Source organism: Nocardia jiangsuensis (assembly GCF_042650385.1).
GTDB classification, from domain to species: Bacteria; Actinomycetota; Actinomycetes; order Mycobacteriales; family Mycobacteriaceae; genus Nocardia; species Nocardia jiangsuensis.
On sequence record NZ_JBHSAX010000017.1, the window covers coordinates 394,409 to 509,751 of the forward strand.

Consider the following 115,343-nt stretch of genomic DNA (forward strand, 5'->3'; position numbering starts at 1 on the left):
CGGCGGCATCGCGGGGCTGCTGGAGTACGCCACCGACCTGTTCGACCCGGAGACCGCCGCCGACTTCGCCGAGCGCTTCGTCCGGCTGCTCGCCGCGCTCGCCGCCGACCCGGCGGCGCCGGTCGGCGCGGTCGACATACTCGCGCCGAGGGAGCGGGCGGAGCTGATCGCCAGGTGGGGCGAGGCCGCCGTGCTGCCGCGGCCGCTGCCCGAGCTGCTCGCCGCGGCCGCCGCGGTCGACCCCGCCGCGCCCGCGGTGGTGTACCGGGGCGAGACCATCGGCTACGCCGAGCTCGACGCGCGCTCGAACCGCCTGGCCCGGCTGCTCATCGCCGCCGGAGCGGGCCCGGAGGACCGGGTGGCGCTGGCCGTCCCGCGCTCGGCGGACTCGGTGCTCGCGGTCTGGGCGGTGGCCAAGACCGGCGCCGCCTTCGTCCCGGTGGACCCGACCTACCCGGCCGAGCGGATCGCGCACATGGTCACCGACTCGGGCGCGGTGCTCGGGCTCACCGTGCGCGCTGTCGCCGACGGCCTGCCTGACTCGACGCGCTGGCTGGTGCTGGACGACATCGACGCCGCCGAATTCGACGCCGCGCCGATCACCGACGCGGACCGGATCCGGCCGCTGCACCCGGACCACCCGGTGTACGTCATCTACACCTCGGGCTCGACCGGCGTGCCGAAGGGCGTGGTGGTGGCGCACTGGGGCGTCGCCAACTTCGCCCAGGTGGAGACCGAGCGCTTCGGCCTCGACGCGAACACCCGCGCCCTGCACTTCGCCTCGCCCAGCTTCGACGCCTCGATCCTGGAGCTGATGCTCGCGGTGGCGTGCGGCGGCGCGCTGGTGGTGGCGCCCGCCGACCTTTACGGCGGTACGGAGCTGGCCGAGCTGATCGAGCGCGAGCGGGTCACGCACGCCTTCGTCACCCCGGCGGCACTGGCCACCTTCGAACCGGCCGGGCTGGAGTCGCTGCGGGTGCTCGTCGCCGGTGGCGAGGCCTGCCCGCCGGAGCTGGTCGGCAGGTGGGCGGCGCCGGGCCGGGCCTTCCACAACGGCTACGGCCCGACCGAGACCACCGTCATGTCCAATATCAGCGACCCGATGCTGCCCGGCGCGCCGGTGACCATCGGCGGCCCGGTCCGCGGCATGCGCTCGCTGATCCTGGACGCGGGGCTGCGGCCGGTGCCGGTGGGCGTCGCGGGCGAGCTGTACCTCTCCGGCGCCGGCCTGGCGCGCGGCTACCACGCCAGGCCGGGGCTCACCGCCGAGCGGTTCGTCGCCGACCCGCACGTGCCGGGCGGGCGGATGTACCGCACCGGCGACGTGGTGCGCTGGACCCGGACCGGCGAGGTCGAGTACGTGGGCCGCTCTGACTTCCAGGTCAAGGTGCGCGGTTTCCGGATCGAGCTGGGCGAGATCGACGCCGCGCTGGCCGCGCACGAGTCGGTGGACTTCGCGGTGACCGTCGGGCGCGACGGCAGGCTGGCGGCGTACGTGGTCGGCCGCGATATCGACACCGCGGAGCTGACCAGGCACGTCGCCGCCCGGCTGCCCGGCTACATGGTGCCGTCCGCGATCACCGTGCTGGACAGCGTCCCGCTCACCCCGGTCGGCAAGCTGGACCGCGCCGCACTGCCCGAGCCGGTCTTCGCGGCCAGGGCGTTCCGCGCCCCGGCCACGCTCAGCGAGGAGCTGGTGGCAGGCGCCTTCGCCGAGGTGCTCGGGCTGGACCGGGTCGGCGCCGACGACGACTTCTTCGAGCTGGGCGGCAACTCGCTGCTCGCCACCCGGGTGGTGAACCGGATCCGCGAACTCGGCGGCGCCGAGCTGCGGGTCGCGGTGTTCTTCACCGACGCGACGGTGGCCGGGGTGGCGGCGCGGGCCGCGGACGCGCTCGCCGAGAGCGGCGACGCCGACGCCGCCATGGGCGTGCTGCTGCCGATCCGGGCCACCGGCACCCGCCCCCCGCTCTTCTGCGTGCACCCCATGTCCGGGTTGGCCTGGGCCTATGCCGGGCTCGCCCGGTTCCTGCCCGCGGAGCAGCCGATCATCGGCATCCAGTCGCCCGCGCTCTCCGAGGACGATTGGCGGCCGCTCTCGGTGGCCGACATCGTCACCAGGTACGTGGCCGAGATCCGCGCGGTGCGGCCGGAGGGGCCGTACCGGCTGCTCGGCTGGTCGCTGGGCGGGGTGCTGGCACACGCGATCGCGGTGCGGTTGCGGGAGCAGGGCGCCGAGGTGGACGCGCTGGTCGTGCTGGACGGCGTGCCCGGAATCGACCTGGACGATTTCCGCCACGAAGTGCGCACCGCCTTCGCCGAGGTCGGGATCGCTCCGGATGCGCTGCCGGACGCGGGCAGCCTCGGCGAGCTGAGCGACGAGGCGCTCGCGGTGTTGCTGGAGTCGGTCCCCGCCGACCTGGCCGTGCTCACCGCCGACCGGATCCGCCGGATCTACCAGGGCGCGGTGCGCTCGGTCGAGCACGTCACCCGGTACCGGCCCGCCGTCTTCGACGGCCGGATCGACTTCGTCGGCGTCACCCGGTTGGACGCGGGCGCCGAGCCGCACGCGGGCGCGGCAGGCTGGCGGCGCTACACCGACGGCCCGGTGGCCGAGCACGCGATCGACTCCACCCACCTGCGCATGATGGAGCCGGAGGCGCTGGTCCAGCTGGGTCCGCTGCTGACCGGGCTGCTCGGCGGGGACGGTGCCGAGCGGACGGCCGGTACTTCCCGATAGAGTGCGGCGCGGCCCTGCCCCCGAGACCGGCGCCCCGGTATCTCGGGTGCAACAAGGCTGATTTTCCGACGATAGACCGAGTGTGCGGTGAGGGCGACCGCTGCCTACACTCGAGAAGCTGCTCTGCCTTAGGGGATGCACACGATGGACTCCCACCGACGCTCGAACCGGGACAGCCGTCGGCGCAAAACCCGTAGCCCGCTGTTCGCTCAGCTGCTGACCGGGGCGGTAGAGGCTGCGGCGGAGTCGGTCGCGATCCGGTACAACCCGACCGGCGAGCCCGGCGATCAGGTCGAGCTGAGCTACCGGGAGCTGGACGAGGCCTCGTCCAGGCTGGCCCGCGAGCTGATCACGCGGGGCGTCGGCCCCGGCGCGGTGGTTGCGATCGCCATCACCCGTTCGGCGGAGTCGGTGCTCGCGGTCTGGGCGATCGCCAAGGCGGGCGCGGCCTATGTGCCGATCGACCCCACCTATCCGCGCGAGCGGATCGAGCACATGGTGGCCGATTCCGGCGCCGAGTTCGGCCTCACCCTGAGCAGGCACCGGCCGATGCTCGGCACCGCCGCCTACTGGATCGAGCTGGACGACCCCACCCTGGCGAAGCGCGTCGACGAGCGGCCCGGCCACCCGGTCTCCTACGAGGACCGGGTGCGGCCGCTGCACGCCGAGCACCCCGCGTACCTGCTCTACACCTCCGGCTCGACCGGAAGGCCGAAGGGCGTCGTCGTCACGCACGCCGGGCTCGGCGCGCTGGTCGCGCACGAGCGCGACCACTACGACGTGCGGCCGGGCTCCCGGGTGCTGCACATCTGCTCGCCCAACTTCGACGTCTCGGTGCTGGAGCTGCTGCTGGCCTTCGCCACCGGCTCCACCCTGGTGATCGCGCCGCCCGGGGTGTTCGGCGGCTTCGAGCTGGCCGATCTCATCCGCCGCGAGCGGGTCACGCACATGCTGATCACGCCGGGCGCGCTGGAGTCGGTGGATCCGGGCGGGATCGACTCGCTGCGCTCGGTCATGGTGATCGGCGACCGCTTCGGCCCGGAGCTGGTCCGGCGCTGGGCGGTTCCACCGCGGAACTTCTTCAACGCCTACGGCCCGACCGAGGCCAGCATCGCCGCCACCGGCACCCCGGCGCTGCGCGCGGGCGAGCCGATCACCATCGGCACCGCCTACCCCGGCGTGCACGCCTTCCTGCTCGACGCCAGGCTGCGGCCGGTGCCCGCCGGCGTGGCCGGCGAGCTGTACCTGGCCGGGCCCGCGCTGGCCCGCGGCTACCTGAACCGCACCGCGCTCACCGCGAGCCGCTTCGTGGCCTGCCCGTTCGGCAGCGAGCTCGACGAGCCGGGCACCCGCATGTACCGCACCGGTGACCTGGCCAGGCGCACCGACTCCGAAAACAGCCCGCTGGAGTTCCTCGGCCGGACCGACTTCCAGGTCAAGGTGCGCGGTTTCCGGGTGGAGCTGGGCGAGATCGACGCCGCGCTCACCGCGCACGAGGACGTCGACTACGCCGCCACGCTCGGCAGGGTGCTGCCGTCGGGGGTCACCGCGCTGGTCTCCTACGTACTGCCCCGGCCGGGTGCGGTGCTCGACACCGAGAAGCTGGTGCTCTTCGCCGGGCGCGCGCTGCCCGCGTACATGATCCCGGCGGCCGTCGTCGTGCTCGACCACATCCCGCTGAACCCGGTGGGCAAGCTGGACCGGGCCGCGCTGCCCGAGCCGGTCTTCGCCGCCCGCGACTTCCGGGCGCCGGAGACCGCCGCCGAGCGGGCCGTGGCCGAGGCATTCGCCGCGGTGCTCGGCACCGAGGGCGAGGTGGGTGCCGACGATGACTTCTTCGAGCTGGGCGGCAACTCCCTGCTCGCCGCCAGGGCCGCGGCCAGGATCGGCACCGCGCTGGCCGCCAAGGTCCCGGTGCAGCTGCTCTTCGAGGCGACCACCGTCGCCGCGCTCGCCGAGCGGGTGGCGGCGTACGCGGGCACCGGCGGCAGGCCGCCGCTCACCGCGCAGCCGCGCCCCGAACGCATCCCGCTCTCCTACGCGCAGCAGCGCATGTGGTTCCTGAACCGCTACGACCCCGAGTCGGCGGTCAACAACATCCCGACGGCGGTGCGGCTCACCGGCGCGCTCGACGTGGCGGCGCTGGAGCTGGCCATCACCGACCTGGTCGGCAGGCACGAGGTGCTGCGCACCGTCTACCCGGAGCTGGACGGCGTCGGCTACCAGGACATCCGGCCGGTCGACGACCCCGTCCTGCCCCGGCTGGAGCGCGGCAGCGCCGCCGAGGACGAGGTGCAGGAGCTGGTCATGGCGGCCGCCGCGCGCGGCTTCGACGTCACCGCCGCGCCGCCGATCCGGGTGCTCCTGCTCGACCTCGGCCCGGACGACGCGGTGCTGGTCTGCGTGGTGCACCACATCGCCGCGGACGGCTTCTCGCTCGCCCCGCTCACCCGCGACCTGATGACGGCATACCTGAGCCGGACCGGCGGCGCCGAGCCGGACTGGGAGCCGCCGACCGTCCAGTACGCCGACTACGCGCTCTGGCAGCGGCACACCCTCGGCTCCGAGGACGACCCCACCTCGACCATGGCGAACCAGCTCGGCTACTGGCGGGCCCGGCTCGCCGAGCTGCCGCCGCAGCCGGAGCTCCCCGCCGACCGGCCGCGCCCCGCCCAGGCCTCGCACCGCGGCGACACCCTCCCCTTCCGGGTGGACGCGGGCACGCACGCCGGGCTGCGCAGGCTCGCCGCCGAGCACGACGCCACGCTCTTCATGGTGGTGCACGCCGCGCTCGCGGTGGTGCTGAGCAGGCTCTCCGGCACCGACGACGTGGTGATCGGCACCCCCGTCGCCGGCCGCGGCGACGCGGCGCTGGACGACGTCGTCGGCATGTTCGTCAACACCCTCGTGCTGCGCGCCGCGGTCCGCCCCGACGTGCCCTTCACCGAGCTGCTGAGCGCGGTGCGCGGCGGCGACATCGCGGCCTTCGGCCACGCCGACGTCCCGTTCGAGCGGCTGGTGGAGCTGCTCGACCCGGTGCGCTCGCCCGCGCGGCACCCGCTCTTCCAGGTCATGCTGACCTTCCAGAACATCGCGCGCACCGAGCTGGAGCTGCCCGGGCTCTCGGTGCGCCCGATCGAGCTGCACAGCACCGGCCACGCCCGCTTCGACCTGCAGCTCACCCTGGTCGAGCACCCGGGCTCCGGGCTGGCGGCGTCGATCGACTTCGCCACCGACCTCTTCGACCCGCCCACCGTGCGCGACTTCGCCGACCGCTTCGTCCGGGTGCTCGCCGCGGTCGCGGCCGACGCGACCGTTCCGGTCGGCGACCTCGACCTGCTCGCGCCCGGCGAGCAGGAGCTGGTGCTGAATGCGTGGAACACCGCGGGCGCGCCGGTACCCGAGCTCACCCTCGTCGACCTGGTCGCGGCCCGCGCCCAGGCCAGGCCGTACTCGGTGGCCGTGCGCGGCCCCGGCGAGCTCGGCACCGAGCTGGACTACGGCACGCTCTGGGCCCGCGCCGAGAGGGCCGCGCGGGCGCTGATCGAGCTCGGCGCCGCCCCGGAGACGGTGGTGGCGGTGGCCGCCGGGCGTACCGAGGAGCTGCCGATCGCGCTGCTCGCGGTGCTCATGTCCGGCGCCGCCTACCTGCCGCTGGACACCGGCTACCCGGCGCAGCGGCTGAACTTCCTGCTCGCCGACGCCGCCCCGGTCGCCGTGCTGGCCACCGGCGCGGAGCGGGAGCTGCTCCCGCCCACCGGCATTCCCGTGGTCACGCTGGCCGAGCTCGGCACCGGCGCCGAGCCGGACGAGTTCGTCACCCAGGTGCTCGCCCCGCAGCGCAGGCTCGCCGCCGCGCGCCGCGGCGAGCTGCGGCCGGACAACCTGGCCTACATCATCTACACGTCGGGCTCGACCGGGACGCCCAAGGGCGTCCGGGTGACGCACCGGAACGTGCTGGAGCTCTTCGCCAACACCCAGCTCATCTTCGACTTCGACGCCGACGACGCCTGGACCCTGTTCCACTCCTTCGCCTTCGACTTCTCGGTCTGGGAGCTGTGGTGCGCCTTCGCCACCGGCGGCACCGTCGTCCTGGTCGACCAGCTGACCGCGCGCTCGCCGGAGGCGTTCCGCGCGCTGCTGGTGCGCGAGCGGGTGACCGTGCTGAACCAGACCCCGTCGGCCTTCCGGCAGCTGGCCGAGGCGGACCGGGTCGCGGTGGCGGGCGGCGCCGACCCGCTCGCGCTGCGCTACGTGGTCTTCGGCGGCGAGGCGCTCGACCTGCGCGGGCTGCGCGGCTGGTACGAGCGGTACCCGCGGGACGCCCCGTGGCTGGTGAACATGTACGGCATCACCGAGACCACGGTGCACGTCACCTTCCAGGTGCTGGACGAGCGGATGGCGGCGGAGGCGGTCGGCGTGATCGGCCGCGCGCTGCCCGGGGTCAGGGCGTACGTGCTCGACGACCGGCTGCACCCGGCGCCGGTCGGGGTGATCGGCGAGATGCACGTCAGCGGCGGGCAGCTGGCCCGCGGCTACGCCGGGCAGCCGGGGCTGACCGCGGCGCGCTTCGTCGCCGACCCGTTCGGCCCGCCCGGCGCGCGCATGTACCGCAGCGGCGACCTCGGCCGCTGGGCCGGGTTCGGCGCGGGCATGGCGCTGGAGTACCTGGGCCGCGCCGACCAGCAGGTGCAGGTGCGCGGTTTCCGGATCGAGCCGGGCGAGGTGGAGGCCGCGCTGCTCGGGCTGGACGGCGTCGCCGAGGCCGCGGTGCTGGTCCGCGCCGCCGAGCACAGCGGCGAGCGGCTGGTCGGGTACGTGGTGCCCGGCCAGGTCTGGGACGCCTTCACCGACTCCGGGCCGGATCCGGCGGTGCTCCGCGCCGAGCTGGCCGCGGTGCTGCCCGCGCACATGGTGCCGGACGTGATCACCGTGCTGCCCGCGCTCCCGCTCACCCGCAACGGCAAGCTGGACCGCACCGCGCTGCCCAGCCCCGAGGTGATCGGCGCGGCGCAGGCGCAGGGCCCGGCGGGGCCGATCGAGCAGGGCGTCGCCGACGTGTTCGCCGGGCTGCTCGGCGCCACCGAGGTGGGCAGGGACGACGATTTCTTCGCGCTCGGCGGCAACTCGCTGCTGGCCACCCGTGCGGTGGCGCGGGTGAACGAGGCGCTGGACGCCGCGGTCGCGGTCCGCGACCTCTTCGACGCGCCGACCGTCGCCGAGCTGGCCGACCGGGTGGTCGCCAGCCGCGCGGCCGCTGACGGTCGCGCCGAGCGGCCGCCGCTGGTGCCGGTGCGCAGGCCGGAGCGGGTGCCGCCGGCCCCGGCCCAGCACCGCATGTGGGTGCTGAACCGGCTGGACCCGGAGTCGCTGGTCTACAACATCCCGCTGGCCATCCGGCTCACCGGCGAGCTCGACGCCCCCGCGCTGCGCGCCGCCGTCGCCGACGTGCTGGAGCGGCACGAGCCGCTGCGCACCCGCTACCCGCTCGGCCCGGACGGCATGCCGTACCAGGAGGTGCGGACGGTCGAGGAGACCATGCCCGACGGGCTGCCGGTCCGCCGCGCGGCCGACCCGGGCCGGCTCGTCGCCGAGCTCATGGGCAACCCGTTCGACGTCGCCGAGCACGTGCCGGTGCGCGCGGTGCTGGTGCAGACCGGCCCGACCGAGCACCTGCTCGTCCTCGTCCTGCACCACATCTGTGTCGACGGCGCCTCGGTGGCGGTGCTCGCCCGCGACCTGGTGACCGCCTACGCCGCCCGCCGCACCGGCGTTCCGCCCGCCTACGCGCCGCTCGCGGTGCGCTACGCCGACTACGCCATCCGGCAGCAGGAGGTGCTCGGCTCGGCCGACGACCCCGGCTCGCTGGCGGCGAGCCAGCTGGCGTACTGGAAGGAGCAGCTCGCCGGGCTGCCCGCCGTGCTCGAGCTGCCGTGGGACCGCCAGCGCCCGGCCACCCCGACCATGCGCGGGCTGCCCGCGCGAGTGGTGATCCCGGCCCAGGTGCACGAGGCGCTGATCCGGCTCACCCGCGGCCGCAACGCCACCGTCTTCATGGCCGTGCACGCCGCGCTCGCGGTGCTGCTCGCCCGCTTCGCGGACAGCAGCGACCTCGCCATCGGCACCCCGTACGCCGGGCGCGGCGACCGCGCGCTGGACGACCTGGTCGGCATGTTCGTCAACTCGCTCACGCTGCGCACCGAGTTCGCGCCGGAGGAGAGCTTCACCGACCTGCTCGACCGGGTCAGGGAGACCGACCTGAACGCCTTCGCGCACGCCGAGGTGCCGTTCGAGCAGGTGGTCGAGCACGTCGTCGCCGGGCACGTCGGCCCGCACCACCCGCTCTTCCAGGTGATGCTGGCCTTCCAGAACGTGGAGCCGCCCGCGCTGGAGCTGCCCGGCTTGCGGGTGAGCGCGCTCGACCCGGGCGCCGTCACCGCGAAGTTCGACCTGCAGGTGGTGGTGGAGCCGCGGCCGCGGGTCGACGGCCACGCGGGCGAGCTGGTCGCGCTCTTCACCGTCGCCGCGGACGTCTTCGACGAGGTCGCCGCGCAGTCCTTCGCGCGCCGCTTCGCCCGGGTGCTCGCCGCGGTGGCCGACGACCCGGAGATCGCGGTCGGCGCCATCGACCTGCTCGACCCCGCCGAGCGGGAGCGCGCGCACGCCCGCACCCAGCTCGCCGCGGCCCCGGTCGCCGCGGCCACGCTGCCCGAGCTGATGACCGCTGCGGTCTGGAGCGCGCCGGTCGGCGCCGCCGTGCGCTACGCCGAGGCCGACGGCGCTGTGGAGATCACCTACGCCGAGCTGGACGAGCGCTCGAACCGGGTGGCGCGCGCGCTGATCGCGCGCGGCGTCGGCCCCGAGGACATCGTCGCGGTGGCCATGCCGCGTTCGCCGGAGTCGCTGCTCGCGATCTGGGCCATCGCCAAGAGCGGCGCCGCCTACCTGCCGATCGACCCGGACCACCCGGCCGACCGGGTGGCGCACATGATCGGCGACTCCGGCGTGCTGCTCGGGCTCACCGTCGCCGGCGTGCGCGACCGGCTGCCCGGCGCCGCGGAGTGGCTGCTGCTGGACAGCGAGAACACCGCCTACGCCGCCTACCCGGCCGGCGCGGTCGAGCAGACCGATCGGCGCAGGCCGCTGGAGCCGAGGCACCCGGCCTACGTCATCTACACCTCCGGCTCCACCGGGCAGCCGAAGGGCGTCGTGGTGACGCACGCCGGTTTCGCCCGGCTCGGCGCGCACCAGCGCGAGAAGTACGGCGTCACACCGGATTCCCGGGTGCTGCACTTCGCCTCGCCCTCGTTCGACGCCTCCTTCCTCGAGCTGCTGATCACGCTCGCCGGCTCGGCCACCGCCGTCGTGGTACCGCCGACCGTGTACGGCGGCGCCGACCTGGCCGCGCTGCTGCGCCGGGAGCGGGTGACGCACGCCGTCTTCACCCCGACCGCACTCGCCTCGATGGAGCCGGACGGCCTCGACGACCTGCGCGTCGTCCTGACCGGCGGTGAGGTGCTCAAGGCCGACCTGGTGCGGCGCTGGGTGCTGCCGATCGGGGAGAGCGGTTTCCGCGAGTTCTACAACGCCTACGGCCCCACCGAGGCCACCGTCGCGACCACCGTCACCGAGCAGCTCAGCGGCAGGCTGGTGCCGACCGTCGGCACCGCCATCCCGGGCAACGGGGTGTACGTGCTGGATCGGCGGCTGCGCCCGGTGCCGGACCGGGTGGTCGGCGAGCTGTACCTGACCGGTGCGCAGCTGGCCCGCGGCTACCTCGCGCGGCCCGGGCTCACCGCCGACCGCTTCGTCGCCGACCCGTTCGCCGCGGACGGCTCCCGGCTCTACCGCACCGGGGATCTCGTGCGCTGGACCAGGTCCGGCGATCTGGAGTTCGTGGGCCGCACCGACACCCAGGTCAAGATCAGGGGCAGGCGGATCGAGCTGGGCGAGATCGACGCCGTGCTGGCCGGGCACGCCGACGTCGACTTCGTGGCGACGCTCGGCATCGACCGGCCCGACGGCGGCACCATCCTGGCCGCCTACGTGCGGCCGAAACCGGGCCGCACGCCCGAGCCGAGGGAGCTCTTCACGCTCGCCGAGCGGAGCCTGCCCGCCTACATGGTGCCGTCCGCCATCACGCTGCTCGACGAGGTGCCGCTGGCCCCGACCGGCAAGCTGGACCGCGCCGCGCTGCCTGCGCCGGTGCTGCGCGGCGCGGCCTACCGCGCGCCTGCCACCCGGCTGGAGGCGCTGGTCGCCGGGGTCTTCGTCGAGCTGCTCGGCGCCGAGCGGGCCGGCGCGGACGACGACTTCTTCGCGCTCGGCGGCAACTCGCTGAGCGCGACCAGGCTGGCCGCCCGGCTCGGCGCCCGGCTGGATACGACGGTGCCCGCCCGGCTCGTCTTCGAGGCCTCGACGGTGGCGGCGCTGGCCGCCCGGCTCGCCGAGATGCAGGGCTCCGGCGCGCGCCCGGCGCTCACCCCGGTGCCGCGCCCGGAGCGGCTGCCGCTCTCCCCGGCGCAGCAGCGCATGTGGTTCCTGAACCAGTTCGACACCAGCTCGCCCACCGACACCATCCCGGTGGCGCTCCGCCTCACCGGCGCGGTCGACGTCGCCGCCATCCGCGCCGCCGTCGCCGACGTGCTGGCCAGGCACGAGGCGCTGCGCACGGTCTACCCGGCGGTGGACGGCGCCGCGCACCAGGTGGTGCTCCCGGTCGCCGGGGTGCTGCCCGACCTGGATCCACGCCCGGCCGACCCGGCCACGCTGCCCGCCAAGCTCGCCGACTTCGCGAATGTCGGCATCGACGTCACCGAGCAGCCGCCGGTCCGCGCCGCGCTCTACGAGCTCGGCCCGGAGGAGTTCGTCTTCGCGCTGGTGCTGCACCACATCGCCGCCGACGGCGCCTCGGTCGCCCCGCTGGTCCGCGACCTGAGCACCGCCTACCTCGCCCGCGCCGCAGGCCGCGAACCCGCCCTGGCGCCGCTGCCGGTCCAGTACGCCGACTACACCCTCTGGCAGCGCGAACTCCTCGGCGCCGAGGACGACCCCGAGTCCATGGCCGCCGCCCAGCTCGGCTACTGGCAGCACACCCTGCGCGGCATCCCCGCCCGCCTCGACCTGCCCGCCGACCGCCCGCGCCCCGCCGTCGCCTCCGGCCGCGGCGCCAGGCACGGCTTCACCATCCCCGCCGAGACCTACCGCGCGGTCGAGGAACTCGCCCGCCGCCACAGCGCCTCTGCCTTCATGGTCACCCACGCCGCCTTCGCCGTCCTGCTGGCCCGGCTCTCCGGCACCCGCGACATCACCATCGGCACCCCCGTCGCAGGCCGCGGCGAGGCCGCGCTGGACGACCTGGTCGGCATGTTCGTCAACACCCTGGTCCTGCGCACCCCGATCGACCCCGCCGAACCCTTCACCGAGCTGCTCGCCCGGGTCCGCGAAACCGATCTCGCCGCCTTCGCCAATGCCGAGCTGCCCTTCGAGCGCCTGGTGGAGGTCATCGACCCCGAGCGCAGCGCCGCCCACCACCCGCTCTTCACCGTCGCCCTGTTCTTCCAGAACCTCGACCCCGTCGCCCTCGAACTCCCCGGCCTCACCGTGAACGGGCTCGACGTCGACGGCGTCCGCGCCCGCTTCGACCTCCAGCTCACCGTCACCCCGCCCCGCGATGGCGCGGCGGCGGCCGAGTTCGCCTACGCCACCGACCTCTTCGAGCCCGAGACCGTCGCAGGCTTCGCCGACCGGCTGCTTCGCCTGCTGGACGCACTGGTCACCGATCCGGCCACCGCGGTCGGCGACGCCGCGCTGCTGACCGCCGCCGAGCGGGCGACCGCGGTGTGGTCCGGCCCGGAGTTCGAGGTGCCGATCGAGGAGCTGCTCGACGGATACCGCCGGGTGGTGCGCACGCTCCCGGCGCAGGTCGCGGTGGAGTACGAGGGCCGCGTCCTCACCTACGCCGAGTTCGACGCCGCGGTGAACCGGCTCGCCCGGCTGCTCATCGCCCGCGGGGCAGGCCCGGAAACGGTGGTCGCGCTGTCCATCCGCCGCTCCCCGGAGCTGGTGATCGCCATCTACGCGGTGCTCACCGCAGGCGCCGCCTTCCTGCCGCTCGACCCGGAGCACCCGGCCGAGCGGATCGGCACCGTGCTCGGGATCGCGGCACCGGTCTGCCTGCTCACCACCGCCGCCGACCGGGTGCCCGCGCCCGCCGGGCTGCCGGTGCTCGAGCTGGACAGCCTGGACGCGGCCGGTTTCGCCGCCGAGCCACTCGCCGCCGACGAGCGGCGCGCCCCGCTGCACCCCGAGCACCCCGCCTACGTGCTCTTCACCTCCGGCTCGACCGGGCAGCCCAAGGGCGTCGCGGTGCCGCACCGCGCCATCCACCAGCAGATCAGCTGGATGCTGGCGCGCTACCCGCTGGAGCCGGGCGATCGCTACCTGCAGAAGACCGCGACCACCTTCGACGTCTCGCTCTGGGGCTGGCTGCTCCCGCTGCGCGCCGGCGCCGGGCTGGTGCTCGCCACCCCGGACGGCCACCGCGACCCGCGGTACCTGCTCGACACCATCGCCGCGCGCGGCATCACCGCCACCGACTTCGTGCCGTCCGTGCTCACCGCCCTGGTCGCGGCGGCGGGCCGGGCCAGCGCCGACCTGGCGAGCCTGCGCGAGCTCTTCGTGATCGGCGAGGCGCTGCCGCCGGAGACCGTCGCCGCCTTCGCCGCCGCCACCCGGGCCCGGCTGCACAACCTGTACGGCCCCACCGAGGCCGCCGTCTCGATCACCGGCTGGACCGCGCGTCCCGGCGTGCCGGTCGCCATCGGCGAGCCGCAGGGCGGCAGCCGGGTGTACCTGCTGGACGAGCGGCTGCACCCGGTCCCGGACGGCGTGGTCGGCGAGCTCTACCTGGCAGGCGGCCAGCTGGCCCGCGGCTACCTCGGCCGCCCCGACCTCACCGCCGACCGCTTCGTCGCCGACCCGTTCGGCCCGGCCGGTTCCCGCATGTACCGCAGCGGTGACCTGGTGCGCCGCACCGCCTCCGGCGAGCTGGAGTACCGCGGCCGAGCCGACTTCCAGGTGAAGTTCCGCGGCCAGCGGGTCGAGCTCGGCGAGATCGAGGCCGCGCTGCTCGCCGCGCCCGGAGTGGCGCAGGCCGTCGTCGTGCCGGTGCCGGTGGCCGAGGGTGAACACCTGGTCGGCTACCTGGTGCCCGCCGGCGGCGCCCGGCTCGACCGGAGCGAGCTGCGCACCCGGCTGCTCGCCCGGCTGCCCGGCTACCTGGTGCCTGCCGCGCTGGTGGAGCTGGATGCGTTGCCGCTGAACAGCTCCGGCAAACTCGACCGGCGGGCGCTGCCCGCGCCGGAGTTCACCGCGCGCGCCTTCACCGCGCCGAGCGGCCCGGTGGAGGAGCTGGTCGCCGCCGCCTACGCGGAGGTATTGGAAACCACCGGCGTCGGCAGGGACGACGATTTCTTCGCGCTCGGCGGCAACTCGCTCGGCGCCATGCGGGTCGCGGCCAGGATCGGCGCCGCGCTGGAGCGCCGGGTCCCGGTGGCGCTGGTCTTCGAGCTCCCGGTCGTCTCGGCGCTGGCCGCCCGGCTCACCGGCGCGCCCGTCGACGACGCCCCGGCGCTGGTGGCCGCGGTCCGTCCGGCCACGGTGCCGCTCTCCCCCGCACAGCGCCGGATGTGGTTCCTCAACCAGTTCGACACCGCGGCGACCGCCTACAACATCCCGGTCGCGGTCCGGCTGCGCGGCGCGCTCGACACCGCCGCGCTGCACGCCGCGCTCGGCGATGTCATCGACCGGCACGAGACGCTGCGCACCAGCTACCCGGACTCCGGTGTCGGCCCCGAGCAGCGGATCCTGCCGCCCGGCAACGGCATCGAGCTCACGATCGAGCCGGTGGCCGCGGCCGACGTCACCCAGCGCGTGGCCGAGCTGGCCGCGACCCCGTTCGACGTGGCCGCCGAGGTACCGGTGCGGGTCGCGCTGCTCGCCGTCACCGACCCGGAGCACGGCGGCCCCGAGCACGTGCTCGTCGTCGTGCTGCACCACATCGCCGCCGACGGCTGGTCCATCCGCCCGCTCACCGGCGACCTGGTCGCCGCCTACCGGGCCAGGATCGACGGCGCCGCGCCCGAGTGGGCGCCGCTGCCGGTGCAGTACGCCGACTACGCGCTCTGGCAGCGCGCCACCGTCGGCGATCCCGACGACCCCGACTCGCTCGGCGCGGCCCAGCTGCGCTACTGGCGGGACGCCCTGGAGGGGCTGCCGGCGGAGTCCAGCCTGCCGGGCGACCGGCCGCGCCCGGCGCAGCCGTCGCTGCGCGGCGGCACGGTCGCCTTCACCGTCGACCCGTCGGTGCACCGCGCCCTCGACGAGCTGGCGCGGGGCACCGGCGCCTCGCTCTTCATGACCGTGCACACCGTGCTCGCGGTGCTGCTCGCCCGGCTCGGTGGCGGCGACGACATCGCCGTCGGCACCGCGGTCGCCGGCCGCGGCGTCGCCGAGCTGGACGACGTGGTCGGCATGTTCGTCAACACCCTCGTCCTGCGCAGCCGGATCGACCCGGCCGAGCCCTTCGCCGAGCTGCTGGCCAGGCAGCGGGAGACCGACCTGGCCGCCTTCGCGCACGCCGACGTCCCGTTCGAGGAGGTCGTCGCAGCGCTGGAGCCGGAGCGGGCACTGAACCGCAGCCCGCTCTTCCAGGTCGCGCTCGCCTACCAGAACCTGCCCGCCACCGGCTTCGCCCTGCCCGGCCTGGAGCTGACCGTGCTCGACCCGCAGCTGCGGGTGGAGCGCTTCGACCTCTCGGTCGCCATCGGCGCGGCCGGGCCGGAGCGGGACGCCGCGCTGGTCGGCTCGGTCGGCTACGCGCTCGACCGCTACGCCGAGTCCACCGTGCGCGCCTTCGCCGGCCGCTTCGTCCGGCTGCTCGCCGCGGTCGCGGCGGCGCCGCGCACCCCGGTCGGCGACCTGCCGCTGGTCACCGAGGCCGAGCTGGGCGGGTCGTCCCGGCTCGGCGGCAGGCCCGCGCCCGACCTGCTCACCCTCTCCGACCTGCTCACCGGCGCGGCCGCGCAGGCGCCCGCTACCGTCGCGCTGCGCGCGGGGGAGCGGGTCTGGACCTACGCCGAGCTGCAGTCCCGCTCGGCGCGGCTGGCCCGCGCCCTGATCGACAGCGGGATCGGCCCCGGCGACGTGGTCGCCGTCGGCATGCCGCGCACCCCGGAGTCGGTGCTCGCCATCTGGGCGGTGGCGCAGACCGGCGCCGCCTTCGTCCCGGTCGACCCGGACTACCCGCCGGAGCGGGTGGCCTTCATGGTCACCGACTCCGGCGCGGTGCTCGGGCTCACCCTGGCCGCGGTGCGCGACCGGCTCCCCGCCGACCTGCCTTGGCTTGCCCTGGACGGCCGCGGCTCGGACAACTGGATCAACGAGTTCGGCGCCACCCCGGTCACCGACCGGGACCGGCTGGCCCCGCTCAGCCCCTCCGACATCGCCTACGTCGTCTACACCTCCGGTTCGACCGGCGCGCCGAAGGGCGTCGCGGTGCACCACCTCGGGCTGGCCGGGCTGGTGGTGGCGCAGCGGGTCGCGCTGCGCGCCTCCGGCGAGTCGCGGGTGCTGCACGTCGCCTCGCCCTCCTTCGACGCCTCGATCTTCGAGCTGCTGCTCGCCGCAGGCGCGGCCGCCACCCTGGTCATCGCCCCGCGCAGCGCCTCCAGCGGCGACGAGCTCGGCCTGCTGCTGCGCACCGAGGCGGTCTCGCACGCCGTGCTCACCCCGTCGGTGCTGGCCACGCTCGACCCCGCCGCGCTGCCCGACCTGGTCTCGCTGCTCGCCGCGGGCGAGGCGAGCCCGCCGGAGCTCGCCGCCCGCTGGGCGATCACGCTGCCGGACGGCCGGGTGCGCGAGCTGCACAACGGCTACGGCCCCACCGAGGCCACCGTCATGACCAACAGCGCCCGGCTGCAGCCCGGCGCCCCGGTGACGCTCGGCGAGACCGTCGCCGGGATCACCGAGTGGGTGCTCGACGGCCGGCTGCACCCGGTGCCGACCGGCGCCGTCGGCGAGCTGCACATCGCCGGCGCCGCGCTCGCCGAGAGCTACCGCAACCGCCCCGGGCTCACCGCCGCCCGCTTCGTCGCCTGCCCCTGGCTGCCCGGCCAGCGCATGTACCGCACCGGTGACCTGGTGCGCCGCACCGCCGCCGGCGACCTGGAGTTCCTCGGCCGCAACGACCTGCAGGTGAAGATCCGCGGCCTGCGGATCGAGCCGGGCGAGCTGGAGGCCGTGCTCACCGCGCACGAAACGGTCGGCTTCGCGGTGGTGCAGCCGCGGCAGCTGCCCGGCGGCGCGGTCGGGCTGGTCGGCTACGTGCTGCCCGCCGACGGCCGCGAGATCGGCGTCGAGCAGCTGCACGCCTTCGTCACGCACCGGCTGCCCGCGCACCTGGTGCCCGCGGCGCTGGTGGTGCTGGAGAGCATCCCGCTCACCCCGGGCGGCAAGCTCGACCGGGCCGCGCTGCCCGCCCCCGTCCCCGCGGGCGGCACCGCCCGGCCCCCGGTGGACGCCACCCAGGCCCGGCTGGCCGAGATCTTCGGCCGGGTGCTCGGGCTGGAGCACATCGGCGTCGACGACTCGTTCTTCGCGCTCGGCGGCGACAGCATCTCGGCCATCCAGGTGGTCGGCGGGGCGCGCGCGGCCGGGCTGGTGATCACCGCCCGCGAGGTGTTCGAGCAGCGCACCGTGGCCGGCCTGGCCCGGATCGCGCGCACCGCGACGCACCAGGGCACCGCGCCCGCCGAGCTCTCCGGCGGCGGAATCGGCTCCATGCCGCTGCTTCCCGTGCTCGCCGACTTCCTCGACCGCGGCGGCATCGTCGACCGCTTCGGCCAGTTCATGGTGCTCGCGCTGCCGCCCGGGATCGACCGCGTCGACCTGGTCGCCACCCTCGCCGCCGTGGTCGAGCGGCACGACGCGCTGCGCGCCCGGCTGCGCCCGGCGCTCGGCGGCTGGGAGTTCGAGACCAGGGCGACCAACTCGACCGAGCTCGTCGACGCCGCCATCACCCGGCTCGACGTGCCCGCCGCCGCAGGCGAGGCCGAGCTGAACCGCTTCGCCACCGTCGCCGCCGACACCGCGCTTGCCGAGCTGGCCCCGGCCGCGGGCCGGATGTTCGCCGGGGTCTGGCTGCACCGCCCGGACGACCGCGACGCGCTGGTGCTCGCCGTGCACCACTACGTGATCGACGGCGTCTCCTGGCGGGTGCTGCTGCCCGACCTGGTCACCGCGTGGGCGCAGATCTCGGCCGGCATCGAGGTGGAGCTGCCTCCGGTCGGCACCTCGCTGCGCCGCTGGGCGCACGGCCTCGCCGCCGCCGCGCCCGGCCGCGCCGACGAGCTCCCGCTCTGGCGCTCGATCCTGGCCACCCCCGACCCCCTGCTCGGCGTGCGCGCGCTCGACCCGCGCCGCGACACCCACGCGGGCACCGGCCGTTTCGAGGTGCCGGTGCCGGGCCCGGTCGCCGCCGCCGTGCTCACCCGGCTGCCCGCGCTCTACCACACCGGCCCGGACACCGCCCTGCTCACCGCGCTGGCCATGGCGGTGCGGGCCTGGCGGGCCCGGCGCGGCGTCGAGGCCGCGACCACCGTGGTCCGGCTGGAGGGCCACGGCCGCGAGGAGCAGGCGGTGCCCGGCGCCGACCTGGCCCGCACCGTCGGCTGGTTCACCACCGTGCACCCGGTCGCGCTCGACCTCGGCGCCGTCGCGCTCGGCCCCGACTACGAGGGCGGGGCGGGCGCCGCCGAGGCGGTGCGCGCCGTCAAGGAGAACCTGCGCGCGGTGCCCGACCGCGGCATCGGCTTCGGCATGCTGCGCAGGCTCGACCCGGCGGGCGGGCTCGCCGAACCCGCGCACCCCGGCCAGATCTCGTTCAACTACCTCGGCCGGGCGGGCGGCATCGCGGACGCGCTCACCATGGACTGGCTGCCGACCGGCGAGTTCGGCCGGATCGAGCTGGACCCCGCACCCGAACTGCCCGCCTCCGGCGTGATCGAGATCGACGCCGTCGCCGACGACCTGGACGGCATCCGGCTCACCGCGACCTTCCGCTACGTCGCGGGCATCCTGGACGAGGCCGACGTCCGCGACCTCGCCGAGGACTGGCTGGCCGCGCTGGAATCGCTGGCCGGGCACCTGGACCACCCGGCGGCGGGCGGGCTCACCCCGTCCGACGTCGCGCTGGTCGCGGTGTCCCAGCCCGAACTCGACGGCTGGCGCCTGGCCGGCGACGGGCTGGTCGACGTGCTCCCGGTGACCCCGCTGCAGGCCGGGCTGCTCGTACACAGCGCCGAGCCGGGCCCCGACTACTACGTCATGCAGTTCGCGCTGGAACTCCCCGCCGACGTCGACCTCGACCGGCTCTACGCCGCCGGGACCGCGCTGCTCGACCGGCACGCCGTGCTGCGCACGGTCTTCGCGCACACCGCGGACGGCACCCCGGTGCAGCTGGTCTACGAGCGGGTCGCGCTGCCCTGGCAGCACTTCGAGCCGGTCCCCGACGCCGACCTGCCCGCGCTGCGCGCCGCCGAGCGCGCCGAGCCGATGGACCCCGGCACCGCCCCGCTGCTCCGGATGACGCTGTACCGCACCGAATCCGGCCGCGCCCACCTCACGCTCACCCTGCACCACCTGCTGCTCGACGGCTGGTCGATGCCGCTGCTGGTCCGCGACCTGCTCGTGCTCTACGCGGGCGGCCCCGAGCTGCCCGCGCCGCGGCCGTACCGCGACCACGTGCAGTGGCTCGCCGAGCGCGATCGCGGTGCCGCGACCGCGGCATGGGCCGCCGCGCTCGACGGCGTCGAGCCGACCCTGCTCGCCCCCGCGCTCGCCGCCTTCGCCGGGCCGGTCCGGCCCGAGCAGCGCGACGAGGTCGGCACCGCCGTCGTCGAGGTCGACGTGACCAGGACCGCCGTGCTCGGTGCGCTCGCCACCGGCACCGGCGTCACCGTCGCCACCGTCGTGCAGGCCGCGTGGGCGCTGGTCGTCGGCGGCGCCGTCGGCAGCGACGACGTGGTCTTCGGCGCGGTCGTCTCCGGCCGCCCGGCCGAGCTGGCAGGCGCCGAGGAGATGGTCGGGCTCTTCGCCACCACCGTCCCGGTGCGGGTGCGCACCGGCGGGCCGGGCACCGTGCGCGACCTGCTCACCCGGCTGCAGTCCGAGCAGGCCGCGCTGCTCGACCACCACCACCTCGGCCTCGCCGACATCCAGCGCGCCCCCGCGCACCGGAACGGCTCCGCCGACCCGCTCTTCGACACCCTCGTCGCGGTGGAGAGCTACCCGGTGGACACCGAGGCGCTGCGCGCCGCCGCCGAGCACGCCACCGGCGCGCCCGGCCTCGGCGCGCTGGACTCCGTCACCTACACGCACTACCCGATCACCCTGCTGGTCGAGGTGGGCGCGCAGCTCGGCATCCGGGTGCTCTTCCGCCGCGACACCGTCGAGGACTCGGTCGCCGCCGTGCTCACCCAGCGGCTGCGCGTCGTCCTCGACCGGATCTCGCTCGGCCCCGACCGCAGGCTCGCCGCGCTGGACCTGCTGCCCGGCCCGGAGCGCGCCGTGCTCGACGCGCTCAACGACGGCGCGCTCGCCCCGCCGCCCGGCGAGGACACCCTGGTCTCGCTCTTCCGCGAGCAGGTGGCGCGCACCCCGGACGCGCCGGCGGTGACGTACGGCGACGAGACCCTGACCTACGCCGAATTCGCCGCCCGCGTCGCCGGTTTCGCCGGTGCGCTCGCCGACCTCGGTGCCGGGCCGGAGCGCCTCGTCGCGGTGGCGCTGCCGCGCTCACTCGACCTGGTGACCGCGATCTACGCGGTGCTGGAGACCGGCGCCGCCTACGTCCCGCTCGACCCGGCCGACCCCGCCGAGCGGATCGACGCGGTGCTCGCGCGGCTCCGCCCCGAATTCGTCCTCGCCACCGCCGATTTCCGCACCGGCACCGACCTGACCGTCGTCGACTTCGCCGAGGTGCGGCCCGGAGTCGCGCGGGCCTACGCGAACCGCCCCGACACGCTGGTCTCCGTCGTGCACACCTCCGGCTCGACGGGCAGGCCGAAGGGCGTGCTGATCACGCACCGGCAGCTGGTGAACCAGCTGCGCTGGGCGCAGGCCGCGCACCCGCACGACAGCACCGACGTCGTCCTGCTCAAGACCCCGGTCACCTTCGACATCCACGCCTGGGAACTGTTCTGGCCGCTGCAGACCGGAGCCAGGCTGGTGATCGCCGAACCCGACGCGCACCGCGAGCCCGCGCTGCTGCGCGCCCTCATCGAGCGCGCGGGCGTCACGACCGTGCACTTCGTCCCGTCGCTGCTCGACGCCTACCTCGGGCTGCTCGCCGAGACCCCTGGCGAGCCCGCCGCGCTGCCGCGCCGGGTCTTCGCCGCGGGCGAGGCGCTCGGCCGGAGCACCGTGCATCGCTGCACCGCGCTGCTCACCGGCGAGCTGCACAACTGGTACGGCCCCGCCGAGGCGACCGTGGTCACGGCCTACCGCGCCGACACCGACAGCGGCACCGGCCCGGTGCCGATCGGAACCCCGGTCGCGGGCACCGACATCCACGTGCTGGACGGGCTGCTGCGCCGGGTGCCGATCGGCGCACCCGGCGAGCTGTACCTGGCCGGGGTCCAGCTGGCCCGCGGGTACGCGGGCGAGCCGGGGCGCACCGCCGAGCGGTTCGTGGCCGACCCGTTCCGGCCCGGTGAGCGGCTCTACCGCACCGGCGACGTCGTCCGGCTGGGTCGTCGCGGGCTGGAGTACCTGGGTCGCAACGATTTCCAGGTGAAGCTGCGCGGGCAGCGGGTCGAGCCCGGTGAGGTGGAGGCGGTGCTGCGCGCGCACCCCGCCGTCGCCGTCGCCGCGGTGACTGTGTCCGACGGGCGGCTCGTCGCCTACCCGGTGCCGGTCGCAGGCCAGGTCGTCGACCCGGCCGAGCTGCTGGCCTTCGCCCGCACCCGGCTGCCCGGGTACCTGGTGCCCGCCGCGGTCGTCCCGCTCACCGAGCTGCCGCTCACCGGCACCGGAAAACTGGACCGCCGCGCCCTGCCCGCCCCCGGCTTCGCGCCCCGCACCGGCCGCGCACCGGAGACGCGCACCGAGCAGCTGGTCGCCGCCGCCTTCGCCGCCGCGCTCCCCGGCACCCCCGCCGTCGGCGCCGACGACGATTTCTTCGCCCTCGGCGGGACGAGCCTCGACGCGGTACGCGTCGTCGCGCGCCTGGTCGCGGAGACCGAGGTGCCCGTCCGCGTCCCGTGGTTGTTCGACGGAGCGACGGTCGCCGATCTGGCGGCGCGGATCGACGGGGCGCGCGGCGTGCCCGCGGTCCCCGCCGCGCACCTGGCCGGGGGAGTGGTGCCCGAGTCGCACGAGGACGCCGCCGGGGCTGGGCCCCAGCAGTCCGGTGTGCACGCGGCCGGGGCTGGGCCCCAGCAGTCCGGTGTGCACGCGGCCGGGGACGCTCAGCACCCGTTCGGTGCTCCGAGCGCCGAACCCGATTCCGCCGCCGGTCTTCCCGCGGGCGAAATCGCCGGGCCGGGCACCGGCCTCGGCGACGACTCCCGGTCCCCGGCGCCCGCCGACGACATGCCGCCCGCCGTCCACCAACCCCTCCCCGCGGGCAAGCACGCCGCCGAACCCGCCGCTCCGGCAGACCCGGCCCTCGCCGCCGTTCTTCCGCTGCGCACGGGCGACGCGAAGCAACCGCCCCTGTTCTGCATCCACCCCATGGCCGGCCTGGCCTGGTGCTACCAGCCGCTCGCCGCCCGCCTGACCTCGGGATTCCCCGTGTACGGCATCCAATCCCCGGTCCTCTCCGAGCCGCTCACCGGCCCGGACGCCTGGGACGGCCCGGAATCACTCGCCGAGCTGGCCGAGCGGTACGTGGCCGAGATCAGGGCGGTGCGCCCGAACGGCCCGTACCACCTGCTCGGCTGGTCGCTCGGCGGCGTACTCGCGCACGAGATCGCGGTGCGGCTGCGCGCCGCGGGCCAGCAGGTCGGGCTGCTCGCCCTGCTCGACGCCGACTTCGCCTTCGACCTCACCACCTGGCGCGAGACCACGGTCCGCATGCTCGCCGAGATCGGCATGCGCGACGTCGACCCCGACCGGCTCGCCGAACTCTCCGAGGAGCACCTGGCGGCGCTGCACCGCAGCATCCCCACCGAGATGGTCGAGGTGGACCGCGTCCGCCTGCGCGCCGCCTACACCACCGCGGTCCGCTCGGTCCTGCTGCTCCCGCGGCATCGGCCCGGCGTCTTCGACGGCACCGTGCACTACTTCCGCGCCGCCGCCGACGACCGCCGCGACCACGACGTCATCGCCTCCTGGCGCCCGCACGCCGCCCGCATCCTCGACCACGAGGTCCCCGTCCGTCACGAGGAGATGACCGACTCCACCGCCCTGGACACCGTCACCCCCCTCCTCGACGCCATCCTCACCGCCGACGCCCCCACCGAAATCCGCCCCCTCACCGAACACCCCGCCCCCGCCGCGCCTGCTGCCGACCCGCCATCGCCCGACTCCGCATGGGCCGCACCCGAGAGCGGTACCGCCACCTCGGCTGTCGACCCGGCATCGGCTGCCGAGCCCGCATGGGCCGCACCTGCGGGCGGCACGGCGACGCCGGTCACCGAACCGCCCCGGACCGCTGAGCCCTCGTGGGCCACCGACACACCGGCACCGCCCGCCGCCGACCCCACCGGTGACTTCCCCTGGGCCACCCCCGCCAACGGCACTGCGGTGTCGGCACCCGCCCCCGAGTCACCCGCCGCCTCGGCACCGCCCGCCGCCGAGCCCGCTCGGGCCACCCCCGCGAACGGCACCTCGGTGCCGAGCGCGGCACCCACACCGGCGGCAGCCCCCGCCGAGTACCCCTGGTCCACCCCGGCCAACGGCACCTCGGTCCCGAGCCCGGACACCTCACCGGTGGGAACCGGCACCGAGTACCCCTGGTCCACCCCGGCGAACGGCGCCCCCGCCGGCGGGGGGCCCGACCCGAACACCCCGTGGGCGACCCCGTCGAACCCCGTCCACGTACCGAACCCCACCGAACCCGGCCAGACCGACTCCCCGTGGTCGGCCCCCGCGCACGGCACCCCCGACCTCCCGACCTACGACGAGGACAAAGCCCCCCGCCACCGCGCCCGCCAGGAAACCCCCAACCCGTTCGGCCCCGCCCTCACCGAGCCGGACCCGCGCCCGGCCGAGCCGAGAACCCAGGTCCCGACCATCTCCACCTCGGCGCTGACCACCGCGGTCCTCCCGTCCCGCCTCCCCATCACCACCCCGACGGCGGTCCACCTCGGCCTCGCCCCGCAGGTCCGCGCGGCAGCGGTCGACGTACCGGCCGGAACCGACCCGACAGCGGTCCGCACCGCCATCGATGCGGTCATGGAGCGCCACCCCCTGCTCTGGTCCCGCTGGCGCCAGGAGCCGGGCGCCCCCGGCCCGGTCTTCGAACTCCCGCCCCCGGCCGAGCGGGTCGACGATCCCTTCGTGCACCTCCCGCTCTCCGGCGGGCTCCCACCCCTGCACCGCATGGTCACCGAGGTCTCCGCCGAACTCGACCCGGCGGCGGGCCGCAACATCCGCTTCGTCTTCGCCGCCCGCCCGGACGGCTCCGCCACCCTGCTCCTGGTCGCCTCGGCCCTCGTCGTCGACGACACCACCTGGCGCATCCTGGCCGACGATCTCTCGACCGCCTGGTCCGGCAGCAGGCACGCCAACCCGTCCGGCGCCGACGACGGCGTCACCGAACTGCTCACCGCCCTGCGCCGCCGCCTGGCCGGCCCCGAGCGCGCCGAGCTGGACTGGTGGCGCGGCACCCTCGCAGGCCGCCCGGCCGAGCCGCCGATCCCGGCGGGCGGCCGCCGCCGCATCTCGCTCACCATCACCGCCGACGGCACCGCGGCGGTGGCCGCCGCCGCGGCCGCGCACGGCGCCGAGGTGCTCGACGTACTGCTCGCCGCCACCGCGCTCGCCGTGCGCACCGCCGCAGACCAGGCGGTCACCAGGGCCATCGGCCCGGTCGTCCGGCTGCAGGCGGACGGGAGGAGCGCGGGCCGCACCGACGGGGTCGCGGGCGCCTTCGACGTCGGCTATCCGCTCCCACTGCCCCCGGCCACCGTCGACGTGGCCGAGGCGCTGGTCGGCGGCCCGGCCGCGGGCGCCCTGCTGGAGCAGGTGGCCGCCGCGCGCGCCGCGGTGCCGTCCGGCGGCGCCGGCTACTCGGTGCTGCGGCACGTCACCGCCCGCAGGGAGCTGGCCGCCGCCGCGCAGGGCCGATACGCGCTGCGCTACCGCGACGTCCGCCCGGCCCGGGTGCTGATCGAGCCCCCCGTCGCGGATGTGCTGCTCGACCTGCTGATCGACGTCGGCCCGGACGGCCTGCTCGTCCGCTTCGACTACGTCGAGACGGCGTTCAACCAGGACGAGATCCGGGTCTTCGCCGAGCACTGGGTGCGCGCACTCGGCGGGCTGGCCGAGCACGGCTCGCAGCAACCCGCCGCGCGCTGACGGCCCCGGCCGGGAACCCGTTCCTGGCCCGGCGCCGCCGTCGGGCATGATGGGGCGAAGTCACAGTAACGTCACGCGGGGCCGCCGCGACTACACAGACCGTAGGGTTCGGGGCGCGTGTCCGCGTCAGGACGTGCCAGTCGACAACCCGAGACGAAGCGAAGGTGTGAAATTGATACGTCGACCAAGCCGGCGCCGCGGTACCCGCGCGGCAGTGATGATCGCGACGACGGCGGTGCTCGGTGGCCTGCTGTCCGGTCTCGGCACATCGACGGCGACGGCCGACCCGATCATGGATCAGAAGGCCCTGCTCGGTAACCCGGTCGCGCCGAACGGCTCCAAGATCGTCAAGGCCGAGTACAAGGATGCCCGCAGCCTGCGGCTGCACGTGTACTCCGCCGCCATGGACGAGAACATCCTGATCGATGTGCAGCGGCCGGCCGACACCTCGGAGCCGCGCCCGACGCTGTACCTGCTCAACGGCGCGGGCGGCGGCGAGGACGACGCCTCCTGGCAGGCCAAGACCGACGCGCTGCAGTTCCTCTCGGACAAGAACGTGAACGTCATCCAGCCCATCGGCGGCAAGTGGAGCTACTACACCGACTGGATCGCCGACGACCCGGTGCTCGGCCGCAACAAGTGGAAGACCTTCTTCACCGAGGAGCTGCCCCCGCTGGTCGACGGCGCGCTCGGCACCAACGGCACGAACGCCATCGCCGGGCTCTCCACCTCGGGCACCACGGTGCTCGCGCTGCCGATCGCCAAGCCGGGGCTGTACAAGGCCGCCGCCGCCTACAGCGGCTGCGCCATGACCAGTGACCCGGTCGGCTCGGAGTTCGTCCGGCTCACCGTCGAGGTGTGGGGCGGTGGCGACCCCGACAACATGTGGGGCCCGGAGGGCGGCCCGGAGTGGGTCGCCAACGACCCGTACGTGAACGCCGAGCGGCTGCGCGGCACCGAGCTGTACATCTCCACCGGCAACGGCCTGCCCGGCAGGCACGACACCCTGGACGGGCCGTACGCCCTCCCCGGTTCGACGGGGCTGGCCAACCAGATCGTGGTCGGCGGCGTCATCGAGGCGGGCACCAACTACTGCACGCACAATCTGGCGGCCAAGCTGAAGGATCTCGACATCCCGGCCACGGTCAACTTCCGCCCGGACGGCACCCACTCCTGGGGCTACTGGCGCGACGAGCTGCCCGCGTCCTGGCCGACCCTCGCCCACGGCCTCGGGCTGTAAGCGGCACCCGGTGAGCGCCCCGGCCGCAGCGGCAGCCGGGGCGCTCGCTGTTCCGGCAGCAGGGCCGGTCGGCGCCGCCGCGAGCACGGCGTACAGCCGCTCGCGGGCCGGCCCGGCGTCCTGCTGCATCTCCGCGGACATGGCGCGCAGGAGCCCGTCGGCATGACCCGCTTCAGTCCGCGAAGACCGGCTTCCGCTTGGTCAGCATGGCCGTCGCTCCCTCGACGAAGTCCGCCGACTGCAGCAGCTCGATCTGCCCGGACTTCTCCGCGGCCAGCGTAACCTCCAGCGCGGTCAGCGTCGCGGCGTTCAGCGCCTGCTTGGTGAGCTCGAGCGCCCGCCGCGGCCCGGCGGCGAGCTTCGCCGCCGCGGCCTCGACCGCCGCGTCCAGCTCGGCGTCGGCGAGCACCTCGGTGAAGAGCCCGGCCGCGTGCGCCTCGCGGGCGGGCAGCCGCTCGCCGAGCAGCGCCAGCTTGGCGGCGAGCGGGCGGCCGGCGGCGGCGGCGACCAGCGCCGCCGCGCCGCCGTCCGGCATCAGCCCGATATTGATGAAGGCGAGCAGCAGGTAGGAATCATCACTCGCGTAGACCAGGTCGGCGGCGAGCGCGACCCCGACCCCGACACCGGCCGCCGCGCCCCTGATCCGCACGATCACCGGCACCGGCACCGCGACGATCGCCCGCACCAGCCGGTTCGCGGCATCCATCACCTGATCCGGGGTGATCCCGCGCTGCGCCTCGGCGCCGGAGGCCGAGAGGTCGGCGCCGGTGCAGAAGTCGCCACCCTCGCCGGTCAGCACGATCGCGCGCACCGAGCGGTCGGCGGCGGCGGCGACGAAGGTGTCCCCGAGCGCCACCATGGTGTCGAAGTCGATCGCGTTCTTGCGCTTGGGCTTCGTGATCGTGACGCGCAGAATGGTGCCGTCGCGCACGGCCGAGAATCCGGCCGGAGCCGCCGTCTCGACGGAATCGGGATTGCTCATGTCGGTCTCCTGGTAGGAAGTTCGGCGGGCACCGGGTTATGAATGATGGTTAACTTTGCGAATTGTGGTTAACTTAGGTTGACTGGTCCGGCGCTGTCAACAGATGGCGCGCCGGAGGGAACGGAGAGGTGTATGGTCGCGGATCGCAGCGAGGCCGGTCTCGCCACCGCGCGGCCCGATTCCGGCCAGCCGGTGCGCCGCCGCCCGAAGGACCGCAAGGTCCAGATCATCCGCGCCGCCGCCCGCGCCTTCAGCGAGCGCGGCTACTACCCGGTCGGCGTCGACGAGATCGCGGCCGAGGTCGGCATCTCCGGGCCCGCGCTCTACCGGCACTTCACGAACAAGTACGCGCTGCTGGTCGCGGCCGCCGAGGAGGGCGCGCGCGCCCTGCTGGAGGTGGCCCGCGCCGCCGACGATCCCGCCGCCGACCCGCCGCAACGGCTGGACAAGCTGATCCGCGGCATCGCCGAGCACACCATCGAGATCCGCCGCGAGGCCGGGCTGTACCGCTGGGAGCGGCGCTACCTGGAGCGCGACGACCGGGTGCGGATCCGGCGCGTCTACGACGACCTGAACGCCACCCTCGCCGAGCCGATCGGCGCGCTGCGGCCGGCGGCGAGCGATGCCGACGTCGCCGTGCTGGCCGCCTCGGTGCTCAGCGTGGTCGCCAGCATCTCCGCGCACCGCACCGCGCTCTCGGGCACCCGGCTGCTCCCGCTGCTCACCGGCATGTGCTGGGCGGTGCTGCGCGCGGAGCTGCCACCCGCCCCCGAGCAGCCCGATCCGGGGCCGTCCGTGCGCGGCCTCCCGGTCACCTCGAAACGCGAACAACTGCTCACCGAGGCGATCCGGATCTTCGGCAGGCAGGGCTACCACGAGGCCAGCATCGAGGAGATCGGCGCCGCCGTCGGAATCAACGCCTCCAGCGTCTACCGCTACTTCAGCAGCAAGGCCGACCTGCTCGCCGCCGCCTTCTACCGCACCGGCGACCGGGTCGCCATCGCGCTCACCGAGGCGCTGGCCGAGGCCACCGACCGCCCGGACGCGGTGCGCCGGATCGCCGCGCGCTACGCCAGGCTCACCTTCACCATGCCGGAGATCATGCCGGTCTACTACGCCGAGTTCAGCAACCTGCCGCAGGCCGAGCAGCACAAGCTGCGCGCCATCCAGCGACAGAACGTGCTGGAGTGGGCGAACCTGCTCGACGGCGACCCGATCGAGGCCAGGTTCCGGGTGCACACCGCGCTCGGCCAGGTGATCGACGTCGGCAGGCTGATCCGCTTCGACAGCCGCCCCGAGCAGCTGGCCCGGGTGCACGCGCTCATGCTCGCGGTGCTGCTCGGCGAGCAGCGCGTGCCGCCCGCCGAGCCCTGAGCCGAGCCGCCGCCCCGCGGGGCGGCCGCACCCCTCGGCCGTCGCCGCGAGCCCTCAGCCCGGGCGGCCGTGCCGCAGCCCGAACATGACCCGGGCCGCGCGCAGGTGCCGCCGGTGCCGGTGGAAGGTGGAGAGGTGCACCTGCACCCGATAGCGCTTGCGCGCGATGGCGAGCGTCCGGCTGAACTCCTGCAGCCCCTGCACGCCGTGGCTGTGCCCCTGCCCGTACTCGCCGACCCCGCCGAACGGCAGCGCCGGGATCCCGGCGTAGGCCGAGGACGAGTTGATGGTCACCACCCCGACCCGCAGCTTCTCCGCGAAGGCGGCCACCTCGGCGACGTCCCTGGTGAAGACCGAGACCGCGATGCCGTTGCTCGCGGCGTTGATCCGCTCCGCCGCCTCGTCGATATCGGCCACCTTGTTCACGATGAGCACCGGGCCGATGCCCTCGCCGGTGACCGCGATGCTGTCCTCCGGCACCTCGGTGAGCACGATCGGCTCGATGTACGGCTCCCGGATCGAGTCCAGCCCGCCGACCACCGCGCGGCCGCCGCGGGCCAGTGCGTCCCGCACCTGCTTGCGCACCACCTCGATCTGCGGCTCCAGGATCATCGGGCCGTACGAGGCGCGCCGGTCGGCGCCGGGCCGCAGCGCGGTGGCCTGCTCGGCCACCAGGTCGAGGAACGGCTCGTAGATCGAGGCGGGCACGTAGGCGCGCTGGATCCCGGTGACGTTCTGCCCGGCGTTCGACATGGCCCCGAAGACGGCCGCCTGCGCCGCGTCCCGCAGCCGGGCGTCCACGTGCACCACCATCGAGCCCTTGCCGCTGCGCTCCACCACCACCGGGGTGAGCGAGCGGGAGCACTCCGCGATCACCGCGCGGGCGCCCTGTTCGGAGCCGGCGTAGGCGATCTTGTCGACCGCGGCCCGGCAGAGCGCGACGCCGGTGCGGTCGTCGCCGGTGACCGCCTGCAGCACCGGCTGGTCCGGCTCGATCTCGGCCCAGCTCCGTGCCAGCCAGACGCCGACGCCGGTGGTCAGCTCGTGCGGCTTGAACACCACCGCGTTGCCCGCCGCCATGGCGTAGGCGATCGACCCCATCGGGGTGAAGACCGGGTTGTTCCAGGCGCCGAGCACCCCGACCACGCCGAGCGGCAGGTAGCCGACCGAGGCGTGCTGATTGCGGCTGAGCCAGGTGGAGCGCAGGTTCCGGCGGCCGAGCGCCCGCGCGGCGTTGCGCGCCGCCCAGTCCAGGTTCTGCACAGCGAGCATGACCTCGATGGCGGCATCGGCCTCCGGCTTGCCGGTCTCGGCGCTGAGCAGCTCGACGAGCTCGCCCGCGCGTCGCGCGATCAACCGTTTCCAGGCGAGCAGGATCCGTTTTCGGGCGGCGAAAGTCATTCCCGCCCACCATTTCTCGGCGCGTTTCGCGGCGCGCACCGCGTGTTCGACATCCCGTGCGCCCATGATCGCGTAGTCGCCGACGGTCTCGTCGGTGCGCGGATCGCGGATGGTCACGATGTTCGGTCGGTCCGGTCCTCCCGGGAGCGCCGCCATCATCGGCTGCGCGGACTCAACCATGGTCACCCTTTCGAAATCGGTGTGCCCACCCTGCTCTGCCGGCGATTCCGGCCCCCCGAACAGCAGGGTATGTGGGTGATGCGGTGCCGGACAAGGACGTCCGGTCGGGTGCGGGACCGCGCGCCGACGTGACCGGCGTCGCAGTCCTGCCCTGTGATGAATACCACACTTCAATCGTGCACGATTGGGTACCGAGTGACCGCGCACCATCCGGAAATGCGGCCGGTAACATCGCGCCCGACGCGGAGGATCATCAGCCCGGGACGTTCTCGTACGTGCCGGCGCCACCCCCGCCGCACCCGCCGATAGTGGAGAGTTGATGCCGAGTCCGAATGTAGTGGAGGCGCCCGTGCGCGAAACGACTTCCAGGGAGGTCCGCGAGGCCGCGGTCTCGGTGACCGACGTCCGGAAGTCCTTCGGCGACGTCCACGCCCTCCAGGGCATCGGCTTCCGGGCCGAGCGCGGCAAGGTGCTCGGCATCCTCGGCCCGAACGGCGCGGGCAAGACCACGACCGTCAAGATCCTGGCCACCCTGCTGCGCCCGGACTCGGGCACCGCGATCGTCGCCGGGCACGACGTGCTGCGCGACCCGGCGGGCGTGCGCCGCTCGATCATGATGACCGGCCAGTACGCCGCGCTGGACGAGAACCTCTCCGGCCGGGAGAATCTCGAGCTCTTCGGCAGGCTCATGGGGCTGACCAAATCCGCCGCCCGCAAGCGCGCGGACAGCCTGCTCGAGGAGTTCGACCTGGTGGCCGCGGGCCGCCGCGCGGTGCGGCACTACTCCGGCGGCATGCGCAGGCGGGTCGACATCGCCTGCGGCCTCGTCGTCCGCCCCGAGGTGGTCTTCCTGGACGAGCCGACCACCGGCCTCGACCCGCGCAGCCGCCAGGGCGTCTGGGAGCTGGTCACCGCGCTCAAGGAGCAGGGCATCACCGTGCTGCTGACCACGCAGTACCTGGAGGAGGCCGACGTCCTCAGCGACAACATCATCGTCATCGACCACGGCACCGTGATCGCCGAGGGCACCGCCGACCAGCTCAAGGAGCGCACCGGCGGCAGCTGGTGCGAGATCGTCCCGCTCGACCCCAAGCGCATCGACCTCGCCGTCGCCGCCCTCGGCGACCTGGTCCCCGATGCGGTCCGCGCCGACGTGGCCGGGCACGACCGGCTCTCCATCCCGGCCCCCGGCGGCGCGAGCACGCTCGCCGAGGCGGTGCGCAGGCTGGACGCCGCCGGGATCCAGCTCGCCGACATCGCGCTGCGCCGCCCCTCGCTGGACGACGTCTTCCTGAGCATCACCGGCCACGCGGGCGGGACGCCGTGACGGCCACCGCCGCGCCGGGCGCCGCGCTCTTCGCGGAGCTGCCGGAGGCCAAGCCGAACTCCTTCGCGCAGTGGCGCGCGCTCACCGGCCGGGTGATCTGGGTGATGGTCAGCAAGGGCGAGCTGATCGTCGCCATGCTCACCCCGCTGGTCTTCACGCTCGGCTTCTACCTGCCGCTGCGCTACGTCATGCAGTTCCAGGGCATCGACTACGCGCAGTTCGTGATGCCGATCATCGTGCTGCAGACCATGGCCTTCACCATGATGTCCAATGCCCAGCTCGCCGCCTTCGAGGCGCTCACCGGGCTGAGCACCAGGTTGCAGAGCATGCCGATCGGGAAGCTGGTCCCGCTCACCTCGCGGATCTGCGCGGGCATCGTGCGCTCCAGCTGCTCGCTGACGGCCGCGCTGGTCTTCGGGCACCTGATCGGGTTCCGGTTCAGCGCGGGCTGGGGCCAGTCGGTGCTGTTCTGCGGCTTCTCGCTCGCGGTCGGCACCATGCTCGCCATCGGCGCGGACGCGCTGGGCAGCCTGACCAAGAGCCCGGAGTCGCTGAGCCAGGCGCTCACCCTGCCCACCATCATCTTCGGCATGCTCTCCTGCGGCTTCGTGCCGGAGGGGAGCTTCCCGGCCTGGATCCGGCCCTTCGTCCGCAACCAGCCGATCTCACAGTTCTCCTTCGCGCTCGGCGACATGGCGAAGGACGGCGTGACCTGGCAGGTCCTGTGGGTGCCGCTGATCTGGCTGATCGGTGGATTCCTTGTGTTCATTCCGCTGGCGGTCTGGGCGAGTGTGAGGCGGTCATGAGTACGGTCGAGAAAGTGCAGCGGGAGATCAGCTGGCACGGCAGCCCGCTGCCGGAGACCAGCCCCGCCGCGGAGAGTTCGGTGCGCAGCTGGGCCGCGCACAGCCTGCTGCAGTGCAAGCGGCTGCTGCTGGTCTGGGCCCGCGATCCGGGCACCACCATCCAGACCCTGATCTACCCGGCGCTCACGCTGCTCATGTTCAAGGTGGTGCTCGGCGATTCGATCTCCCGCGCCACCGGCATGCCGAGCATCTACGGCCAGGTCGCCATGCTCACCCTGATCGCGGCCATGACCGGCTCGGTGGTGAGCGCGCTGGGCTTCAAGGCGGAGAAGGCCAGCGGGCTGCTCGGCCGGTTCTGGACCATGCCGGTGCACCGCGCCGCCGGGCTCACCGGCCGGCTGCTCGCCGAGGCGCTGCGCGTGCTGGTGACCACGATCTTCGTCCTCGGGGTCGGGCTCACCCTCGGCTTCCGCTTCGAGCAGGGCCCGCTCGCCGCGCTCGGGCTGATCGGCATCCCGGTGCTCTACGGCATGGGCTTCGCGGTGCTGGTGACCGCACTGGCCACCATCTCCGAGGGCGTCATGCTGGTGAACATCATCGGCATCGTGAACACCCTGCTGATGTTCTTCAACTCCGGCTTCGTCCCGGTCTTCGCCTACCCCACCTGGCTGCAGAGCACCGTGGAGCACCAGCCCATGAGCTGTGCCATCGAGGCCATGCGCGGCCTCTCCTACGGTGGCCCGGTAGCCGAGCCGCTGCTGAAGACCGTCCTCTGGACCGTCGGCCTGATCGCGGTCTTCGCCTACCCGGCGGTGCGCGGGTACCAGCGGGCAGCCGAAACCGGCCGCTGACGCCGTGCGTCGGCGGACCGCGCTCGCCGTCCTCGGCACGGCGCTGGTCGCCGGGTGCGCCGACAGTCCCGACCCGTCCGTGCTGCGGGCCGGGACCGAGGGCACCTACCCGCCCTTCTCCGATGTCGGCCCCGGCGGCGCGTTCACCGGCTACGACATCGAGGTGGCCGAGGCGCTCGGCGCCCGGCTGGGCAGGCGGGTCGAGTTCACCCGGGCATGGCTGCGACACGGACTCTTCGACGGGCTGGCGAGCGGCGCCTTCGACCTGATCGCCAGCCACGTCGAGACCTCACTGCGGATCTCCGAGCAACTGGGCTCGGCCGGGATCTACGCCACCGGAGGCCGGGTGTTCCTCACCCGCCCCGGCAGCGAACCCGTCGCCGATCCGGCCCGACTGCGCGGCCGCACCGCCGTGCGCTGGAACCCGAGCGACTGGCCCGAGCTGCGGCCGGAAGATCTCGGCGCGACCGTCGTCGAGGCGCGCACCTTCGACGACGCCGTCCGGCTGCTCCGGGACGGCCGCGCCGACGTCGTCCCCGCCGACAGTCTGGTCGTCGCCGACTACCGCACCCGCACCCGCGACGACACCCTGACCGCCACCCCCTACCCGGACTACACCCCCGCCTACACCCTCGTCACCCGCCGACACGATCCCCTCGCCCGCGAGGTCGGCCGCGCACTCGCCGAACTCCGCGCCGACAGCACCCTCCGGACCATCTCCGAGAAGTACTTCGGCACCGATGTCACCCCCGCGGATTGATCGTTCCCGGCTCCTGATGCGTCCGCGAGGGAACCTCGCCCGGCACCGAACGCGTCGAATCTGATGTAGGAAAATCGGATTCGCGCATCCGTCGATCTCCGCCAACGCCTCGTTCCCGTGGGGGGCATGCGGGTCGAGCTCGCCTGCCGACAAGGTCGTGACGACCTTCGGCAAATGGAAATTGCTCTGTGGCACCGCCGATTTCGGCTTCCGGCACATTCAGGCCAAACACATGGGCGAATGGGAGAGCCTCGCGGTGATCGAGAACCGCAACTGGCGGGACATCGCTGACATGGCGATGACCAAGGCCCACGACGCCCCCGATCGGCAGGGTTCGCACGGTGCGGGCAAGATGCGCTTCACAGGTCAGATCTACCTGGTCAATCACGCCACGGGGGGATCGTCAAGACAGCTCAGCCGACCGTGATCGTCAACGACAGGAATGGAATCGTCACCGCCTTCCCCGGAGGAGGATGCCGTGGGAAAGCCTGAACTCCCGAGCATCGAAGACCTTGTCGATTCCGTCATTCGCGCGGGAGGGGAGCTGGGCCTCCGGATCGAGAGAAGCGAAGCCGGCCGATTGGCGAGCACGGTGGACGGTGAAATGCGTGTCGAACCGCCGTTGATCTTCAGCATGACGGATCAGGAACTGCTCGACTATTACGTCCGCTTGGCGGGTTACGCGGGTAAGCCGGGTGGCTCGAGTACCCCCTGGCCGAGTTGGCTGATGCTGATGTCGACTCACCTCGAAGAAGCCGTCTACCAGTCGGGAGAGGCGGGGGCGTCGACGTCGATCGTGATCGGGGTGACGGGCTTCCAGCCTGATCGGACGTAGTGTTCAGCCCTTCCGGACTCGATCGGGAGGGCTGAATGCGTAGTCCAGCCAGCGGTTCCGATTGGTCCAGCCGACCAGGTCGTAGCGCCAGCGGAAGGGCCAGGTGTGCGCGACGGTGTCGAAGAGGACGGCGCCGAGGGCGGTGTAGTCGTCGTGGGCGGAGAGCAGGGCGCGCTGGCCGCGCTCGTTCTGGGTGAAGAAGGACTCGAACATGGCGATCGACTGGTCGGTGGTCAAGCGCCCGAGCCCCCGGAGCCCGCGCTCGCGCATCCAGTAGACCAGCCGGGCCCGCCAGGGCCAGAGCGCGGCGACCGGGTCGGCCCCGCGCCGCACCGCCTCGACCGCGGTGTCGACGAGCGCGAGCGAATCGGCCACGCTGTACCCGGTGCACGGGTGCATCATCCCGCCCCGCGAGCCGAACGGAACCGCCTGCGCCACGCCGCGTTTCGGGGGCGGCTGATCGAGCGGGTAGTGCGCCGCCTCGCTCGGCTCGTCCCCGGTGAGCCGGATCCCATGCGCGGCCAGGCGATTCAGCGTGCGGCGGCGCAGCTCGTGCTGTGGCATCCCGCCGCGCAGCCCAAGGCTGGTCTCCTCGAAGATCACGGTGCCGTCGCCCAGCGGGACGGCGTAGAGGAAGGACGGCGGCTCGTCCGGCCCCGCGCCGTTCTCCGGCCGCCAGTCCAGCAGCAGCCCCTCGCCGTCGGCGACCATGGGCGCCGCGGTCTCGGCGTCGACGAAGATTCCGTGCGCGCTGGCTGCCCGGCGCCGGCCGAGCGCGGGCAGTCCGCGGCTGTCGAAGACCGTGCCCGCCCGCACCACCGTGCCGTCGCCCAGCGTCACCTCGTGCGCGGACACGGAGGTGGCCCGGCCGGCCAGCACCGTCGCCCCGTCCAGCGGCAGCGCGTCCCGCAGCCCCGGCTTGGAGAGCACGCAGTACGGCCGCTCGATCCGGTGCTCGGCGGCGGTCCACACCGTCGGCGCCTCGATCCGCACCGCGATCACGCTCCGCGGCAGCCACTCCGGCAGCTCATCGATCCAGCAGGAGAAGGTGGGCGGCCACAGCCGCTCCGGCCGCGGGTCGATCGCCGTCACCCGGAACCCCGCCGCGACCGCGCGGTGCGCGAGCGCCCGCCCGGTCGGCCCGAGCCCGACCACGCAGATGTCGACCTCGGTGCTCATACCTGGCATTCAATCCGGTGCGCCCCGAGCCGGGCAACCGGGTCTCGGTCACACTGTCCGATCAGCGCGGCGTCACCCAGGTGGTGATGTCGGCGTGCACCACCTCGACGCCGTTCGCGTCGTAGATCGAGACCGGCACCACGACCTCGGCCCCCTCGGTGATCGCCGCGAAATCCGGCACGGAGGTCAGCTCGGCGACGGCCCGCAGCCCGGTCTCCGCCTTGGCCAGGTACTCGACCGTCATCGCCTTGGGAATCCAGCGGTGCGTCGTCGGCACCGTGGCCTCGCTCAGCATCCCCATCGCCACCTCGGCGAGGTTGCACGCGGCGATGGCGTGGAAGGTGCCGATGTGGTTCCTGATCCCGAACCACTTGGGCGAGGTCACCTCGCACACCCCGGGCTCGAGCCGCACCACCGTCGGCAGCACCGTGCCGAAGTACGGCACCCGCGCCACCATCCCCAGCGAGAACAGCGCGTGCCCGACCCGGTTGTCGGGGAGCTTCTTCCACCCGCGGTAGGTGGTGGTCAGGTTGGTCATGCGCGTTATCTTACTGCGTAGTAAGTTCTGGTGCGCCGAAGGGGGAACCGGGGCGATTTGAAGTCGCTCCCGTCCCTCGTGCATACTGTTCGGGTTGCCTTGCACCGGCTCGTGCCCTCGTGGCGCCCCGGGTGAGGCGAGCAGGACCTCGTGCATCTCATCGGGAGACCGGTGTGGGTGCGTCCGGGACGTCGTTCCGAGGCCGTGATGAGCTTTCGATCCGGGGCCGAAGAATGAGCGGAATGGCGACACGCCCGACCGCGTGGACCGGAGAACCATGACAGATGAACAGCGGCGAGTGACCGGGAACGTCTCCGGTCGTGGTCTCTCTCTGAGGCGTCTTTCGTGTGTTCGGGCTGTGCAAATCGAGGTGGTGCGGAAGCCCGGCTTCCGTAACCACGAAGGAAAGCGGAGAAAAGGACACTTAGCGTGGCGGGACAAAAGATCCGCATCAGGCTGAAGGCCTATGACCACGAGGCGATCGACGCGTCCGCGCGCAAGATCGTCGAGACGGTGACCCGCACCGGGGCCCGCGTGGTCGGCCCGGTGCCGTTGCCGACCGAGAAGAACGTGTACTGCGTCATTCGTTCGCCGCACAAGTACAAGGACTCGCGCGAGCACTTCGAGATGCGTACGCACAAGCGTCTGATCGACATCCTCGACCCGACGCCGAAGACGGTCGACGCGCTCATGCGCATCGATCTGCCGGCCAGCGTCGACGTCAATATCCAGTGACGGGGACCGCAGACATGACTGACAACAAGAATCGGCCTGCCGCAGGCATCCTCGGCACCAAGCTCGGCATGACGCAGGTGTTCGACGAGAAGAACCGCGTCGTCCCGGTGACCGTCGTCAAGGCAGGCCCGAACGTCGTGACCCAGATCCGCACGGTCGAGCGCGACGGCTACAGCGCCGTCCAGGTCGCCTTCGGCGCCATCGACCCGCGGAAGGTGAACAAGCCGACCTCCGGCCAGTTCGCGAAGGCGGGCGTTACCCCGCGCCGCCACGTCGCCGAGATCCGCGTCGCCGATGCCTCCACCTTCTCGGTTGGCCAGGAGATCAGCGCCGAGGCCTTCGAAGAGGGCAGCTACGTCGACGTCACCGGCACCAGCAAGGGCAAGGGCTTCGCCGGCACCATGAAGCGGCACGGCTTCAGCGGCCAGGGCGCCTCGCACGGTGCCCAGGCGGTGCACCGGCGCCCCGGCTCGATCGGTGGCTGCGCCACCCCGGGCCGCGTCTTCAAGGGCATGCGGATGTCGGGCCGGATGGGCAACGACCGCGTGACCACCCAGAACCTCTCGGTGCACAAGGTGGACGCGGAGAACGGCCTGCTGCTGATCAAGGGCGCGATCCCGGGTCGCAAGGGCGGCGTCGTGATCGTCAAGAGTGCCGTGAAGGGTGGTGCGCACGCATGAGCGTGGACACTGGAAAAGTCGACACAGCGAAGAAGTCCGCTTCCTTGACGCTGGACGTGAAGGAGCTCGGCGGCAAGACCAACGGGACCGTCGATCTCCCCGCCGAGATCTTCGACGTCCCCGCCAACATCGCGCTGATGCACCAGGTGGTGAACGCCCAGCTCGCGGCGGCCCGCCAGGGCACGCACGCCACCAAGACCCGCGGCGAGGTCCGCGGCGGTGGCAAGAAGCCGTACCGGCAGAAGGGCACCGGCCGCGCCCGTCAGGGCTCGACCCGCGCGCCGCAGTTCGCCGGCGGTGGCGTCGTGCACGGCCCGCAGCCGCGCGACTACAGCCAGCGCACCCCGAAGAAGATGAAGGCCGCCGCCCTGCGCAGCGCCCTCTCCGATCGGGCGCGCAACGAGCGCATCCACGTGATCACCGAACTGGTGGCCGGGCAGGCCCCGTCCACCAAGGCCGCGAAGACCTTCCTCGCCGAGCTCTCGGAGCGGAAGAAGTTCCTGGTCGTCGTCGGTCGCGAGGACGTCGCCGCGTGGAAGAGCGTGGCGAACCTGCAGCACGTGCTGCCGATCGCCCCGGACCAGCTCAACACCTACGACGTGCTGAACAGCGACGAAGTGGTGTTCTCGGTCGAGGCACTCAACGCCTTCGTGCACGGTCCGACGGAGTCGGCCCAAAATACTCAGCCCGGCTCTGTCGCGAAGGAGGAGAGCAAGTGACCACCATCGCCGACCCCCGCGACATCCTGCTGGCGCCGGTCATCTCGGAGAAGTCCTACGGTCTGATCGAAGAGGGCACCTACACCTTCATCGTGCACCCGGACTCCAACAAGACGCAGATCAAGATCGCAGTCGAGAAGGTCTTCGGCGTCACGGTGACCAGCGTCAACACCGCCAACCGTCAGGGCAAGCGCAAGCGGACTCGCTTCGGTTACGGCAAGCGCAAGAACACCAAGCGCGCGCTCGTGACCCTCTCGGCCGACAGCAAGCCCATCGAGATCTTCGGAGGCCCGGTCGCGTAAGCGGGCGGGAATCCAGAAAGTAGAGAAGAACTCATGGCTATTCGCAAATACAAGCCGACCACCCCGGGTCGCCGCGGCTCCTCGGTCTCGGATTTCGCCGAGATCACCCGCTCGACCCCGGAGAAGTCGCTGCTGCGTCCGCTGTCCAAGAGCGGTGGCCGCAACGCGCACGGCCGGATCACCACCCGGCACCGCGGCGGCGGCCACAAGCGCGCCTACCGGGTGATCGATTTCCGTCGCCTCGACAAGGACGGCATCCCGGCCAAGGTCGCGCACATCGAGTACGACCCGAACCGGACCGCCAACATCGCCCTCCTGCACTACGTGGACGGCGAGAAGCGCTACATCATCGCCCCCAAGGGCATCGCGCAGGGCAGCCCGATCGAGTCCGGCCCGACCGCCGACATCAAGCCGGGCAACAACCTGCCGCTGCGCAGCATCCCGACCGGTACCACGATCCACGCGGTCGAGCTCCGGCCGGGCGGCGGTGCCAAGCTGGCCCGCGCGGCCGGTATCAGCATCCAGCTGCTCGGTAAGGAAGGCGCCTACGCCGTCCTGCGTATGCCGTCGGGCGAGATCCGCCGCGTCGACGTGCGCTGCCGCGCCACCATCGGCGAGGTCGGCAACGCCGAGCAGTCGAACATCAACTGGGGCAAGGCGGGCCGCATGCGCTGGAAGGGCCGCAGGCCCACGGTGCGTGGTGTCGTCATGAACCCGGTCGACCACCCGCACGGCGGTGGTGAGGGCAAGACCTCCGGTGGCCGCCACCCGGTCTCGCCGTGGGGTCAGCCGGAAGGCCGCACCCGCAAGCCGAACCGCCCGAGCGACAAGCTCATCGTCCGTCGCCGTCGCACCGGCAAGAAGCGCTAAGGAGGAGGTAAGAAATGCCACGCAGCCTCAAAAAGGGCCCGTTCGTCGACGACCACCTCCAGAACAAGGTGGACGTGCAGAACGACAAGGGCACGAAGCAGGTCATCAAGACCTGGTCGCGTCGTTCCACCATCACCCCCGATTTCATCGGCCACACCTTCGCCGTCCACGACGGCCGCAAGCATGTGCCGGTGTTCGTGTCCGAGAACATGGTGGGGCACAAGCTGGGTGAGTTCGCGCCGACCAGGACGTTCAGGAGCCACGTCAAGGACGACCGGAAGAGCAAGCGGCGATGACGAGCACCGAGACCCAGAACCAGACCGCACGGGCGACCGCGAAGCACGTCCGCGTCACCCCCATGAAGGCGCGCCGCGTCGTGGACCTGGTCCGCGGCAAGCGGGTCGAGGACGCACTGGCGATCCTGAAGTTCGCGCCGCAGGCCGCGAGCGAGCCGGTGGCCAAGGTCGTGGCGAGTGCCGCGGCGAACGCCGAGAACAATCTCGGCCTCAACCCCGCGACGCTGGTCATCTCCACGGCCTACGTCGACGAGGGTGCCACGCTGAAGCGTTTCCAGCCGCGGGCCCAGGGCCGCGCGTTCCGGATCCGCAAGCGCACGAGCCACATCACCATCGAGGTCGAGAGCGTGCAGAGCCTTGCTTCCGCCCCTCGTGGCCGCCGGAAGGGAGGGGCCAAGTAAATGGGACAGAAAATCAATCCCCATGGCTTCCGTCTCGGTATCACTACCGACTGGAAGTCCCGCTGGTACGCCGACAAGCAGTACTCGGATTACGTCAAGGAAGACGTCGCGATCCGCAAGCTGCTGGCGACCGGCATGGAGCGTGCGGGCATCTCGAAGGTCGAGATCGAGCGCACCCGTGATCGCGTCCGGGTGGACATCCACACCGCGCGTCCGGGCATCGTGATCGGCCGCCGCGGCGCCGAGGCCGACCGCATCCGCGCCGCGCTGGAGAAGCTCACCAAGAAGCAGGTGCAGCTGAACATCCTCGAGGTCAAGAACCCCGAATCGGATGCCCAGCTCGTCGCCCAGGGCGTGGCCGAGCAGCTCTCCAACCGCGTGGCGTTCCGGCGCGCGATGCGCAAGGCCATTCAGTCGGCCATGCGTTCGCCGAACGTCAAGGGCATCCGCGTGCAGTGCTCGGGCCGCCTCGGTGGCGCCGAGATGTCGCGCTCGGAGTTCTACCGCGAGGGGCGGGTGCCGCTGCACACGCTGCGTGCCGACATCGATTACGGCCTCTACGAGGCCAAGACCACCTTCGGTCGCATCGGTGTGAAGGTGTGGATCTACAAGGGCGACATCGTCGGTGGCAAGCGCGAGCTGTCCGCCGCCGCTGCCGCACCGGAGCGTCCGCGTCGTGAGCGGCCCAGCCGCCCGCGCCGGTCCGGGTCCGCCGGTACCACCGCGACCAGCACCGAGGCCGGACGTGCCGCGACCGCTACGGCGGTCGCCGACGCTCCGGCGGAAACTCAGGAGGGCTGACGCATGCTGATGCCTCGCAAGGTCAAGTTCCGCAAGCAGCACCACCCGGGCCGCAGCGGAATGGCGAAGGGCGGCACCGCCGTCACCTTCGGTGACTTCGGCATCCAGGCGCTCGAGCCGGCCTACGTCACCAACCGGCAGATCGAGTCGGCGCGTATCGCGATGACCCGCCACATCAAGCGTGGCGGCAAGATCTGGATCAACATCTACCCGGATCGCCCGCTCACCAAGAAGCCCGCCGAGACCCGCATGGGTTCCGGCAAGGGCTCGCCCGAGTGGTGGATCGCGAACATCAAGCCCGGCCGCGTGATGTTCGAGATGAGTTTCCCCAACGAGGAGATCGCTCGCGAGGCCCTGCGCCGCGCGATGCACAAGCTCCCCATGAAGTGCAGGATCGTGACCAGGGAGGAGCAGTTCTGATGGCTACCGGAACACCGGCCGCAGAGCTCCGCGAGCTCAACGAGGACGAGCTCGTCGCCCGCCTGCGTGAGTCGAAGGAAGAGCTGTTCAACCTGCGCTTCCAGATGGCGACGGGTCAGCTCGACAACAACCGTCGCCTGCGCGTCGTCCGTCACGAGATCGCGCGCATCTACACGGTCATGCGTGAGCGCGAGCTCGGTCTGGCCACCGGACCCGCTGGCAAGGGAGATGCGGCATGAGCGAAGAAGTGACCACCGAGGAGCGCAACTCGCGCAAGGTTCGGACCGGCTACGTCGTCTCGGACAAGATGAACAAGACGATCGTCGTCGAGCTGGAAGACCGGCACCGGCACAAGCTGTACGGCAAGATCATTCGCACCACCTCCAAGGTGAAGGCGCATGACGAGACCGAGCTGGCGAACGTCGGCGACCGCGTGCAGCTGATGGAGACCCGTCCGCTGTCCGCCACCAAGCGCTGGCGTCTGGTCGAGGTGCTGGAGCGGGCCAAGTAGGTCCTGCTTTCGCACGGTCAGAGAAAGGGCCGCTTCCTCCGGGAAGCGGCCCTTTCGTTTGTCTTCGGTACTAGCTGGTCATTGCGTAGGTGCGGCTGAGCTTGTGGGCCGCCTGCATGGCCTGGTCGACGACCGAGCGGGGGAGGCCCATTTCGGCGCCGATGCTGGCGGCGCTGCGGGAGCGGTCGGCCATCTCCAGGATTTCGGCGAGCTGTTCGACCGGGACCTTGGACCAGCCGCGGGCGACGATGGTCTTCGCGGCGGCCCAGGCGCCCGCCTCGTCGGATTCCATGACGGGGTCGTGGTCGGGGAGTGCCGGTTCCGGTTCGCTCGGGGTGAGGGCGGAGGTGAGTTCCTCCGGCTCCGTCGGGGGCGGGGTGGGTTCGGTCTCCGTCTCGATGAACGGCGGGGATTCCTGCTTCGGCGGTTCGGGAGCGGTGACGGCGCGGAGGTGGATGCGGGGGGTTGCCTGCGGGCGCTGCTCGAGGTCGGTTCGGGAGGCCGGTGTCGCGGCGGGGTCGGTGCTGCCGGTGGCCGGCCGTGCCCCGGGGGCGGTGCTGTGGGTGGGTGGCTGCTCCCCGGGGCGGGTGGGCTGGTCGGCAGGCGGCTGGTTCGAGGCGTCGGCATCGGCCTCGGCGCGGACGGGAGCGGGTGACGGCTCTGCCTCGCCGACGATCGGTGCTGGCTCGGCCGGCTGCGCGGCACGGGAGTCGGTGGCTGCCGGGTGAGTCGACCCGTTTCGATCCGCCTGGCCGTTCTCCCGCGGGGCGGACGGCTTCGGTGCCGCCTCGGCCTCGGGATGTGCCTTCGAGGGGGGCGGGGTCGGCTGGTCGCCCTCGGCGGTGGAACCGCGCGGCCGCGCTCGTTCGGGATCGGCCGTCTTCGGGACGTCGATGCGGGCATCAGGCTCGGTCGCGATGGGGTTCGCGGCGGTGCCCGCCCGCGGAACGGCGGGCGGGGCAACAGCGTGTGCTGTGTCGGCCTGCGCGGGAGAAGTCGCGGCGTCGTGCGCCTCGGATCGGCCGGCCCCCGCGGGAGCAGCCGAGATCTGCTGCGTCGACGAAGCGGCGGGGCGATCGGTCGGCGGAGTACCGGCTCGCGGCGCGGCAACCGGTTCGCTCGGCGCGGGCATGGGCGGGGCCACAGCCCGATCCGGGGCCGGAACAACGGGATCGCTCTCGGGACGAGCCGGCTCGATCCCCATCTGCTCGAACTCGGCATGCGCCCGGGTCACCAGCTCCGCGAGATCGACCTCGCTCTGCGGCGCGGGGTACCGCTCGGCGAAAGCCTGCGTGCGGGCGGCGGGTGCCTCGACCATGGAATCGATGGGCAGGTCGACCGACGCGTCGTCGATGAGCTGCGCGTAACGGGCAGCGACCCAGGAGTGCAGCCAGATCACGACGCCGACCATGATCGGGGCGATCGCGAACTCCGCGGCCCGGCCGAGTTCACCGGCGGCCAGGTGCGGCCCGGCATTGAGCCCGATGGTGGTTCCGAGCAGCGCGAGCTCGACCAGGATCACCCGCCCGCGCGGCAGCTCGCGGCCCCAGCGGGCGGCGGTGGTGGCGGCGATCATGATGACGATGATCGGGATGGAGATCATGGCTTCGATGCCGTAACTGAGCCAGTAGAGCGGGTCGGACATGTCCCCGCTCGGCACCAGGTTGCGCTGGACGTTCACCCCCGCCCACACCATGCCGAGCACGACAACGGCGATCAGGGCCCTGGACGACCACTCCGCCCTGCGGTACAGCTGCGCGATCCTGGCGTCCTGCGAGGCGACCCGCCGCCGCGCGGCCAGCGCCCTGCGGTGCCAGCGCGCATCCGAATCCTCCGCCCGGCGGAGCGCGGAGTCGGCGCGGCGGTCTCGCTTCTCGGCGTCGAGTTCGTCCTGCATGGCGCGCCGTCGCTGCCCGCGCCGCTGTGCCCGGATCCACTCGGCCAGCTCGCGCTCGGCCGCGACCTCGCCGTCGGACAGCACTTCCAGCAGGGCATTGTCGTGCTGCAGCGGCAGTTTGCCGCGCGCGGTCGCCACCTGGTGAGCGAGGGCGGCGATCTCGGCGTGCCCGGTCGGTTTGTCGTCGCGCATCGCGAGCCTTCCCGGACCGAGGCCCGGGGTGCGCAGCCGCCGATCCGATGGTTCGAACGTATGTGTGATCGGGCCGAGAGTAGTCTCTGGCGACTATCCGGTCAACGCGTGGCGGGTGTGGCGAATGGGTCAGGCGACGGTGGTGTGCCAGACGAGGGCGGCGGCCAGGGCTCCGGCGCCGTTCACCGACCAGTGCAGGGCGATCGGCGCGAGCAGGCTCCCGCTCCGCCGTCGCAACCAGGTGAAAACCACCCCGGCCGCGCCGGTGACGACCACCGCGAGGGCGATGCCGAGCGCCTGCCCGACCCACCCGCCGCCGAGGATCGCGCCCAGCCCGGCATTGCCGCTGGTGAGCCCGAAGGAGGAAGCGATATGCCACAGTCCGAAGAGGAGCGAGCCGCTGAAGAAGACGCCGCGCACCCCGTAGACCCGGTCCAGCGTGCCGTGCAGTACTCCGCGGAACGCCAGCTCCTCGGGGATCGCGGTCTGCAGCGGAATGACGATCATGGACGCGATGAGCGCGCCGGAGATGGTGGCATACCGGTCGGCGAGGAAGAACGGCCTGGTCATGGGGAGCGCGGCGCCGATGGCGACGACGGTGAGCACCAGGGCGACGGCGCCGACGGAGTAGAGCGTGCCGCGCCGCCAGTGCCGGGGCGAGAGCCCGAGTTCGTGCCACCCGAGCCCGCGGCGGCGCATGAGTGCCAGCAACACGACAGCCGCCACCGGGACGCTGACCACATTGGCCCACGCCGTGGTGAAGTGGGCGATGAGATTGGTGCAGGCCAGTACGACCACGACGACGGCCACATCGAGGTAGGCGTGCACGCGATGCCGCGGCTCGACGTCGGGGACAGAAGGGGCCGCGGGGCCACTCACGCCCAGCTCCGGTTCACGCACCGGGCCCAGTGTACGGACGCTGCCTGAGTGCGGGGAAAGAGCCATCGATCAGCGCTTACCCCGCTGAACCGGTTCTAATTCGCTGCCCAGCCGCCCGGGTCGTCCCACGCCTGCAGCCGCCGGGTGGTCCGAAATTCCCGCTCCACCCCGCTGACCGGATCAATGAATCCCAGCCGCGCGGCGAGCAGTTGCAGCGGCCGGGTGAAGTCGTCGATCGGCTTGTCGGTGAGCTCGGGGTAGAAGTCGTCGCCGAGGATCGGCACGCCGAGGCCGTGCATGTGGAGTCGCAGCTGATGGGTGCGGCCGGTGTGTGGGCGCAGCCGGTAGCGGCCGAGTCCATCGCGATGCTCGAGCAGCTCGACCTCGGTCAGGGAGTTCGGTTCGCCGGGCACCTCGAACGCGGGCACGATGTGCTTCTCCTTGACGATCCGGCTGGTCACCGTGCGCGGCAGCGCCAGCTCCTTGTCGTACCGCGCAACGGCCTCGTACTCCTTGAAAACCTCGCGGCGGTGGAAAAGCGTCTGGTAGGCCCCGCGCCGCACGGGGTTCACCACGAAGAGCACGAGTCCGGCGGTGGCCCGATCCAGCCGGTGCGCGGGAATCAGCTCGGGCAGGTCGAGGTCGCGGCGCAACCGGACCAGCGCGGACTCCAGAATGTGCCGCCCGCGCGGGATGGTGGCCAGGAAATGCGGCTTGTCCACGACCAGGATGTCGTCGTCGCGGTGCACGACGGTGATGTCGAACGGCACCGGCGTCTCGTCCGGTAGGTCGCGGTGGAACCAGACGGCACCGCCGGGGACGTAGGGCGCGTCCGGCGCGACCGGGCCGTCCAGGTCGACGATGGCCCCGGCGGCCAGCATCTCGTCGATGCGCTCGGCCGGCACGCGGGGCAACCGCTGCACCAGGTGCTCGCGCAGGGTGGCCCACGCGCCCTCCTCGGGCAATCGCAACCGAGCCGGGTCGAGCCCGTGCCGCTTGGGCAGCGGCGGCCGCTGGCGGCGTCTCACCGGCCCGACCCTAGCCGGTCAGAATCCGCGCAACCGGTCCGGGACGATGCGGATCGCGGCGGAGTAGGTCGTGGTGAACTCCGCTCCGGTGATGTTCAGGCTCGCCAGCCCCCTCTTCGTACTTGGCGAGCAGCGCGCCGGTCTCGGCGGCGCCGGGCGGCACCTCCTCGAGGTGCGCGGTGCCGGTGAACACCACGACGCCACCGCCGGTGCTCGTGCTGTCGAGGTGCAGCGAGACCCGCGGATTGCGCCGGATATTGCGGACCTCGGCCTGGTCCGGCTTGCTGAAGATCAGCAGGGTGCCGTCGGACCAGAGGAACCACACCGGGTTCGGCTGATCGGAGTCGAGGCGCTCGGCGACGCGGGCGCCGAATTCGGTGTCGGTATCGACGACGGAGGAGGTCATCTCCGTCGCAACAGCGCTGCGCCACCGGGGATTCCGACTATTCGGACAACTTCGAACCGATCAACCGCGATGGCGAAACTTAGCCTAACCTATCCTCGAGGCGGGGGGACTCCCGCTGCGTGACGACCACGGGCGAGAGGCGAGGCGCATGACGGTGCAGACCACGCCGCCGACGGCGGAGCCGGGGAACCGGCCGCCGAAAGCGGTGCTGAAGGAACGCAAGCGGCAGGAGGCGCTGGCACGGCGCGAGATCCTGGCCCCGGTGCAGCGCACGCTGACACTCGCGAGCCTGGTGGTGGCGGTCGCCTCGCTGGGTACGGTGGTGCCGTTCATCCTCATCGTCGAGGCCTGCCGGGAGCTGCTCGCGGCGCAGACCGACACCGACCGGGTCTGGCGGCTGGTCTGGATCGCCATCGCGGTGCTCGTCGCCCGCGGCCTGCTGCAGGCCGCCGCGCTCACCTGGTCGCACCTGGTTGACGCGAACTTCCAGCTGACCGTGCGCCGCGCGCTCGCCGCCAAGCTGAGCCGGGTGCCGCTCGGCTGGTTCTCCGATCGCAGCTCCGGCGAGGTCAAGAAGTACCTGCAGGACGACGTGGAGGCGCTGCACTACCTGATCGCGCATGCCCGGCTGGAGTTCGTCGGCGCGGTCGTCGCCCCGCTGGTGGCGCTCGGCTACCTCTGCACCGTCGACTGGCGGCTCACCCTGGTGCTGCTGATCCCGCTGGTCATCTACTTCATCGCGCTCAGCCGCATGATGGACCAGGCCGGCCGGGATCGGCTCGCCGTCTACACCCGCACCTCGCGGACGGTGCAGGAGGCGACGATCGAGTTCGTCGACGGCATCCAGGTGGTGCGCACCTTCGGGCAGGCGGGCCGCGCGCACAGCGCCTACCGGGACGCGATCGAGCAGCAGGTGGCGGCGCTGGACCGGCTCAAGACGCCGCAGATCCGGCCGCAGTCGGTGACCGACGTGGTGATCGCGCCGGTCTTCGTCATGGTGGTGATCGTGGTCGCCGGGCTGGCCGGGGTCGGGCTGGAGTGGCTGCCCCCGCTCGACGTGCTGCCGTTCCTGCTGGTCGGGCTCGGTCTGGGCAGCTCGCTCATGGGCCTCGGGTACGGCGGGCAGGCGCTGCGCGAGGGTGGCGCGGCGGCGGTGCGGCTGCACGAGTTGCAGCAGACGCCGGAGCTCGCGGCGGGGTCCGGCGATGTGGTGCCCGCGGTGGCCGGCGCCGACCGGGGCCTGGTGCGCTTCGAGGAGGTCACGTTCGAGTACCGGGAGGGCCACCCGGTGCTGCGCGGGGTCGAGCTGGAGCTGGTGCCAGGCACGATCACCGCGCTGGTCGGGCCGAGCGGCTCCGGCAAGTCCACGCTGGCCAAGCTGCTGCCCCGGTTCTACGACGTCACCGGTGGCCGGATCACCATCGGCGGCAGGGACATCCGCGACTACGGCACCGAGGAGCTCTATCGCGCCGTCGGTTTCGTGCTGCAGGACGTCCGGCTGATCCGCGGCAGCATCCGCGACAACCTGACGCTGGCCAGGGCGGACGCCGACGATGCCGCGCTGGAGGCGGCTGCCCGCGCGGCCCGGATCCACGATCGGATCGTCGCGCTGCCGCGCGGCTACGACTCCGAGATCGGCGTCGACGCGACGCTCTCCGGCGGCGAGGCGCAGCGGCTCTCCATCGCGCGGGCCCTGCTCGCCGACACCCCGGTGCTGGTCCTGGACGAGGCCACCGCCTTCGCCGACCCGGAATCCGAGGCGGCGGTGCAGGACGCGCTCGCCGTGCTGGTGGCCGGCCGCACCGTGCTGGTGATCGCGCACCGGCTGCACACCCTCACCGGCGTCGACCGGATCCTGGTGCTGGAGCACGGCACCCTGGTCGAACAGGGCGACCACGAGACGCTGCGCACGGCGGGCGGCACCTATCAGAGACTCTGGGAGATCAACGAGGCCGCGCTCGGCGCGGTCGCGCTGGTGGAGAGCGAGGAGACCCGATGATCGCCAAGGTGCTCGCGCTGGTACCCGAGCGGTTCCGGGGCAGGCTGCCGATCCTGCTCGCGGTGATCGTCGCGCAGGCGATCGCGCAGGGCATCGGCTACCTGCTGCTGGTGCCGGTGCTGGAAGCGTTGTTCGAGGACCGGTTGGACCGCGCCTGGACCTGGACGATCGCCATGGTGGTCGCGGTCGCGGTGATGGCCGTCTTCAGCTATCTGCAGACCACCATCGCGCTCCGGATAGCGCTCGGTATGCAGCGCGACCTGCAACTGCGGGTCGGCGATCACCTCAACGCCATGCCGCTCGGCTGGTTCGAGACGCACGGCGCGGGCCCGATCGCCCGGCTCGCCACGGAGAACGTGCTCGAGGTGCAGCGGGCGCTCGCGTACCTGGTCGCCAAGGTGCTGACCGCGGTGATCGTGCCGGTCACCGTCGCCGTCGGCATGCTGCTGATCGACTGGCGGATCTCGCTCACCATGCTGGTGGCCGCGCCGGTGCTGTACGCGGTGAACATGTTGGCCAACGGGGCCTACTCCACCTCCGAGAAGCGGGTGCACGCGGCGGCGGCGGAGGCCGATGCGCGGGTGGTCGAGTTCGCGCAGGCGCAGCCGGTGCTGCGCGCCTTCGGCGCGGTCGGCAGCGGGAACAAGGCGCTGGACGGCGCGCTGCGTCGGCAGCGGTCGGAGACCACGCGCACGGTGTTCACCTCGGTGCCCGGTCTCATCGTGTTCGAACTCTTCGTCCAGGCGGTGTTCCTGGTCCTGGTGTACGTGGTGATCACCCAGGCCACCGGCGGTTCCGTGTCGGCCGCGGTCGCCGTCGCGCTGATCGCGGTGAGCGCCCGGTTCGTGGAGCCGCTGACCCAGGCCGCGCAGATCGGCAACGGGCTGCGCACCGCGCGCAACTCCCTCGACCGGGTCACCGAACTGCTCGCCGAGCCGGTGCTGCCGGAGGCCGCGGCCGCGGTCACCCCCGGTGCTCCCGAGGTGCGCTTCGAGGACGTCACCTTCGGGTACCGCGAGGGTGAGCCGGTGGTCGGCGGGGTTTCCTTCACCGTGCCCGCGGGCAGCACCACCGCCATCGTCGGGCCGAGCGGCTCCGGCAAGACCACGCTGCTGCGGCTCGCCGCCCGCTACCACGACGTGAACTCCGGACGGGTGCTCGTCGGCGGGCACGATGTGCGGGAGCAGCCGTCGCAGACGTTGTTCGACCAGCTCGCGCTGGTCTTCCAGAATGTGTACCTCTTCGACCGGTCGGTGACCGAGAACATCCGGATCGGCAAGCCGGATGCCACCGACGAGGAGGTGCGCCGGGTCGGCGAGGCGGCTCGGGTGGACGAGATCGCCGCGCGGCTGCCGGACGGGTGGGATACCCGGGTCGGCGAAGGCGGTGCTTCACTCTCCGGCGGTGAGCGGCAGCGGGTTTCGATCGCGCGGGCGCTGCTCAAGGAGGCGCCGATCGTGCTGCTGGACGAGGCGACGAGCGCGCTCGATCCGCACAGCGAGGCGGTCGTCGTGCGCGGGGTGCACGAGCTGACCCAGGGGAAGACGGTGATCGTGGTCGCGCACCGGCTGGCGACCATCGCGCACGCGGATCAGATCCTGTTCGTCGAGGGCGGGGCGATCGTCGAGCGCGGTACGCACAGCGAGTTGCTGGAGCTCGGCGGGCGGTATGCGGCGTTCTGGAACGAGCGGTCGCGGGCGTCGGGGTGGCGGTTGGAGCGGGCCGGGGCCTGACCGGGTCGCTCCGGGCCGGGGTTACACCGGGCCACCGGCGACATCCGGGTAGCGGCCCGCCACGGCGGCGACGTCTGCCGGCCGCTCGCCGAGCGGCGGGCCGAGCACGGCGGCGAGCAGATCGGCAGTCGCCCGGCGCGTTTCGACCGGGCTCCGCTCGCCGCCGAACCACCGTCCGGCGAGCGCGCGCACCGGTGGCGCCAGGAACAGCGGGGCATCGGTGCAGCCGATGTGGTCGGTGCGGCCGATCGTGTAGTGGTGGCCGCCGCCCTGAACTCCGCCGAGCAGCTTGCGGTTGCGCTCGAGGTAGGCGGCCGAGTGCCCGGTGCGCGCCGGGTCGCTGTCGATCAGCAGGTACGGGCCGGGCAGGCGCTGCTCGGGCAGATCGCCGTAGAGCGTGCCGTCGATATTGGCGGCAGCGACCACCCGCTGGTCGTGCGCCGATGCCGAGGCGGCGGTGGCACCGCCGAGGGAGTGGCCCGCGGCGGCCACGCGGGTGGTGTCGATGCGGCCGGTCAACGGTGAGTCCACGGTACCGATCCGGTCGAGCACCGCGGAGAGATCCGCGGTGCGGACCGCGAGCTGGGCGGCCATCTCGGCATCGGAGCCCGAGTTCGGTACCCCGTGCGCGACGGTGCCGTCGGCGAGTTCGGTGACGGCGACCTCGTACGGGTGGTCCACCGCGAGCACCACGAAACCGCGCGAGGCCAGCTCTGTGAGGAGTCCGGTGTAGACCGCGCGCGGCGCACCGTGGCCCGGGGAGAAGAGGAGGACCGGCCAGCGCGGCCGGTCGTCGGCGAGCGGGACGTCGGCGCCCGCGTGCGTATCGATCAGGTGGTAGCGGGAGAGCAGCGCCGACGGCATTCCGGCAACCGTGGCCGGCAGCTCGCCGTGGCCGTCCAGGTACAGGTATTGCCTTGGCGCCGAGTCGAATTCGGCTGGATACCACGCCTGCACCACGATGTTGCGGTGGTCACCCGGGTCGGCGGTGGCAGCCTCGGGCCGGGACTCGTCCACCCAGCGCAGCACGGTGCTGCCGACCGGATAGGCGCCGTCCGGCGGGGGCAGCCGCGGAACCGGCGGCAGCGCCCAGACCGCGGTGGCGACCGGGACCAGCGCGCCGACGAGCAGCGCGGCGGGCACAGTACGGCGCGGCGTGCGAAGAAGCAGCCAGGTGGCCACCGCGAGCAGCGCGTACGCGGGTACCCGCTGCCAGACGAAATCGTCGAGGAGCAGCTGGATTCCGGCGCCCGCGAAGAGCAGGGGGAGCAGCACCGGCGCTGCCCAGCGCGCGGTGCGTGGCACGACAGCGCCGCCGACCGCGAGAAGTAGCGCGGTCACCACCAGGACCGCGTCCAGCACCGACATGCGTTCAGCTTCCCGGTGGCGGCGAGATTTCGCATCGGCCGCTGGATGGCCGCGATGTACGCCGCAGGTAGTACAACCCGGGTGTGCAGATGGGAAATAAGGGGAAAAGCCGGGCAGAGATGATGTGCGGGCACCCGACCCCGCTCTAGCGTCGCCTACGCGCACGCGGCACCGGGTGGGACGTCCCCGGTGCCGGGTGCGTGCGACCGACAGGGGGAACGATGGCGGTACCGACATGATCGAGCTCGGCTGGACGGTCGCCGTCGGATTGCCGCTGGTGGTGCTGATCTCGGTGATCCTGTGGCCGTCGGGACGGCCGTGACCCGGTGCCCGTGAGAGAACACCGGGCCCCGATCGAAAGAGCGCCGGCGGCGAGGGCGATCGCGGTGCGGGTTCCGAGGTTGATCACGTGCGCATCTCATCGTTTCGTGCGGGGTGTGCCGTACACGTCGGCTTCGACGCGGGGGCTTGGCACCACTCAGCCACATAAGGTAAGCCTATGCAAACATGAAGGGCGACCGGTACCGCGAGAGTTGGGAGCACCCGGTGGACAGACTTCTGGTGATCGGGGCGGGGCCGAAGGCGATGGCCGTCGCGGCCAAGGCGCACGTGCTCCGGCAGCTCGGTCTGCCCGCCCCGCATGTCACCGTGGTCGAGGCGCACACGGTCGGCGGCAACTGGCTGCCCGGCGGCGGCTGGACCGACGGCAGGCACCGGCTGGGCACCAGCCCGGAGAAGGACATCGGCTTCCCGTACCGCTCCACCTGGGCGCGCGGCCACAACCGCGCCATCAACGAGGCGATGAACGGCTTCAGCTGGTCCGCCTTCCTGATCGACCGCGGCGACTACGCCGAGTGGGTCGACCGCGGCAGGCCGAGCCCGCACCACTACGTCTGGGCCAAGTATCTGCAGTGGGTGGCGCGCCGCTCGGAGGTCGAGGTGGTGCAGGGCACGGTCACCGAGGTCGCGGCGGCCGCGGACGGCTGGCTGGTCACGGTGCGCGACGGTGACGGCTCACTCGCCCAGCTGGACGCCGACGGGCTGATGATCACCGGCCCCGGTCGCAGCGGCCGGGCGCTGGCCGAGCACCCGAAGATGCTGAGCATCGCCGAGTTCTGGGAGCTGACGGGCAAGCGGGCGCTGCCGCCCTCCTCCCGGGCCGCGGTGATCGGCGGCGGCGAGACGGCGGGCTCGGCGATGGACGAGCTGGTCAGGCACGACGTGCTGACGATCTCGGTGATCTCGCCCGCGGCCACCATCTACACCCGCGGCGAGAGCTACTTCGAGAACTCGCTCTACTCCGACCCGGCCAAGTGGCGCGCGCTGAGCGTTGCCGAGCGCAGGGACGTGGTGCGCCGCACCGATCGCGGCGTCTTCTCGGTGCGGGTGCAGGAGTCGCTGATCGGCGACAACCGGGTGCACCACCTGCAGGGCCGGGTGGTCCGGGTGGCCGACCACGGCGACGGCATCGCGCTCACCCTGCGCAACGACCGCCGCCCGGACCAGACGCACGCCTTCGACCTGGTGGTCGACGCCACCGGCGGGCAGCCGCTGTGGTTCACCGAGCTCTTCGACGCGGACGCGGCCGACCTGCTGGAGCTGGCGGTCGGCGGCCCGGTCACGCAACCTCGGCTGGAAGCGGCGATCGCGCACGACCTCTCGGTGAGCGGTCTGGGTGCGAAGCTGTACCTGCCGAACCTGGCGGGGCTGTCGCAGGGCCCCGGGTTCCCGAATCTCAGCTGCCTGGGAGAACTCTCCGACCGGGTGCTGGCCTCGGCCTCGGCCCGGATCCCTACGCCCGCCCGGGCTGCCGCACGGCATGGCGAATAGGCTAGGCTTGCCTTACTTATTGTCGATGGCGAGGTTCGGTTCATGCGTATCGTGTCGTTCGGTTTCCAGACCTGGGGCCGCCGCACTCTGCAAGCCCTGATCGATTCGGAGCACGAGGTGGTGCTCGCGGTCACCCATCCGGCGAGCGAGCACGCCTACAAGGGCATCTTCTCCGACTCGGTCGAGGAGCTGGCCCGCGAGCACGGCATCCCGGTGCACCGCACCGAGCATGCCGACGCGGCCACCATCGACCTGGTGAAGCGGGCCGAGCCGGACGTCATCGTGGTGAACAGCTGGTACACCTGGATGCCCGCCGAGCTGTACGCGATGCCGCCGCACGGCACGCTCAACCTGCACGATTCGCTACTGCCGAAGTTCACCGGCTTCTCCCCGGTGCTGTGGGCGCTGATCAGCGGCGAGTCCGAGTTCGGGCTGACCGTGCACCGGATGGACGAGCAGCTCGACACCGGTGACATCCTGGTGCAGCACCGGCTGCCGATCCCGCCGGGAGCCACCGGGACCGAGCTGGTCGAGGCGGGCATGGAGCTGATCCCCGGCGCGGTGCACGAGGCGCTGGACGCGCTGGCGAACGGCACCGCCGAGTGGACGCCGCAGCGCAAGGAGGAGCGCACCTACTTCCACAAGCGCGCGGAGCGGGACAGCCTGATCGACTGGAGCTGGGAGGCCGCCGATCTGGAGCGGTTCGTGCGCGCGCTCTCCGCGCCGTACCCGCGGGCCTTCGCCTACTACCGGGGCGAGCGGGTCGAGGTGCTCGCGGCGAAGGTCTCCACGGCGCGCTACGGCGGCACCGCGGGCCGGGTCATCGTCCAGGAGGACGGCGGCGCCGTGGTCTGCGGCCCGAACCCGGTGCGCGGCAGGAACCACGGACTGGTGATCACCGCCGTCCGCACCGCCGACGGCGTCGAGCACTCCGGTGCCGAATTCTTCCGCCGCGGCGGCTATCTCACCGATTCACCTGCCTGAGCGGAGCTCCGCCGTGTCGATCCTCGCCGATCTCGTCGTCCCCGCCGTCGCGGGCGATCCGCGCAGGCCGCTGGCCGACGGCAGGCGCCGGGCGCTCTTCCTGCAGACCAGGGATCCGGAGGAGACCGCGCTGAACGTCGCGGTCGCCTACCGGGTGGACGGCGCGCTCGACCCCGACCGGCTGCGCGCCGCGCTCGCCCTGGTGGCGGCCGAGCACGAAATCCTGCGCACCACGTACGGTTTTGATGCCGACGGTGAGCCGTTCGAGGAGGTGCGGGCGGACATCGCGCCGAGCTGGCAGCTGCACGACATCGCCGAGCTGCCGGAGGCGAGCCGGGCGCGCCGGGTCGAGGTGCTGGCGCGGCGCGAGCTGGCGCGGCCGTTCGACCTGGCCGTCGAGGCGCCGCTGCGGGTCACGCTGATCCGCACCGGTACGGCGGAGTTCGTGCTGGTGCTGGTGGCGCACGGCATTGCCTGGGACGAGGAGTCGGCGGGCGTCTTCGGCGCCGCGCTCGGGGCCGCGTACGAATCCGCGGGCAGCGGACCGTTCGCCGCGGCCGGTGTCCGGCCGGGCGGGGCCGCCGACACGCCGAGCCGGGCGACCACCGCGGGTACACCGGGCCGAGCGGCGGCCACGGCGTTCTCGGACGCCCCGCGCCCCGCGGACCTCGACTTCTGGCGCGCGGCGCTGACCCCGCCGCCGGACCCCGTCGAGCTACCGACCAAGCCGGTCACCGGCCCGGCACGCCGGATCCGCCGCGTGACCCGGCGGCTGCCCGCCGGGCTGTTCGAGCAGGTGCCCGGCGTCGGGACCGGCCACCCCGACCCCGCGTTCGGCGTGCTCGGCGCGGCCTTCGCCGCGCTCCTGCACCGCTACACCGCCGCCACCGACCTGCTCCTCGCGATCCCGGTGAACAACCGCGACGCCGCATCCGCGGATCGAATCGGCTTCTTCGGCAACACGATCCTGCTCCGCGCGCGAGTGAACTCCGCCGAGCCCTTCACCGAGCTGGCCACGAGTTTCGACGAGGCCGCGAGCGCGGCCTTCGCGCACGCCGACGTCGGCATCGAGCACGTGGTGCGGGTGCTGAACCCGCGCCGCGCGGGTGTGCAGGACGGCCTGGATCGGCTGGCGCGCATCGCCTTCGGAGTCCGTGCGGCGGAGCCGGGTTTCGCGCTGGGCGCGGCGACCGCCACCCCGCTGGAGCTGGGCAGCCGCACCGCCGCGGTGCCGCTGCGCGTCGACGTCGTCCGGGACGGCGCGGACGCGCGGGTGCAGGCCGAGTACCGGGACGGCCGGTTCGACGACGGGCTGATCGCGCAGCTGCTCACGCACTACATCCGCCTGCTCGCGGACGCGATCGCCACCCCGGAGCGCCCGGTCGGCGAGCTGGACCTGCTCGGCCCCGACGAGCGCGAGCGGCTGCGCGCGCAGTCGCACGGCGAGCTGGTCCCGACCCCGCCGAGCACCCTGGTCGCGCTCTTCGAGCACCGCGTGCGCCGGGCCCCCGGCGCCCCCGCGCTGCTGGCACCGAGCCGCACCGGCGACCGCACCATCGGCTACGCCGAGCTGGACCGCAGGGCGAACCGGCTGGCCCGTGAGCTGATCGCGCGCGGGATCGGCACCGAGGAGCTGGTCGCGCTGCGGCTGGCGACCTCGGTGGAGTACGTGGTCGCGGTTCTCGCGGTACTCAAGGCAGGCGCCGCCTACCTGCCGATCGATCCCTCGTACCCGCAGGCCCGGATCGACTACGTGCTGGCCGACGCCGCGCCGCGGCTGATCCTCGACCCGGAATCGCTGGCCGCCGCCGAGCGCGCCGCCGCCGCGCTGCCGTCGGAGCCGCTCGCCGACGCCGAGCGGGCACGGCCGCTGCGCCCGGCGAACCTGGCCTACGTCATCTACACATCGGGCTCCACCGGCAGGCCGAAGGGAGTTCCGGTCGCGCACGCGGCGATCGCGGAGCACCTGGACGGCTTCTGCGCGGAGTGGGGGATGACCGCCGACGACCGGCTGCTGCAGTCCTCCTCGATCGGCTTCGACGCCTCGCTGCTGGACATCTTCGTGACCTTCACCGTCGGCGCCTGCCTGGTGGTGCCGGAGCCGGACGCGCTGCGCGACCTCTCCTACACCGCCGAGATCATCGCGCGCTGCCGGGTCACCGTGCTGCACATGGTGCCATCGACCCTGAGCACCCTGCTGCTGCTGCCCGAGGTGAGCGACTGGCGGGCGCTGCGCCGGGTGCCGGTCGGCGGCGAGGCGCTGCTCGGCGAGGTCGCCGACCGGTTCGCCGCGGTCTTCGACGCGGAGCTGCGCAACCACTACGGCCCCACCGAGGCGGTGGTCTGCGCGACGCACCAGGTGGTGGCCGGGCCGCAGGGCGCGGGGATCGTGCCGATCGGGGTGCCGAACCGGAATGTGCACGTGCACCTGCTCGACGCCCGGCTGCAGCCGGTGCCCGCGGGGGTGGTCGGCGAGATCTACCTGGGTGGGGCGCAGCTGGCGCGCGGCTACCTGAACCGGTCCGGGCTCGCGGCGGAGCGCTTCGTCGCCGACCCGTTCCTGGCGGGCGGCAGGCTCTACCGCACCGGCGATCTGGCCAGGCGCAACCTCGCCGGGGAGATCGAGTTCGTCGGCCGCGCCGACGACCAGGTGAAGGTGCGCGGGCACCGGATCGAGCTGGGCGAGGTGCAGGCCGCGATCGCGGCGCACCCGGCGGTGGGGCACTGCGCCGTCGTCGCGGTCAGCGATCCGGCGCGCGGCACCACGCTCGCCGCCTACCTGGTGCCCGCGGGCAACGGGCTGGTGCTGGAGCCGGAGCAGGTGCGGGCCCGCGCGGCCGTGAGCCTGCCGGAGTACATGCTGCCCAGCAGCTTCACCGTGCTGGAGCGGATTCCGCTCACCGAGCACGGCAAGCTGGATCGGGCCGCGCTGCCCGCGCCCGCGCCGGTGGCCTCGCCGGTTTCCCGGGAACCGGCCACCGGCACCGAGATCCGGCTGGCGGCGCTCTTCGCCGAGATCTTCGGCGCCGAGCGGGTCGGGGCCGACGACTCCTTCTTCGAGCTGGGTGGGCACTCGTTGCTCGCCGGGCGGCTGGTGGCGCTGATCCGGGCGGAGTTCGGGGTCGCGGTCGATGTGCGGGCGCCGTTCGACACGCCGACGGTGGCCGGGCTGGCCGCCGCCATCGAGGCGGCGCCGCTGACCGCGTCGTCGCTGCCGGCGCCGACCAGGCAGGTGCGCAGGCCGGAGCGGATTCCGCTCTCGGTGGCGCAGGAGGTGCGCTGGCGCGCCGTTTTCCCGGCCGGGCCGGGGGACGGGCAGCCGCTCGCGGCTCGGGCCGGCGCGCTGGATCCGGCGCCGAGGGGCACCGATTCGCTGGACGCGGCAACGGTCGACGCCGATTCGCTCGGTTCGTTGCCGGAAGAGCCGGAACTGCTGGAGGCGCGGTCGTGGTCGCCGACGGATGCGCGCTGCGGGGTTCCGTTCGCGGTGCGGTTCGAGGGTCGGCTGGACCGCGCGGCGTTGATCGGCGCGCTTCGAGACACCCTTGCCAGGCACGAGATCCTGCGCACCCGGTTCACGCCGGGGCCGGGGGGGCTGCCGGTGCCGCAGCGGGTCCCGGTGGAGGAGATCGAGATTCCGGTGCGCACGATCGGCTCGGCCGCCGAGCTGAACGCCGCGCTGGCCGATGCCGCCGCGGCGGTCCCCGACCCGGTGGCGGGGCCTGGCATCCGGCCGGTGCTGCTGGCCACGGACGCCGAGACGCACGTGCTGGTGCTGACCGCGCACCACCTGGTGGCCGACCACTGGTCGTTTCGCACGGTGCTGCGCGATCTGGCCCCCGCCTACCGCGCCCGGTTGCGCGGCGACACCGCGCACCGCCCGCTGCCCGAGCTGAGCTTCACCGACTACGCGCTCTGGCAGCGCGCCGCCGCGGGCCCGCTGCACGCGCAGGCCGAATACTGGCGCACCGCGCTCGCCGGCCTGCCCGCCCCGACCGGCCTCGCCACCGACCTGCCGCGCCGCGAACCGTACGGAACCGGATCACCCCCCGCCGATTCGAGCCGCGAGCAGGGCGAGAACGATTCCTGCACAGCTCGATTCGCCATCGACCCGGTGCTGCGCGGCCGGCTGCGCGCGCTCGCCGAGGGCGTCGGCGCCTCCGAGTTCATGCTGTACCAGGCGGCGGTGGCGGTGCTGCTGCACCAGCACGGCGCAGGCACCGATATCGCGCTCGGCGCCGCCATCGCCGGGCGCACCGACCCCGCACTGGCCGACCTGGTCGGCCCGGTGGCGAACACCCTGGTCCTGCGCACCGACCTCACCGGCGATCCGACGCCGCGCGCGGTGCTGGAGCGCTCCAGGGCCACCGCGCTCGCCGCCTACGGCAACCAGGACGTCCCGCTGGAGTGCGTGCCCGGCGCGGCCGAGACCTTCGGCGCCACCCTCGATTTCCGCGAGCAGGACTGGTCCGCGGAGGCGCGGTTCGGCGAGGAGCTCGCCGCCGCGGTGCTGCCACTGCCCGGCGATCCCGCCCTGCGCGACATCGGCTTCGCCTTCCACTGCGCCCCGGACGGCGGCTTCGACGCGGCGATCACGGTGCGCGCGAGCCTCTTCCGGCCCGCGTCCGCCGAGCTCTTCGCCGGCCGGGCGCGCCGGCTGCTCACCGCCTTCGCCGACACCCCCGACCGGCCGCTGAGCCGGCTCGGCGTCGGCACCGGCGAGGAGCGCGAGCGGGTGCTGCGCGAGTGGTCCGCCGGGGTCGAGCCGCCGTTCGGTCCCGCGGCGCCCGGACTGCTCTGGCGCGGCCGGATGTTCCCCGGTCAGCGCCCGGCGCTGCGCTGCGGCGGCGAAACCCTGGACTACCAAACCCTTTTCCAGCGCATCGACGAGTTGAAGGAGGCGGCCCCCGCCGTCCCGGCTACGGGGACAGCGGCCGCGGACATCGTGCGGCTGCTGGTCGCCTTCGACGCCGCCGCGCAATCCGGCACCCCGATCACGCTGGCGGCCGGGTGCACCGGCACCGGGCAGGTGGTGGTCGCGCCCGCCGCGGTGGCGGCGGCGGTGGCGGATCGCCGCGCGGTGGTCACCGACTGCGCGCCGGGCAGCACCGACCGGGCTCGCGGTTCGGTGGACGTCCGGCTGGTGGTCGCGCCCGCGCCGACGGTCGCGGTGCTGGTCGAGGTACTCGCCGGGCTGATGGACGGCGCCACCGCCGTGGTCGCCGAACCGATGCGGGCCGCCGCCTTCCTCGACGCCGAGCGGGTGACGCACGTGGTCGCCGCGGCGGGCACCGTGCTCGGCCGGGATGGCGCGCTGCGCGACGGCCCGAACCGCTGGGCCGAGGTCAGGCGCTGGGACCTCTGGGGCGAGGGCGGCCCGAGCGAAACCGAGTGCGCGCGCATCGCCTTCGACACCCCGGCCGAGTTCCCGGCCAGGGCCGCGGGGACGGTCGGCTACGCGCCCGCCGTGACGGCCGGCGCGGTGGCGCGCGGGCCGGTGGACGGCAGCGGGCGGGTCCGCCCGATCCCGGGCGCCAGGGTGTACGTGCTGGATCCGGCCGGGCAGCCGTGCGCGCCGGGTGTGCCGGGTGCGGTGTGCGTCGGTGGCGCCGCGCTCGGCGTGGCCGACGCCGCGGACGCGCGGTTCGAGGACGACCCGCTGCAGCCGGGAGAGCGCCGCTACCGCACCGGCGACACCGCGCACTGGACCGTCGACGGCTGGCTGAAATTCGCTTAGCCTAACCTTTGAAAAACCGACCGTTCGATTCTAGGAGCTGACCCCATGCCGTCGACAACGAGGAGACACGGCCCCGCCGCCAGGCTCGGCTTCGCGCTGCTCGCGCTCGGGGTCGCGCTCGGCGTGGCCGCCTGCGGCGACTCCGGTGATTCCGCCGGCGGCGACGGCGCGGTGACGATCACGCACAACTACGGCGAGACCGTCGTCGACGGCACCCCGGAGCGCATCGTCACGCTGGGCAACCAGTGGCTCGACGCCACCCAGGCCTTCGGCATCACCCCGGTCGGCTACGCGGACAACGTCTCCATCGGCGCCAAGACCGAGGTGCCGTGGGAGCCGGACTCGCTGAGCGAGGCCACCGTGCTCAACGCCGGCGGCGATATCGCCGAGCAGATCGCCGGGCTGGAGCCGGATCTCATCCTGGTGCCGAGCTACCTGGTCGACAAGGCGCTGTACGACAAGCTCTCCAAGCTGGCCCCGACCATCGGCGCGGTCACCGCGAACGCCCAGGTGGACAACTGGACCGACCAGGTGACCGCGCTCGGCGAGATCCTGGACCGCCAAGGCGACGCGCAGGGAATCATCGACGGCGTCGACGCCAAGGTCGACGAGTTCGCGCAGAAGTACCCGAAGCTGCGGGGCAAGACCTTCCTGACCTGCATGCTCACCGGCCCGGCCCAGCTCATGGTGCTGGCCGACCCGAAGGACGGCTCGGCGGCGCTCTTCGAGCGGCTCGGCATGAGCATCCCGCAGAAGATCGCGGACGAGGCGCCCGCGGGCGGCAGGCTGGCGCTCTCGCCGGAGCGGCTCGGCGACCTGACCTCCGACATGCTGGTCTGCGGCGCGCTGCCCGCCTTCGAGGAGAAGTTCAAGCAGCTGCCCGGCTACGCCGAGCTGCCCGCGGTGAAGTCCGGCGGCATCGCCTTCATCGACGTGATGACGATCAGCGCGCTGAACACCCCCACCCCGCTGAACACCCCGTACGTGCTGGACAAGCTGGCGCCGACGTTCGAGGCGCTGAACAAGTAGCGGGCCGCGGTCGGCACCGGCAGGGCGGTTCGGTCAGGTGGGCCGACTTCGGGCGCCGGGTCCGTCGAGCAGGCGATCGGTTGTTCGGACCGAAGCCGGGCGGTCGTGGATCCGCCGCCCGGAAGGATCGCACGCTGCTGCTGCCGATCCTGCTGCTGCTCATGTTCGAGCTGGTGCTCGGCAAGTCGCTCACCCCGCCCGGCGGGCCGCGCCGATCTACGGCTTCGTGCCGATGATCGCGGCGGTGCGCGGGTACCGGGCGACCGCCCGGCAGTGAGTGCCGTGCGGGCCGGGCGTGCCGGTCGGTCGCCTGCCGCGGGACGGGTTCAGCGCGCGGCCTTCCGGAGCGCGGGCTCGATGCGGTCCAGCAGGTAGGGGACGGAGAGCGCGGTCGGGTACTCCAGCCCGGCCAGCTCGACCGGGGTGAGCAGTACCGCGGTGCCGTTCCGCGCGGCGCTCAGCTCGCCGTAGCCGGGGAGCGCGACCGCGTCGAGGCCGGTGCCGGGGGAGTGGCCGATGACCAGGACGTCGGCGTTCAGCTCGGCGAGCCGGTCCACCGGGAGCACCACCCGGCCCTGGTCGGCGGGGAGCGCGGGGAGCGCGTCCGGGAGCCGCATGCCGAGCCGGGTGAAGATCTCCAGCGCGGGCGCGGCCGGGTCGACCGACACGATGAGCTGCCCCGGCCCGGCCAGCCAGGCCACCGCTACCGTGCGCCCCCGTACCCCGCCCGGCTGCGCCGCGAACCGGTCCAGCCTGCGGTCGACCGCCGCGATCACCTCGTCCGCCTCGTCCGGCTCGCGCAGCGCCGCACCGAGCGCGCGCACCTGGTCGCGCCAGCGCCCGGCCGGCGCGGCGTACAGCTCGGGGACGGTCGGCGCGATCGCGGTCATCTCCAGGTACGTGCTCGGCGAACCGAGCGCGCCCTCCAGCAGGACCAGGTCCGGCCGCAGGTCTTTGACCTGCCGGTCCAACGGCTGCGCCGGGTCGACGCCGGTCGATGCCCCGGCGGTCGGCTGCCACGGCACCGCCGGCCCCGCCACGTCGGTCAACCGCCCCACCGGCGCCACGCCCATGGCGAGCGCCGCGTCCGTCCACTGCGCCCCCAGCGCCACCACCCGCACCGGCGTCCGCTCGAGCACGGTCTCGCCGAGCGCGTGCGGCACCCGCACCGCCCCATCGGCTTGTCGCTCCGGCAGCTGGCAACCGGCCAGCAGCAGCACCGCCACCACGAGCACCGCGATCCGCACCGCTCTCCCTCCGTTCCGGGCAGGGTGCCCGGTGATCGGGACCGTATGCGACGAGCGCCGCGGTCTGCTTCACTCCATCGATGGCAGAGGCTCGCTACGACCGCACCGGCCGCACCTACACCGCCACCCGCCGCCCCGACGCGCGGATCGCGGCCCGGCTGCGCGCCGCGCTCGGCCCCGCGCGCAGCGTGCTGAACGTCGGCGCGGGCACCGGCTCCTACGAACCGCCGGGCACCGTGCTCGCGGTCGAGCCGAGCGCGGTCATGATCGCGCAGCGCCCGCCGGGCGCGGCGCCCGCGGTGCGCGGTGTCGCGGAGGCCCTTCCGCTACCCGACGACTCGGTGGACGCCGCGCTCGCGGTGCTCACCGTGCACCACTGGGCCGACGCCGCCGCCGGGCTGGCCGAGCTGCGCCGGGTGGCCCGCGATCGGGTCGTCGTGCTCACCTGGGACCACACCGTCACCGCCGACTTCTGGCTGCTCCGCGACTACCTGCCCGCCGCCGCGGCCACCGACGCCGCCCTCGCGGTGCCGACCGCCGCGGTCGCCGAGCGGCTCGGCGCGGCCGTGCACCCGGTGCCGGTGCCGTGGGACTGCGCCGACGGCTTCGCCTGCGCCTTCTGGCGCCGCCCCGAGGCCTACCTGGACCCGCTGGTCCGGGCGGGCGCCTCCATGTTCAGCCTCACCCCGGAGGCCGAACTCCGCACCGGCCTCGACCGGCTCGCCGCCGACCTCGCCGACGGCAGCTGGCACCGCCGCAACGCCGACCTGCTCGACCGCACCGAACTCGACCTCGGCTACCGCCTGCTGATCGCCGAGCTCAGAGCAGGCTGACCCGCTGATCCTCCGGCAGGAAGAGCCGGTCCCCGTCCTTCGGCTCGAAGGTCTGGTAGAACTCCGCGACATTGCGCACCACCTGGTTGCAGCGGAACTCGCCGGGCGCGTGCGTGTCCTGCAGCATCCGGACCGCCGCCGCCTCGGTGGTCTTCTCCCGCCAGTTGCGGGCCCAGGAGAAGAACATCGTGCGGTAGTCCGGCTGCTGCCCGGCGCGCTCGGCGGCGAGGCGGTAGGCGGCGAAGGCGATCTGCAGCCCGCGCACGTCGGCCAGGTTCTCGCCGACGGTGAGCCTGCCGTCCACGTGCTGGCTCGGCTCCAGCCCCTCCGGTACCAGCACGTCGTACTGGGCGACGAGCTGATCGGTCTTGGCCTCGAAGGCGGCCAGGTCCTCCGGGGTCCACCAGTCGCGGCGGTTGCCGTCGCCGTCGTACTTGGAGCCCTGGTCGTCGAAGCCGTGCCCGATCTCGTGGCCGATGGTGGAGCCGACCGCGCCGTAGTTCACCGCGTCGAGCGCGTCCTTGTCGAAGAACGGCGGCTGCAGGTAGGCGGCGGGGAAGACGATCTGGTTGGTGGTCGCCGAGTAGTAGGCGTTCACCGTCTGCGGCGACATCGCCCACTCGCTCTTGTCCACCGGCGTGCCGAGCCGGGCGAAGGCCCGCCGAACCTCGAAGGCGTTCACCGCGAGCAGCGATTCGATGAGCTTGCCGCGGGTGATCCGCAGCGTCGAGTAGTCGACCCACTTGTCCGGGTAGCCGATCTTGGTGTCGATCTTGGCCAGCTTGGCCAGCGCTTCCTTCCTGGTCGGCTCGGACATCCAGGACGAATTGGTGAAGCTCTCCCGGTAGGCCGCCATCAGGTCGTCGACCATGACGAGCGCGCGCTCCTTGGCCCCGGCCGGGAAGTGCTTCTCCACATAGAGCTTGCCGAGCTGTTCGCCGAGGTTGGAGTCGACCACCCCGACCGCCGACTTCCACATCTCCGGCTTCTGCTCCAGCCCGCTGAGCTGCTTGCCGAAGAAATCGAAGCGGGCATCCGCGATGGCGGCGGGCAGGAAACGGGCGTAGGCCTGGATCACGCTCAGCTTCAGGTACTCGCGCCAGACCGCGATATCCACCTCGGCCCACAGCGCACCGGCCGCGGTCACGAAGGAGGGCTGCCCGACCACCACCTTGTCGAAGAGCGACTTGGGCCGGTCGGTGTTCCCGGCCAGCCACGGCTCCCAGTCGAACTGCGGCGCGAGCGCCGTCAGCTCGGTCCAGGACATCAGGTTGTAGGTGGCGTCGGTATTGCGCAGCCGGACGTTGTCCCAGTGCGCGGCGGCGATCCGCTTCTCCAGGTCGAGCAGCCGCTGCGCCACCCCGGCCGGGTCGGGCAGCCCGGCGCCGGCGGCGGCCTTCCGCAGGTAGGTCTGGTAGCCGGCCAGGTCATCGGCGAACTCCGGCTTGCGGTAGTACTGCTCGTCCAGGCCGAGCCCGGACTGCCCGATGCTCGGGATGTACTGGGTGGAGTTCTTCCGGTCGATGCCGATGCCCATGCCGATCAGCCCGCCGATCGGCAGCGCCGCCATGACCTTCGCCAGCTCCGGCTTGCCCGGTGCCCTGTCGATCTGCTCGAACAATCCGGCAAGCGGGGTCAACCCGAGCCGCTCGATCTCGGCCAGGTCGAGCCGGGCGTCGTACAGATCGCGGATCTGCTGCGCCTCCGAGCCCGGCGCCGGGTCGGCGATGCTCTCGATGAGCTCGCGCAGCTGCAGCTCGGTGCGCTCGGTCGCCTCGGTGATCGCGCCGACCTGCGCCTTGTCCGGCGGCAGCTGGAACTCACGCAGCCAGCGGCCGTTGACGTGCCGGTAGAGGTCGTCCTGCGGCCGGATGGCGTCGTCCGCGCCGCCCATGTCCACCCCGGTCAGGCGCACCGGCGCCTCCTCGGCGGAGCAGGACGCCAGGTAGACGGCCGCGGGCACGACACCGAGCGCCACCAGGAACGCGCGCCGGTCCAACCGGCCGGATGCAGTCACCAGGATTCCCCTATCCGATGCGACCGCCCGCCGCATCCCGTCTTCGGCGCCCGACCGGCGCACCTCACCCGCGCGAGGCTACCCCGCCACCCCCGATTTCGACCGGTCCAGGTGTTTCCCATACACTAGTGCGGTTGCCTGCGGAGGCCGTGCCCCCGCAATTCGGCAGTGAACCCCCAGCGGCGGCTCCGGAACCTCGGAGGACCACTGGCAGGCGCGCGCCGGAGGGCAGCCGACCACGCCCGTCGGGTCGGAAATCCGGCGTGCTTCATGTCCAGGTCAACGAAAGGTTGCTGAAGTGATTCAGCAGGAGTCGCGGCTGCGCGTCGCCGACAACACGGGTGCGAAGGAAATTCTCTGCATCCGCGTGCTCGGTGGCTCGTCGCGCCGCTATGCCGGTATCGGCGACATCATCGTCGCCACCGTCAAGGACGCCATCCCCGGCGGCAACATCAAGCGGGGTGAGGTGGTCAAGGCCGTCGTCGTGCGCACCACCAAGGAGCGCCGCCGTCCGGACGGTTCCTACATCCGCTTCGACGAGAACGCGGCCGTCATCATCAAGCCGGACAACGATCCGCGCGGCACGCGCATCTTCGGCCCCGTCGGCCGCGAGCTGCGCGAGAAGAAGTTCATGAAGATCGTCTCGCTGGCCCCGGAGGTGCTCTGACCATGAAGGTGCACAAGGGTGACACCGTGCTCGTGATCTCCGGTAAGGACAAGGGCGCGAAGGGCAAGGTCATCCAGGCCTTCCCGCAGCAGAACCGGGTGCTCGTCGAAGGCGTGAACCGGATCAAGAAGCATGTCGCGAACTCCGCCAACGAGCGCGGCGCCTCCTCCGGCGGCATCGTCACGCAGGAGGCCTCCATCCACGTCTCGAACGTGATGGTCGTTGATTCCGACGGCAAGCCGAGCCGCATCGGCTACCGCACCGATGACGAGACCGGCAAGCGCGTCCGCATCTCCCGTCGCAACGGGAAGGACATCTGAGCATGACCACCACCGAGAAGACCCAGCCGCGCCTGAAGCTCCGCTACCGCGAGGAGATCAAGGACGCGCTGAACAGCGAGTTCGACTACGCCAATGTGATGCAGATCCCCGGCGTGGTGAAGGTCGTCGTCAACATGGGTGTCGGCGACGCCGCCCGCGACGCCAAGCTGATCAACGGCGCCGTCGACGACCTGGCCCTGATCACCGGCCAGAAGCCGATCATCCGCAAGGCCACAAAGTCGATCGCGCAGTTCAAGCTGCGCGAGGGCATGCCCATCGGCGCCAAGGTGACACTGCGCGGCGACCGCATGTGGGAGTTCCTGGACCGCTTGGTCTCCATCGCGCTGCCCCGTATCCGCGACTTCCGCGGCCTGTCGCCGAAGCAGTTCGACGGCAACGGCAACTACACCTTCGGCCTCAGCGAGCAGTCCATGTTCCACGAGATCGACGTGGACCGCATCGACCGCCCGCGCGGTATGGACATCACCGTCGTGACCACGGCGACCAACAACGACGAAGGCCGTGCCCTGCTCAAGCACCTCGGCTTCCCGTTCAAGGAGAACTGAGCACATGGCGAAGAAAGCGCTGGTCAACAAGGCCAACTCCAAGCCGAAGTTCGCGGTGCGCGGCTACACCCGCTGCCAGCGGTGCGGCCGTCCGCACGCGGTCTACCGCAAGTTCGGGCTCTGCCGCATCTGCCTGCGCGAGATGGCGCACCGCGGCGAGCTGCCGGGCGTGCACAAGAGCTCCTGGTGAGCTGATCTCCCCCTGAACAGGGACCCGAGCCACGGCTCGGGTCCCTGTTCTGCTCTCTGCCTGATTCGATGTGAAACCGGGCATAACGGTGCTTTGTTCACGACCCATTCACCGCTGTGACAGTGGCTGTCACTAGCGTTGCCGCGGTCCGTCCGACGCACGCACCGGAGAGCTGTGAACACTCTTTCCCGCACTGCCGCACCGTTTCTCGACGAGTACGCGATCGGCGCGCTGCCCCGCCCCTCCGGTGAGCTCGGGCAGCTGACCGAGTCCTTCATCGCGGGCATGCTGGCCGAGAAGCCGCGCTTCCTCGGCTTCCCCACCAATATGGATTTCCACTTCAGCGAGCTCGCCGGAATCCTCGACATCTTCGTCAACAACCTCGGCGACCCGCGCAGCCCGGACAAGGCCGGGATCAGCTCCAAGCCGATGGAGTGCGCCGTGGTCGAGGCCGTGGCCCGGCTCGCCAACGGCGTGCCCGCCGAGACCTACGGCTACATCGCCGCGTCGGGCAGCGAGGCCAACCTGTTCGGCCTCGACCGCGGCTGCGTCGCGCTGCCCGCCGCGAAGATCTACTGCAGCAGCGCCGCGCACTACTCGATCCGCAAGGCCGCCCGGCTCATGCGGCGCGAACTGGTCGTGGTCGACGCCGACCCCACCGGCCGCATGGACCCCGCCGCGCTCGCCGCCGCCTGCCGTCGGGACGCCGGCCGCGGCGCCATCGCGGTCGCCACCATCTCCACCACCATGACCGGCGCGATCGACGACGTGGACGCGATCGTCGCCGCCGCCCGCGGCGCCGGCGAGGTCTACGTGCACCTCGACGCGGCACTCGGCGGCCTGATCATCCCCTTCACCGAACACGGCCCCACCTGGGGCTTCGCCCGCCCCGAGGTCGGCAGCATCGCCATCAGCATGCACAAGGCACTCGGCACCCCCGTGGTCTGCGCCCTCGCCCTCTGCCGCGCCGGCCTGGTGCGCACCGCCGTCGAGGGCGACTACGTCGGCGCCACCGACGCCACCCTCGGCTGCTCCCGCTCCGGCCTCGCCGCCGTACTTCTCTGGTACGCACTCTCCGGCAAGGGCATCGCGGGCCTGGAGGCGGACGCGCGCACCGCGCTCGCCGCCGCCGCCTACGCCGAGCGCGCGCTCGCCGCCGCCGGTACGAATCCGATGCGCCACCCCGCCTCGGTCACCATCGTCTTCGATCGCCCCGCCGAGGCCATCTGCCGCCGCTACCACCTCGCCACCGAGGGCGACCGGGCGCACGTGATCACCCTCCCGCACGTGCGGGAAGCGATGATTGATGCGCTGTGCCTGGAGATCGCCGAGCAGCGGGGGCTGTAGCGCTCGGAAACCTGCCGAGATCTCGAACCCCGAGCCAGGTCGGGGAGTGGTACTCGATCCGGATCGAGGTGGTGTCGAGACCCTGGTGCCGCAGGCTGTCGACGACCTGCGCGGTGAATCGCCTGGCCGGCCGGTAGTGGCTGGTCTTCGCCCCGGAACTGCGGCTGGATCGGGGTCCCTGGGGCATGGTCACCAAGGTCGGCAGTGGTGCGTCCGAGCGGAGGCCATCGGCGAGCGCCGCGTACTCCTGTGCGGGAGTCAGCGTCCCGATCGGCTCGGTCAGCAGCGCCAGGGAGATCCGCTCGACCAGGAGGCCGTTACCTCGAACATGCCCTGCTCGGCTTCGAACGAGACGTAGCAGATATCCGGAGTGGCCTCCGTTGGAGGCGCCCCGCTCCCGAACGGTTCCCAGCGAGCGAGCGACCATCCGCGGCCTCGGGCGACCCGATTTTGTCCAGGGAAAACGCGCCCTTACACTAGAGCGGTTGCCTGGGCACAGCCATGTCCTCTGTATATGCGCACCCGGCGGCGAGAACTCACCCGGTCGGCAAGTGTTGACCGGACCAGCCGAATTGTCGTAGGCCCACGGTCCGTGTGAGCGGGCGTTGCATGGGAACCGCGGCGAGAAAGGTGTCGAGGTCTAACCATGACCATGACCGATCCGATCGCAGACTTTCTGACCCGTCTGCGCAACGCCAACTCGGCGTACCACGATCAGGTGAAGGCTCCGCACTCGAAGCTCAAGGCGAACATCGCCGAGATCCTCAAGCGCGAGGGCTACATCTCCGACTTCCGCACCGAGGACGCGACGGTGGGCAAGACCCTGATCGTCGACCTCAAGTACGGGCCCTCCCGCGAGCGCAGCCTCGCCGGGGTGCGCCGGGTGTCCAAGCCCGGTCTGCGCGTGTACGCGAAATCCACCAACCTGCCCAAGGTGCTCGGCGGCCTCGGCGTGGCGATCATCTCCACGTCCTCCGGCCTGCTGACGGACCGGCAAGCGGCACAGCAGCGCGTGGGCGGCGAAGTCCTCGCCTACGTCTGGTAAGGGAGGCAGAGACATGTCGCGTATCGGCAAGAAGCCCATCGCAATCCCCGCAGGGGTCGATATCACCGTCGACGGCCAGGTCATCTCGGTGAAGGGGCCCAAGGGCACCCTGTCGCACACCGTCGCCGAGCCCATCACCGTCGTTCGCGGCGAGGACGGCCAGCTCGAGGTCGCCCGCCCGGACGACGAGCGGCGCAACCGCTCGCTGCACGGCCTCACCCGCACGCTGATCTCGAACATGATCGTCGGCGTGACCCAGGGGTACGAGAAGAAGATGGAGATCTTCGGCGTCGGTTACCGCGTGGCGGCGAAGGGCTCGAACCTCGAGTTCGCCCTCGGCTACAGCCACCCGGTGCCGGTCGAGGCCCCGGAGGGCATCAGCTTCGCGGTGGAGACGCCGACGAAGTTCTCGGTGTCCGGAATCGACAAGCAGAAGGTCGGCCAGATCTCGGCGGTCATCCACGGTCTGCGCAAGCCCGACCCGTACAAGGGCAAGGGCATCCGCTACGCCGGCGAGGTCGTGCGCCGCAAGGTCGGAAAGACGGGTAAGTGATCATGGCTAAGACCAGTGCAAGCCAGGAGAAGAAGCAGGCCAAGCGGATTCCGCTGGGCAAGGACGCGTCCACCCGGCGTCGTCTCTCGAAGACCCGCCGCCACTTCCGGCTGCGCAAGAAGCTCGCGGGCACCACGGAGCGCCCGCGCCTGATCGTGCACCGCTCCGCGCGGCACCTGCACGTGCAGCTGGTGGACGACTCGATCGGCAAGACCATCGCGTCGGCCTCGACCATCGAGGCGGACGTGCGCGGCCTGGACGGCGACAAGACCGCCAAGGGCGTGAAGGTCGGGCAGCTGATCGCGGAGCGCGCGAAGGCCGCGGGCGTCGACGCCGTGGTCTTCGACCGTGGTGGCCACGACTACCACGGCCGGATCGCCGCGCTCGCGGACGCCGCTCGTGAAGGCGGGTTGAAATTCTGATGATGATGATCGCAAACGGAAGGAACGTCTGATGCCGGGACGTCAGCGGGGTCACGGCGGAAACGGACCCGCCGGACAGAACAACAGTGGTAGTGGCGGCCCCGAGGGCGGGCGCGACAACCGCAGGGGCGGCGGCAACGACCGCCGCGGCGACCGGCGGGACAATGCCGCCGAGAAGAATCAGCTCGAGCGGGTTGTCGCGATCAACCGCGTCTCCAAGGTCGTGAAGGGTGGTCGTCGCTTCAGCTTCACCGCCCTGGTGATCGTCGGCGACGGCAACGGACTGGTCGGCGTCGGCTACGGCAAGGCCAAGGAAGTTCCCGCGGCCATCCAGAAGGGCGTCGAGGAGGCTCGCAAGAGCTTCTTCCGCGTCCCGATGATCGGCTCGACCATCGTGCACCCGGTGCAGGGCGAGGCGGCGGCCGGTGTGGTCATGCTGCGTCCGGCCTCCCCCGGTACCGGTGTGATCGCCGGTGGCGCCGCGCGCGCCGTGCTGGAGTGCGCCGGCATCCACGACATCCTGGCGAAGTCGCTCGGCAGCGACAACGCGATCAACGTCGTGCACGCGACGGTCGAGGCCCTCAAGCAGCTGCAGCGTCCCGAAGAGGTCGCGGCCCGTCGTGGCCTGCCGCTGGAGGACGTCGCACCGGCGGGCATGCTGCGTGCGCGCGCCCAAGCTGCGGGAGGTTCCCGATAATGGCAGATCTCAAGGTGACCCAGATCAAGTCGTCGATCGGGGCCAAGCAGAACCAGCGTGACAGCCTGCGCACCCTCGGCCTGCGCGGCATCCGCAAGCAGGTCGTCCGACCGGACAGCCCGGAGAACCGCGGTCTGATCAACGTCGTGCGCCACCTCGTCACGGTCGAGGAAGTCGAGGAGGGCTCGCGATGACCATCAAACTGCATCACCTGCGCCCCGCGCCCGGTGAGAAGACCGCCAAGACCCGCGTCGGTCGCGGTGAGGGCTCGAAGGGCAAGACCGCGGGCCGCGGCACCAAGGGCACCAAGGCGCGCAAGAACGTCCCCGCGGCGTTCGAGGGCGGCCAGATGCCGATCCACATGCGGCTGCCGAAGCTCAAGGGCTTCACCAACCCGTTCCGCACCGAGTACCAGGTCGTGAACGTGGGCCGCATTGCCGAACTCTTCCCCGATGGCGGTGAGATCGGCAAGGCCGAGCTGGTGGCTGCGGGCGCTGTCCGCAAGAAGCAGCTGGTCAAGGTCCTCGGCGACGGCGAGATCTCGGTCGCGGTCCAGGTGACCGCCGACAAGGTCACCGGTGCCGCCAAGGAGAAGATCACCGCGGCCGGAGGCTCGGTCACCGAGCTCGGCTGACGATCGCTCTACACCCGGTGGCACCGGACGAGTGAATGGCTCGTCCGGTGCCACTGTTAGAGTTCAGTAGTTGTCTGCCAAAGCCGTCATGGGGCTCGGCGTCTCCGAAGTAGGACACCGCTGGAACATCCATGGCACAACCGTGTCGTTCGCCAGGAGGATCTGTGCTTTCCGCCTTCGTATCGGCCTTCCGGACTCCGGACTTGCGGCGGAAGATTCTCTTCACGCTGGGGCTGGTCGCGCTGTACCGGGTCGGTGCGGCGCTGCCGTCTCCGGGTGTCGACTACCGGGCGGTGCAGGAATGTATCGACCTGGTCTCCGGCGGTGACAACGCGGGTATCTACCAGCTGATCAACCTGTTCTCCGGCGGCGCGCTGCTGCAGCTGTCGGTCTTCGCGATCGGCATCATGCCGTACATCACGGCGAGCATCATCATCCAGCTGCTCCAGGTCGTGATTCCCCGTTTCGAGGAATTGCGCAAGGAGGGGCAGTCCGGGCAGACCAAGCTGACCCAGTACACCAGGTACCTGTCGATCGCGCTGGCGATTCTGCAGGCCACCGGCCTGGTGGCGCTGGCGGCGCGCGGTCAGTTGCTGCAGGGCTGTCAGCAGGACATCCTGGCCGACACCGGCATCTTCGGCATGATCACCATCGTCGTCGTGATGACGGCGGGTGCCGCGCTGGTGATGTGGTTCGGTGAGCAGATCACCGAGCGCGGCGTCGGCAACGGCATGTCGCTGCTGATCTTCGCCGGTATCGCCGCCCGCATCCCGTCCGAGGGCAAGGGCATCCTGGACAGCCGGGGCGGCATCGTGTTCTCCCTGGTCTGCGTGGCCGCGCTGCTCATCATCGTCGCGGTGATCTTCGTCGAGCAGGGGCAGCGCCGGATTCCGGTGCAGTACGCCAAGCGGGTCGTCGGCCGCAAGATGTACGGCGGATCGTCGACCTACCTGCCGCTCAAGGTCAACCAGGCGGGCGTCATCCCGGTGATCTTCGCCTCATCACTGCTCTACCTTCCCAACCTCATCGCTCAGCTCACGGGTTCGACCAACGCGACCGACCCGAGCTGGTGGCAGGAGTTGATCCAGAAGTACCTGGTCAATCCGAGCAGCCCGGTGTACATCGGGATCTACTTCGCGCTGATCGTCTTCTTCACTTACTTCTACGTGGCCATCACCTTCAACCCGGAGGAGCGCGCCGACGAGATGAAGAAGTTCGGCGGCTTCATCCCTGGCTACCGCCCGGGCAAGCCGACCGCCGACTACCTCCAGTTCGTCCTCAGCCGGATCACCCTCCCCGGCTCGATCTATCTCGGCCTGGTCGCCGTGTTGCCCAACCTCTTCCTGCAGATCGGCAACTCCGGCGGTAGCGCCATGCAGAACCTCCCGTTCGGCGGTACCGCGGTGCTGATCATGGTGAGCGTCGGTCTCGACACGGTGAAGCAGATCGAGAGCCAGCTGATGAATCGCAATTACGAAGGGTTCCTGAAGTGAGAGTTGTACTGCTCGGTCCGCCGGGTGCCGGCAAGGGCACTCAGGCCGTCCTGCTGTCCGAGAAGCTGGGCGTTCCGCACATCTCCACCGGGGATCTGTTCCGCGCCAACATCGGTCAGCAGACCCCGCTCGGCCGCGAGGCACAGAAGTACATGGACGCGGGCGATCTGGTGCCGAGCGACGTGACCAACCGCATGGTCGAGGCGCGCGTCGCCGAGCCGGACGCCGCGAACGGCTTCGTGCTCGACGGCTACCCGCGCACCGTCGACCAGGCCGACGCCCTGGAGAAGATCCTGCGCGAGCTGGACACCAAGCTGGACGCGGTGCTCTGCTTCGTCGTCTCCGAGGACACCGTAGTGCAGCGCATGCTCGCCCGCGGCCGCAGCGACGACAACGAGGACGTCATCCGCAACCGGCTCCGAGTCTACCGGTCCGAGACCGAGCCGCTGCTGCAGCACTACGACGGCCTCGTGGTGACGGTGGACGGTATCGGCGAGGTGGACGACGTGAACGCCCGCGCGCTGCGCGCCCTCGGCGTCAACCACTGATGGTCTTCGGCCGCAAGAGCAAGAAGGTCGTCCCGTTCCGGACGGCGGGTGAGCTGGACGCCATGGCCGCGGCGGGCGCCGTCGTCGGGCGGGCGCTGGTCGCGGTGCGCGAGGCAGCCAAGCCCGGCGTCTCCACCCTGGAGCTGGACGCCGTCGCCGAGCAGGTGATCCGGGAGGCGGGCGCGGTGCCCTCGTTCAAGGGCTACCACGGCTTCCCCGGCTCCATCTGCTCCTCGGTGAACGACCGGGTGGTGCACGGCATCCCCACCGCCGAGGAGATCCTCGCCGACGGCGACCTGGTCTCCATCGACTGCGGCGCCATCCTGGACGGCTGGCACGGCGACTCCGCCTGGACCTTCGGCATCGGCGCCGTCAGTGCGGCGGACGAGCTGCTCAGCGAGGCGACCAGGCTCTCCATGGAGGCGGGTATCGCCGCCATGCTGCCGGAGCACCGGCTCACCGACATCTCGCACGCCATCGAGCTCGGCACCCGCGCCGCCGAGGTCGCGCACGGCCGCGAGTACGGGATCGTCGACGGCTACGGCGGGCACGGCATCGGCCGCGAGATGCACCTCGACCCGTTCCTGCCGAACGAGGGCGAGCCCGGCCGCGGGCCGCGGCTGGTGATCGGGTCGGTGCTCGCCATCGAGCCCATGCTCACCCTCGGCACCACCGAGACCACGGTGCTCGGCGACGACTGGACCGTGGTGACCGCCGACGGCACCCGTGCCGCGCACTGGGAGCACACCGTCGCGGTGACCGAGGACGGGCCGCGGATTCTCACCCTGCGCCCGGAGTAGGGCGGCGCGGCGCTCGGTACGCGCCGGAGTTCGACCGCCTGGTGAGATCACGATGTTCACCCGGTTGGCCTACACTCGGGCCCGTCGGCAGGCGGAGTGCGACGGAGGCTGCCGACGGATCGCGAGCGTCGGAGGAGCGTCCCCCATGGGCGAAACCAGTCCGTTTTCCGAGTACCGCAGCCAGGCGGGGGCAGGGCACATCAAGGTCGAGGCGGGGGTGGCGCTGGCCTGCGCGCAGGCGTGCCAGAATACGATCGCCGAGCTCAAGATGCTCAAAGACCTGATCGACCAGGGCTCGAACTCCGACCTGCCGCGCTTCGCGCCCGCACCGGTGACCAGTGGTCAGACACTCGCAACTGCCTTCAACGACAAGGCATTCGACATGTCCCAGCGGCTCGGTGAGAACATCACGCTGCTCACTGATATGGCGGAGACATTCAAGGCCGCGGGCAAGCGCTACGCCGAGACCGAGAACGGCAATGCCGCGGCATTCGATTCGGTGAACTCGAATCCGCCCGCACTGGATCGGACGCAGGAGGGGTACACGGCTCCGAACTTCCAGCCGACACCACTCGTCGATCGCGATGGCCTCAACGTTCCGCCCGGATTGACTCCCACCGGCGCGGTGGCTGTGGAACCGGTTCCGGTGACCCCCGACAACCCCGATTCGCTGATGCCAGCAGATCTGGTACGGCTGCACAACGAGATCAATTGGCTCGCGCCGGGCAACTCTTCCGGCGACTGGCGGTATGTGTCGGAACGGCTGAATACCGAGGGATCCGAGTTCGTCCGTGCCGTCTCCCGGCTGACCGCCGACAGTTGGGAGGGTGTCGGTGCCGCGCAGGCGGTTCAGGCGGTTCAGGCATACGGCACATCGCTGCAGAACCTCGGGCAGGCGGCGAACATGGCGTCGCAGAACCTCGACTACACCGGGCAGTGGCTGCACTACACGAAGGGGCAGATGCCCGCTTGGGAGTGGGTGGCGAGCTGCGACCTGGTCCATTACCGCTCCCAATTTCAAGAAATCTACAACGGCGGACTGCAGCACACCATCGGCGCTTTTCCCGTCTTGCCCGCTGCGCTGCCGCCGATCCAGGGTGATCAGGGTCCTGGTCCCGGTCCTGGCCCCGGCAACGGGAACGGGAACGGGAACGGGGATGGGAACGGACAGGGGTCGGGGAGCGGCTCCGGGTCGGGCGGTGGCTCCGGCTCCGGCGGCGGTGGTGCTGACAGCCTGACCGGCGGTCGGCAGGGCGGTGGTCAGCAGGGCGGTGGTCAGCAGGGCGGTGGTCAGCAGGGCGGCGTCAGTCCGAACGCCGACGAACTGCAGGCCGCCAGCCAGCAGTACGCCCAGGCCGGGCAGGAGGCCGCGAACCAGGCGGCTGGGCTCACCGGCGGCGGCCAGAGCGGTTCGGGCGAGAGCGGTTCGGGCCAAGGCGGTTCAGGCCAGAGCGGTTCGGGCCAGGGCGGTGCCGGGCTGCCTGGTGGCGGCCAGAGCGGTGCGGGGCTGGGCGGTACCGGGCTGCCTGGTGGCGGCCAGAGCGGTGCGGGTCAGGGCGGTCCCGGCTCGGGCGGCGGCTTCCCCGGCTCCGGTGCCTCGCCGATCTCCGGCGCGGGCGGTTCGCAGGCAGGCCAGGCGGCCATGGGCATTCTCGGCCCGCTGATGAACGCGCTCTCGCAGGGCATCCAGGGGCTGGCGGGGATCGCGCCGCAGCTCGCCCAGTTCGCGCAGCAGGGCGGGCTCCACCTGCCCGGCCTGCCCACCGTCGAGCAACTGCTGCAGAATGTCCCGCCGGAGGTGAAGAACCTGATCGGCAGGCTCTTCGACGGCTCCGCGCTCACCGACCTGCTCGGCGGCAAGGACCTCGCCCAGGTGCTCGGCGGCCGCGATGTGGCAGAGATTCTGGCGGGCAAGGGCATCGCGGAGATCCTCGGTTCGCGCGACCTCTACGACCTGCTGAACCTGCCGCGCCCGGAGGGGGTGGAGCCGGCCGCGCCGGCCGGCGAGCCGGGTGCGCCCGCGGAGTCGCGGCTCTTCCCGCGGGCCTCGATTCCCGGGCTGCCCGCCTTCGGCGAGCAGCTCGGCACGCCGCTGGCCGCGACCTCATGGGGGCCGGACGGCGCCGGTCTCGCGGAGCGCGACGACCCGTTCGCGGTCGCCCGGCCCGGACACCGCACCGCGGACGACCCGTGGGGCTTCGTGCTCGCGGCGCCACGGGCGGAGGCCGCGCCGGAGTCGGCCTACGTGCCCGGCGCGCGGATCGAGCCCGCGGAGCTCGAACCGGACGATGTCGCCTTCACCCTCGGGCTGCCGGAACCGGCGCGGCCGCGGACCGATTCGTGAACCGTTCCTGGAGCTTCACCGACGTGGAGTTCAAGGTGCTCTGGGAGCGGATCAACAGACGCGGCCTGCCCAGGCCGTTCACCTTCACCAGCCGGACCCCGCTGCTCGACGACTACGAGCGGGAGAAACTGGCAATCTGGGAGCGGATGCGCCCGGACGTCGACGCCGAATTGCGCGACCTCTTCACCGCCATCGGCCTTCCCGAGGTGTATGTCGTGGTGCGCGGCTGGTGGGAGGACGACCCGGACAACCCGGAAAACCAGATCCGGGCCAGGGTTGTCCGGGTGGGTGTGCAGGGGTATCTGCTGATTCAGCAGCCTGGCGAAACGCTCTGGCACAGCGGCGGGTTCACCATCGAGGAGTGCGGGCCGCGCGGTCTCGTCGATGCGGTGCTCAGGGTGCTGCCGCCGTCGCCGGCCGGGCGGACGGCGACGGTCCCCCTGGTGTTGGACCACGCCGACGAACACGAGTACCACCGGCCGGAGCCCGATTCCCTGGTCACCGAGGCCAGATCCGAGAGCGCGGCGGATGTCAGCGCCCGGTTCCTGGCCGCTCCCGGCGCCGCCACCGGTGCGATCAGCGTGCACCAGGGGCATTCGGCCTTCGGGCCGCGCGGCATTCTGAAGCAGGATATCTTCTGGCGCGACATGCTGGACGACGGCCGATACGCGATCGTGCTCGATCAGGCGCCGGTCGCCATGGGGGTGGACGGACGTCGGCTCGCCGGGCTGGTTGACGCCGCGGTGGAGCGAATGCTGGAGCGGGCCGACGCGCACTGGGAGGCACACTCCTGACCGTCACGCCTCCAGCAGCAGCGTGACCGGGCCGTCGTTCACCAGCTCCACCCGCATGTGCGCGCCGAACCGGCCGGTGCCGACGGTGGCGCCGCGCTCGCGCAGCGCGGCGGCGAAGGCATCGACCAGGGGTTCGGCCATCGGTCCCGGCGCTGCGGCATTCCAGGACGGGCGCCTGCCCTTGGCGGTGTCGGCGTAGAGCGTGAACTGGCTGATCACCAGGATCGGGGCATTCAGCTCGGCGGCCGAGCGCTCGCCGGTCAGGATGCGCAGCCGCCACAGCTTCTCGGCGAGCGCCTCGGCCCTGGCCTGCGTGTCGTCGTGGGTGACGCCGACCAGCGCGACCAGGCCCTGCGGGTCGGGATCGATCCGGCCGACGGTCGCGCCGTCCACCGTCACGGCGGCGCTCGTCACCCGCTGCACCAGGATTCGCATGCGGGTGATGGTGTCACGCCGAGCGGAAGAAGAGCACGTCCTCCCCGTAGTCGGCGAGCGCGCGCGCCTCGGCGGCCTGCCGGATCCCGCTGCTCGGCAGCTCGGTGAGCTTGGCGAACATGGCGGTGTTGCCGAAGGCGGCGCGCACCTGGGTCTCCGAGGCGTAGTCGGCGCCGTAGTCGGCGAGCACCGCGAAATCCAGCGGGGCCAGCGGGACGTCGAGCGTGACGGCGCCGGCCGGACGGCCGAGCGCGGCGTACTGGGCCGGCGCGCCCTCCTCGTACCAGCACAGCTCGTAGGACATCTGCTCGGTCGCGGTCACGCTGACCACCGGCCAGCGCTCGGCCAGCCGCAGCGCGAGCGGGTGGCTCCCGGTCGGCGCCACCTCCCAGGCCAGGCTCTTCACCGCGACCCAGCTGCCCGAGCCGCGCTCGATCAGCACCACGTCGTCGCCGAGCACCGTGTCGGCGTTGAGCTCGGGAGCAGGCACCGACCAGTGCTTCTCGTGCACGCCGAGGTAATTCGAGCTCCGCACCAGGCGTGCGCCGTCGACCTCGTAGGCGGCCAGCACCGCGGCCCGCACCTGCTTGACGGCATCCGGCGCCGAGCAGCGCACACTGAGCGCGCCGAAGCTGGTGGCGATCTCCACCGGCCGCGAGGGCTGGTCCGGCAGCGCGCCCGCGGCCAGCGGCTTCAGCCCGACCAGCGCCAGCTTCCAATTGATCTCCTCGATGGTCGCCAGGTCGCCCGCGCTCTGGTAGAGGATCTGCTGCTGGGTGAGGCGGCCCGCGCCCTGCAGGGTGCGGCAGTCCAGCTTGGTGAGCGCGGCGATCGTCTTCCCGGTGAATTCGAGCTCGGCGACCGTGAGTTCGCGCAGTTGCTTGGTCATCTCCGCGGTGGTCCAGGCGGAGTAGCGCTCCCGGTACATGGCGAGCGCCTGCTTGCGCTGCCTGCCGATGGTGAGCGTGCGCAGCAGGGTGTTCAGCGACGCCAGGTACTTGCCCGCCAGCGCCGGGTCGGCGGCGAAGAGCCTGCCGCGGATGGCGGCCGCGTCCTCGGTGGCGGCGACCGCGGTGGCCGGATCCAGCCGGAGCAGCCAGACGCCGCACTTGGCCAGCGCGTCGGCGCACATGGCGGCGCCGTGCGGCTGGGTGTGCGCCACCCGGCGGTAGGCGTCGCAGGCGCGCCGGATGGTGGTGGTGGCGAGCTCCCGGTGCCCGACCGCGCGCGCGGCCTGATCGAAAATCCGCAACGCGTCCTGGATCTCGCCGGCCAGCCGGGCCGACATCAGCCCGGCGGTGAACCAGTGCAGCCGGATCTCGACGGCCTGCTGGGCGGGCTCGAGCGCCTCGGCGGTGCGGTCGCGCGGGCCGTCGGCGCGGGTGGCGACCAGTGCCTTGGCGAGATCACAGAGCGAGGTGGCCAACTGCAGCTCGGCATCGGCGGAGCGGTCCGCCGCGGCTCGCCGGTCCGTCGCGACCCGGCGCTCCAGGACGTTCAGATCCATGGTTCCGCCGAATCCCGCATTCTCACGGCCGACCCCGCCTTTCACCGACGTTTGTGCGCAGAGTCTGCCACACACGGCAGGCTGCCGTCGCCTTCTCGGTTCCCGGACCGGTCGGTCTGTCGAGAGCCGTGCGGCGCTCCGGATTCGCGTCGGGCCGGTCCGGCCGATGGCGGCCTGACCGGGGCCGCTTCACTCCGAGTTCACCGGGAATCAACGGGCGGGTCGCGTTGGGCTGCCACCCTCGGGAATACACAGGTTGACGTGACGGGGTCGGGGTGCCCGCGGTGCCAGCGGAGGAGCGACGACATGGGTAGCAGGCTCGAAGCGTACGAGGATCGGCTGCGGCTCGCGGCCACCGCCACCGACGGTGTGCGGGATCGGATCAACGGGGTGCTGACCACCCTGACCAGCGCGATCGACGGGCGCGGCGCGCCGTGGGGCAACGACGCGATCGGCAACCAGTTCCTGAACGGCAGCGATGGCAACGGGTACGCCGTCGGCCGTACCAACCTCGTCGAGGGAACCGGCAACATGGCCACCACCTTCGGCAACTTCTGCGGCGCGCAGACCGAGGCGGCGAACCAGCTGGCGGCCATGGACGACAACCACGGCTTCGACTGATCCGCGCCGATGCCCAACGAACGCACCCGCGCCGAGCTGAACGCGGTCATCGAACAGGTCGGGCAGCAGTTCCGCACGATCGCCCAGATCCAGCGGGACCGGGCCGATCTCACCGCCAGCGCGACCGCGCGCAAGCGCGTCACGGTGACGGTGAATGCCGACGGCGTGGTGATCGAGACCAAGTTCGCAGGCAATATCGCTGACCTGGAGTACAGCGAGATCGCTAAGGCCGTCACCGAAGCGGCGCAGCAGGCCGCCGCCGAGGTGGGGCGCAAGGGCCAGGCTCTGATGGAGCCGCTGAACGACCAGCGTGCCCGGATGCCGAAGCTCACCGACCTCATCGAGGGAATGCCGGACTTCGCCGCGCACCCGCCCGCACCGGTGCCTGCCTCGACCGCGCCGCCGCACGCCCGCGAGAGCGGCGGCGCGGCAATGGAATTCGATGACGTCGAAGTGGTGCGGCCGGAGGGCGCGCGCGACCGCGGGGTCACGGATTCCGGTTGGTGAACCAGAGCTGATCCATGGCTGACCTACCTGGCTGGCTCCAGCCGCTGGAGTGGCTCGTCGGGGTGGACTACCCCGACGGCGACCCGGACGGCATGTGGGGGCTGGCCGGTGATTGGCGCAGCGCGGCGAACGAACTGCGCGACATTCTGGGCGACATCGATGCCGCCAAGACCGCGTCCATTCGCGCGTACCCGTCGGGCGATGGCATCGAGCAGATGATCGTGGCCTTCGACAGCCTGCGTTCCGGGCCGCAGTCGGTGGAGGCGCTGGCGACCGCGTTCGAGCAGATCGGCGAGATGGCCGACTCGGTCGGCACCGAGATCGAGTACGCGCAGCTGATGTTCTACTCGTCGCTGGCGCTGCTTGCCGCGGAGATCGCGGCTGCCTGGATCTTCCCGCCCACCGCGCCCGCGGTGCAGGCCGCCGCCGTCGGCTTCACCCGGATCGCGCTGCGGATCGTGGCGCAGAACTTGATGAATCGGATCATCTCGCTGGTCGCGCGGTTCGTCGGGCGGCGGGTCGCCACCTTCCTGGTGCGGCACATCGCGATCGACACCTTCATCGGCACCGTGCAGGAGATCGGTGTCCAGGGGTATCAGGTGGGAGCCGGGCACCGCGACGACATCAACTGGGAGCAGGTCGGGATCACCGCGATCAGCTCCGCCGCCGGTGCTGCCGCCGGTGAGTTCGGCGGCAACCTGGTGTCCCGGGCGCTGCCGACCAGGGGGAACGGTGATGCCGTCCTCGCGCCCTGGCAGAGCGGGGGTCTGGTCGGCGCGGGCGCCGGATTCACCGGCGCGGTGGGCGGTTACGGCGCGAGCCTCGCGGTGCCGTACCTGGTGACCGGGTTCACCGAGGGGTGGGAGGCGGCGAATCAGGAGCTCTCGCAGTCGCTCAGCCAGTTCGATCCGCGCACCATCACCGGTGGGGTGGGGAGTGGGGCGCTCACCGGGATGAGCCGGGGGGCGGCGGACGCCTGGTGGCGGGGGAATCATCCGAATCTGTATCCGACTCCGCCGGCGCCGATTCCGCGGGTGGGGGACGCGGGGTTCGGGGGTGAGGGGGGTTCGGGGAACGGTGCCGGTGGGCAGGACGGGGCTGGTTCGCAGAACGGGGCTGGTTCGCAGAACGGGGCTGGTTCGCAGGACGATGCTGATTCGCAGAACGGGGCTGGTTCGCAGGACGGTGCCGGTTCGCAAAACGGGGCTGGTTCGCAGGACGGTGCCGGTGGACAGGACGGGGTCGGGTCGCAGGACGGCACCGGTGGTCGAGATGGTGCCGGGGTGCAGAACGGGCCTGGTTCACCGAAGGACGCCGGAGCGCAGAACGGTGCAGGTTCGCAGAACGGGGTCGGTTCGCAGGACGGTGCCGGTGTACAGGACGGGGCCGGGTCGCAGGACGGCACCAGTGGTCGAGATGGCGCCGGCGCGCGGGACGGCGCGGGGGATCAGCCGCGCGGTGACGACTCCGGGGACAACCGTGCGGGGTTGCCGGGCGAGTCGGACCGCTCCGGTGGCGAGACCGGTTCGCGCGGGGACGGCTCCGACGCTCCGGGCACCAGCCCCGCCGGGGCCGAACCGCGCGCCGACGCGCCCGCCGATCCGGGCGCGCAGGACGCGTCGCGAGCCGGCGATGCAGGGAACTCACAGCGCCCCGACCAGCCCGTAGTCGCGGGCAGCGACCCCGGGCGCGGTGGCGGCACCGACGGTGATGGCGCCGACGCGGGTCGGGGCGCCGACTCCGGGACGTCCTCGTCGAACGGTCCATCCGCGGCGGACACGGCGAGCAGACCGCTCGACACCGGCCCGTCCGTGGATTCCGGCACGCAAACCACGAGCGGTAACAGTGGAACCGCCGCGCCCGGAGTCGCCCCGGGCAGCGCCACCCCAGGCGCTGCGGCTACCGGCGCGAGCGCTGCGGGGCCCGGCGCGAACGCCGCAGGCTCCGGCGCGAGCGCTCCCGCTGCGTCCGGGACACAGAGCGGCCCCTCCGCCTCGTCCAGCACCGGACCGGGCACCCAGGGCAGCAGCCCGGCCAACCCCCAGGGTGCGAGCTCCGAGCCGCGGAGCAACCCCGCCCCGCAGCAGAGCCCGCGCACCACCGAAGGCCCGCGGGTTACAGGCGCCGAGCCGCGACCTGCCGACGCGAGGCCGGGCAGCCCCGCCGCCCGCGCCGACGGCACCGCGCCGCACCGCCCCGTCGAGAGCCGCGCCGGCCTCGCCGATGCTCCCCGGACCGGCACCGGCAGCGACAGTCCCGTCCAGACGCAGCGCGGCGGTGCCGAAGCGCCGCGCACCGACACCGAGCCGGGGCGGCAGACACAGCCCCGCAGCGAAGGCGGCGCTCCGTCGCGGAGCACCGAAACGGCAGCGCCGCGCAGCGATTCGAGCGCTGCGCGGGCGGGCGATGGCTCCGGTCCGCGCACGGGGGATGGTGCGGGCACGCGGACAGGTGACGGCGCCGGGACCCGCAGCGGCGATGGCGCGCCGACCCGGGTTGGGGACGGGACCCCTGCTCGCACTGGGGATGGCGCGCCGACCCGGGTTGGGGACGGGACCCCTGCTCGCACTGGGGACGGCACTCCGACCCGGACCGGGGATGGTGCACCCACCCGGACCGGCGACACCACACCGATCCGGTCGACCGACACCACCGCCCCGCGCAGCAGCGACGGATTTCCGCCGCGTTCGGCGGACGGCGCTCCCCATCGCACGGGCGACGGCGGCCCGCCACGTCCGGCGGACGGCGCCGCGCCCCGGACCGGCGACAGCGCCACTCCGGTCCGCAACGACGGGGACGGCGTGCGCCCGCGCGCGGACCTCCCCGACTCCGGGAAACCCCGTCCGCACAACACATCCGACGGCCCCACGCCCCGGCATCCGAACGAAGCCGCGCGCGACCGCGGCACCGACCCGGCCGACGCCCCCGCTCCCCGCAGGGACGCGAACACCGCCGACCCGCGCCCGCCGCGCCGCGCGACGGACCCGGATTACGACGGCGTGGTCGCCATCGTCCCGGTGGCCGACGGCCCCACGGCCCGCCCGCGGAACGGGGACGTCCCGCGCCGCACCGACGGCGACCCGGCGACGCCCCCCGACTCGATCACCCCGCGCCCGGACGAGCCCGCGGCCCCCGACGCGCCCAGAAACCGCGGCGAATGCGTTCCGCTCGCGCTCCGCGAGATCCAGGAGGGCACCGGCAGCAGGCTGATCCGCGCGCCGGAGCAGCCGGTCGGCCCGGCTGGCATGTCCGCCGCCGAGGTCGCCGCCGCCGCGGGCGCTCCCCTGCGCGGCGTCCCGCCCGCCGACGGCGACCGGCCCCCGCACCAGAACCTCGCCGACGAACTGCTCCGCCTCGGCGAAGGCGCCCGCGCCCTTGTCGTCGACGTCTACACCGGCCCGGTGGACGAACACGGCGTCGGCGCGCACGCCTACGTCATGACCGTCCGCGCCCGCCCGGACGGCGAGCTGTACCTCGAGGTGTCCGACCCGTCGCAGCGCACCCGCGGCGAGTACCCGCACACCCTGACCCGCGATCTGGCCGAGATCACCGCCGTCGTCTACGACCGCGACGGCGTTCCGATCCGCCCGGAGGGCGACGGCTGGGCCGTCCGCACCGATCCGGCCGAGGTGTTCGCCGAGACCGGCAGGCGCATCGGCACCTCGCTCGACGACCTCCCCGACCAGGTGCGCGCCCTGCTCGAGGAGACGGAGGTGGGCCGGGAGGCGCTGGCGCTGCTCGACGAGCACCGGGTCCGGGAGGGATACCACCCGCACCATCCGGGCGCGAGCGGGCTGTACGACAGCGGGAACCTGACCGTGCGCGTCTTCACCGCGGGCCAGAACCACCTCGAGCAGGCGCTCACCCTGATCCACGAGGCGGTGCACGCCGAGTACGACATCACGGGCATCGGATCGAACACCGAGGCCCCGCGGGCGACCCTCGACCGCGACGCCTACGTCGCCGCGATGGTGCGCGAGGAGGCGGCTGCCTTCGGCCGTCAGTACGAATTCGCCCGTCAGCTGCGCGAACTCGGCCTCGACCTCCCGGAGCACCGGCTGGAGGGCATCTACCACCGGGCCTACGACACAGCGCTCGACGCCGCGCGCACCGAGGACCCGGCCGGCACCGGGGCCGACCACCGAGACCGGGCCAGGAGCGCGGCCGTCGACGCGCTGGCGCCGCACCTCGGCCCCGCGACGTGGGGCGGCGGCTTCGTCTACAGCGAGTACTACGGCGCGGCCTGGGACCGGATACACGGGCAACCGCCGTCGAACTACGAGACCATCGACGGGGCCACCGGCGATCGGCTCCGCGAGCTGTCACTGCAGCTCAGAGCGGCCGGAGCCACCGCGGGCGAGCAGCACCGCCGGATCGAGCGGCTGGCCGCATCGCTCGGCCTCGATGCCGACGAGGCGCCGTCCCGGCTGCGGGACCAGGTAGCCGACGAATTGCAACAGGTGCGGGACGATCTCGCCGCGCTCAGCGCCCGGCTCGGCCTCGATGTCGAGGGGCTGGCCACCGAGACGCTCGCCGAGGGCGACGCGCTGCGCCGGGTCGAACTGCTGCGCCGCGAATTCGACGCACTGGCCCTGGCCGACGCCGTCGACCGCAACAGCAATGCGCTGAACGCCATCGACCGGGCATGGCAGGACGCCACCGACCTTGCGACGCGGCACATCGTCGATCAACACCTCGGCGATCGGGCCGGTGCGGGCCGCCCGATCGGCGAGCGGGCGGTGCTCGTCCCCGGCGATCCGGCGGAGATCGTGCTGCTGGGGCGCGCGCCCACCGATCGCATCGCGGCCGAGTTGCGGCAGGATCCCGAGATCGCGGCGATCCTGGACGACGCAGGCACCACGGTCACCAGGATCGTGGTCGATGTCACCCGCGACGGCAGCGTCATAGTCCAGCGGCTCGGGGCGGGTGATGATCCGCGGCCGGAGGCGTCCGACCGGCGTTCGCCGTACGCCCACGCCTTCGATCGGCAGGCGAACCGCGTCGACGCGTACACCGACCAGCACGTCGGGCGGGTCAGGGAGCTGCTCGGGCAGACCGAGGTCGGCCGCTGGGTGAACGAGGTGTTCGACACCGCGGGGGTCACCGTCCGGTACGAACCCGGGGCCGAGACCCGCTACCTGCCCGCGCAGCGCGTGGCCGTACTCGATCCGGGGCTGACCCGGCTGGAGCAGGCGCGCGAGCTGGCGCACACGGTGCTGCACGCCGAGAATTCGCTGCACGCGGAGTCCGCGGGCACCACCCGGCAGCGTCTCGGCCTGCCGCGCGGCGAGTACGTCGAGGCCATGGTGCGCGAGGAGGCCCGCGCGCGGGCCGTCGAGATCGAACTGCGCAAGCAACTCAGGGAGCTCGGGTTCGACTCGCCGGTGGATCGGCTGGAGCGGATCTACGATACGGCCTACCGCAGCGGCGTCGCCGCCGCGCTCCGTGCCGATCCGGGGAACAGCGACCGGCACTGGGAACTCGGCGTCGCCGACGGTACCGACGCGCTGGCGCGGCTGCTCCGACGCGGGCCAGCACCGGAGGGCGTCGACTACCGCGCGCTGTACGGGACTGTCTGGGATCGCGCGCACGGCGCCACCGACCCCACCTCGACGGTGCGGGAGCCCGCACAGCCGCGGGTGCTGAACTCCGCGGCGGAGGCGCCTGCGACGCCGCGGATGGACGGCACCCCGGATGACCCCGGCCCGGACCGCCGCTGGCCCCGGCCCGAGCTCGAACCCGCCGCCCCGCCCGCCGCCGACGACCGCGGCGGCAATCCACCGCCGGGCGGGCCGCCCACCCCGCCCACCCCGTCGGATCCGCCGCCGGGCAGCCCGGACGATGCGAGCGACGGGAACGATCCGCGCCGTGACATCCAGCGGTTCCTCGACGATCTGGCGGCGGCGCAGAACGGCGCCGAGAGCCTGACGACGCCCGCGGAGCGGGAGTACCTGCTGCGGCTGGGGGAGGCGCTCGGCCTCGGGGACGCGCTGGCGCGGCTGCCGGATCCGCGGACCGCGCTCATCGAGCTGGCGGAGCTGGCGCGGGCGCGGGGGTTGCTGGAGCCGGGGATGCTCGGGCCGCAGCGGCCGGACGAGCCGGTGCGGCCGCTGCGGTACCCGGACGACTTCGGGCCGCTGGACGTGGACCAGGTCTACGGCAGCGAGGAGTTCTGGCGGTTCGAGGGCGAGACCGGTGCGCCGGTGCCGCCGCCGGATTCGGCGGTGCCGGGGCGTTCGGAGGGGTTGTTCGACGACGGGACGATCCGGCCGGAGCCGATCGGGGAGACGCGGGATCGGCTCGCGGCCCGGCTCGGGGTCGATCCCGCCGACCTGGATCCTGCGAACCTGGCCCGGCTCGAGGCCCAGGAGCAGTATCGGAACCTGTTGCGCGCCGCCGCCGTCGAGGCGCTCGCCGACGCCGTGCACCGGCACGCGCAGGCGACCGATCCGGAGCATCGGGCGCAGATCGCGCGGATCAGGGACGAGTGGGCGCGGCTGCTCGGGGTGCCGCCGACCGAGGTGCTTCCCGCCGCGCAGAGCGACACCATCGCGCGGCTGCGCGGCGACCTGCCCGACCGGGCGCAGCGGGTCACCGACCTGACGGACGCGGTGCTGGCGGCACGGGAATCCGCGGACCCGGTGCCGCTCGACCGCGCCGACACAGCGCCGATGGACCGGGATGCCACCGTCCCCCTCGACCGTTCGGAAGCCCCGGCCCAGCCGAACGCCGTCCCCCCGGCCACTACCCCCGCGGCCCGGCCGGACGGCGCACCGGAGACGCGCCGCTACACGCTGAACGTCGACGACCAGCGCGTCCCGGTGCGCCTGGTGGACGACGGTGCGGGCGGCTGGCGGGTGGAATCCCCGGAGCGGCTCCGGCCGGACGGCCCGGACCGCACGCCCGCGACCAGGGCGGAGGGCGGCGACCGCAAGAGGCCCGGCCTGTTCCGCCGCCTCTGGCAGCGGCTCACCGCCGGCTTCCCGGCGTTCACGCCGAAGTACCCCTCCGGCTCCGGCGTGGACGGTGCGGGCCAGTCGCTGCTGGCCAACCAGGCCGGCCTGCCGAACACCAGCACCCACGTGCCCCCGCCCGATCCGATCACCGGCGCGCCGGGCACTCCGGTCGAGGTGGTGCAGGCCGACTTCAGCCCGGCCCGGATCGCCAAGGAGGGCGTGCTCTTCTGGCAGCGCAGGGAGCTGATCCCGTTCCTGCGCCGCTTCACCTCGCGCATCCCGGACCAGGCAGGCGATCATGTGCCGCTGCGCAACCCGGACGGCAGCGAGTACCGGCCGTGGATCGATGAGGCCGACCCCGCGCTGCTCGCCGAGGTCGAGGAGCAGCTGCGCCGCTCGGGCCGGGAGGACCTGCTCGATCCGGACCGGGCCGATCCGGACGGGATGCCGCCCGAGCTTCCCCCCGCAGGCACCGTCCCGGCCGAGCCGGAGGGCGCCATCGACCCCACCGAGGCGGATGCGGCGTGGGCCCGCGAGGTCGCCGAGGCGCTGCGCGAGCGCGCGGCGCTGGCCGATGCGGTGCGGGAGCTGGCCGAACGGCTCGGGATCCCGCTCACCGACGCGAGCCAGGAGGGGCTGCGCCGCGCACTGGACGAGGCCGAGTACCGGAACCTGCGCCGCGCCGCCGCGATCGAGGGGCTGCTCGCCGCCGCCCAGCGCTACCTCGCCGAGGACGCCTGGGTGCCGTTCAGCGACCGGATCGACTACACCGACCTGGATCCGATGACCCGGTTCCTCGGCGAGGTCGCCAGAGCCAACGGGGTGAACGCCGCGCTGCTGCGCTGGGACCCGGTCAACAACGGGGGCGAACCCGGCAGGACCTTCGACGATTTCGGCCCCGACCGGCCGGACGACCGCGGCCTGCCCGCCTTCTTCGAGCACGCGCTGCGCCGCGGCCAGCTGCTGGAGGAGCTGGCCAACTGGGCGCACATCCTCGAGGTCGGCCCGGACGAGCTGCTGCGCCGCGACGGCGACCGGGAACAGCGGTTGCTCGACCTGGTGGAGCGGCTCCGCGCCGAGATCGCGGCGCGCACCGACGATCTCGCCGACCTGACCGCCCGGGTGGACGAGCTGCTCCGCGCCGACACCGGCGACCGGGTGCTGCTGCTCGACGGCGACCCGCAGCGGCTGGTGATCGTCGACGCCGAGCTGAACCACGACCGGGTACTCGCCGACCTGCTCCGCGCGAACCCGGAGCTGGCCGACCGGGTGAATCGCGGCGAGGTGGTACCCGACTACCGCGTCGTGCGGCTGGACCGCGACGGGGTGCCGAACGTCTACGAGGTGGGGCGCCCCGAGGTCAGGCACTTCGGCGGTGACATCGACGGCCGCAGGCTGGATGTCACGCTCGTCAGGGACGACGACGGCACCTGGCGCCCGGTGCCCGACCCGGCGCCCGAAATCCGGCCGCCCGCGACGGAGCCCGCGGGCCCGCCGCGCGATGCGGACACGGTGCGGGCCGACTTCGACGAGCTGGCCCGGCGGCTCGGCGTGCCGGAGCCGGAGCGGCTGAGCCCGCGCGAACTGGACGAGGCCACCGCCGCGCTGCGCCGGGAACTGGAGCTGCGCGCGGCCCGGCTGGAGACGCTGGCCGACCTCGCCCGCGCGAACGACACCGTCGAGCGGTGGCACCGGCTGAACACGCTCCGCCACCAGCTGGCCGACCGGCTCGGGCTGACACCGGACGAGCCCACCCTGGCGAAGGTCGCGGAGCGGCTTGCGGATCCCGCTACCCCGCGAGCGCTGCGTGATCAGCAGGTCAAGGACCTGGTCAACTACTTCAAGGAGCTGCGCGGGCTCGACTCGGCGACGGTGCTGCGGGCCGCCGACCGGCTGGCCGCCGAGCTCGGGGTGCCGCGCGAGCAGCTCTACCCGGAGAAGTTCGGACCGGACCCGGATTTCCGGCCGCGCAACCCCGACGGCATCGAGCCCGAGTTCCTGCGCCGGCTGATCGAGATCCGGGGCGCCGACCCCGAAGCGCTGCGGACGCTGACCGATTCGCTCGCCGCGTACCTGCGGTCGCTCGACGCGGCGCAGCGTTCCGACGCCGCCGACCGGCTGCGCGAGCGCCTCGGCGAACGGCTGCGGCTGGCTCCGGGCGAGCGCACCCCCGAGCGGATCGCCGAGGCCATCGCCGACCCGGGGACCAGGGAGAACCGCAGGCTGCGGCAGGTGAGGGCGCTCGTCGACTACGCGGACGCGGTGCGCGCGACCGACCCGGACGTGGCGGTCGCGGCGCGCGACGAGCTGGCTCGGGCCAACGGCCGGGAACCGCGCCACCTGGCACCGGCCGAAGAGCCCGAGAAGATCTACCAGCCGGACAGGAAGGGGATCGATCCGAAGGCGCTCGCCCGGGTGATCCGGGATCTGGTGTACCGGACCGGAGAGCGGGACGGGCTGCTCGGCGCGCTCACCGAGTTCCTGCGGACGCTGGACTCGGTCGATCCGTTCACCGAGGGGCTGCGGCGGCAGCAGGATCGCGAGCCGCGGGGCGACCTGCCGGTGTACGACCGCGCGGCGCTGGAGTTCCTGCGCGAGATCCTGGCCGGGCCGGTGCCGGAGGGCACCCCGCCCGACACCGCGAACCCGATCGACCGCACCGCCGACCGCGACTGGGCGCGGCTGCTCGGCATCGACCTGACCGACGCCACCCCGGAGCAGACAGCCCGGGTCTACGAGATCTTCCGCGACGGCCGGATCGAGAGCCACGAGCGGCCGACCGCGGAGCAGCTCGCGCGGTTGCACGAGGAGCTCAGGGCGGAGATCCGGGCCAGGGCCGCCGAGATCGCGCGGCTCGCGGAGCTCGCCGGGGAGTACCGGCGGGCAGGGGATGCCGATACGGTGCCGCTGCGGCCCGGTCCGGACGGGGACACCGTCCCGATCGATCGCGGACCCGATGCGCCGACGGTGCGGATCGACCGGGGGCCGGATGGCGACGCGGCACCGGCCGGCCGCGGGCCGGACGACCCGACGACGCCCGATCGCGGCGCCGACGGCGCCACCGTCCCGATCGACCGGGAGGGCGATGCCACGACGGCGCCGGTCGACCGGGAGGGCGATGCCACGACGGCGCCGATCGACCGCGACGGCGATGCTACGACGGCGCCGATAGACCGGGATACCGCCCCGGGGCCCCTGGACCGCACCGCGGACGACACCGACCCGGGCGACGGCCGCACCCCGGGCGAGCGCCTGGTCGAGCGGGTGCGCCGCGACCTGGCGGCGCTCGCCGCCACCTGGGACGCCGACCGGGCCGAAGCCGCCGCCGCGCACCGCCGCCTGCTCGACGACTTCGAGGAGGCCAGGCGGCAGCTGCTCGACGACTTCGACGCGCTGGAGCAGGACGTCCGCGACGCCGATGGCCCCGCCTTCGCCGAGCGCCGCGCGCTGCTCGACCGCATCGAACAGCTCCTGCGGGACCTGGCCCCGCACCCATCCCGCTACGACGAGGCGGTCCAGCGTGAACTCGCCCGCTTCGACGAGACCGCCGCCCGCACCGAGGACGCGGCCGAGGCCAGGCACCGCGAAGCCATGGAGCGCCTGGACCGGATCGCCGCCGAACTCACCGACCCCACCGCCCCCGACCGCGCCGACCCGGAGACCGCCGCCCGCCTGGACGAGGTGGTGCGCCGTCAACTCGAGGCTCTGGACGACGCCTTCGCCCGCAACGAGGAAGCGGCCGCCGCGGAGCATCGCAGGCTCATGCACCGCCTGGACCAGGTGCTGCGCGGCATGGAGTCCGGCGACACCGACCCGATCGCCGAAACCCTGCGCCGCGAGCTGGACCGGATGAACGCGGCCTTCGACCGCGCCGACGCGGCGGCCGACGCCGCGCACCGCGCGACCATGCGCCGGCTCGAACAGCTCCTCGCCGACCTGCGCGGCTCCGGCGAAGAGCTGCGCGACGGCGAGATCCGCAGGCAGCTCGACGACTTCGACGACACCACCCGAGCCTGGCGCGAGGAGACCGCCGCCGACCACCGGCGGCTGCTCGAGGAGTTCGACCGCACCAGCGAGCGCATCCTCGGCCGCTTCGACGACCTGCTCGACGGCGCCCGCGGCGCGCTGGAGCCGACCGGGCACGGGCGCGGCGAACCCGGTTCCGTCGACGACGGCACCCGGATGCCCGAGCAGCAGGGCACACCGCACCCGGACGAGCCGCCGGTGCGCCCGGCCGACCGCGGGCGCTGCGCCGAACTCGCCCTCGAGCTGATCCGCCGGATCACCGGCAGCCCGGTGATCCGCGGCTTCGGCCGCGAGGTGGACGCGGCAGGCGTCACTCCGGAGGAGCTGAGCGCGGCCGCAGGCAGCCCGCTGCACGACTTCGACGGCCACGACGACGTCGCCGACGCGCTGCTCCGGCTCGGCGACGGCGCCGCCGCGCTGGTGGTGGATGCCTACGTCGGGCCGGTCGACGAGCACGGCGTCGGCGCGCACGCGTACGTGATCGCGAACGAGAACGGCCGCCTGGTGGTTCGAGATCCGGCGACCGGCCGGGTGACGCCGTTCCCGCCGGAGGTGCCGCGCGGGGTGCGGCGCACGGTCGGCGTGCTCTACGACGCGCAGGGCGTCCCGGTGCGGCCGCAGGACCTCCCCGGCCGGTCCGGCTCCGCGCTCCCGCGCACCGACCGCAGCTCCGAATTCGGGTGGTTCGACGCCCCCGGCGTCGCCGACGGCCCGACGCCGCCGGTCCGCCCGGACGCCGAGTCCCGCCCGGCCGCCGACGCGGAGCGGCCGATCCGCGACGACGGGCAGACCGCCCCCGTGCGCCCGGACGACCAGGGCGCCACCGATCGGGCACCAGGCGCCGCCGAGCGACTGCCCCGGATCGGCGCCCTGCACGACGACATCCCGGACCAGGTCCGAGACCTGTTGCGGCGCACGGCGGTCGGCCGCCAGATGCTGACCGCGCTGGAGCGCGCCGCGGTGGCCGAGAACTACATCGATCGGTTCGACGACGACGGCACCGCAGGCGACTTCCGCTCCTCGCACACCGTGGCCCGGATCGCCACCGACGGCCACCCCCTGGTCGACCAGGCGCGCACGCTGGTGCACGAGGGCGTGCACGCCGAGTGGTCGATGAACGGGCGCACGGCGAGCATCGCCGACCAGATCGCGCTCGGCCGCGACGGCTACATCGACGCCATGGTGCGCGAGGAGGCCAGCGCCTTCGCCCGCGAGTACGAATTCGCCAGGGAACTGCGCGATCTCGGCATCCCGGTGGGTGCGGACCCGCTCGAGCAGGTGTACTGGCAGGCCTTCGACGCCGAGCGGGCCGCGCTTCGGGCGCAGACCCCGATGCCCTTGATCCGCGAGATCTGGGCGGCCGCCCGCGAGGCGGGCGTCGATGCCATCCGGCACGAGATCGGCACCCGCGAATCGGCCTCCGGCGGCACCTACCGCCAGCACTACGACGCGGCATACACCCGGATGGCGCCGCAGCGCAGCGCGGATGTGCACCCGTGGACCCAGCCCGAGCAGGCCGCGGAGCTGCACCGCGACCGGGTGGTGGCGCGCCGCGAGGCCAGGGCGGCGCTCGACGAACTGCGGCAGTTGCGCTCCGATCTGGGGCTGCCGGAGACCGTGCGCGATGCCCGCACGCTCGCCGAGCGGTTGCCCGCACTCGAGGCAGAAGCGGCCCGCGACCGAGCCGCGCTCGCGGAGCGGCTCGGCGTAGATCCGAGCGAGGTCGGCGCCGGCCGCCCCGCCGACGCCGAGCTGCGCGCCGGGCAGGAGCAGCTGCTGCGCCGCGAGCACGATCTGCGCCGGATCGCCGACGCGGCCGACCGGTACGCCGAGCAGCGGCTGGCGCACGACCGCGCCGAGATCGCCATCGATGCCGCTGCCGCGCGGGAAGCGCTGAGCCGGGAACTGGCCGGGCAGCCGGACGCCCGGTTGGTCACCGACCGGGTCGCGCTGGTGCCGGGGGAGCCGCCGCTGGTGCTCGTCGCCGATCAACGCAACGATCACACGACACCGCTCGCCGACGCGGCCCGCGTCGACGCGGAACTCGCCGCGGCGCTGCGCGACCCGGCCACCGAGCTGCGGTTCCTCAAGACAGCGGTCGGCGATGCCGGGGATCACGTGCGGGTTCGCGAGCTGCCGCGCGAGCGGATGCTGCCCGACCTGGTGCAGCGCGCGCTGCGCGAGCCGCCCGCGCCGGAGCCTGCCCCGGCCCCGGTGCCGGACCGGGCGGCTACCGCCGCGGCCGAGCGCACCGCGCGGCTGCTCGCCCTGCTGAACCGCACCGAGTCCGGCCGCTGGGCCGCGGAGCTGTTGCGGCGCAACGGGATCGACCCGGCCTACCGGGCGGGGGAGCAGAGCAGGCTGGCGCCGCTGCGCAGGGAGGTGCTGCTCGATCCGAGCCGCTCCGATCCGGAGCTCGCGGTGGCGCTGGTGCACGCCGCGACCCACCTGGACGGGGCGGGCGACCGCACGCGGGACCGGCTGCTCGCCGAGCGGGCGCCGTTCGTCGACGCCATGGTGGACGAGGAGGCGCGGGCGCACGCCCGCGAGCTCGACTTCGTGCGCGAGCTGCGCGAACTCGGCCACGAGCTGCCGCCCGACGCACTGGAGCGGGTGTACACCGCCGACGTCGGCCGCGAGCCGGGCGCCGCCCCGAGCCCGGAGCGCGCGCTCGACCGGATGCGCGGTGCGCTGCTCGACTCCGGCGTCTCCCCCCGCGACTACCAGGGGTTGTACGGGCGGCAGTGGGATGCCACGCACGGCACGCCCCGGTCCGGCGGCTCCACCCCGCCGTCCAGCGGCTCCACCCCGCGCCACCCCACCGCCACGGACCCGGACGGGTCGATCCCGCACCGCACCCCCGCCACGAGCCCGGACGGGTCGATCCCGCACCGCACCCCCGCCACGAACCCGGAGGGCTCGACCCCGCCCAGCACCACCGCGGCGAGCCCCGACGGCACCTCCCGCCCGGACCGGGACGCCACCCAGGAGGCATCGAACCCCGCCGACACCACGCACCCCCTGCTGCGCGCAGCCGACCGCGGCCGCTGCGCCGAACTCGCGCTGGGGGTCATCCGGGCGATCACCGGCAGCCCGATCATCCGCGACTTCGAGCGGACGGTCGGCCTGGACGGCGTCAGCGAAGCCGAACTCGCCCGCGCCGCGGGCGCCGAGCCGACCCGCTTCACCGGCCACGACAGCATCGCCGCGCTGCTCCGCGAACTCGGCCCCGGTGCCGCGGCGCTCGTGGTCGACCGGTACGCGGGCGTCGACCGGCACGGCGTCGGCGCGCACGCCTACGTGCTGCACAACGACGGCGGCGCCATCATGGTCCGCGACCTCGGCGCCGGCCTGGAGCACCCGCACCCGCCCGGCACCGCAGGCGTGGTCGACACGCGTGCCGTGGTCTACGACCGCGACGGAATCCCGGTCCGGCACGGCAGCGATACCCCCGCACCGGCCGCAGGCCCGGTCCGCATCGGCACCGTCTACGACGACGCGGGCGACCAGGTCCGCCAGCTGCTGGCGAGCACCCCCACCGGCCGCGAGATCCTGGCGGCGCTCGCCGACGGCCCCGCTCGCCTCGGCTTCGACGACGGCACCGCCGCCGACGGCCGCCTCGGCGAATTCCGCCGCGCCGCACTGGAGGCCGTCGCCTACACGCGGGGCGCCGACCACATCCAGCAGGCGCTCACCCTGGCCCACGAGTCGGTGCATGCCGAGCGCTACGTCTCCGGCGAGACCGCGCACACCCGGCCGCAGGTGCGCGGCCTGAGCCGCAGCGACTTCGTCCGGGCCATGGTCGGCGAGGAGGCACTGGCGCACGCCCGTCGCTTCGACCTCGCCCGCGAGCTGCGGGAACTCGGCTACCAGATCGCCGAGCACCCGCTGGAGGCGTGGTACCACGACGCGCGCCAGCACGTGCTGACCTCGTTCGAGCGGCACGGCCCCGAGCTCCCGGTGACCGAACAGGCGCGGATCGCGCGGGAGATCGCCGCCGAGATCCTGCGCCCGGCCGTGGCGGATCTGTCGCTGGAGGCCCGGCAGAGCTATCGCGAGTACTACGGCGAGATCTGGCGGCAGGCCAGGTACGCGCCGCCGATCGGCCGCGACGTGGTGCTGCACATCCCGGGGGCCGAGGTGGCCGAACAGCTCCGGGCCGAGGCACTGCGCCGCGACGACGCCGGGGTGCGGGCCGAGCGCGCGGTGCGCGAGTTCGCCGACCTGGCCGGGCGGCACGACATCGACCCCGCCGCGCCGGTCGACCGGCTGCGCGCCGACCTGGCGGAGCGGCTGCGTACCGCCGAGGCGGAGAGCGCCGACCGGGCGAACCCGGACCGTGCCGCCGCCCTGCGCCGCGCCCACGACCTGCGCACCCTGCGGGATCTGCTGACCGCGCGCGAGACCCTCGACGGCGAATTCGACCGGCGGGCAGCCGCCGCCGACGCCACCGCCGCCCGGGATGTGCTGCGCGAGCTGCTGGCCGGACATCCGGCCGCCGAGCGGATCGCCGACGCCGCGGTGCTGCTACCGGGCGCGCCGGACCGGGTGCTGATCATCGGCGACACCGCGACCGCACTGCGGCAGGCGGGTCCGGATTCCGAGCTGGCCAGGCAGCTGGCCCGGCCGGATGTGGTGCGGGAGAACGCCGACGTCCGGGTGGACGAGGCGGGCGAGGTCCGGGTGCGCTACCACACCGATGCGTCGGAACCGCAGACGCGGATTCCGGAACCGGTCAGCTCGGAACCAGTTGTACCGCAGTCGGAATCGGCGCTCGCGGCGGCCCGCGAGCAGGTCGCGGAGCTGCGCCGCACGCTGGCCGAGACCGAGGTCGGCCGCTGGGCGGACGGGGTGCTGGCCAGGCACGACGTCGAGATCCGGTTCGCCGACGACGGTGTCGAGCGGTACGCCCCGGCCCGCAACCGACTGCTGCTCGATCCGGGCGCGAGCGCACCCGATCAACTGTTCGCGCTGGTCCGCGGCGCCATCCACGCCGAACTCGCGCAGGCGGCAGGCCCGGAGGCCGCGCACGAGCGGATGCGGCTGCCGCGCGCCGAGTACGTGGCACTGATGCTGGATCGGGAGGCACGGGCCGAGGCCATGGCGGTGCAGGCGGCGCTGCAGCTGCGCGCGGCCGGGCACGACGTGCCGATCGGCGCGCTGGAGCGCCGCTACACCGAGGCGTTCGACGCGGCCGGGCGCGCCGCCGACCCCGAGCTGCCCGCCGCCGAGCGCGACCGGGTCGCCAACCAGGCCGGGCTGGACGCGATCCGGCCGGAGATCGGCGAGCAGCGGGCCGGGCCGGACGGCCCGATCCTCGCCGAGACCTACGCCCGGGTCTGGGACCGGGCGCACGGGGTGCAGTCGTTCGCGGATGTGGTCCGAGCGGCGCTCGACTCGGGCGAGGTGCGCCGCGAACTGCTCGCCCCCGCCGAGCCGAGCGGCCCGCGCAGGCAGGAGCGGGTCACCTACGCGGACGGCACCGTGCTGCTCGAGGAGACGACGGGGACGGTCGCGCAGGCCGACGCGCACGAGCTGGCGGCTGCGCTGGCCGCCGCGGTCGGCGCGGACGTGCCGCGGGCCGAGCGGATCGCGCCGACCGTCGTGCGGCTGGAGACGCTGCCCGGCGAACCGGCGGCCACCCGGCTGCCCAGCTTCATCGACCCGCACCAGCTCGGCTACTCGGACAGCCCGAGCGGCCGCGCACTCGGGCTGTTCGACGCCCTCGCCGCGGTGCCGGACCGGACGCCGGAGACCTGGCTCGCGCACTACGGCGAGGCGGTCTCCGGCGTCGGCAACCGGCTGGCCTTCGCCGAGCAGGTGGCCGCGGGCGACCTGAGTCCGTTCGCCGCCGAGCACTTCCAGCGCGGGGGCGACGACGGTCGAATCGAATTCCGGGACCACGAGCTGACCCGCGGCGAGGTCGCCGAGATCGCGCGCCGGGTGGCGGCGCTGCGACCCGAGTTCGAGCGGCTTGGCAGGCAGGACTGGTTCGACGGGGTGCAGCGCAGGCTGGATGAGCTCGCCGCGCACGCCGCAGCCGATCCCGAGCCGGTCCGCGCGGACACCGGGCCCGAACAGCGCGGCGACTACTACGTCAACCGGTACGGCGGCGACCCGGCGCACGGCGTCAGCGCGGCCGTGACTGCCGATGGCGTGCTGCACCTCGAGATCCGGGTCGGTCCGGCGACGCCGGACGGGCGCACCATGTTCACCGAGGTCATGCGGGCCATCGGGGACCGGGTGGTCGCGGTCGAGAGCCTCTGGACGGACGGCGGGCTGCTCTCCGACAATCTGGAGGCATTCAACGCGGGCATGCAGGATCTCGGGCTGACCGGGGAGGAGGCGGCGCGGGGTACCTTCTCCGGGCGGCTCGCGGCCGAGTTCGGCTTCACCGAGGTGGTGTTCCCGGACGGCGGGCTGGTCGGCCCGGCGGGCGAGTACGAGAGCGCCACCGTGCGGTTCCACCGCGCGGCGGAGGTACCGGGTGGCGCCCCGCCCGCCGAGCCGCCCGCGCCACGCCCGGACCCCGAACCCAGTGCGTGGCGCATCGAACCGGGCGACCCAGGCTCCGAGCAGGTGCACCACCTGCTCCGGCAGACCGAGACCGGCCGCGAGGCGGAGCGGCTGCTCGCGCGGGCGGGCGCCGACGTCCGGTTCGGCGGTGCGGGCGACGTCTTCGACGGCCGCACCATGGCGGTGGTGATCAGCCCGGAGAACCGCGGGCACGCCGCGCGGGCGCTGGAGTACGTGCGGGCGGCCGCGCTGGCCGAGGCGGTGCTCGCCGGTGACGTCGAGGTGACCCGGAGCCGGCTGCTCGACCAGGGCAGGGACGCGGCGGTGGCCGCCGGGCTGCGCGCCGAGGCGGCGGCGCTCGGCAGGCAGGCCGAGTTCGCGCGTGAACTGGAGTACGCGGGCATCGACAGCACCGACACCGCGCGGCGCGACCCGATCGACACCGTACTCACCCGCGGCATGTACGACCGCTACCTGGCCGCGCACGACGCCGCGCACGCCGCGGCCCGCGCCGCCGAACCGGGGGCGCCGCCGGAGCACTGGCGCGCCGCCGCGCGGGAAGCGGGCACCGAGGCGCTGCTCGACCTGGACATCGGCTCCCGCCCGGACACCGACGGGGTGCCGCTGCGGGACGCGCTGAACCGCCGCTTCGACGAACAGACCGCGCCGATCGGCGGCACCGAGTTCCGGCCGCCGAGCACCGAGGCCGACCGGGCACAGCAGCGCATGGTGCGCGAGATCGTCCGGCTGCGTTCCGAACTCGCCGATCTCACCGATCGGCGCGACCGGCTGCTCGATCGGATGCCGCGCACCGCCGAGCTGCCTGCGAGCGCGCGCGGCGGCGACTGGCACCGGCTGGCCGAGCAGGTCCGCACGCTGCGGGCGAGCAGCACGGACACCGGGATGCGGGCGCTGCACGACCTGGCCGACCAGCGCGACGCACTGGTCGCGGAGCGCGACCGGACGGCTGAGCGGCTCGCCGTCGCGGTCGGGCGCGCGGTGCTCGACGCCGAGGTGCGCGGGGGCGGCGGGCGCTGGGCGAGCGAGGGCGTCGCGGTGCTGCCGGGGGAACGGCCGCGGCTGCTCGTGCTCGACGGCTCCGGCGAGACCCTGGCCAGGGTCGACGCGGTGCGGCGCACCGATCCGGAGGTCGCCCGGATGCTGACGCACGGTGATCCGAGCGTGCAGCGGCTGCGGGTCCGGGTGGATTCGCGCGGCAACGTCACGCACGACCGCGGCCACGTCGACCTGAGCGCCGAGCGGGCGGCGCGGCCGCCGCTGCTCGACCCCGCCGCGCGGCCGCCGGAGCCGCCGCGCTCGCTCGGCGCCGGGTTCGACCTCACCGATCCGGCTCGGCTCGCCGTCCTCACCGAGAGCCTGCGCGGGCGAGTCGGATCCAGCGCGCCGGGGCGGTGGGCGCTGGAGGTGCTCGACCGCAACGGCGTGCGGATCCACTACTCGGACGCGCCGGACGCGCGGGTGCACGCCGCCCGCGGCGAGCGGCCGGAGCTGGGCCGGGCGACGGAGTGGGACCCGGCGACCAACAGCGTGGTGCTGCCCCCCCGGCAGCTCACCGACCACCTGACGCCGGCCCTGATCCGGGCCGCGACCATGGTCGAGCTGTCCGCGCGCGACCCGCTCGCCCACCTGACGCTGACCAGGGACGAGTACGTCGCGGCGATGCTGGACCGGCAGGCCGAGGCACACGCGCGCGCCTTCGAGCTCGGCGCGACGCACTGGAAGCAGCTGATGTCGCTCGGCATGCTCGCCCGTTCGGCGGTGACCGACCTGGAGGGGCGGCCGCGCGGCCACCAGATCGGGCGCGACGACCCGCTGGCGCGGACCTACAACGATGCCTTCGCCGCTGCCAGGCAGATCGCGCAGCGCGCGTACCGCCGGGTCGAAGCGGTCACCGATCCCATGCTGGACGCGGCCGCGTTCCGGGCCGGGATGCGCGCGGTGCGGGCCGAGCTGGCCGACCGCGGCCCGCTGGTCGACGGGCGCGACTACGCCGCGCACTACGCCGCCGAGTGGGACCGGGCGCACGGCAGGGAACCGGGCGACGCCGACCCGCCGCCGCTGCCGGACCGGGAGCGCCCTGCGTTCCGCGAGCGGCTCGCCGCGGAGCTGGCGACGGAGTTCTCGATCTTCCGGATGCTGCGCGAGACCGGGCAGTTCGTGCCGGTGAGCCCGGCCGAGCGCGCCTACACCGACGCTCACGATCGCGCGGTGCGGCGGGCCGAGCACCGTGCCGATCCCCGCATCGATCCGCGGCGGGCCGGGGAGGAGGCAGGCCTGCGGGCGCTGCGCAGGCAGCTGGCGCGGGCCGGGGTGGCGGCGACCGAGGTCACCGTCGACGTCGCGCGGCGGGCCGGGGACAACGCCGTCGAGTACCGGCCCTGGCCGCTCGACGCCGCCGAGCAGGCCATCCTGAGCGCGCCCACCGATCCCGATGGCTCGTACCGCGCGCCCGACCTGGGCAATCCGGCGGAATTCCCGCCCGCGCGGGACAGCTCCACCGATCGTGCGGCGGAGCTGTCGCGCGGGGTGGTCGAGCTGTTCGCGGCCCGGCTCGCGGACGCGCTGAGCGCGCGGGACGCCGCCGTTTCGGCGGGCGACCCGGAGCGGCTGGCCGCCGCCGAACGGCGGCTCGACGGCGCGGAGCGGGCGCTGACCCGCGCGCTCGACCGGAATACGCTGCTCACCGCCGGTGCCACCCCGGTGACCGACCGGGTCGGGCTGATCCCGGGGCAGCGGCCCCGCCTGTTCGTGATCGGCCGGGGCGATCAGCCGCCCGCCCGCGTCCTCGCCGAAGCCGTCGCGAACCACCCGTTGCTGGCAGGTGCCCTCGCCCGCGACGAGGTCCGGATCCAGGAACTCCGGCTCGACGGCGACGGCCGCACGGCGGTGCACCCCGTCGACCCGGCCGAGGTGCGGGGTAGCGCGGGCGAGTTCCTGGAGTCCGGCGGCAGCAGGCGGCCGCGCGACCTGTACGACGTCGACCAGCAGGACGCGTGGGCGGCGGCGGCCTACGAGCAGTTCCGGGCGACCGACGACGATCTCGCGCCGATGGCGGCGGCGCTCGCCGACGCACCGCGGGCGGACGGGTCCCGCGGTTTCACCGGGGCCGAGCTGGAGCAGATCAAGAACCACCTGTTCCGCGAGGTACATCCGCTGACCCGGTACGACGAGCGCGGCCGCGAAATCGGTGTCGAGATGCGGCACTACGACGCCGATCCGGACATCGCCGAGGCCTGGATGCGGATGACGCTCGGCAGGACCAGGCCCGACGACCTCATGCTGCTCGAGCACGAGCTGGCCGAGGCGAAATACTATGTGGACCACCCGGGGGCCACGTACCGGCAGGCGCACAGGTACGCGCACGGGCGCTTCCCGTGGGACGAGCGGGTCATCTACCGGACCGGCGAGGACATCGAGGAATGGAGGTCGGCGCTTGGGCATGTATCTGGTGTTCCGGCTGGAGTCGGAGACGGACGAGGCGGTGACGTACCGGTTCGGGGGAGCGGACCACCGGTACGACCGGGAGCTGACGATCACCAAGGCGGACTACACGGTGACGGTGGCGGACGGCAGGAACGACGCGATGGCGGTCCGGACGGCGGGGACCGCGATGAGCGGGCACCGCAGGGACGGGATCTGGATGGCGGCGGGCAACTTCCAGTCGTAGACGAGCCGCGGCAGTCCGGGGGCCGCGAGGGGCCGCGCTCCGGCGAGCCCTCCGAGTGGTTCAGCGCCCAGCGGCTCGCGCAGGCGGAGTGGAACGCGAGGATGGCGGCCGAGCACGCCGACTGGCTGCACCGCGTCGCCGACGAGCAGCGGGCGGCAGGCGATCCCGCGCACGCCTGGACCCGGATCCGCGCCGCCATCGCCGACGGCAACGCGGACTGGGCCGCCGAGCGGCTTGCCCAGCGCCGCGAGGACGCCGGGGATGCGGACGCCGCGGAACGCGTCCGGCGGGCGGCCGCCGAGCGCAATGCCGCCCGCCCCCCGCTGGATCTGGAACGCCCGCAATCAGCCGCCAGCCCGGAGGGCGCGGCTACCCCGGAGGGCGCGGCTACCCCGGAGGGCGCGGCTACCCCGGAGGGCGCGGCTACCCCGGAGGGCGCGGCTACCCCGGAGAGCACGGCCGCCCCGGAGAGCACGGCTACCCCGCCCAGCACGGCTACCCCGGAGAGCACGGCCACCCCGGACAACACCGGAACCCCCGCCGACCTCGCCCCGCGCCCGGACACCACCCCGGCCTCCGAGGGCGAAACCGGGCGCCCCGAACCGGATGCGGAGCCGGACCCGCTGCAAGCGGTCCGCGACTTCCTCGCCGATGTCGCCCGCGACGACGCCTTCCAGGACCCCGACCCCCGCCCGGAGCGGGAACAGCGGCACGCCCGCCGCCTCCTCGACGCTCTCGGCCTGCCCGAACTGACCCGGCACCCGGACCCACTCGCGGTACTCGCCGAGATCGCCGAACTCGCGGTGCTGCGCGGCGCCGTCGACGAGGGCACCGACCCGGTGCGCCCGCTGCGCCCGGAGGACTTCGACCCGGCCGACCCCGAGCAGCTCTACGGCGCCGAGCCGTACTGGCGCACCGAGGCCGACCCGGCCCGGCTCGCCGAGATGGACGCCGAACTCCGCCGCATCGGCATGGACGGCGACGGCACCGAACCGCCCCGCGCCCTCGACCCCGCCGCCAGGCAGCGGGTCGAGCCGGAACAGCCGAGGCAGCCGTCCGAACCCAGGCTGGAGTCGGCCGCCGAAGCCATCGAACGGCTCCGCACCCACTTCGGCCTCGACCTCGCTGCCCTCACCGAGGAGCGCCTCGCCCACACCATCGCGGACCGGCGCTACCGCACCCTGCTGCGGGCCGCCGCGGTGGAGGCGCTCGCCGACGCGGTGACCCGGCACAGCACCGCCACCCCCGACCGCGCCCCGCACGCCGCGGCGCACCGCGACCGCTGGTCCCGCCGGCTCGGCCTCGACCCCGCCGTGGTCGCCGCCGACCCGGCACGCGCGATCGACGAGCAGCGCGCCGCGGTCCGGCGGGAGGCCGACGCCGTCGCCGACCTGGCCGACCTGGTGCAGGTCGCGCGGCTACCGGAGCCACCGGACGGCAGCGCCCGCCGGTACGCCGCCGAGGTCGGCGGCGAGCGCGTCCCGGTGCGGCTGGTCGCCGACGGCGAGGGCTGGCGGGTCGAGGAGCGCGACCGCCGCCCCGCCCCGCCCATCCCGGGCACCCCACCCGCGCGGCCCGAGCAGCGCCCGACGTCACGGCTGCGCCGGATCTGGGACCGCGTGCGCGGCCACAGCTACACCGGCCACACCCCCAAGTACCCCTCCGGCTCCGGCCTGGACGGCCAGGGCCAGCAGCAGATCGTGCACCTGGCAGGCGACGTCGCCAACTCCGACGTGCTCACCGACTTCCAGGGCAACCCGGCGCGCATCGCCAAAGAGGGCGCGACCATGTGGAAGAAGCGCGAGCTCATCCCGTTCCTGCGCCGCTTCACCGCCCGGGTGCGGGACCGGGCCGCCGAGTACGACGTGCCGCGCACCAGGGCCGGCGAGGAGTACAAGTACTGGCTGGAGGAGGCCGATCCGGAGCTGGTGCGCCGGGAACTCGGCGTCGAGCTCGACGATCTGCGCCGGATGGAGGAGGCCGCCGAGCAGCGTCCGGATCCGGCGCTGCCGCCCGCCGACACCGCGGCACCGCCGCCGGGCGAGCGCCTTGCCCGCTCCACCGCGGAGATCCAGCAGCTGCTGCGCGAGCGGGCCGAGGCCGAGGAGCTGCGCGACGAGCAGGCCCAGCGCCTCACCGACCTCGCCCGCGAGCTCGGCATCGACCTGCCGGAGCGCAGTGCGGAGGGGCTGCTCCGCGCGGTGCACCTGCTGGAGTACCAGCAGGCCCGCCGGATCGGCGCGCTCTCCGGGCTCGCCGAGGCCGCCAGGCGCTACAACGCCGAGGACGCCGAGATCCCCTTCAGCGGCGAGGTCACCTTCTTCGACGCCGACCCGATGACCCGCTTCCTGCGCGAGGTGGTCCGGGCCAACGGCGGCGACCCCGCGCTGCTGGACTGGCAGGGGGTGAACAACGGCGGCGAGCCGAGCCGCGACTGGGGCGACCTGCACGACACCGACCAGCCGGGCACCGACACCGGCCGCGCCGCCTACTTCGAGAACGCGCTGCGCCGCGACCAGATCAAGGACGAGCGCGCCGTCTGGGCGCAGCTGCTCGGCGTCGACCTGGAGAGCTTGACCCCGGACCGGCTGCGCCGGACCCTGGACGAGCAACTCGACCGGATCCACCGGCTCGGCGACCGGCTCGGCGAATTCCGCGACACCGCACAGCAGTTCGCGCGGAACGACGGGACGGCCCGCGATCTCGACGCCGTGCTCGCCGACCTGGCGGCCCGCGAGTGGGTGCTGGTACACGGCGGCACCGTGCTGGACGACGGCGTCGCGCTGGTGCCGGGCGAGGGTGCCGCGCCGACCAGGCTCGTCGTGCTGGACGGCGGGCTGGAGCACGACCGGGTACTCGCCGACGCGCTGCGCCGCTTCCCGGAACTCGCCGACCTGGTCAACGGCGAGCACGTGCCGGTCGAGTACCGGATCGCGGTGGTCGGGCCGGACGGGCTGATCCGGGTCGCCGAGGCAGGCACCCCGCAGGTGCGGCACGTGACCGCTGACATCGACGGCAGGCGCGCCGAGGTGACCCTGCTGCGCGACGGCGGCGAGGAGCGCTGGCGCCCGGTGCCGGATCCGCCGCCGGTGGCCACCGAGGTGGACGACAGCACCGTCCGCAGGCAGCGCGAACTGCTCGACGCGCTCGGCCCGGACCGGCTGCGCGACTTCCGCGACGAACTCGCGCACCGGCTCGGCATCGAGCCGGAGGTGCTGCGCTCGCCCGACCGGCTCGCCGCCGAGCTGGCCCGGCTGCGCTACGAGAACCTGCTGCGCGCCGGGCAGATCGAGTCGATCATCGACTACGCGCGGACCGCATGGGACATCGACACCTACCACGCGCACACCGACGCGCGGAACCGGCTCGCGCACCGGCTCGGGCTCGACCCCGGCGATCTCGCGCCGGACCCGCTCGCCGAGCGGATCACCGACCCGGAGATCCGGAACTCGCTGCGCTACCAGCAGGTCGAGTCGTTGGTGAAGTACGGCAACCTGCTGCGCGAGGTGGACGCCGATGCGGTGCTCGCCGCCCGCGACCTGCTCGCGCACCGCCTCGGGATCGACCCGTCCGAGCTCTTCCCGAAGAAACACTCCAAGGATCTGCTGGCCTACCTGCCGGATCCGGGCGGGCTGGACGCCGAGGCGCTGCGCGATGCGATCGCGGCGCGGATCCGGACGCCGGAGGGGCGGGATGCGGTGCGGCAGGCGCTGGCCGAGTACGCGGACACGCTCGTCCGGCTGGATCCGTACGACCCGCTCGCGCACCCGGAGACGGTGGATCCGCGCGTCACCGACGTGGAGTTCCCCGCGCATCCGCGGGCGGTGGCGCACCTGCGCGCCATCGTCGGCGACGTCGATCTGTTCACCGACGCCTTCACCGGGCGCGGGCTCCCCGATCCCGGCGACACCCCCGACCGCGGCTCGCTGCGCGCGAGCCGGGACTGGGCCCGGCTGGCAGGTGTCGACCTCACCGCGGGCGATCCCGAGCGCTGGGCCCGGGTGTACGAGGTGTACCGCGACGGCAAGCTGGACCAGAAGGAGCGGCTCACCCCCGCCCAGCTCGCCGAGGAGCAGAGCAAGCTGCGTGACGAGATCGCTGAGCGGGACGCGGAGATTCGCGCGCTCGCGGAGATCGCCGCCCGGCTCCCCGATGCGCAGGGCCGCCTCGACGAGCCGCCCCGCGGCCTCCCCGGCCCCGACGCCCCGCCGCCCCCCTCCGCCGGTGGCGGCGCAGGCGGCAAACCGCCCCCCTCCCGCCCCGCCCCGCCCACCCCCGACGAGCCGGACCCCGACGACTCCGACCCGACCGCCGACTCCGGCGGCTCGACGCGGGAGGTGCCGCGCAGCGGTGACAGGGTCGATCTGGACGGTCCGACGCGGGAGGTGCCGCGCAGCGGTGACAGGGTCGATCTGGACGGTCCGACGCGGGAAGTGCGGCGCGACGGTGACAGGGTCGATCTGGACGGTCCGACGCAGGAGGTGCCTGCCCGTCCGGCCAGCGCTGCCCCGCAATCCCCGGAGCCGGACGTCGGTGCGGCCCGCCCGCACTCCGGCACGCTCGGAACCGACGACGGCGCACCCCGTCCCGACCCCGACGCGGACGACCCGCACCCGGGCCGGGACGACGCGGCCCGCGCGCACCGCGACGCCGTCACCCGCCGCGACCAGCTCGCCGCACGGGTCCGCGAACTCGCCGCCGACCTGCCGATCCGCGAGCCGGGCGCGCTCGACCCCGCCCGCATCACGGCCACGCTCAGGGAACTGCGCGGCTGGCACCTGCCCGACGAGCAGTCCGCGCGGCTGCGCGAGCTGACCGAGGTGGCCCGCTCCTACGTCGAGGCCGACGCCGAGGTCGCCGAGCTGGCCGAGCGCGTCGGCCTGCTCGCCGAGTACGACCGGCTGCTGCGCGAACGCCAGGAGCTGGTGCGCGAGCGCGAGTTCGTGCGCGCCAAGGCCGACGGTCGCGCCGCCGATCTCGGCGTCGACGCCGATGTGCCCTGGGTGCGGCGAGATTCGGACAACAGGGACGACATCATCCGCGCTCTGCACGCCGACGCCAGGGTGGACGAGGTCGAGGTCACCGGCGGCATCGACGAGGCGAACCGGAGCGAGCGGCGCGATGCCGACCCGGCGGAGCGGCAGCACCGGCTGGAGCGGCTGCGCAAGCTCATCGAGGCCACCGGCCGGTACGACGAACTGGACGAGCAGGTCCGCCGGATCGAGCAGCGGCTGCGCGATCTGGAGCGCGCGGGCGTCGCCTGGCACCGCCCGCCCACCGCCGAGGTCGGCGCCGAGATCGACCGGCTGGCCCGCGAGCGCGCCGAGGAGCTGCGCGCCGTCAAGCCGCGCCGCGCCATGCGCGACGATCTGGCCGCCCGCCTCGGCGTGCTCGACGAACAGGCGCTCGGCCCCGACCTGGACCGCACCGTCGACGGGCTGCGCCGGGCCGTCCCGGACGAGCTGCGCGCAGGCGCGCTGCGCCCGGACGAGGTGCCCGCCCGGCTGCGGCGGATCGACGCGCTCGCCGACGCCGCCCGCGACGTGCACGAGACCCAGGAGCGGGTCGGCAGGCTGCAGGACGAGATGGCCCGGCTGGCGGGCGCCTGGCGCGAGGTGATCGCCGAGCGGGGCGGCCGGATGGTGACCGACCGGGTCGGCATCGTCGAGGGCGAGCGGCCGCGGATCATCGTGCTCGGCGGCCGCGCGGACCCGGCGGAGCCGCGCGGCGCGCACGACCGCGCGCTGCTGGACGCGCTGCGCGGGGACGCCGCGGTCGCGCAGGCCATGGTCCGCCCGGAGACGGTGGTCGAGTACCGCCGGGTGCTCGCCGACCGGGCAGGCGCGGTGCGGGTCGAGGACATGCCGCCGCCGCGGATCGAGCGGATGTCGACCGGCTGGACCGGCGGCAGGCGGCTGGACACGACCCGCTGGCAGGATGCCGACGGCACCTGGCACCCGGTCGACCCGAGCCGCCCGGACTGGATCGCGGGCCGGGACGGCGGCGGCGTCCCGAAGAAGTACTCCACCAAGGACCTGCCGGACGGCGTCAGCGGCTGGGCCATGACCGACGTGGTCAACGACATCACGCTGCCCGCCGACGACGTGCCGGCCGGGCAGGTGCCGGAGAGCACCCTGCCGGTGCACATGCCGCAGGCGCCGTCCCAGTACGACACCTCCGGCCTGCCGCCGGGGAGCACCGTCTACACCCAGCACTGGGGCTCCGACGCGTACAACGTCGTCCGGCTGCTGCTGATGGCCGCGCAGGCGCCGAAGCATCCCGCGGTGCGCGCCTGGATCCAGGCGCACCCGGAGATCGGGCGCTGGGTGCAGGCAAGGCCGTGGCTGCGGCACGTCCCGCCGTTCGGCACGGTGTTCCGTGACTACCCGTGGTTCGCCCCGCCGGAGCGCAATATCCAGCCGCTGCACCGGCCGTGGGATCCGGCCGAGCACGGTAACCCGGCCGACCGGGTGGAGATCCCGGAATCGCTGCGCCGGGAATGGGAGCGCGACGTCGCGAACTGGCAGCGGGTGCAGGACTGGGCGAACGCCGAGTACGACCGGTTCCTCGTCGACGACACCGATCTGGACCGGATCGCCGACGGGCTGGAGAACCACCGGCGGGCGCAGCGGTTGCGGGACGCGCGCGCTGTGGTCGACGAGGTGCACGATCGGCTGGTCCGCAACCACCCCGGCATCGACCCCTCCCGCGATGTGGCCGCCCAGCTGCGCGGGATCGATGACGCCACCGACCGGGTCGCCGCGGAACTCGCAGCCCGGTTCACCTCGGACGACACCGATGCCATCCGGGACACCATCGCCGACCTGCGCGAACTCGTGCTCGCCCCGGACTACCCGGACAACCTCGCCGGCGAGCGGCGCCCCGGCGAGACGCCGGAACAGACGCTGGCCCGGATGCTCGCCGACTACATGCGCGAGCCCGACCTGCCGCGGTTCACCCGGGAGGAACTGCGGCACATCAAGGATCACCTGATGCGCGACGCCCACCTGGTGCGCGACTACACCGATCCGAGCGGCAGCTACCTGCGCCGCCCGATGGACCGGCTGGCCGATGTCGCCGAGGCGTGGAACCGGCTGCTCGCCGGCGAGCCGCTGCCGCAGGACCTCGTGCTGCTGCAGGACGCGCGCGCCGAGGCCGAGTTCCTGCGCAGGCACCCGCACGCCACCTGGCGGGATGCCAATACGCACGCCGTCGGTCTCGGCCACCACTGGGACGCCGACCGTCCGCCGCTCACCGGCTGGCGCGCAGGCATCCCGTACGCCGCCGACCCGGTCGCGCCGGACCATTCCCTGATCGGTCCGGCCGCGCCGGGCACCCCCGCCCTGCCGCCCGCCCCCGGCGACGACGTGCCCCGGCTGCGCACCGAATGGGCCGATGCGCTCGCCGAGTACGAGCGGGCGCTCGCCGACCGCGATGCCGCCCTGCGCGACCTGCGCGTCGACCCCTCCGAGATCGGCGAACCGGGCGACCGGGACCGCCCGCTCCGGCAGACCATCGACGACCTGCGCGACCGCACCCTGCGCCTCGACGAGCAGGAGCCCTTCCACCAGCGGGTGAACGACCTGGAAGACGCGGTCGAGCGCATGGACCGCGCGGCCGCCGACCTGGCGCGGCTCGACGCCGAGCTCAGGGCCGCCGCCGGACCGGAGGTCGTCCCGCTCGCTCGGCGGCTGGCCGATGCCGAAGCCGCGCGCGATGCCGCGTCGGCGGCGGTGCGGGAGGCCGCGCGCGGGTTGCCGGTCGAGGCATCGGAGCTGAATTCGCCGGATACCTTCGACGACCTGCGGGCGCGGACCATGCGCGTCGATGAGCAGCAGGCGTGGCAGGACCGGGTGAATGCGCTCGAGGACGCGGTGCGCGCCCGCGACGCGGCGGTCGCCGAGCTCGAGCGGCTGCGGGCCGAGGTCGAGGCGCACCCGCCGGTCACCAGGGAGGTCCCGCAGGTGCCGCAGGCGGATCGGGCCGCCCGGGAGCCTGCGGATGCCGAGACGGCGCAGCCCGCCACCAGGGAAGTGCCCCAGGTTCCCGGACCGCAGCCACTGTCCGGAGCGGACCGGGTGCGCCACGACCTGGCCGATGCCGAGGCCGCGCGGGACGCCGCCGGAGCCGCGGTGCGCGACGCCATGCGTGGACTCCCGGTGCACGAAGCCGATCTGGGCTCGCCCGATACCTTCGACGACCTGCGGGCGCGGACCATGCGCGTGGACGAGCAGCAGGCGTGGCAGGACCGGGTGAATGCACTCCAGGACGCGGTGCGCAGGCACGACGAGGCCATCGCCGAGGTCGATCGCAGGCAGGCCGAGCGCGACGCCGGCGACCCGCTCGGCCGCGCCGAACGTGAGCTCGCCGCCGGCCGCGATGCCGAGGCGAGGGCGCTCGCCGCCCGCGACGCGGCCCGGCACGGTCTTCCCGTCGACACCGGTCTTCCGCTCGACGAGCAGCTTTCGCAGCTTCGCGACCGCACCATGACGCTCGACGACCAGCAGCGCGTCGACTCGTACGAGGACGCCGCCCGTCGCTACGACGACGCGGTCGCCGAGCGGGAACGGCTCGAGGCCGGGGTGGAGTCCGTGCGGCGCGACGAGGAGGCCGGGAGTCGCAGCGGGCGAAGTGTGCCCGGGGCGGGCGATCGTTCGGGCCCACAGGATGTCGACGGGGGAGCTGGAAGGCGGGCGGATGGCGGCGAAGCGGGCAGCCGCGCGAATCGGGGCGGCCCTGTCCCGGATCGGGACGACCCGGGCGGCGTGAGCTGGCGCTCGCACGTGCCGAAACTGCCGCACGAGTACGACTTCGACGGTCCGGACACGCCGGATATTCCGATTCTCGACCCGGCCCCGTGGCCGCTGCCCGAGCTCCCGCCGGAGCAGCCACCGCACGAGCCGCCGCCCCCGCGGCACCCGCCGCGCCCCGAGCCGCCGCCGAGCCGCCCCGGCTCCCCGCAGGTCCCGGTGTCCCCGCCGCCCGCCGCAGGCCCGATTCCCGAGCCCCCTGCCCCTGCGCCCGACCCGGACCGCCCGCCCGGCCCCGCGGACCCACCGCACCCCCCGGACGGCACCGATCCTGATTGCCCGCCGGAGCCGAACTGCCCGCCGCCCGGCGACGACCCGAACTGCCCGCCCGGCGAGCACGACCCGGACTGCCCGCCGCACGGTGAGGACCCAGCTTGCCCGCCCGGCGGGCACGACCCGGCTTGCCCGCCGCCCGGCAAGGACCCGAGTTGCCCGCCCGGCGACGAACCGGACTGCCCACCGGACGGAATCGAACCCGAGCACCCGCCGCGGATGCCGCCCATCGGCGAACCCGGCTTCCCGCCGAGCCCGCCGCCGCAGTATCCCGGTGCTCCGGGTAACGGCGGCTGGAATCCGGGCGGCCCGCAACTGCCGCCGTGGTGGGACGGCCAGGCCGCCGACAACGGCGGACCGCGGGTTCCGAGCAACGGTGTGCCGAACGGCAATGGCTGGAACGGCAACGGCTGGAACGGCGACACCGGGAACGGCAACGGCTGGAACGGCGACACCGGGAACGGCGACGGCTGGAACGGCGGCAATTCCAACGGCAACGGCTGGAACGGTGACGATTCCAACGGGCACGGAGGTGTTCCCTTCCCCGGCAATGGCTTCGGCGCCGATGGAAGCGCCCCCGCGGGCAACGGCTCCGGCACGAACGGAGGCACGCCGTCCCCGTCTGCCGACCGACGCCCCCTTCCTCCGTTCCCGGTCGACACCACCCCGCCCGCCGACCGACCCCGGCACCCGCACCACGGGGCAACCGAGCCGAACACGAATCCGAGCGGCACCCCCGTGCCCCCACCGGTCATGCCGCCCCCGGGCGGCGCCACGCAATCGCCGGCGAGACGCCGAACCGGCACCACCCGGTACCCGCAGGACCGCAGGCAACCGGCCATCATGGTCCAACCGTTCTCCGGATTCGGCGTGACCGCCCAGTTCGACCCGGCAACCGGCGGCCTGCACGCCATCGGCGTCCCCACCGGCCCGGCATCCGGCGTGTACGGCGACCTCGGCGAGGTCACCGTCGTCTTCTACCGCGGTCAGCGCGGCTTGGCGCTGCGCATCGGCGACCAGCCGTTCGATCTGGAAACACCCACGATCGCGGTGGAGTGGACGCGACCGGAGCGGCGCACGACGGTGCTCACGGTGCTGGCCGGCGGCGAGACCGCCTGCCGGCTGACGTACCGCTCGCTACCTGCGGAGCTGGACCTGGGCCTGCTGGTGCACGACGTCTGCGCCGACCCGGATCGCAGAGCCGGGGTGTTCCCGGGATGACCCCGCCCCGCTTCGAGCCGATCACCCGTCCGGGAGCCTGTGCCAGGATGAGTCCCGGACCCCTGCTCGGACACCGAGAGACGCCGTCCGCGGGCGTCGTCCGCACGAACGAGGAGATTGCTGCGCCGTGACCAAGCCGGACGATCCCGAACAGCCGCGCACCGACGATCCCGACGCCCCCGACGTCGACCTCACCCTCGGCGGCGTCGAACTCCCCGACCCCACCGCCCGCGCCCAGGCGCTCGCCCGCGACCTGGCCCGCGCCATCGCCGCGCTCGGCCCGGCGGGCTGGCGCCGCCTGGAGGCGGTCTTCGCCATGACCACCGCCGCCGAACTCGCGCTGATCACCTTCTTCGACGACGCAGGCCGCGGCATGCGGGCGCAGCCGACCCCGGACGTGCTCGAGCTGGTGCGCGCCCAGCGCGCGGTGGCCGCCGAGCTCGGCGACGGCCCGTGGTGGCGACTGCTGCTCGCGCTGCGCAGCACCGGCGAGATCGAGATCGACTACGACTACGGCGACGAGCCGTTCCCGGAGGATCAGCTGCTGCCCGCCGAGGCGTACCGCGCCGACCTGGAGAGTTTCCCGCGCTCCGGGCTGCCGGTCTGGCTGGCCGCGTACCTGTATCACGATGGCGCGCAGACCCGTTCCCCGCGAGCGGCGGCGCAGCAGGCGCGCGCCGACCGGGCGGCAGGGGTGCTCCCCGTCGTCTCCGAGCGCGACCTGCCCGCCTTCCCGGTGCTGTGGGCGCGCTGGGCGGTGATGGCGGCGGCGTTCGTGGCGGCCGGGTCGCAGTGGGGGCCGCGGATGCTGCCCGCGCTCGGGTTCTTCGAGGGCTCCCGCCGGAGCGGGTCGACGCTGTATGTGCTGCCCGGCGGGCGCGCGGTGCTCTCCGGCGGCGTCTGGGGCTCCCCGGAGCTGGACGCCGTCTACAACGGCGGCGCCCCCGCGCCGCGCTGGTACGCGGGCGCCCCGGAGTGGGTTGCCAACCCGGTGCTGAACCCGCGCGCGGCGGCAGGCACGCTCTCGTTCTGCTACTGGTGGGAGGGCGGCACCTGGTATCGCGGCGAATCGCCGACGGCGGACCGGCTGGCGGACGCGGTGCCCGGCATCTGGACCGGCGCGACCGTGGTCGACGTGGTCTCCGGCCTGCTCGCCGAGGAGCCGACCGAGCGGCAGCGCGAATCGGTCGCCAACCTGGTCTCGGCGGCCGAGATCGGCGTGGTGACGAGACAGACGCTGGCCGAGGTGTTCGGCGACGGCGAGTACTTCGACCTGGACAGCGCCTACTACCAGCTCGGCATGGCAGGCGTGGTGCTGACGCTGCCCGAGCCGATGCCGCGGGAGGACGCGCTCGCCGCGGTCCGCGGGCACCTCCGCGAGCAGGGCATCGACACGACCGGTTACCCGCCGGACGAACTGCGCGCCGACCGGCTCAGCGTCGGCTGGATGGTCTACGTGCCGACCCGCCCCGGCGAGATCGCCGTCGGCCGCGCCATCTTCTACGTCGCCGACGACGGGGTGCTGGAGCAGTCCTCGTCCTCGGTGCCGCCCTCGATCTACATCGCCGAGTTCGAGCAGCGCTTCCAGCGCAGGCACGGCTCGGTCGACGCCTAGCGCCCCGGGTCAAGCTCCGGGTACTGCTGCCGCTGCGGGTCGCTCAGCTCACGGATCACGAGCTGTCCGGCGCCCGCGCAGACCGGGCAGGTGCGCGCGCCACGACACTCGACGCAGCGGGTGCGCCGCCGCTCGGCGTCGAGAATCCAGCCGCGACCGAGACACTCCGGGCAGTGCCCGAGCCCGGCGCACTCGTAGCAGAGCAGGGCGCCGGCGCGCAGCGTCGCCGCCGTCACCACCGGCTCCGGCCGGGCCGGTGCGGCCTGCGCGGACAGCACGTATCCGGGTGTCTCGCCGCTGATCCCGAGCCCGGCGGCGCCGGCGTAGGCGCGCACGCGGAGCCGGAAACCGCCGCGGGTCGCGGTCAGCGTCCGGTCGTCCGCTGCGGTCACCAGCCAGCCCGCGTCAGCGAGAACGGCCGCGGCGCGGGGCACGTCGTCCGCGCCGCCCTCGGCCACCTGCAGGGTGGCGGTGAAGTGGTGGCGCAGCGGTTCCCGGTACTCCAGCACGGCGGGCTCCGCGAGCATCGAAAGCTCGGGACTCGCACCGGGGAAGAGCCGAGCGGTGAGCCCGAGCAGCTCCGCGCGCAGTTCGGCTGCCGCGCGGTCGAGCTCCCGGCGCGGCTCCGGCGTGCGATCGATCCGGTCGGGCCACGGCTCCCCGGCCGCCGCCCCCGCGGGGAACGGCGGCGTCGAGCCGGCGACGCCGAGATGGCCGCGCACGCTCTGCCTGACGGTCAGGCGGTAGCCGTCGGGCGTGGTCGCGGTGGTGCCGCGCGGGCGGGTGTCCCGATCCGAGCGCAGCGGCCAGCCGCGCTCCGCCCAGCCGCGCACGATGCCGTCGTACCACTGATCCGCGCTCTCCGGAGCGGGGCCGAGCAGCCAGTACGCGATGTCGAAGAACGCGCGATCGTCCTCGGGATCGCTGTCGTTCCACGGAAGTGTGACGCCCCGGTGGAACCCGGCGTTCGGCAGATCCGGATGGCGCAGCACCAGCGCCGAGCCTGCGGGCAGCTCAGCGAGGGTGTCCGTCAGGTA

General features: G+C 73.4%; 64 protein-coding genes (2 of these 64 running past the window's edge). 50 read left to right on the top strand and 14 right to left on the bottom strand.

The window, feature by feature from the left end:
- The 3 genes from ACFO0B_RS21125 to ACFO0B_RS21135 form a co-directional block, all read left to right on the top strand.
- Positions 1-2,740: the final stretch of a non-ribosomal peptide synthetase gene (locus ACFO0B_RS21125; RefSeq protein ID WP_378614249.1), read on the top strand. It extends 12,461 nt beyond the left edge of the window; the window shows 2,740 of its 15,201 coding nt (coding positions 12,462-15,201); its start codon lies off the left edge, out of view; the stop codon is at positions 2,738-2,740.
- A gap of 144 nt (positions 2,741-2,884) precedes the next feature.
- A complete protein-coding gene (locus tag ACFO0B_RS21130; RefSeq protein ID WP_378614250.1) occupies positions 2,885-25,324 on the top strand; it encodes a non-ribosomal peptide synthase/polyketide synthase in 22,440 nt (7,479 codons plus the stop codon).
- 217 nt (positions 25,325-25,541) lie between these two features.
- The gene (locus ACFO0B_RS21135; protein WP_378614575.1) at positions 25,542-26,564 is read left to right on the top strand and encodes an alpha/beta hydrolase; all 1,023 of its coding nucleotides are present in this window, start codon (positions 25,542-25,544) and stop codon (positions 26,562-26,564) included.
- 172 nt (positions 26,565-26,736) lie between these two features.
- Here the strand turns inward: ACFO0B_RS21135 and ACFO0B_RS21140 are convergent, their stop codons facing one another.
- A complete protein-coding gene (locus ACFO0B_RS21140; protein ID WP_378614252.1) occupies positions 26,737-27,546 on the bottom strand; it encodes an enoyl-CoA hydratase-related protein in 810 nt (269 codons plus the stop codon).
- Between the two features lie 132 nt (positions 27,547-27,678).
- On the opposite strand from ACFO0B_RS21140, the gene ACFO0B_RS21145 reads away from it, so the two are divergent.
- Positions 27,679-28,920 (top strand): TetR/AcrR family transcriptional regulator, encoded by a 1,242-nt coding sequence (locus ACFO0B_RS21145; RefSeq protein ID WP_378614253.1) that lies wholly within the window; start codon positions 27,679-27,681, stop codon positions 28,918-28,920.
- Between the two features lie 54 nt (positions 28,921-28,974).
- On the opposite strand, the gene ACFO0B_RS21150 is transcribed toward ACFO0B_RS21145, so the two are convergent.
- The gene (locus ACFO0B_RS21150) at positions 28,975-30,501 is read right to left on the bottom strand and encodes an aldehyde dehydrogenase family protein (protein ID WP_378614254.1); all 1,527 of its coding nucleotides are present in this window, start codon (positions 30,499-30,501) and stop codon (positions 28,975-28,977) included.
- Positions 30,502-30,820: 319 nt separating this feature from the next.
- On the opposite strand from ACFO0B_RS21150, the gene ACFO0B_RS21155 reads away from it, so the two are divergent.
- From ACFO0B_RS21155 to ACFO0B_RS21180, 6 genes are all read left to right on the top strand, one after another.
- Positions 30,821-31,828, top strand: a complete 1,008-nt coding sequence (locus ACFO0B_RS21155) for an ATP-binding cassette domain-containing protein (protein ID WP_378614255.1) — start codon at positions 30,821-30,823, stop codon at positions 31,826-31,828.
- Positions 31,825-32,634 (top strand): ABC transporter permease, encoded by an 810-nt coding sequence (locus tag ACFO0B_RS21160; RefSeq protein ID WP_378614256.1) that lies wholly within the window; start codon positions 31,825-31,827, stop codon positions 32,632-32,634. Before ACFO0B_RS21155 ends, ACFO0B_RS21160 begins: the two co-directional genes overlap by 4 nt.
- On the top strand, positions 32,631-33,485 hold the full coding sequence (locus ACFO0B_RS21165; protein WP_378614257.1) for an ABC transporter permease: 855 nt from the start codon (positions 32,631-32,633) through the stop codon (positions 33,483-33,485). Before ACFO0B_RS21160 ends, ACFO0B_RS21165 begins: the two co-directional genes overlap by 4 nt.
- A 4-nt stretch (positions 33,486-33,489) precedes the next feature.
- Positions 33,490-34,245, top strand: a complete 756-nt coding sequence (locus tag ACFO0B_RS21170; protein WP_378614258.1) for a transporter substrate-binding domain-containing protein — start codon at positions 33,490-33,492, stop codon at positions 34,243-34,245.
- Between the two features lie 157 nt (positions 34,246-34,402).
- Positions 34,403-34,672: a hypothetical protein gene (locus ACFO0B_RS21175; protein ID WP_378614259.1), complete on the top strand. Its 270-nt coding sequence runs from the start codon at positions 34,403-34,405 to the stop codon at positions 34,670-34,672.
- A 51-nt stretch (positions 34,673-34,723) separates the two neighbouring features.
- Positions 34,724-35,080, top strand: coding sequence for a hypothetical protein (locus ACFO0B_RS21180; RefSeq protein ID WP_378614260.1), 357 nt, complete (start codon positions 34,724-34,726; stop codon positions 35,078-35,080).
- Positions 35,081-35,083: 3 nt separating this feature from the next.
- On the opposite strand, the gene ACFO0B_RS21185 is transcribed toward ACFO0B_RS21180, so the two are convergent.
- Positions 35,084-36,259: a lycopene cyclase family protein gene (locus ACFO0B_RS21185; protein WP_378614262.1), complete on the bottom strand. Its 1,176-nt coding sequence runs from the start codon at positions 36,257-36,259 to the stop codon at positions 35,084-35,086.
- Between the two features lie 61 nt (positions 36,260-36,320).
- The gene (locus ACFO0B_RS21190) at positions 36,321-36,797 is read right to left on the bottom strand and encodes a hotdog fold domain-containing protein (RefSeq protein ID WP_378614263.1); all 477 of its coding nucleotides are present in this window, start codon (positions 36,795-36,797) and stop codon (positions 36,321-36,323) included.
- Between the two features lie 429 nt (positions 36,798-37,226).
- Here ACFO0B_RS21190 and rpsJ point away from each other — a divergent pair, with 429 nt between their 5' ends.
- From rpsJ to rpsQ, 11 genes are read left to right on the top strand one after another with little or no spacing between them, the layout of a single operon-like run.
- Entirely contained in the window at positions 37,227-37,532 is a 306-nt protein-coding gene (gene rpsJ, locus ACFO0B_RS21195; protein ID WP_003938093.1) for a 30S ribosomal protein S10, read from the top strand.
- A gap of 14 nt (positions 37,533-37,546) precedes the next feature.
- Positions 37,547-38,212, top strand: a complete 666-nt coding sequence (rplC, locus tag ACFO0B_RS21200) for a 50S ribosomal protein L3 (RefSeq protein ID WP_378614264.1) — start codon at positions 37,547-37,549, stop codon at positions 38,210-38,212.
- The gene (gene rplD / locus ACFO0B_RS21205; RefSeq protein ID WP_378614265.1) at positions 38,209-38,931 is read left to right on the top strand and encodes a 50S ribosomal protein L4; all 723 of its coding nucleotides are present in this window, start codon (positions 38,209-38,211) and stop codon (positions 38,929-38,931) included. Before rplC ends, rplD begins: the two co-directional genes overlap by 4 nt.
- Positions 38,928-39,233 carry a 50S ribosomal protein L23 gene (gene rplW / locus ACFO0B_RS21210; protein ID WP_233015998.1) on the top strand — a complete coding sequence of 102 codons (306 nt, stop codon included), beginning with the start codon at positions 38,928-38,930 and terminating at the stop codon, positions 39,231-39,233. Before rplD ends, rplW begins: the two co-directional genes overlap by 4 nt.
- Positions 39,234-39,266: 33 nt before the next feature.
- Positions 39,267-40,103 (top strand): 50S ribosomal protein L2, encoded by an 837-nt coding sequence (gene rplB / locus ACFO0B_RS21215; RefSeq protein WP_378614266.1) that lies wholly within the window; start codon positions 39,267-39,269, stop codon positions 40,101-40,103.
- A gap of 14 nt (positions 40,104-40,117) precedes the next feature.
- A complete protein-coding gene (gene rpsS, locus ACFO0B_RS21220; RefSeq protein WP_067646950.1) occupies positions 40,118-40,399 on the top strand; it encodes a 30S ribosomal protein S19 in 282 nt (93 codons plus the stop codon).
- Positions 40,396-40,800 carry a 50S ribosomal protein L22 gene (gene rplV, locus ACFO0B_RS21225; protein WP_378614267.1) on the top strand — a complete coding sequence of 135 codons (405 nt, stop codon included), beginning with the start codon at positions 40,396-40,398 and terminating at the stop codon, positions 40,798-40,800. The genes rpsS and rplV overlap by 4 nt, the downstream gene beginning before the upstream one ends.
- Positions 40,801-41,601 (top strand): 30S ribosomal protein S3, encoded by an 801-nt coding sequence (gene rpsC, locus ACFO0B_RS21230; protein ID WP_067646941.1) that lies wholly within the window; start codon positions 40,801-40,803, stop codon positions 41,599-41,601. It begins immediately after the preceding gene.
- Between the two features lie 3 nt (positions 41,602-41,604).
- Complete coding sequence (gene rplP / locus ACFO0B_RS21235; protein ID WP_233016002.1) at positions 41,605-42,021, top strand: 50S ribosomal protein L16; 417 nt, start codon at positions 41,605-41,607, stop codon at positions 42,019-42,021.
- Positions 42,021-42,260, top strand: a complete 240-nt coding sequence (rpmC, locus tag ACFO0B_RS21240) for a 50S ribosomal protein L29 (RefSeq protein WP_378614269.1) — start codon at positions 42,021-42,023, stop codon at positions 42,258-42,260. Before rplP ends, rpmC begins: the two co-directional genes overlap by 1 nt.
- Positions 42,257-42,532, top strand: coding sequence for a 30S ribosomal protein S17 (gene rpsQ, locus ACFO0B_RS21245; protein ID WP_378614270.1), 276 nt, complete (start codon positions 42,257-42,259; stop codon positions 42,530-42,532). Before rpmC ends, rpsQ begins: the two co-directional genes overlap by 4 nt.
- Positions 42,533-42,602: 70 nt before the next feature.
- On the opposite strand, the gene ACFO0B_RS21250 is transcribed toward rpsQ, so the two are convergent.
- The 4 genes from ACFO0B_RS21250 to ACFO0B_RS21265 all read right to left on the bottom strand — a co-directional run bounded on the left by ACFO0B_RS21250 (position 42,603) and on the right by ACFO0B_RS21265 (position 46,934).
- Positions 42,603-44,621 carry a hypothetical protein gene (locus ACFO0B_RS21250; RefSeq protein ID WP_378614271.1) on the bottom strand — a complete coding sequence of 673 codons (2,019 nt, stop codon included), beginning with the start codon at positions 44,619-44,621 and terminating at the stop codon, positions 42,603-42,605.
- 129 nt (positions 44,622-44,750) lie between these two features.
- Positions 44,751-45,500 (bottom strand): CPBP family intramembrane glutamic endopeptidase, encoded by a 750-nt coding sequence (locus tag ACFO0B_RS21255; RefSeq protein ID WP_378614576.1) that lies wholly within the window; start codon positions 45,498-45,500, stop codon positions 44,751-44,753.
- A 95-nt stretch (positions 45,501-45,595) separates the two neighbouring features.
- On the bottom strand, positions 45,596-46,528 hold the full coding sequence (locus tag ACFO0B_RS21260; RefSeq protein WP_378614272.1) for an RluA family pseudouridine synthase: 933 nt from the start codon (positions 46,526-46,528) through the stop codon (positions 45,596-45,598).
- 10 nt (positions 46,529-46,538) lie between these two features.
- Positions 46,539-46,934: a pyridoxamine 5'-phosphate oxidase family protein gene (locus ACFO0B_RS21265; RefSeq protein WP_378614273.1), complete on the bottom strand. Its 396-nt coding sequence runs from the start codon at positions 46,932-46,934 to the stop codon at positions 46,539-46,541.
- 148 nt (positions 46,935-47,082) lie between these two features.
- Between ACFO0B_RS21265 and ACFO0B_RS21270 the strand changes: the two genes are divergently transcribed.
- The gene (locus ACFO0B_RS21270) at positions 47,083-48,933 is read left to right on the top strand and encodes an ABC transporter ATP-binding protein (protein ID WP_378614274.1); all 1,851 of its coding nucleotides are present in this window, start codon (positions 47,083-47,085) and stop codon (positions 48,931-48,933) included.
- Positions 48,930-50,666, top strand: coding sequence for an ABC transporter ATP-binding protein (locus ACFO0B_RS21275; protein ID WP_378614275.1), 1,737 nt, complete (start codon positions 48,930-48,932; stop codon positions 50,664-50,666). The genes ACFO0B_RS21270 and ACFO0B_RS21275 overlap by 4 nt, the downstream gene beginning before the upstream one ends.
- Positions 50,667-50,687: 21 nt before the next feature.
- Here ACFO0B_RS21275 and ACFO0B_RS21280 read toward each other — a convergent pair whose 3' ends face one another.
- Positions 50,688-52,034, bottom strand: a complete 1,347-nt coding sequence (locus ACFO0B_RS21280) for an alpha/beta hydrolase (RefSeq protein WP_378614276.1) — start codon at positions 52,032-52,034, stop codon at positions 50,688-50,690.
- Positions 52,035-52,230: 196 nt separating this feature from the next.
- Between ACFO0B_RS21280 and ACFO0B_RS21285 the strand changes: the two genes are divergently transcribed.
- From ACFO0B_RS21285 to ACFO0B_RS21310, 6 genes are all read left to right on the top strand, one after another.
- Positions 52,231-52,356, top strand: a complete 126-nt coding sequence (locus tag ACFO0B_RS21285; RefSeq protein WP_378614277.1) for a hypothetical protein — start codon at positions 52,231-52,233, stop codon at positions 52,354-52,356.
- Positions 52,357-52,580: 224 nt separating this feature from the next.
- A complete protein-coding gene (locus ACFO0B_RS21290) occupies positions 52,581-53,864 on the top strand; it encodes a SidA/IucD/PvdA family monooxygenase (protein WP_378614278.1) in 1,284 nt (427 codons plus the stop codon).
- A gap of 42 nt (positions 53,865-53,906) precedes the next feature.
- Entirely contained in the window at positions 53,907-54,848 is a 942-nt protein-coding gene (locus ACFO0B_RS21295; RefSeq protein WP_378614279.1) for a methionyl-tRNA formyltransferase, read from the top strand.
- A gap of 13 nt (positions 54,849-54,861) precedes the next feature.
- Positions 54,862-60,585: an amino acid adenylation domain-containing protein gene (locus tag ACFO0B_RS21300; RefSeq protein ID WP_378614280.1), complete on the top strand. Its 5,724-nt coding sequence runs from the start codon at positions 54,862-54,864 to the stop codon at positions 60,583-60,585.
- Positions 60,586-60,630: 45 nt separating this feature from the next.
- Complete coding sequence (locus tag ACFO0B_RS21305; protein ID WP_378614281.1) at positions 60,631-61,614, top strand: ABC transporter substrate-binding protein; 984 nt, start codon at positions 60,631-60,633, stop codon at positions 61,612-61,614.
- 80 nt (positions 61,615-61,694) lie between these two features.
- Positions 61,695-61,850 (top strand): hypothetical protein, encoded by a 156-nt coding sequence (locus tag ACFO0B_RS21310; RefSeq protein ID WP_378614283.1) that lies wholly within the window; start codon positions 61,695-61,697, stop codon positions 61,848-61,850.
- A gap of 90 nt (positions 61,851-61,940) precedes the next feature.
- Here ACFO0B_RS21310 and ACFO0B_RS21315 read toward each other — a convergent pair whose 3' ends face one another.
- Complete coding sequence (locus ACFO0B_RS21315) at positions 61,941-62,861, bottom strand: ABC transporter substrate-binding protein (protein WP_378614284.1); 921 nt, start codon at positions 62,859-62,861, stop codon at positions 61,941-61,943.
- Positions 62,862-62,941: 80 nt separating this feature from the next.
- Here ACFO0B_RS21315 and ACFO0B_RS21320 point away from each other — a divergent pair, with 80 nt between their 5' ends.
- A complete protein-coding gene (locus tag ACFO0B_RS21320; protein WP_378614285.1) occupies positions 62,942-63,694 on the top strand; it encodes a class I SAM-dependent methyltransferase in 753 nt (250 codons plus the stop codon).
- On the opposite strand, the gene ACFO0B_RS21325 is transcribed toward ACFO0B_RS21320, so the two are convergent.
- Positions 63,681-65,711, bottom strand: coding sequence for a M13 family metallopeptidase (locus tag ACFO0B_RS21325; RefSeq protein WP_378614286.1), 2,031 nt, complete (start codon positions 65,709-65,711; stop codon positions 63,681-63,683). The two genes, ACFO0B_RS21320 and ACFO0B_RS21325, sit on opposite strands and share 14 nt — an antisense overlap.
- Before the next feature lie 298 nt (positions 65,712-66,009).
- On the opposite strand from ACFO0B_RS21325, the gene rplN reads away from it, so the two are divergent.
- The 16 genes from rplN (at position 66,010) to ACFO0B_RS21405 (ending at position 78,131) form a co-directional block, all read left to right on the top strand.
- The gene (rplN, locus tag ACFO0B_RS21330; RefSeq protein ID WP_378614287.1) at positions 66,010-66,378 is read left to right on the top strand and encodes a 50S ribosomal protein L14; all 369 of its coding nucleotides are present in this window, start codon (positions 66,010-66,012) and stop codon (positions 66,376-66,378) included.
- Positions 66,379-66,380: 2 nt separating this feature from the next.
- Positions 66,381-66,698: a 50S ribosomal protein L24 gene (rplX, locus tag ACFO0B_RS21335; RefSeq protein ID WP_378614288.1), complete on the top strand. Its 318-nt coding sequence runs from the start codon at positions 66,381-66,383 to the stop codon at positions 66,696-66,698.
- A gap of 2 nt (positions 66,699-66,700) precedes the next feature.
- Complete coding sequence (rplE, locus tag ACFO0B_RS21340; protein WP_378614289.1) at positions 66,701-67,264, top strand: 50S ribosomal protein L5; 564 nt, start codon at positions 66,701-66,703, stop codon at positions 67,262-67,264.
- A gap of 4 nt (positions 67,265-67,268) precedes the next feature.
- Complete coding sequence (locus ACFO0B_RS21345) at positions 67,269-67,454, top strand: type Z 30S ribosomal protein S14 (protein ID WP_233016042.1); 186 nt, start codon at positions 67,269-67,271, stop codon at positions 67,452-67,454.
- Between the two features lie 174 nt (positions 67,455-67,628).
- Entirely contained in the window at positions 67,629-68,801 is a 1,173-nt protein-coding gene (locus ACFO0B_RS21350) for an aminotransferase class I/II-fold pyridoxal phosphate-dependent enzyme (RefSeq protein ID WP_378614290.1), read from the top strand.
- A 646-nt stretch (positions 68,802-69,447) separates the two neighbouring features.
- Positions 69,448-69,846: a 30S ribosomal protein S8 gene (gene rpsH, locus ACFO0B_RS21355; RefSeq protein ID WP_233016051.1), complete on the top strand. Its 399-nt coding sequence runs from the start codon at positions 69,448-69,450 to the stop codon at positions 69,844-69,846.
- Positions 69,847-69,859: 13 nt separating this feature from the next.
- Positions 69,860-70,399: a 50S ribosomal protein L6 gene (gene rplF, locus ACFO0B_RS21360; RefSeq protein WP_378614292.1), complete on the top strand. Its 540-nt coding sequence runs from the start codon at positions 69,860-69,862 to the stop codon at positions 70,397-70,399.
- A 2-nt stretch (positions 70,400-70,401) separates the two neighbouring features.
- Positions 70,402-70,821, top strand: a complete 420-nt coding sequence (gene rplR, locus ACFO0B_RS21365; RefSeq protein WP_378614293.1) for a 50S ribosomal protein L18 — start codon at positions 70,402-70,404, stop codon at positions 70,819-70,821.
- Positions 70,822-70,852: 31 nt separating this feature from the next.
- Complete coding sequence (rpsE, locus tag ACFO0B_RS21370; protein ID WP_378614295.1) at positions 70,853-71,518, top strand: 30S ribosomal protein S5; 666 nt, start codon at positions 70,853-70,855, stop codon at positions 71,516-71,518.
- The gene (rpmD, locus tag ACFO0B_RS21375; protein WP_233016055.1) at positions 71,518-71,712 is read left to right on the top strand and encodes a 50S ribosomal protein L30; all 195 of its coding nucleotides are present in this window, start codon (positions 71,518-71,520) and stop codon (positions 71,710-71,712) included. Before rpsE ends, rpmD begins: the two co-directional genes overlap by 1 nt.
- Complete coding sequence (rplO, locus tag ACFO0B_RS21380) at positions 71,709-72,152, top strand: 50S ribosomal protein L15 (RefSeq protein ID WP_378614296.1); 444 nt, start codon at positions 71,709-71,711, stop codon at positions 72,150-72,152. The genes rpmD and rplO overlap by 4 nt, the downstream gene beginning before the upstream one ends.
- Before the next feature lie 164 nt (positions 72,153-72,316).
- Positions 72,317-73,645 carry a preprotein translocase subunit SecY gene (secY, locus tag ACFO0B_RS21385; protein WP_378614297.1) on the top strand — a complete coding sequence of 443 codons (1,329 nt, stop codon included), beginning with the start codon at positions 72,317-72,319 and terminating at the stop codon, positions 73,643-73,645.
- A complete protein-coding gene (locus tag ACFO0B_RS21390; protein ID WP_378614298.1) occupies positions 73,642-74,193 on the top strand; it encodes an adenylate kinase in 552 nt (183 codons plus the stop codon). The genes secY and ACFO0B_RS21390 overlap by 4 nt, the downstream gene beginning before the upstream one ends.
- Positions 74,193-74,993 carry a type I methionyl aminopeptidase gene (gene map / locus ACFO0B_RS21395; protein ID WP_378614299.1) on the top strand — a complete coding sequence of 267 codons (801 nt, stop codon included), beginning with the start codon at positions 74,193-74,195 and terminating at the stop codon, positions 74,991-74,993. The genes ACFO0B_RS21390 and map overlap by 1 nt, the downstream gene beginning before the upstream one ends.
- Before the next feature lie 145 nt (positions 74,994-75,138).
- Positions 75,139-77,337, top strand: a complete 2,199-nt coding sequence (locus ACFO0B_RS21400) for a hypothetical protein (RefSeq protein WP_378614300.1) — start codon at positions 75,139-75,141, stop codon at positions 77,335-77,337.
- Positions 77,334-78,131: an ESX secretion-associated protein EspG gene (locus ACFO0B_RS21405; protein ID WP_378614301.1), complete on the top strand. Its 798-nt coding sequence runs from the start codon at positions 77,334-77,336 to the stop codon at positions 78,129-78,131. The genes ACFO0B_RS21400 and ACFO0B_RS21405 overlap by 4 nt, the downstream gene beginning before the upstream one ends.
- A gap of 3 nt (positions 78,132-78,134) precedes the next feature.
- Here the strand turns inward: ACFO0B_RS21405 and dtd are convergent, their stop codons facing one another.
- Entirely contained in the window at positions 78,135-78,566 is a 432-nt protein-coding gene (gene dtd / locus ACFO0B_RS21410) for a D-aminoacyl-tRNA deacylase (protein ID WP_378614302.1), read from the bottom strand.
- 13 nt (positions 78,567-78,579) lie between these two features.
- Positions 78,580-80,073, bottom strand: coding sequence for a hypothetical protein (locus tag ACFO0B_RS21415; RefSeq protein ID WP_378614303.1), 1,494 nt, complete (start codon positions 80,071-80,073; stop codon positions 78,580-78,582).
- A gap of 306 nt (positions 80,074-80,379) precedes the next feature.
- Between ACFO0B_RS21415 and ACFO0B_RS21420 the strand changes: the two genes are divergently transcribed.
- The 4 genes from ACFO0B_RS21420 to ACFO0B_RS21435 all read left to right on the top strand — a co-directional run bounded on the left by ACFO0B_RS21420 (position 80,380) and on the right by ACFO0B_RS21435 (position 114,306).
- Positions 80,380-80,694, top strand: a complete 315-nt coding sequence (locus tag ACFO0B_RS21420) for a hypothetical protein (RefSeq protein ID WP_378614304.1) — start codon at positions 80,380-80,382, stop codon at positions 80,692-80,694.
- 9 nt (positions 80,695-80,703) lie between these two features.
- Positions 80,704-81,201 carry a YbaB/EbfC family nucleoid-associated protein gene (locus ACFO0B_RS21425; RefSeq protein ID WP_378614305.1) on the top strand — a complete coding sequence of 166 codons (498 nt, stop codon included), beginning with the start codon at positions 80,704-80,706 and terminating at the stop codon, positions 81,199-81,201.
- 14 nt (positions 81,202-81,215) lie between these two features.
- Entirely contained in the window at positions 81,216-112,691 is a 31,476-nt protein-coding gene (locus ACFO0B_RS21430; RefSeq protein ID WP_378614306.1) for a WXG100-like domain-containing protein, read from the top strand.
- Positions 112,692-112,818: 127 nt separating this feature from the next.
- Positions 112,819-114,306: a hypothetical protein gene (locus tag ACFO0B_RS21435; protein WP_378614307.1), complete on the top strand. Its 1,488-nt coding sequence runs from the start codon at positions 112,819-112,821 to the stop codon at positions 114,304-114,306.
- Here the strand turns inward: ACFO0B_RS21435 and ACFO0B_RS21440 are convergent.
- Positions 114,303-115,343, bottom strand: partial view of a hypothetical protein gene (locus tag ACFO0B_RS21440; protein ID WP_378614308.1) — the 3' portion only. It continues 42 nt past the right edge of the window; 1,041 of the gene's 1,083 nt are visible here — the last part of the coding sequence; its start codon lies beyond the right edge, outside the window; it ends in the stop codon at positions 114,303-114,305. The two genes, ACFO0B_RS21435 and ACFO0B_RS21440, sit on opposite strands and share 4 nt — an antisense overlap.

Excerpts from the sequence above, each read along its gene's own strand:
- ACFO0B_RS21280 (WP_378614276.1), bottom strand. The coding sequence starts at position 52,034 with ATGTCGGTGCTGGACGCGGTCCTGGTGGTGACCGCGCTACTTCTCGCG.
- ACFO0B_RS21145 (WP_378614253.1), top strand. The coding sequence starts at position 27,679 with ATGGTCGCGGATCGCAGCGAGGCCGGTCTCGCCACCGCGCGGCCCGAT.
- rpsQ (WP_378614270.1), top strand. The coding sequence starts at position 42,257 with ATGAGCGAAGAAGTGACCACCGAGGAGCGCAACTCGCGCAAGGTTCGG.
- rplP (WP_233016002.1), top strand. The coding sequence starts at position 41,605 with ATGCTGATGCCTCGCAAGGTCAAGTTCCGCAAGCAGCACCACCCGGGC.
- rplE (WP_378614289.1), top strand. The coding sequence starts at position 66,701 with ATGACCACCACCGAGAAGACCCAGCCGCGCCTGAAGCTCCGCTACCGC.
- rplF (WP_378614292.1), top strand. The coding sequence starts at position 69,860 with ATGTCGCGTATCGGCAAGAAGCCCATCGCAATCCCCGCAGGGGTCGAT.
- rplX (WP_378614288.1), top strand. The coding sequence starts at position 66,381 with ATGAAGGTGCACAAGGGTGACACCGTGCTCGTGATCTCCGGTAAGGAC.
- ACFO0B_RS21250 (WP_378614271.1), bottom strand. The coding sequence starts at position 44,621 with ATGCGCGACGACAAACCGACCGGGCACGCCGAGATCGCCGCCCTCGCT.
- ACFO0B_RS21135 (WP_378614575.1), top strand. The coding sequence starts at position 25,542 with ATGATCGCGACGACGGCGGTGCTCGGTGGCCTGCTGTCCGGTCTCGGC.
- rplO (WP_378614296.1), top strand. The coding sequence starts at position 71,709 with ATGACCATCAAACTGCATCACCTGCGCCCCGCGCCCGGTGAGAAGACC.
- ACFO0B_RS21295 (WP_378614279.1), top strand. The coding sequence starts at position 53,907 with ATGCGTATCGTGTCGTTCGGTTTCCAGACCTGGGGCCGCCGCACTCTG.
- map (WP_378614299.1), top strand. The coding sequence starts at position 74,193 with ATGGTCTTCGGCCGCAAGAGCAAGAAGGTCGTCCCGTTCCGGACGGCG.
- ACFO0B_RS21130 (WP_378614250.1), top strand. The coding sequence starts at position 2,885 with ATGGACTCCCACCGACGCTCGAACCGGGACAGCCGTCGGCGCAAAACC.
- ACFO0B_RS21270 (WP_378614274.1), top strand. The coding sequence starts at position 47,083 with ATGACGGTGCAGACCACGCCGCCGACGGCGGAGCCGGGGAACCGGCCG.
- ACFO0B_RS21265 (WP_378614273.1), bottom strand. The coding sequence starts at position 46,934 with ATGACCTCCTCCGTCGTCGATACCGACACCGAATTCGGCGCCCGCGTC.
- rplD (WP_378614265.1), top strand. The coding sequence starts at position 38,209 with ATGAGCGTGGACACTGGAAAAGTCGACACAGCGAAGAAGTCCGCTTCC.
- rpmD (WP_233016055.1), top strand. The coding sequence starts at position 71,518 with ATGGCAGATCTCAAGGTGACCCAGATCAAGTCGTCGATCGGGGCCAAG.
- ACFO0B_RS21150 (WP_378614254.1), bottom strand. The coding sequence starts at position 30,501 with ATGGTTGAGTCCGCGCAGCCGATGATGGCGGCGCTCCCGGGAGGACCG.
- ACFO0B_RS21190 (WP_378614263.1), bottom strand. The coding sequence starts at position 36,797 with ATGACCAACCTGACCACCACCTACCGCGGGTGGAAGAAGCTCCCCGAC.
- rplB (WP_378614266.1), top strand. The coding sequence starts at position 39,267 with ATGGCTATTCGCAAATACAAGCCGACCACCCCGGGTCGCCGCGGCTCC.
- rpsH (WP_233016051.1), top strand. The coding sequence starts at position 69,448 with ATGACCATGACCGATCCGATCGCAGACTTTCTGACCCGTCTGCGCAAC.
- ACFO0B_RS21320 (WP_378614285.1), top strand. The coding sequence starts at position 62,942 with ATGGCAGAGGCTCGCTACGACCGCACCGGCCGCACCTACACCGCCACC.
- ACFO0B_RS21430 (WP_378614306.1), top strand. The coding sequence starts at position 81,216 with ATGGCTGACCTACCTGGCTGGCTCCAGCCGCTGGAGTGGCTCGTCGGG.
- ACFO0B_RS21140 (WP_378614252.1), bottom strand. The coding sequence starts at position 27,546 with ATGAGCAATCCCGATTCCGTCGAGACGGCGGCTCCGGCCGGATTCTCG.
- rpsC (WP_067646941.1), top strand. The coding sequence starts at position 40,801 with ATGGGACAGAAAATCAATCCCCATGGCTTCCGTCTCGGTATCACTACC.
- ACFO0B_RS21345 (WP_233016042.1), top strand. The coding sequence starts at position 67,269 with ATGGCGAAGAAAGCGCTGGTCAACAAGGCCAACTCCAAGCCGAAGTTC.
- ACFO0B_RS21400 (WP_378614300.1), top strand. The coding sequence starts at position 75,139 with ATGGGCGAAACCAGTCCGTTTTCCGAGTACCGCAGCCAGGCGGGGGCA.
- rpmC (WP_378614269.1), top strand. The coding sequence starts at position 42,021 with ATGGCTACCGGAACACCGGCCGCAGAGCTCCGCGAGCTCAACGAGGAC.
- ACFO0B_RS21425 (WP_378614305.1), top strand. The coding sequence starts at position 80,704 with ATGCCCAACGAACGCACCCGCGCCGAGCTGAACGCGGTCATCGAACAG.
- rplR (WP_378614293.1), top strand. The coding sequence starts at position 70,402 with ATGGCTAAGACCAGTGCAAGCCAGGAGAAGAAGCAGGCCAAGCGGATT.
- ACFO0B_RS21305 (WP_378614281.1), top strand. The coding sequence starts at position 60,631 with ATGCCGTCGACAACGAGGAGACACGGCCCCGCCGCCAGGCTCGGCTTC.
- ACFO0B_RS21185 (WP_378614262.1), bottom strand. The coding sequence starts at position 36,259 with ATGAGCACCGAGGTCGACATCTGCGTGGTCGGGCTCGGGCCGACCGGG.
- ACFO0B_RS21155 (WP_378614255.1), top strand. The coding sequence starts at position 30,821 with ATGCCGAGTCCGAATGTAGTGGAGGCGCCCGTGCGCGAAACGACTTCC.
- rpsE (WP_378614295.1), top strand. The coding sequence starts at position 70,853 with ATGCCGGGACGTCAGCGGGGTCACGGCGGAAACGGACCCGCCGGACAG.
- ACFO0B_RS21420 (WP_378614304.1), top strand. The coding sequence starts at position 80,380 with ATGGGTAGCAGGCTCGAAGCGTACGAGGATCGGCTGCGGCTCGCGGCC.
- ACFO0B_RS21415 (WP_378614303.1), bottom strand. The coding sequence starts at position 80,073 with ATGGATCTGAACGTCCTGGAGCGCCGGGTCGCGACGGACCGGCGAGCC.
- rplC (WP_378614264.1), top strand. The coding sequence starts at position 37,547 with ATGACTGACAACAAGAATCGGCCTGCCGCAGGCATCCTCGGCACCAAG.
- dtd (WP_378614302.1), bottom strand. The coding sequence starts at position 78,566 with ATGCGAATCCTGGTGCAGCGGGTGACGAGCGCCGCCGTGACGGTGGAC.
- ACFO0B_RS21275 (WP_378614275.1), top strand. The coding sequence starts at position 48,930 with ATGATCGCCAAGGTGCTCGCGCTGGTACCCGAGCGGTTCCGGGGCAGG.
- rpsS (WP_067646950.1), top strand. The coding sequence starts at position 40,118 with ATGCCACGCAGCCTCAAAAAGGGCCCGTTCGTCGACGACCACCTCCAG.
- ACFO0B_RS21165 (WP_378614257.1), top strand. The coding sequence starts at position 32,631 with ATGAGTACGGTCGAGAAAGTGCAGCGGGAGATCAGCTGGCACGGCAGC.
- rplV (WP_378614267.1), top strand. The coding sequence starts at position 40,396 with ATGACGAGCACCGAGACCCAGAACCAGACCGCACGGGCGACCGCGAAG.